The 113912-nt window shown below is 59.7% G+C and carries 105 protein-coding genes, 1 tRNA gene, 3 pseudogenes and 1 riboswitch (1 of these 110 only partly in view); of the genes and pseudogenes, 51 read left to right on the forward strand and 58 right to left on the reverse strand.

Going from position 1 to position 113912, the window contains the following annotated elements:
- Positions 1–403 precede the first annotated feature (403 nt).
- From lpxK to ACSQ36_RS15960, 5 genes are all read left to right on the forward strand, one after another.
- Entirely contained in the window at positions 404–1420 is a 1017-nt protein-coding gene (gene lpxK, locus ACSQ36_RS15940) for a tetraacyldisaccharide 4'-kinase (RefSeq protein ID WP_436182630.1), read from the forward strand.
- Positions 1401–1607, forward strand: a complete 207-nt coding sequence (locus ACSQ36_RS15945) for a Trm112 family protein (RefSeq protein ID WP_436182631.1) — start codon at positions 1401–1403, stop codon at positions 1605–1607. Before lpxK ends, ACSQ36_RS15945 begins: the two co-directional genes overlap by 20 nt.
- Positions 1608–1614: 7 nt before the next feature.
- The gene (kdsB, locus tag ACSQ36_RS15950; protein WP_436182632.1) at positions 1615–2424 is read left to right on the forward strand and encodes a 3-deoxy-manno-octulosonate cytidylyltransferase; all 810 of its coding nucleotides are present in this window, start codon (positions 1615–1617) and stop codon (positions 2422–2424) included.
- A 567-nt stretch (positions 2425–2991) separates the two neighbouring features.
- Positions 2992–3654, forward strand: coding sequence for an adenylate kinase (gene adk / locus ACSQ36_RS15955; protein ID WP_436182633.1), 663 nt, complete (start codon positions 2992–2994; stop codon positions 3652–3654).
- 152 nt (positions 3655–3806) lie between these two features.
- Complete coding sequence (locus ACSQ36_RS15960) at positions 3807–4565, forward strand: 3-hydroxyacyl-CoA dehydrogenase (protein ID WP_436182634.1); 759 nt, start codon at positions 3807–3809, stop codon at positions 4563–4565.
- A 127-nt stretch (positions 4566–4692) separates the two neighbouring features.
- Here ACSQ36_RS15960 and ACSQ36_RS15965 read toward each other — a convergent pair whose 3' ends face one another.
- Positions 4693–5538 carry a SirB1 family protein gene (locus tag ACSQ36_RS15965; RefSeq protein ID WP_436182635.1) on the reverse strand — a complete coding sequence of 282 codons (846 nt, stop codon included), beginning with the start codon at positions 5536–5538 and terminating at the stop codon, positions 4693–4695.
- Positions 5535–7088, reverse strand: a complete 1554-nt coding sequence (gene murJ, locus ACSQ36_RS15970; RefSeq protein ID WP_213767254.1) for a murein biosynthesis integral membrane protein MurJ — start codon at positions 7086–7088, stop codon at positions 5535–5537. Before murJ ends, ACSQ36_RS15965 begins: the two co-directional genes overlap by 4 nt.
- Positions 7089–7559: 471 nt before the next feature.
- On the opposite strand from murJ, the gene rpsT reads away from it, so the two are divergent.
- Entirely contained in the window at positions 7560–7835 is a 276-nt protein-coding gene (gene rpsT / locus ACSQ36_RS15975) for a 30S ribosomal protein S20 (protein ID WP_089166413.1), read from the forward strand.
- Between the two features lie 199 nt (positions 7836–8034).
- On the opposite strand, the gene ACSQ36_RS15980 is transcribed toward rpsT, so the two are convergent.
- A complete protein-coding gene (locus tag ACSQ36_RS15980) occupies positions 8035–8367 on the reverse strand; it encodes a DUF3579 domain-containing protein (protein WP_213767252.1) in 333 nt (110 codons plus the stop codon).
- A 687-nt stretch (positions 8368–9054) separates the two neighbouring features.
- On the opposite strand from ACSQ36_RS15980, the gene argF reads away from it, so the two are divergent.
- Positions 9055–9984, forward strand: coding sequence for an ornithine carbamoyltransferase (gene argF, locus ACSQ36_RS15985; protein WP_436182636.1), 930 nt, complete (start codon positions 9055–9057; stop codon positions 9982–9984).
- 192 nt (positions 9985–10176) lie between these two features.
- Positions 10177–11406, forward strand: coding sequence for an argininosuccinate synthase (locus ACSQ36_RS15990; protein ID WP_213767250.1), 1230 nt, complete (start codon positions 10177–10179; stop codon positions 11404–11406).
- A gap of 119 nt (positions 11407–11525) precedes the next feature.
- Here the strand turns inward: ACSQ36_RS15990 and murB are convergent, their stop codons facing one another.
- Complete coding sequence (gene murB / locus ACSQ36_RS15995; RefSeq protein ID WP_436182637.1) at positions 11526–12545, reverse strand: UDP-N-acetylmuramate dehydrogenase; 1020 nt, start codon at positions 12543–12545, stop codon at positions 11526–11528.
- A gap of 136 nt (positions 12546–12681) precedes the next feature.
- Here murB and ACSQ36_RS16000 point away from each other — a divergent pair, with 136 nt between their 5' ends.
- Positions 12682–13167 carry a YajQ family cyclic di-GMP-binding protein gene (locus ACSQ36_RS16000; RefSeq protein WP_213767248.1) on the forward strand — a complete coding sequence of 162 codons (486 nt, stop codon included), beginning with the start codon at positions 12682–12684 and terminating at the stop codon, positions 13165–13167.
- Between the two features lie 209 nt (positions 13168–13376).
- Here ACSQ36_RS16000 and plsY read toward each other — a convergent pair whose 3' ends face one another.
- On the reverse strand, positions 13377–14000 hold the full coding sequence (plsY, locus tag ACSQ36_RS16005; protein WP_436182638.1) for a glycerol-3-phosphate 1-O-acyltransferase PlsY: 624 nt from the start codon (positions 13998–14000) through the stop codon (positions 13377–13379).
- Positions 14001–14081: 81 nt separating this feature from the next.
- Entirely contained in the window at positions 14082–14573 is a 492-nt protein-coding gene (ybaK, locus tag ACSQ36_RS16010) for a Cys-tRNA(Pro) deacylase (protein WP_436182639.1), read from the reverse strand.
- Between the two features lie 257 nt (positions 14574–14830).
- Between ybaK and ACSQ36_RS16015 the strand changes: the two genes are divergently transcribed.
- Both ACSQ36_RS16015 and ACSQ36_RS16020 read left to right on the forward strand, forming a co-directional pair.
- The gene (locus tag ACSQ36_RS16015) at positions 14831–15982 is read left to right on the forward strand and encodes an acyl-CoA dehydrogenase family protein (RefSeq protein ID WP_436182640.1); all 1152 of its coding nucleotides are present in this window, start codon (positions 14831–14833) and stop codon (positions 15980–15982) included.
- A 1-nt stretch (position 15983) separates the two neighbouring features.
- On the forward strand, positions 15984–17519 hold the full coding sequence (locus ACSQ36_RS16020; RefSeq protein WP_436182641.1) for a class I adenylate-forming enzyme family protein: 1536 nt from the start codon (positions 15984–15986) through the stop codon (positions 17517–17519).
- A gap of 20 nt (positions 17520–17539) precedes the next feature.
- On the opposite strand, the gene xerD is transcribed toward ACSQ36_RS16020, so the two are convergent.
- Both xerD and queG read right to left on the reverse strand, forming a co-directional pair.
- Complete coding sequence (xerD, locus tag ACSQ36_RS16025) at positions 17540–18463, reverse strand: site-specific tyrosine recombinase XerD (protein WP_436182642.1); 924 nt, start codon at positions 18461–18463, stop codon at positions 17540–17542.
- A gap of 35 nt (positions 18464–18498) precedes the next feature.
- Complete coding sequence (gene queG / locus ACSQ36_RS16030) at positions 18499–19743, reverse strand: tRNA epoxyqueuosine(34) reductase QueG (RefSeq protein WP_436182643.1); 1245 nt, start codon at positions 19741–19743, stop codon at positions 18499–18501.
- A gap of 17 nt (positions 19744–19760) precedes the next feature.
- Between queG and tsaE the strand changes: the two genes are divergently transcribed.
- The gene (gene tsaE, locus ACSQ36_RS16035) at positions 19761–20315 is read left to right on the forward strand and encodes a tRNA (adenosine(37)-N6)-threonylcarbamoyltransferase complex ATPase subunit type 1 TsaE (protein WP_436182644.1); all 555 of its coding nucleotides are present in this window, start codon (positions 19761–19763) and stop codon (positions 20313–20315) included.
- A complete protein-coding gene (locus ACSQ36_RS16040; RefSeq protein WP_436182645.1) occupies positions 20297–21853 on the forward strand; it encodes an N-acetylmuramoyl-L-alanine amidase in 1557 nt (518 codons plus the stop codon). Before tsaE ends, ACSQ36_RS16040 begins: the two co-directional genes overlap by 19 nt.
- Positions 21854–21932: 79 nt before the next feature.
- On the opposite strand, the gene ACSQ36_RS16045 is transcribed toward ACSQ36_RS16040, so the two are convergent.
- Together ACSQ36_RS16045 and ACSQ36_RS16050 are read right to left on the reverse strand one after the other, a co-directional pair.
- Positions 21933–22817, reverse strand: coding sequence for an EamA family transporter (locus ACSQ36_RS16045; protein ID WP_436182646.1), 885 nt, complete (start codon positions 22815–22817; stop codon positions 21933–21935).
- Between the two features lie 254 nt (positions 22818–23071).
- On the reverse strand, positions 23072–23362 hold the full coding sequence (locus ACSQ36_RS16050) for a hypothetical protein (RefSeq protein ID WP_436182647.1): 291 nt from the start codon (positions 23360–23362) through the stop codon (positions 23072–23074).
- A 241-nt stretch (positions 23363–23603) separates the two neighbouring features.
- Here ACSQ36_RS16050 and ACSQ36_RS16055 point away from each other — a divergent pair, with 241 nt between their 5' ends.
- Together ACSQ36_RS16055 and trxA are read left to right on the forward strand one after the other, a co-directional pair.
- The gene (locus ACSQ36_RS16055) at positions 23604–24503 is read left to right on the forward strand and encodes a pirin family protein (RefSeq protein ID WP_436182648.1); all 900 of its coding nucleotides are present in this window, start codon (positions 23604–23606) and stop codon (positions 24501–24503) included.
- Between the two features lie 113 nt (positions 24504–24616).
- Complete coding sequence (trxA, locus tag ACSQ36_RS16060) at positions 24617–25465, forward strand: thioredoxin (protein ID WP_436182649.1); 849 nt, start codon at positions 24617–24619, stop codon at positions 25463–25465.
- A 123-nt stretch (positions 25466–25588) separates the two neighbouring features.
- Here trxA and ACSQ36_RS16065 read toward each other — a convergent pair whose 3' ends face one another.
- Entirely contained in the window at positions 25589–26449 is an 861-nt protein-coding gene (locus ACSQ36_RS16065; protein WP_436182650.1) for a tRNA threonylcarbamoyladenosine dehydratase, read from the reverse strand.
- A 341-nt stretch (positions 26450–26790) separates the two neighbouring features.
- Between ACSQ36_RS16065 and pdxH the strand changes: the two genes are divergently transcribed.
- The 3 genes from pdxH (at position 26791) to ACSQ36_RS16080 (ending at position 30012) form a co-directional block, all read left to right on the forward strand.
- A complete protein-coding gene (pdxH, locus tag ACSQ36_RS16070) occupies positions 26791–27447 on the forward strand; it encodes a pyridoxamine 5'-phosphate oxidase (RefSeq protein WP_213767234.1) in 657 nt (218 codons plus the stop codon).
- 205 nt (positions 27448–27652) lie between these two features.
- Positions 27653–28867: a class I SAM-dependent methyltransferase gene (locus ACSQ36_RS16075; protein WP_436182651.1), complete on the forward strand. Its 1215-nt coding sequence runs from the start codon at positions 27653–27655 to the stop codon at positions 28865–28867.
- Positions 28795–30012 (forward strand): DUF72 domain-containing protein, encoded by a 1218-nt coding sequence (locus ACSQ36_RS16080; RefSeq protein ID WP_436182652.1) that lies wholly within the window; start codon positions 28795–28797, stop codon positions 30010–30012. Before ACSQ36_RS16075 ends, ACSQ36_RS16080 begins: the two co-directional genes overlap by 73 nt.
- A 53-nt stretch (positions 30013–30065) precedes the next feature.
- On the opposite strand, the gene msrA is transcribed toward ACSQ36_RS16080, so the two are convergent.
- Positions 30066–30626, reverse strand: a complete 561-nt coding sequence (msrA, locus tag ACSQ36_RS16085; RefSeq protein ID WP_436182653.1) for a peptide-methionine (S)-S-oxide reductase MsrA — start codon at positions 30624–30626, stop codon at positions 30066–30068.
- 255 nt (positions 30627–30881) lie between these two features.
- Here msrA and ACSQ36_RS16090 point away from each other — a divergent pair, with 255 nt between their 5' ends.
- A complete protein-coding gene (locus tag ACSQ36_RS16090; RefSeq protein WP_436182654.1) occupies positions 30882–31391 on the forward strand; it encodes a flavin reductase family protein in 510 nt (169 codons plus the stop codon).
- A 31-nt stretch (positions 31392–31422) separates the two neighbouring features.
- Here ACSQ36_RS16090 and ACSQ36_RS16095 read toward each other — a convergent pair whose 3' ends face one another.
- Both ACSQ36_RS16095 and ACSQ36_RS16100 read right to left on the reverse strand, forming a co-directional pair.
- Positions 31423–31920: an Lrp/AsnC family transcriptional regulator gene (locus tag ACSQ36_RS16095; RefSeq protein WP_213767230.1), complete on the reverse strand. Its 498-nt coding sequence runs from the start codon at positions 31918–31920 to the stop codon at positions 31423–31425.
- Positions 31921–32061: 141 nt separating this feature from the next.
- Entirely contained in the window at positions 32062–32877 is an 816-nt protein-coding gene (locus ACSQ36_RS16100) for an IclR family transcriptional regulator (protein WP_436182655.1), read from the reverse strand.
- A gap of 99 nt (positions 32878–32976) precedes the next feature.
- On the opposite strand from ACSQ36_RS16100, the gene ACSQ36_RS16105 reads away from it, so the two are divergent.
- Positions 32977–34167: an acyl-CoA dehydrogenase gene (locus tag ACSQ36_RS16105; protein ID WP_213767228.1), complete on the forward strand. Its 1191-nt coding sequence runs from the start codon at positions 32977–32979 to the stop codon at positions 34165–34167.
- A 95-nt stretch (positions 34168–34262) separates the two neighbouring features.
- Here the strand turns inward: ACSQ36_RS16105 and ACSQ36_RS16110 are convergent, their stop codons facing one another.
- Positions 34263–34901, reverse strand: a complete 639-nt coding sequence (locus ACSQ36_RS16110) for a peroxiredoxin (RefSeq protein WP_213767227.1) — start codon at positions 34899–34901, stop codon at positions 34263–34265.
- Positions 34902–35358: 457 nt separating this feature from the next.
- On the opposite strand from ACSQ36_RS16110, the gene ACSQ36_RS16115 reads away from it, so the two are divergent.
- From ACSQ36_RS16115 to ACSQ36_RS16125, 3 genes are all read left to right on the forward strand, one after another.
- The gene (locus tag ACSQ36_RS16115; RefSeq protein ID WP_047845181.1) at positions 35359–35661 is read left to right on the forward strand and encodes a DUF883 family protein; all 303 of its coding nucleotides are present in this window, start codon (positions 35359–35361) and stop codon (positions 35659–35661) included.
- A 231-nt stretch (positions 35662–35892) separates the two neighbouring features.
- Positions 35893–36273 (forward strand): phage holin family protein, encoded by a 381-nt coding sequence (locus ACSQ36_RS16120; protein ID WP_436182656.1) that lies wholly within the window; start codon positions 35893–35895, stop codon positions 36271–36273.
- Between the two features lie 87 nt (positions 36274–36360).
- The gene (locus ACSQ36_RS16125) at positions 36361–36864 is read left to right on the forward strand and encodes a DUF3318 domain-containing protein (protein WP_436183201.1); all 504 of its coding nucleotides are present in this window, start codon (positions 36361–36363) and stop codon (positions 36862–36864) included.
- 40 nt (positions 36865–36904) lie between these two features.
- Here the strand turns inward: ACSQ36_RS16125 and ACSQ36_RS16130 are convergent, their stop codons facing one another.
- From ACSQ36_RS16130 to glyA, 8 genes are all read right to left on the reverse strand, one after another.
- Entirely contained in the window at positions 36905–37333 is a 429-nt protein-coding gene (locus ACSQ36_RS16130; protein ID WP_436182657.1) for a type IV pilin protein, read from the reverse strand.
- Entirely contained in the window at positions 37330–37869 is a 540-nt protein-coding gene (locus tag ACSQ36_RS16135) for a pilus assembly PilX family protein (RefSeq protein ID WP_436182658.1), read from the reverse strand. Before ACSQ36_RS16135 ends, ACSQ36_RS16130 begins: the two co-directional genes overlap by 4 nt.
- Positions 37866–38675 (reverse strand): PilW family protein, encoded by an 810-nt coding sequence (locus ACSQ36_RS16140; protein WP_436182659.1) that lies wholly within the window; start codon positions 38673–38675, stop codon positions 37866–37868. Before ACSQ36_RS16140 ends, ACSQ36_RS16135 begins: the two co-directional genes overlap by 4 nt.
- Positions 38672–39076, reverse strand: a complete 405-nt coding sequence (locus tag ACSQ36_RS16145) for a type IV pilus modification PilV family protein (RefSeq protein ID WP_436182660.1) — start codon at positions 39074–39076, stop codon at positions 38672–38674. Before ACSQ36_RS16145 ends, ACSQ36_RS16140 begins: the two co-directional genes overlap by 4 nt.
- Positions 39073–39303, reverse strand: coding sequence for a hypothetical protein (locus ACSQ36_RS16150; RefSeq protein ID WP_436182661.1), 231 nt, complete (start codon positions 39301–39303; stop codon positions 39073–39075). Before ACSQ36_RS16150 ends, ACSQ36_RS16145 begins: the two co-directional genes overlap by 4 nt.
- Positions 39294–39617, reverse strand: a complete 324-nt coding sequence (locus tag ACSQ36_RS16155) for a pilus assembly FimT family protein (protein WP_436182662.1) — start codon at positions 39615–39617, stop codon at positions 39294–39296. The genes ACSQ36_RS16150 and ACSQ36_RS16155 overlap by 10 nt, the downstream gene beginning before the upstream one ends.
- Before the next feature lie 162 nt (positions 39618–39779).
- Positions 39780–40262, reverse strand: coding sequence for a transcriptional regulator NrdR (gene nrdR / locus ACSQ36_RS16160; RefSeq protein WP_047845188.1), 483 nt, complete (start codon positions 40260–40262; stop codon positions 39780–39782).
- Positions 40263–40265: 3 nt separating this feature from the next.
- Entirely contained in the window at positions 40266–41513 is a 1248-nt protein-coding gene (gene glyA / locus ACSQ36_RS16165; RefSeq protein WP_436182663.1) for a serine hydroxymethyltransferase, read from the reverse strand.
- 161 nt (positions 41514–41674) lie between these two features.
- Positions 41675–41774, reverse strand: a riboswitch (ZMP/ZTP riboswitch).
- Positions 41775–42095: 321 nt separating this feature from the next.
- On the opposite strand from glyA, the gene ydfG reads away from it, so the two are divergent.
- The 9 genes from ydfG to ACSQ36_RS16210 all read left to right on the forward strand — a co-directional run bounded on the left by ydfG (position 42096) and on the right by ACSQ36_RS16210 (position 48862).
- Positions 42096–42842 (forward strand): bifunctional NADP-dependent 3-hydroxy acid dehydrogenase/3-hydroxypropionate dehydrogenase YdfG, encoded by a 747-nt coding sequence (gene ydfG / locus ACSQ36_RS16170; protein ID WP_213767219.1) that lies wholly within the window; start codon positions 42096–42098, stop codon positions 42840–42842.
- A 110-nt stretch (positions 42843–42952) separates the two neighbouring features.
- On the forward strand, positions 42953–43468 hold the full coding sequence (ybgC, locus tag ACSQ36_RS16175) for a tol-pal system-associated acyl-CoA thioesterase (RefSeq protein ID WP_436182664.1): 516 nt from the start codon (positions 42953–42955) through the stop codon (positions 43466–43468).
- Between the two features lie 192 nt (positions 43469–43660).
- The gene (gene tolQ, locus ACSQ36_RS16180) at positions 43661–44338 is read left to right on the forward strand and encodes a protein TolQ (RefSeq protein ID WP_213767217.1); all 678 of its coding nucleotides are present in this window, start codon (positions 43661–43663) and stop codon (positions 44336–44338) included.
- Between the two features lie 10 nt (positions 44339–44348).
- Positions 44349–44795: a protein TolR gene (gene tolR, locus ACSQ36_RS16185; protein ID WP_213767216.1), complete on the forward strand. Its 447-nt coding sequence runs from the start codon at positions 44349–44351 to the stop codon at positions 44793–44795.
- Positions 44795–45889 carry a cell envelope integrity protein TolA gene (gene tolA, locus ACSQ36_RS16190; RefSeq protein ID WP_436183202.1) on the forward strand — a complete coding sequence of 365 codons (1095 nt, stop codon included), beginning with the start codon at positions 44795–44797 and terminating at the stop codon, positions 45887–45889. The genes tolR and tolA overlap by 1 nt, the downstream gene beginning before the upstream one ends.
- Before the next feature lie 116 nt (positions 45890–46005).
- The gene (gene tolB / locus ACSQ36_RS16195) at positions 46006–47298 is read left to right on the forward strand and encodes a Tol-Pal system beta propeller repeat protein TolB (RefSeq protein WP_158936052.1); all 1293 of its coding nucleotides are present in this window, start codon (positions 46006–46008) and stop codon (positions 47296–47298) included.
- Positions 47299–47342: 44 nt separating this feature from the next.
- A complete protein-coding gene (gene pal, locus ACSQ36_RS16200; protein WP_436182665.1) occupies positions 47343–47849 on the forward strand; it encodes a peptidoglycan-associated lipoprotein Pal in 507 nt (168 codons plus the stop codon).
- A 27-nt stretch (positions 47850–47876) separates the two neighbouring features.
- A complete protein-coding gene (ybgF, locus tag ACSQ36_RS16205) occupies positions 47877–48626 on the forward strand; it encodes a tol-pal system protein YbgF (protein WP_213767215.1) in 750 nt (249 codons plus the stop codon).
- 160 nt (positions 48627–48786) lie between these two features.
- A tRNA-Lys gene (locus tag ACSQ36_RS16210) sits at positions 48787–48862 on the forward strand.
- A gap of 123 nt (positions 48863–48985) precedes the next feature.
- Here the strand turns inward: ACSQ36_RS16210 and ACSQ36_RS16215 are convergent.
- The 10 genes from ACSQ36_RS16215 to ACSQ36_RS16260 form a co-directional block, all read right to left on the reverse strand.
- On the reverse strand, positions 48986–50119 hold the full coding sequence (locus ACSQ36_RS16215) for a porin (protein WP_436182666.1): 1134 nt from the start codon (positions 50117–50119) through the stop codon (positions 48986–48988).
- A gap of 30 nt (positions 50120–50149) precedes the next feature.
- On the reverse strand, positions 50150–50449 hold the full coding sequence (locus ACSQ36_RS16220; RefSeq protein ID WP_436182667.1) for a hypothetical protein: 300 nt from the start codon (positions 50447–50449) through the stop codon (positions 50150–50152).
- Between the two features lie 13 nt (positions 50450–50462).
- Complete coding sequence (locus ACSQ36_RS16225) at positions 50463–51545, reverse strand: IS630 family transposase (RefSeq protein ID WP_436182668.1); 1083 nt, start codon at positions 51543–51545, stop codon at positions 50463–50465.
- A 212-nt stretch (positions 51546–51757) separates the two neighbouring features.
- Entirely contained in the window at positions 51758–52777 is a 1020-nt protein-coding gene (locus ACSQ36_RS16230; protein ID WP_436182669.1) for an Ldh family oxidoreductase, read from the reverse strand.
- A complete protein-coding gene (locus ACSQ36_RS16235) occupies positions 52770–55124 on the reverse strand; it encodes a DUF3726 domain-containing protein (RefSeq protein WP_436182670.1) in 2355 nt (784 codons plus the stop codon). The genes ACSQ36_RS16230 and ACSQ36_RS16235 overlap by 8 nt, the downstream gene beginning before the upstream one ends.
- Positions 55125–56108: a membrane dipeptidase gene (locus ACSQ36_RS16240; RefSeq protein ID WP_436182671.1), complete on the reverse strand. Its 984-nt coding sequence runs from the start codon at positions 56106–56108 to the stop codon at positions 55125–55127.
- Complete coding sequence (locus ACSQ36_RS16245; RefSeq protein WP_436182672.1) at positions 56105–57553, reverse strand: aldehyde dehydrogenase family protein; 1449 nt, start codon at positions 57551–57553, stop codon at positions 56105–56107. Before ACSQ36_RS16245 ends, ACSQ36_RS16240 begins: the two co-directional genes overlap by 4 nt.
- 43 nt (positions 57554–57596) lie before the next feature.
- The gene (locus tag ACSQ36_RS16250; RefSeq protein WP_436182673.1) at positions 57597–58676 is read right to left on the reverse strand and encodes a quaternary amine ABC transporter ATP-binding protein; all 1080 of its coding nucleotides are present in this window, start codon (positions 58674–58676) and stop codon (positions 57597–57599) included.
- On the reverse strand, positions 58673–59551 hold the full coding sequence (locus ACSQ36_RS16255) for an ABC transporter permease (protein WP_436182674.1): 879 nt from the start codon (positions 59549–59551) through the stop codon (positions 58673–58675). The genes ACSQ36_RS16250 and ACSQ36_RS16255 overlap by 4 nt, the downstream gene beginning before the upstream one ends.
- Before the next feature lie 66 nt (positions 59552–59617).
- Positions 59618–60631: a glycine betaine ABC transporter substrate-binding protein gene (locus ACSQ36_RS16260; RefSeq protein ID WP_436182675.1), complete on the reverse strand. Its 1014-nt coding sequence runs from the start codon at positions 60629–60631 to the stop codon at positions 59618–59620.
- 143 nt (positions 60632–60774) lie between these two features.
- On the opposite strand from ACSQ36_RS16260, the gene ACSQ36_RS16265 reads away from it, so the two are divergent.
- Positions 60775–61671 carry a LysR family transcriptional regulator gene (locus tag ACSQ36_RS16265; RefSeq protein WP_436182676.1) on the forward strand — a complete coding sequence of 299 codons (897 nt, stop codon included), beginning with the start codon at positions 60775–60777 and terminating at the stop codon, positions 61669–61671.
- A gap of 64 nt (positions 61672–61735) precedes the next feature.
- Here the strand turns inward: ACSQ36_RS16265 and ACSQ36_RS16270 are convergent.
- Positions 61736–62642, reverse strand: a pseudogene (locus ACSQ36_RS16270) (LysR family transcriptional regulator).
- A 105-nt stretch (positions 62643–62747) separates the two neighbouring features.
- Between ACSQ36_RS16270 and ACSQ36_RS16275 the strand changes: the two are divergent.
- A pseudogene (locus tag ACSQ36_RS16275) lies at positions 62748–65310 on the forward strand (indolepyruvate ferredoxin oxidoreductase family protein); the annotation flags it as partial.
- 297 nt (positions 65311–65607) lie between these two features.
- Here the strand turns inward: ACSQ36_RS16275 and ACSQ36_RS16280 are convergent.
- From ACSQ36_RS16280 to ACSQ36_RS16300, 5 genes and pseudogenes are all read right to left on the reverse strand, one after another.
- Complete coding sequence (locus ACSQ36_RS16280) at positions 65608–65805, reverse strand: hypothetical protein (protein ID WP_436182677.1); 198 nt, start codon at positions 65803–65805, stop codon at positions 65608–65610.
- A gap of 431 nt (positions 65806–66236) precedes the next feature.
- Positions 66237–66710 (reverse strand): TA system VapC family ribonuclease toxin, encoded by a 474-nt coding sequence (locus ACSQ36_RS16285; RefSeq protein WP_436182678.1) that lies wholly within the window; start codon positions 66708–66710, stop codon positions 66237–66239.
- Positions 66710–66940, reverse strand: coding sequence for a CopG family transcriptional regulator (locus tag ACSQ36_RS16290; RefSeq protein ID WP_436182679.1), 231 nt, complete (start codon positions 66938–66940; stop codon positions 66710–66712). The genes ACSQ36_RS16285 and ACSQ36_RS16290 overlap by 1 nt, the downstream gene beginning before the upstream one ends.
- A gap of 391 nt (positions 66941–67331) precedes the next feature.
- Positions 67332–68744: pseudogene (aceB, locus tag ACSQ36_RS16295) on the reverse strand (malate synthase A); the annotation flags it as partial.
- A gap of 252 nt (positions 68745–68996) precedes the next feature.
- Positions 68997–70142: a glycosyltransferase gene (locus tag ACSQ36_RS16300; RefSeq protein ID WP_436182680.1), complete on the reverse strand. Its 1146-nt coding sequence runs from the start codon at positions 70140–70142 to the stop codon at positions 68997–68999.
- Positions 70143–70364: 222 nt separating this feature from the next.
- Here ACSQ36_RS16300 and ACSQ36_RS16305 point away from each other — a divergent pair, with 222 nt between their 5' ends.
- On the forward strand, positions 70365–70793 hold the full coding sequence (locus ACSQ36_RS16305; protein ID WP_436182681.1) for a DUF3293 domain-containing protein: 429 nt from the start codon (positions 70365–70367) through the stop codon (positions 70791–70793).
- Between the two features lie 98 nt (positions 70794–70891).
- Here the strand turns inward: ACSQ36_RS16305 and ACSQ36_RS16310 are convergent, their stop codons facing one another.
- Positions 70892–71224: a DUF4148 domain-containing protein gene (locus ACSQ36_RS16310; protein ID WP_213767201.1), complete on the reverse strand. Its 333-nt coding sequence runs from the start codon at positions 71222–71224 to the stop codon at positions 70892–70894.
- 256 nt (positions 71225–71480) lie between these two features.
- Between ACSQ36_RS16310 and ACSQ36_RS16315 the strand changes: the two genes are divergently transcribed.
- On the forward strand, positions 71481–71885 hold the full coding sequence (locus ACSQ36_RS16315; RefSeq protein WP_436182682.1) for a FadR/GntR family transcriptional regulator: 405 nt from the start codon (positions 71481–71483) through the stop codon (positions 71883–71885).
- Positions 71886–72115: 230 nt separating this feature from the next.
- Here the strand turns inward: ACSQ36_RS16315 and ACSQ36_RS16320 are convergent, their stop codons facing one another.
- From ACSQ36_RS16320 to ACSQ36_RS16335, 4 genes are all read right to left on the reverse strand, one after another.
- Positions 72116–72331: a hypothetical protein gene (locus tag ACSQ36_RS16320; protein ID WP_436182683.1), complete on the reverse strand. Its 216-nt coding sequence runs from the start codon at positions 72329–72331 to the stop codon at positions 72116–72118.
- 39 nt (positions 72332–72370) lie between these two features.
- On the reverse strand, positions 72371–72925 hold the full coding sequence (gene bamE, locus ACSQ36_RS16325; protein ID WP_436182684.1) for an outer membrane protein assembly factor BamE domain-containing protein: 555 nt from the start codon (positions 72923–72925) through the stop codon (positions 72371–72373).
- A gap of 43 nt (positions 72926–72968) precedes the next feature.
- Positions 72969–73886 (reverse strand): peptidoglycan DD-metalloendopeptidase family protein, encoded by a 918-nt coding sequence (locus ACSQ36_RS16330; protein WP_436182685.1) that lies wholly within the window; start codon positions 73884–73886, stop codon positions 72969–72971.
- A gap of 479 nt (positions 73887–74365) precedes the next feature.
- Positions 74366–75025, reverse strand: a complete 660-nt coding sequence (locus tag ACSQ36_RS16335; protein ID WP_436182686.1) for a VTT domain-containing protein — start codon at positions 75023–75025, stop codon at positions 74366–74368.
- Between the two features lie 279 nt (positions 75026–75304).
- Between ACSQ36_RS16335 and mutL the strand changes: the two genes are divergently transcribed.
- The 3 genes from mutL (at position 75305) to ACSQ36_RS16350 (ending at position 79528) form a co-directional block, all read left to right on the forward strand.
- Positions 75305–77320 carry a DNA mismatch repair endonuclease MutL gene (mutL, locus tag ACSQ36_RS16340; protein WP_436182687.1) on the forward strand — a complete coding sequence of 672 codons (2016 nt, stop codon included), beginning with the start codon at positions 75305–75307 and terminating at the stop codon, positions 77318–77320.
- Complete coding sequence (gene miaA / locus ACSQ36_RS16345) at positions 77317–78267, forward strand: tRNA (adenosine(37)-N6)-dimethylallyltransferase MiaA (protein ID WP_436182688.1); 951 nt, start codon at positions 77317–77319, stop codon at positions 78265–78267. The genes mutL and miaA overlap by 4 nt, the downstream gene beginning before the upstream one ends.
- Before the next feature lie 385 nt (positions 78268–78652).
- A complete protein-coding gene (locus ACSQ36_RS16350) occupies positions 78653–79528 on the forward strand; it encodes a sulfite exporter TauE/SafE family protein (protein WP_436182689.1) in 876 nt (291 codons plus the stop codon).
- Between the two features lie 720 nt (positions 79529–80248).
- Here ACSQ36_RS16350 and gspG read toward each other — a convergent pair.
- Entirely contained in the window at positions 80249–80689 is a 441-nt protein-coding gene (gene gspG / locus ACSQ36_RS16355) for a type II secretion system major pseudopilin GspG (RefSeq protein WP_436182690.1), read from the reverse strand.
- A gap of 406 nt (positions 80690–81095) precedes the next feature.
- Here gspG and ACSQ36_RS16360 point away from each other — a divergent pair, with 406 nt between their 5' ends.
- Positions 81096–81755: a helix-turn-helix domain-containing protein gene (locus ACSQ36_RS16360; protein WP_436182691.1), complete on the forward strand. Its 660-nt coding sequence runs from the start codon at positions 81096–81098 to the stop codon at positions 81753–81755.
- Between the two features lie 775 nt (positions 81756–82530).
- On the opposite strand, the gene ACSQ36_RS16365 is transcribed toward ACSQ36_RS16360, so the two are convergent.
- On the reverse strand, positions 82531–86304 hold the full coding sequence (locus ACSQ36_RS16365) for a chemotaxis protein CheB (protein WP_436182692.1): 3774 nt from the start codon (positions 86302–86304) through the stop codon (positions 82531–82533).
- 1174 nt (positions 86305–87478) lie between these two features.
- On the opposite strand from ACSQ36_RS16365, the gene ACSQ36_RS16370 reads away from it, so the two are divergent.
- Positions 87479–87625: a hypothetical protein gene (locus tag ACSQ36_RS16370; RefSeq protein WP_436182693.1), complete on the forward strand. Its 147-nt coding sequence runs from the start codon at positions 87479–87481 to the stop codon at positions 87623–87625.
- A 936-nt stretch (positions 87626–88561) separates the two neighbouring features.
- On the opposite strand, the gene ACSQ36_RS16375 is transcribed toward ACSQ36_RS16370, so the two are convergent.
- Positions 88562–88915: a DUF2934 domain-containing protein gene (locus tag ACSQ36_RS16375; protein WP_436182694.1), complete on the reverse strand. Its 354-nt coding sequence runs from the start codon at positions 88913–88915 to the stop codon at positions 88562–88564.
- A 368-nt stretch (positions 88916–89283) separates the two neighbouring features.
- On the opposite strand from ACSQ36_RS16375, the gene imuA reads away from it, so the two are divergent.
- The 4 genes from imuA to ACSQ36_RS16395 all read left to right on the forward strand — a co-directional run bounded on the left by imuA (position 89284) and on the right by ACSQ36_RS16395 (position 92726).
- The gene (imuA, locus tag ACSQ36_RS16380; RefSeq protein WP_436182695.1) at positions 89284–89991 is read left to right on the forward strand and encodes a translesion DNA synthesis-associated protein ImuA; all 708 of its coding nucleotides are present in this window, start codon (positions 89284–89286) and stop codon (positions 89989–89991) included.
- A gap of 149 nt (positions 89992–90140) precedes the next feature.
- Positions 90141–90359 (forward strand): hypothetical protein, encoded by a 219-nt coding sequence (locus ACSQ36_RS16385; protein WP_436182696.1) that lies wholly within the window; start codon positions 90141–90143, stop codon positions 90357–90359.
- Positions 90360–90386: 27 nt separating this feature from the next.
- Positions 90387–91295 (forward strand): DUF72 domain-containing protein, encoded by a 909-nt coding sequence (locus ACSQ36_RS16390; RefSeq protein ID WP_436182697.1) that lies wholly within the window; start codon positions 90387–90389, stop codon positions 91293–91295.
- Positions 91296–91607: 312 nt separating this feature from the next.
- On the forward strand, positions 91608–92726 hold the full coding sequence (locus ACSQ36_RS16395) for an L-dopachrome tautomerase-related protein (protein WP_436182698.1): 1119 nt from the start codon (positions 91608–91610) through the stop codon (positions 92724–92726).
- 1112 nt (positions 92727–93838) lie between these two features.
- Here the strand turns inward: ACSQ36_RS16395 and ACSQ36_RS16400 are convergent.
- A complete protein-coding gene (locus tag ACSQ36_RS16400) occupies positions 93839–94390 on the reverse strand; it encodes a hypothetical protein (protein ID WP_436182699.1) in 552 nt (183 codons plus the stop codon).
- Between the two features lie 12 nt (positions 94391–94402).
- On the reverse strand, positions 94403–96607 hold the full coding sequence (locus tag ACSQ36_RS16405; protein ID WP_436182700.1) for a multicopper oxidase family protein: 2205 nt from the start codon (positions 96605–96607) through the stop codon (positions 94403–94405).
- Positions 96608–97003: 396 nt separating this feature from the next.
- On the opposite strand from ACSQ36_RS16405, the gene ACSQ36_RS16410 reads away from it, so the two are divergent.
- Positions 97004–98236, forward strand: a complete 1233-nt coding sequence (locus ACSQ36_RS16410) for a hypothetical protein (RefSeq protein WP_436182701.1) — start codon at positions 97004–97006, stop codon at positions 98234–98236.
- A gap of 65 nt (positions 98237–98301) precedes the next feature.
- Here ACSQ36_RS16410 and ACSQ36_RS16415 read toward each other — a convergent pair whose 3' ends face one another.
- Entirely contained in the window at positions 98302–98832 is a 531-nt protein-coding gene (locus ACSQ36_RS16415; protein ID WP_436182702.1) for a helix-turn-helix domain-containing protein, read from the reverse strand.
- Positions 98833–98863: 31 nt separating this feature from the next.
- Here ACSQ36_RS16415 and ACSQ36_RS16420 point away from each other — a divergent pair, with 31 nt between their 5' ends.
- The 3 genes from ACSQ36_RS16420 (at position 98864) to ACSQ36_RS16430 (ending at position 101635) form a co-directional block, all read left to right on the forward strand.
- Positions 98864–99280, forward strand: a complete 417-nt coding sequence (locus tag ACSQ36_RS16420) for a GNAT family N-acetyltransferase (RefSeq protein WP_436182703.1) — start codon at positions 98864–98866, stop codon at positions 99278–99280.
- A 122-nt stretch (positions 99281–99402) separates the two neighbouring features.
- Complete coding sequence (locus tag ACSQ36_RS16425) at positions 99403–99921, forward strand: phosphotransferase-like protein (RefSeq protein ID WP_436182704.1); 519 nt, start codon at positions 99403–99405, stop codon at positions 99919–99921.
- A 538-nt stretch (positions 99922–100459) separates the two neighbouring features.
- Positions 100460–101635, forward strand: a complete 1176-nt coding sequence (locus ACSQ36_RS16430) for a diguanylate cyclase domain-containing protein (protein ID WP_436182705.1) — start codon at positions 100460–100462, stop codon at positions 101633–101635.
- A 368-nt stretch (positions 101636–102003) separates the two neighbouring features.
- Here the strand turns inward: ACSQ36_RS16430 and ACSQ36_RS16435 are convergent, their stop codons facing one another.
- On the reverse strand, positions 102004–102486 hold the full coding sequence (locus tag ACSQ36_RS16435) for a tyrosine-type recombinase/integrase (protein WP_436182706.1): 483 nt from the start codon (positions 102484–102486) through the stop codon (positions 102004–102006).
- A gap of 72 nt (positions 102487–102558) precedes the next feature.
- On the reverse strand, positions 102559–102813 hold the full coding sequence (locus tag ACSQ36_RS16440; protein ID WP_436182707.1) for a hypothetical protein: 255 nt from the start codon (positions 102811–102813) through the stop codon (positions 102559–102561).
- Between the two features lie 123 nt (positions 102814–102936).
- On the opposite strand from ACSQ36_RS16440, the gene ACSQ36_RS16445 reads away from it, so the two are divergent.
- The gene (locus ACSQ36_RS16445; protein WP_436182708.1) at positions 102937–105963 is read left to right on the forward strand and encodes an ankyrin repeat domain-containing protein; all 3027 of its coding nucleotides are present in this window, start codon (positions 102937–102939) and stop codon (positions 105961–105963) included.
- 448 nt (positions 105964–106411) lie between these two features.
- Here the strand turns inward: ACSQ36_RS16445 and ACSQ36_RS16450 are convergent, their stop codons facing one another.
- From ACSQ36_RS16450 to ACSQ36_RS16465, 4 genes are all read right to left on the reverse strand, one after another.
- Positions 106412–107338 (reverse strand): hypothetical protein, encoded by a 927-nt coding sequence (locus tag ACSQ36_RS16450; protein ID WP_436182709.1) that lies wholly within the window; start codon positions 107336–107338, stop codon positions 106412–106414.
- Positions 107339–107794: 456 nt separating this feature from the next.
- Positions 107795–109261 (reverse strand): ATP-binding domain-containing protein, encoded by a 1467-nt coding sequence (locus ACSQ36_RS16455; protein WP_436182710.1) that lies wholly within the window; start codon positions 109259–109261, stop codon positions 107795–107797.
- 566 nt (positions 109262–109827) lie between these two features.
- Positions 109828–110583: an SDR family NAD(P)-dependent oxidoreductase gene (locus ACSQ36_RS16460; RefSeq protein ID WP_436182711.1), complete on the reverse strand. Its 756-nt coding sequence runs from the start codon at positions 110581–110583 to the stop codon at positions 109828–109830.
- 43 nt (positions 110584–110626) lie between these two features.
- Positions 110627–111400 (reverse strand): SDR family oxidoreductase, encoded by a 774-nt coding sequence (locus ACSQ36_RS16465; protein WP_436182712.1) that lies wholly within the window; start codon positions 111398–111400, stop codon positions 110627–110629.
- Positions 111401–111525: 125 nt separating this feature from the next.
- Here ACSQ36_RS16465 and ACSQ36_RS16470 point away from each other — a divergent pair, with 125 nt between their 5' ends.
- On the forward strand, positions 111526–112116 hold the full coding sequence (locus tag ACSQ36_RS16470) for a TetR/AcrR family transcriptional regulator (protein ID WP_436182713.1): 591 nt from the start codon (positions 111526–111528) through the stop codon (positions 112114–112116).
- Positions 112117–112401: 285 nt separating this feature from the next.
- Here the strand turns inward: ACSQ36_RS16470 and pyrF are convergent, their stop codons facing one another.
- Entirely contained in the window at positions 112402–113217 is an 816-nt protein-coding gene (gene pyrF, locus ACSQ36_RS16475) for an orotidine-5'-phosphate decarboxylase (protein ID WP_436182714.1), read from the reverse strand.
- Positions 113218–113369: 152 nt separating this feature from the next.
- On the reverse strand, positions 113370–113912 hold the end of the coding sequence (locus tag ACSQ36_RS16480; protein WP_436182715.1) for an aldose 1-epimerase. The gene runs 567 nt beyond the window's last position; only the last 543 of its 1110 coding nucleotides appear in the window; its start codon lies off the right edge, out of view; its stop codon occupies positions 113370–113372.

Raw genomic sequence — 113912 nt, forward strand, 5'->3', positions numbered from 1 at the left:
ACAGAGTTATCCACAGGCGAATTGTGAGAAGTTCGTGAGCAAAATGGAGTATGAAATCTACCTCGTTTTCAAGCTGCGCCTGAGGATGTTTCCACGCCGCGCGGCGAGGCCTGCTTTTGCCCTTCGACTGGCGCCCCCGGCAACGCCGCGCTAGAGTGCCGGGTTCAAGGGCCGGCGCGACAATTGCCCTGCGTCGTCCAGCGACCGCTTACCATCTGCTTACCATCCGCCCAAATTCGTCTAATTCATCTAATACGCTCATTCTGGAGATCCGCCCCGATGCAAAGGTGCCGGCCGTTATCACGAACATTGCCCTTCCCCTCGCCGTTACACCGTCCACCGTTGCTATCGTTCCAGGCGCGTGCATCGTTCGCTCGTGGAACGCCTGAATCCAGGGCGCGCCATGTCTGACTTCAAGCCGCCGATCGAAAACTTCTTCGCCCGCGAGTGGCGCAAGCGCGGCTGGGTGGCGTGGTCGCTGACGCCGTTCGCGTGCGTGTTCGGCCTGATCGCGGCCAGTCGCCGCGCCTTCTTCGCGCTCGGCTGGATCAAGCAAGTGGACGTGGGCGTGCCGGTTGTCGTGGTCGGCAACGTGACCGTGGGCGGCACCGGCAAGACGCCGACGGTCATCGCGATCGTCGAAGCATTGCGCGCCGCCGGTTTTCATCCGGGCGTCGTCTCGCGCGGTTATGGCGCGAAAATCCACGAAGCCACGCGGGTGACGCCCGACAGCCAACCCTCCGACGTCGGCGATGAACCCCTGCTGATCGCCCGCCGCACGCACGCGGCGGTGATGGTGTCGCCGGATCGCGTCGCGGCGGCACAGGCGTTGCTGAAGGCGAATCCATCGGTGGATGTGATCGTCAGCGATGACGGCCTGCAACATTACCGCCTCGCGCGGACGTTCGAACTCGTGGTCTTCGACGACCGTCTGGGCGGCAACGGTTTCCTGCTGCCGGCGGGACCGCTGCGTGAATCGATGTCGCGGCACCGCGACGCCACGCTCATCAACAGCCCGTACGACCGCACATTGCCGTCGTGGCCGAACACGTTTTCGCTGGATCTGGCCACCGGCGACGCCTGGCGCCTCGACGAGCCCGCCGTACGCCGCCCGCTCAGCGCGTTCAAGGGCGAGCGGATCGCGGCGGCGGCGGGCATCGGCTCACCGGAACGCTTCTTTGCGTCGCTGCGCGCGGCCGGACTCGCACCGGCCACGCGCGCGTTCCCGGACCACTACGATTATCGCGACAATCCGTTCGCCGGCATCGACGCCGATTCGATCCTGATCACCGAGAAGGATGCAGTAAAATTCGGGGCCTGGCGTGACGCGCGCATCTGGGTCGTTCCAGTGGAAGCCGTGCTCAGCCCCCGCCTCATCGCATTAGTTGTGGAGAAACTCCGTGGACGCACGACTGCTTGAAATCCTTGTCTGCCCTATTTGCAAGACCCAGCTCACGTATGACCGCGCGGCGCAGGAACTCATCTGCAACGTCGATAAACTCGCCTACCCCATCCGCGACGGCATCCCCATCATGCTGCCCGACGAAGCCCGCCAGACCGTGGAAGGCACGCCTATGGAGCCGTTGAACCCTGCCGGCGGCAATTGAGGGTTTTATGAACGCACACGTTCCGGTCGCGCCGCCCTTCATCGCAGTCGTCCCCGCGCGGCTCGCGTCCACGCGGCTGCCGGACAAGCCGCTGGCGGATATCGGCGGCAAGCCGATGGTCGTGCGCGTCGCCGAGCGCGCGCGTTTATCGGGCGCGCTGCAAGTGCTGATCGCCACCGATTCCCCGCGCGTGGTCGACGTCGCGAAGGAACATGGTTTCGAAGCGCTGCTCACTCGCGCCGATCATCCGAACGGTACGGACCGGCTCGCCGAAGTCGCGACGCATTTCGGCTGGAGCGACGACACCATCGTGGTCAATGTGCAAGGCGACGAGCCCTTGATCGACCCGGCGCTCGTGCGCAACGTGGCGGCGCATCTTGCGGCGCACCCGTCGTGCGCGATTGCGACCGCTGCGCATCCTATCCACGATCCGGCCGATGTCTTCAATCCGAACGTGGTGAAAGTCGTGCTGGATTCGAAGAGCGTCGCGCTGTATTTTTCGCGCGCGCCGATTCCGTGGTCGCGTGACGCGTGGCAGAAGGACTGGCCGAATGTCGCCGCGCTCGGCGCGCGTCCGTCCGTTCCCGCCAATGTGTTGCGCCATATCGGCTTGTATGCGTATCGCGTAAAGTTCTTGCGGGTTTATCCCACGCTGTCCGTGGCGCCGATCGAAGAAGCGGAGGCGCTCGAGCAACTGCGCGCGCTCTGGCACGGCGAGCGCATCGCAGTGCTGACGACGAACGACGCGCCGCCGCCGGGTGTCGATACCCCTGCTGATCTGGCCCGCGTTCGCGCGCTGTTTGGCGCGTCGGCATAACGGGGCGGGAATCGAGACGGGCTGCGAGACAGGAAGCGGCCGTTGACCGCGTTCCGGCCGCAGCCCACTTCCGGGGGGGCCTGCGGCGGATCGCTGCGCATAAGGCCACCAAGCCACACATAAGCCACGCATAAGCCGTGTTTATGCTGTAGCAACGCTTCCGGCAGTTCTATTGTCATTTCGCCGGACGTCTGCTGATCACGGGCATTTTCGCCGCGCCCCGAAGCGACAGCATCCCGCGAAATCGGCTCGTTTGCACCTCCTCCTAGCGCAGCGCCTTCTCTCCGATCAACTCGTGTTAACCCCCGCTGCGCGCGACTTTCCGGGCTTTCCGGCCTCGGATTCGGGCCGCCATTGTGACGATGCATGGCATAATCGGCCGGTAGCGCGAGCCTTCCGGTCAGCGCCAACGCTCCTGAGCGCCCGTGTCGACTGGTGCCGCGCCGTCTCCCGAATTCGGCTCGTCGCGCCTCGTTTGCGGCTTCAACCGGGCGATGTGCCACAGCGACCGGATGCAAGAATAAGCCTCGCAGCGCAGCGGTTTCTATTCGATTCGGAGATATCACCATGCGTTTGATCCTGTTGGGCGCCCCCGGCGCCGGCAAGGGCACCCAGGCCACCTTCATCAAGGAAAAGTTCGGCATCCCGCAGATCTCGACAGGCGACATGCTGCGCGCCGCCGTGAAAGCGGGTTCGCCGCTCGGCGTGGAAGCCAAGCGCTTCATGGACGCCGGCGAACTCGTGCCGGACACGCTCATCATCAACCTCGTGAAAGAACGCCTGCAGGAACCGGACTGCGCGAACGGTTATCTCTTCGACGGTTTCCCGCGCACGCTTCCCCAAGCCGACGCCATGAAGCAAGCGGGTGTTGCTATCGACTACGTGCTTGAGATCGACGTGCCGTTCGAGGACATCATCGAGCGCATGAGCGGGCGTCGCGTGCATGCGGCGTCGGGCCGTACTTATCACATCAAGTTCAATCCGCCGAAGCAGGAAGGAAAGGACGACGTCACCGGCGAGCCGCTGATCCAGCGCGATGACGACAAGGAAGAGACCGTGAAGAAGCGGCTCGACGTGTATGTCGCGCAGACCAAGCCGTTGATCGAGTACTACAACACGTGGTCAAAACATGGCGACAACAATGGCCTGAAGGCGCCGGAGTATCGGCGGATCTCGGGTCTTGGCGCCGTCGATGAAATCCGCACGCGCGTGTTCGATGCATTGACCTGATCTCCACCGAGCGCTCATACCCGGGCGCTCGGGGCACGCCTTCCGAAACCCGCTCGCGCTCCATCGGCCGAGCGGGTTTTTCGTTCTGAGCGATCCTCGGGACGAACGCGGAGTCACGTTTTACGTATAACCCTCATCAAGGAGCACACAGCATGGACATCCAGGACAACGTTTTTCTCGTCACCGGCGGCGCATCGGGCCTCGGCGCGGCGACAGCCCAGCTTATCCGCGACCACGGCGGCAAGGTCGTGCTCGCCGACATGAACGAAGCCGCCGGCGAGAAACTGGCGAAGGAACTTGGCGGTGTGTTCGTGAAATGCGACGTGAGCCGCGAGGAAGATGGCCTTCGCGCCGTGCAAGCCGCGACGCAACTCGGCAGTTTGCGCGGGCTGGTCAATTGTGCGGGCATCGCGCCGGCCGCGAAGACGGTGGGCAAGGATGGCCCGCATGCGCTCGATCTGTTCGCCAAGACTATCGGCGTGAATCTGATCGGCACGTTCAACATGATCCGGCTGGCGGCGGCGGCCATGTCGAAGAACGAACCGAATGCAGCGGGCGAACGAGGCGTGATCGTGAGCACGGCATCGGTGGCGGCTTACGATGGCCAGATCGGACAAGCCGCTTATGCGGCATCGAAAGGCGGCGTGGTGGGCATGACGCTGCCGATTGCACGTGATTTGTCGCGCAACGGCATTCGCGTGATGACGATTGCGCCGGGCATCTTCGAAACGCCGATGCTGCTCGGCATGCCGCAGGAAGTGCAGGATGCGCTCGGCGCGATGGTGCCGTTCCCCTCGCGTCTCGGCAAACCGAACGAGTACGCCATGCTGGTCAAGCAGATATTCGACAACCCCATGCTCAACGGTGAAGTGATTCGCCTCGATGGCGCGATCCGGATGCAGCCGAAGTAAGTTTTGCGGCTCGGCGAGACGCGACGGGTAGCGGCTAGCTCGCGGGCTCATGCGCCACGACAAAACGGCGGCCATCGAAATGATGTGCCGCCGTTTTTTAATGGGGTTTTAGCAATACGGAAACAACTTACTCGCCGTCGTGCTGCGTACGCTGACGCAACTCATGCAACTCCGTCTCCACGACGGTCGCGTCTTCGGCGTCGGGCCGATCGTCGAGGTATCGACGCAGGTCTTCCATCGCCGGGCGCAAGTAATCCAGGCGCGCGTATGCGAAGCCCCGATCGCGCACTTCTTCAATACTTCCCGGCATCAGGATCACCAGCCGCTGCTGCACGGCGAGCAGCCGTTGCCAGCGCTCTGTCTGAAGATAGATGCTCTTCAGGTTACGCAGCATTCGTCCGATGATTTCCCGGCGCGTGGCCGGCTGCAACAAGACCCGTAGCGCGCTGCCAATGGACTCGCCCACTCGCTGCACATACGGCTCGAGCATCTCGACCATTGCCGATTCGGACAGTGAATGGCCGGTGGTCGGATCGAGCATCACGTCGCCGTCGGGCGTGGTCACGCGCAGCAGGAAGTGCGCCGGAAACGACACACCACGCACCGGAATACCGAGCTGCTCGCTCATCTCCAGGTACACGACGGCCAGCGAAATCGGAATTCCACGACGCCGCTTCAGCACCATGTTCAGGTGGCTGTTATCGGGGTCGTAGTAATCGTTGAGATTGCTGGTAAAACCCAGCTCGCGGAAGAAAAAACGATTCAGCACGCCGACTTTTTGCTTGATGTCGGCGTCATCGGGCATACGGCGGCGCACGCGCAAAACCAGCTCGTCGATCTCGGCCAGCACGCCCTGCAAATCGAGATCCGGATACGCATCCTGGGCGAGCGCCAACGCCGCCTCGGTGAGCGGCAAACTGTCGTCCTCCGCCACTAGCGAGGTGAAATAGTCGAGGATGCGCGTCGTCGTCATTGCAGCGTTCGCCTTCTGAAATACGCGTATTTAAAACCCATCGCGGAGAGCATACCGAAATATAGCGCACCGAATACGACCAGGCTTGCACCGAGCAGCATGATTCGCTCCAGAGGCGCGGCGCGCATGCCGATCCAGTCGAAATTGCCCGCCACCCAATGCATGACGCCCGCGAGCACGAGGCAGGCGCCGACAAGTTGCGCGAAAAAGCGCGTCCATCCCGGCGAGGGTTGGTAAATTCCGCGTTTCCTCAAGCCGATGAACAATAACGTTGCGTTCACGCAGGCGCCCAGGCCGATCGACAGCGTCAAGCCAGCGTGCGCGAAAATTGGCACGAAAATCAGGTTGCTGAGCTGAATGGCAATCAACACGATGATGCCGATGATCACCGGCGTCTTGATGTCCTGTTTCGCGTAAAAACCGGGCGTGAGGATCTTGATCAGGATCAGTCCGACCAGCCCGACGCCGTACGCCGACAACGCCCGGCCGACCATGACGACAGAATGCGCATCGAATTTGCCGTAGTGGAACAGCGTGGCTGTCAGCGGAACAGCGAAGAAAAACAGCGCGACTCCACTGGGCGCCGCCATCAGAAACGTGATGCGCAGCCCCCAGTCGAGGAGCGCCGAATATTCGACCGGATCGGCGTCCACGTGCGCCTTTGAGAGGCTTGGCAACAGGATGGTGCCCAACGCCGCACCGAGCAGCGCGGTGGGGAATTCCATCAGACGATCGGAGTAATTGATCCACGACACAGCGCCCGGGCCGAGCCGCGATGCAATGTTCGTATTGATGATCAGGCTCAGTTGGGCGACCGACACGCCGAACGTCATGGGGACCATCTTGATCAGCACGCGCTTGACGCCTGGATGCCGCAACGCACGGAAGAAATTCAGGCCGATGCGCGGGATCATGTCGATCTTCTTGAGTCCGGGCAACTGCACGAGAAACTGCAAAATCCCGCCAACGATCACCGCGTAGGCGAGCGCGTAAACCGGCACTTTCAGATGCGGCGCGAGGAAGATGGCGGCCGCGATGAACGACACGTTGAGCAGCACGGGCGCGAATGCGGGCAGCGAGAACTGCCGGTAGGTGTTGAGTACCCCGGACGCCAGCGATGTCAGCGAGATGAAGATGATGTACGGGAACATGATCTGGGTCATGGTCACCGCGAGGCCGAACGCGCGGCCGTCGTGCTCCAGCCCGGACGCCACGGCGAATACGACCCAGGATGCGCCCGCTACGCCCGCGAGCGATACAACTGCCAGCGCCCAGGCGAGCACGGTCGACATGGCGTCGACGAGGGCCTTGGTGGCGTCGTGGCCTTCCGTGTTCTTGAACTCGGCGAGGATAGGCACGAACGCCTGCGAGAACGCTCCTTCAGCGGACAAGCGCCGCAACAGGTTCGGTATGCGGAACGCGACGTAGAACGCGTCGGTGAATTGACTGGCGCCGAAGGCTCGCGCGATCAGCGTTTCGCGGACCAGGCCGGTCACGCGGGAAAGCAGCGTGAAGCCGCTGACCGTCAGTAGGGCTCGGAATAGATTCATGGGGGGCTTATTATACGGGCCGCATTATGAACGCGACGCGTTGCAGCATTTGCGGAATCGTTAGAATTTGCAACTTGGGCCGCGCGCAGGTAGTTCGTGTGCTGCTCGCGTGTACGCGCTAGGCTGCGTCCGGGTTCGCTGCGGTTGCCTCCCCGCGACACCGGGCAAAAACCAGCTGCGCTTGCCAGTCCCATGATTTCGTTGCTATAATCGCCGGTTTCGAAGCTCCTGAATCTGCCTTCGGCACTTTTAGGTACGTTGCTGACGAAGTACAAGGCACGGCGGCTTCGCGTCTTCTTTCGACGTTTTTGCGCTTTCGGGCAATCGATCCCGAGGGTTTGATCATAAACAGCGCATCGGATTGACCTCGTTTTATCTTGTGTGGAGTCGGACCAGCATTGAGTTGGATCCGATCCAGAAGCAAAACGGGAAGCGCTGAAACACATAGCTGGAACAGGATAAGGAACCGTCATGGCAAATACAGCACAAGCCCGCAAGCGCGCCCGTCAAGGCGCCAAGGCAAACTCGCACAACTCGGCGCTGCGCTCGAAATTCCGCACCGCCATCAAGGCCGTTCGCAAGGCAATCGACGCCGGCGACCAAGCCAAGGCTGCGGAAATCTACAAGACGTCGGTCAAGACCATCGACATCATTGCGGACAAGCGCATCGTTCACAAGAACAAGGCTGCTCGCCATAAGAGCCGTCTGTCGGCTGCTATCAAGGGCCTGCAAGCAACTGCTGCTTAAGGATTCTGGTAGTCGCCCATTGCGTGCCTTCAGATTGATGGGCGCGTGACAGGCTGCTGCTTTTGGTTCCGAATCGTCCTGACGCCTCGGAAACAGAACGCAGCAATAAAAAAACCCGCTAATAGCGGGTTTTTTGTCGTGTGCATCGAAAAGGGGCCTTCTCTTCTCAAAGGCCCCTTCCGCTTAGTTGGGCGCGCGGTCAGCCATGTTGTTGCTGCGTGGCATGATGCGGCGGCAACTCGCACGCCTCCGTCACCAGCAGATCGTTGTCTTTGGCGAAGTTCATCACGAAATCAAAAGCCATAGGCTCAATGTCACGCAAACGGGAATCGAGAATCACCGTCTTCACGTTACCGAGCAGGGTCGGGCGCACATAGACGGAATACTGCAACCGGGCATTGGGACCGCGCTTGCCCGGGCCGAACCCTGACATCACGCCGCAAAGCCGTTCCGACCAGTCACTCGGCCGAAAAGTCTTGCCGTTCGACGTAATGCCCTGGATGAAGTATTCGGTTGGAATTGTTTCGGCCATGTAGGAATACCTGTTTGACGATCGGCGGAGAACGCCGGCGAACGCGCATGCATGGTTGGCAAGGTGAACCGGAAAGTCATCGGCTGCAACCTCCGGCGCTGAACTCCGCCTCGTCCGGCAACGTCGCGGCCGGTAAGACCCAGCCTCTTTCTTCGACCTGCATCTACCCGCTCATTGACCACTCATCGGCAAGATCACGGCGTCACCCGAGTCGCTTTGAGCGCGCTGTCAACTCATGCTGCCAACTCGCGCAGTCAACACATCATGCGCCGTTCACGGCGGTCCGCCAGACGGACTGCCGGGCGCGTAGGCAGGTGCCGGCGAGACGAACTCGCGTAACCGCGAACTGCTCTGACTCCCGCTCAATGCAACGTTGAAAAGCAACGTTAAATCTGCGTGTTTAGCCCCGCGGGTTGGCTCTGCTTAAGCCCGCGAATGGATCTGCTTCGTAAGCAGTCGAAAGGTATCAGGACTGCCGGAGAAACCTGGCGGATTATACAGCAGAGGCCCTTTTTCCGCACTGCACACAAAGCCTCTAAACCGCGCCAGACGGTGTATGGCGGCGCGCATCGGCTAATTGGCGACCTCGTCAAACGCCGGAAATTCCTTTATGCTGAAATTCGATACCACCACGACGGCGGCGCCGTCCGGCGTAATTGCCGGCTGAAGCCGCCGTACGCATTTTTCATGACCGAAAAAAAAATTCGCCATTATCTGCAGTTCAAGGACTTCTCTCTCGACGACTATGACTACGTGCTCGAACGCGCGCGTATTCTCAAGCGCAAGTTCAAGAGCTACGAGACCTACCATCCGCTGCACGACCGCACGCTGGCGATGATCTTCGAGAAGAATTCAACGCGTACGCGGCTCTCGTTCGAAGCGGGTATCTTCCAGCTTGGCGGCCATGCCGTGTTCCTCAGCACACGCGACACGCAACTGGGTCGAGGTGAACCGATCGAGGACGCGGCGCAAGTGGTGTCGCGCATGGTAGACATCATTATGATCCGCACGTTCGGCCAGCACATCATCCAGCGCTTCGCCGAAAACTCGCGCGTGCCGGTGATCAACGGTCTGACGAACGAATATCACCCGTGTCAGGTCCTCGCCGACGTCTTCACCTACTACGAACTGCGCGGCCCCATCGCGGGGAAAACCGTGGCCTGGGTCGGCGACGCGAACAACATGCTGTACACGTGGATCGAAGCCGCGCAGATTCTCGGCTTCAAATTGCGCCTGTCCACGCCGCCGGGTTATACGCTCGACCATTCGCTGGTTTCGCCCGATAGCGCGCCGTTCTATGAAGAATTCGCCGATCCGAACGACGCCTGCACCGGCGCTGACCTGGTTACCACCGACGTCTGGACCAGCATGGGTTTCGAAGCCGAGAACGAAGTGCGCAAGAAAGCATTCGCCGACTGGTGTGTCGACTCGGACATGATGGCGCGCGCGAATCCGGACGCCCTCTTCATGCACTGCCTGCCGGCGCATCGCGGCGAGGAAGTGAGCGCAGAGGTGATCGACGGCCCGCAGAGCGTCGTGTGGGACGAAGCGGAAAACAGGCTGCACGTCCAGAAAGCGCTGATGGAATATCTGCTGCTCGGCAAACTCAATCATTGAGCGGCTTGGATGAAGTTACCTGATGCGCTACCTGATTGCGCCGATTGCAGCGTTTAGCTAACCGTGCGGCGCTTCCATCGAAACGCCGTGTCGTCCCGAAAATGCGGAACGGCCGCCATTTGATGTCAAAATAGCGGTTTTCCGCGCGCTGAAAGCCCGGCGCACACCGTTTTCCAGCCATACGAGTTCACCATGAGCGATATCAAAAAAGTCGTGCTCGCCTACTCAGGCGGCCTCGATACCTCCGTCATCCTGAAGTGGTTGCAAGACAACTACGACGCCGAAGTCGTGACGTTCACCGCTGACATCGGTCAGGGCGAAGAACTCGAACCGGCGCGCAAGAAAGCGCTGCAGCTCGGCATCAAGCAGGACAACATTTTTATCGAAGATCTGCGTGAGGAGTTTGTCCGCGACTTCGTGTTCCCGATGTTCCGCGCCAACACCGTTTACGAAGGCGAGTACTTGCTCGGCACGTCGATCGCGCGTCCGCTGATCGCGAAACGCCAGATCGAAATCGCCCGGGCGGTCGGTGCGCAATCCGTGTCGCACGGCGCGACCGGCAAAGGCAACGACCAGGTGCGTTTCGAGTTGGGTTATTACTCGCTCGAGCCGGGTATCAAGGTGATCGCGCCGTGGCGTGAATGGGATCTGCTGTCGCGTGAAAAGCTGCTGGCTTACGCGGAAAAGGCGGGCATTCCTATCGAAATGAAGCACAAGCAAGGCGGCGCGCCCTACTCCATGGACGCGAACCTGCTGCATATTTCGTTCGAAGGCCGTCATCTGGAAGATCCGAAGGCCGAGGCCGAACCCGATATGTGGCGCTGGACGGTCGCGCCCGAAGACGCGCCGGATCAGCCGGAATATCTGGATATCGAATATGAGAAGGGTGATCCGGTTGCGCTGAACGGCAAGCGTTTGTCGCCGGCGGACATGCTGACGGAATTGAATGCAATTGGTGGCAAGCATGGCATCGGCCGGCTGGATCTGGTCGAGAACCGCTACGTCGGCATGAAGTCGCGCGGTTGTTATGAAACGCCGGGCGGCACGATCATGCTCAAGGCGCATCGGGGGATTGAGTCGATCACGCTGGATCGCGAAGTGGCGCACCTGAAGGACGATCTGATGCCGCGTTACGCCGCGCTGATTTACAACGGCTACTGGTGGAGCCCGGAGCGCCGCGCGCTGCAAGTGCTGATCGACCATACGCAGGACAAGGTCAACGGCTGGACGCGCGTGAAGCTGTACAAGGGCAGCGTGACGGTGGTTGCGCGTGATTCGAAGGAAACGCTGTTCGACAAGAACATCGCAACGTTCGATGACGACGGCGGCGCGTACGATCAGGCCGATGCCGGCGGGTTCATCAAGTTGAACGCGTTGCGGATGCGGATTGCGGAGAACGCACGTCGCAAGCGTGGCGGTTGAGTTCGTCTGGATTTGTTGGTGCTGCAATGAAAAACCCGCCTTCCTGGCGGGTTTTTTGTTGTTGGGCCTTGATGTCTCACTCGACGAGCGCAATAGATCTTTCGCAGCAGCTTTTTAAATCAAAGACACACCGGCTCCGCTTCAAGCTCAACCGCGAAACGCGCGTGTACATCGCGTTTAATGGCTGCGGCGAGCTCCAGGATTTGTGCGCCCGACGCGCCGCCGCGGTTCACCAGAACCAGCGCCTGCCGATCGTGCACAGCGGCCGCACCGATCGCGCGGCCTTTCCAGCCGCATTGGTCGATCAGCCAGCCTGCGGCCAGTTTGAACTGGCCATCCTGCTGCTTGTAAGACACGAGATCGGGTTCAAGCGCCTTCAGTGCGTCGAAAGCCGTAGCGCTTATCACTGGGTTCTTGAAAAAGCTCCCCGCGTTTCCGAGCACCCGCCAGTCGGGCAACTTTGCCTGACGTACGGCGACGACCGCATCGAAGATAGCTTGGGGATTGTTCGCGCCACTTTTCTCAAGCGCACGCGCGATATCCGCGTAATCCGCGCGTGGCGCCCACGCTTTCGGCAGACGAAAGGTCACCGATACAATCACAAAACGCCCGCGCCCTTCCTGCTTGAAAAAACTATCGCGGTAACCGAACGCGCACGCATCGCGATCAAATTCCCGCGTTTCTCCCGTCGACAATTCAATCGCCCGCAAACGCTCGAAGCGCTCGCCCATTTCGAGCCCGTAGGCGCCTATGTTTTGAATCGGCGCCGCGCCCACCGTACCGGGAATCAGCGCGAGATTTTCGAGCCCGGGCAAGCCTTGCGACAACGTCCACGCGACGAATTCGTGCCAGTTTTCCCCCGCACCGGCTTCTACAAAAACGGCTTCGCTATCTTCATTGATTACGCGGCGGCCGCGCAGTTCGACGAGCAACGCGACGCCGTCGAAATTGCGAGTCAGCACGACGTTACTGCCGCCGCCGAGCACCAGTTGCGGCAAGCCGCTTAGTCGGGCGTCGCGAGCCAGCGCCGGGATCTGCGCCTCTTCCGTCAGCCGAACGGCATGCTTGGCGCGGACGTCAAAACCGAACGTGTTATGCGCGAGCAGCGGGTAATCGGAGAGAAGTTGGAACTCGGACATTGAGAAAGCGCTTGGGTCAGATCAGGGGCGGCCTTGGGCAAACCGGGACGGCATCGGTAGAATGACGGTGGTCCGTGATTATAGCGAGTGCGTGCGAGCCTTACGTCACGCCTCGCCTCAACGAAGGGGAATGCAGATGCCATCGTTTGACGTCGTCAGCGAAGCAAACATGATCGAGGTGAAAAACGCCATCGAACAATCGAACAAGGAAATTGCCACGCGCTTCGACTTCAAGGGTTCGGACGCGCGCGTCGAGCAAAAGGATCGTGATCTGACGCTTTTTGCCGACGACGATTTCAAGCTCGGCCAGGTCAAGGACGTGGTGTTGTCGAAACTTGCAAAACGCAATGTGGACGTGCGTTTTCTCGATTACGGCAAGATCGAGAAGATTGGCGGGGACAAGCTCAAGCAGGTCGTCGAGATCAAGAAAGGTGTGACCGGCGATCTGGCGAAGAAAATCGTCAAGATGATCAAGGACAGCAAGATCAAGGTCCAGGCGAGCATTCAGGGTGACGCAGTGCGCATCAACGGCACGAAGCGCGACGACCTGCAAAGCGCTATTGCCTTGCTGAAGAAGGACGTGACGGATACGCCGCTGGACTTCAATAATTTCCGCGATTGAGTCGTGGTGTTCGCCACGTGCTTGAGTTTGGCCAAGCGGCACTCGGGCGTTGAGTTGTTGCTATTTTGCAGTAGGTTCCGTTTTGGAACACATTGATGACGACGGAAAGATCCACGCCGTCTGCCAATCGGATCACTGCAGGACTCTGAGTGAGAAAAAGCCGCCTTCGGGGCGGCTTTTTCACTTTCGCGGCGCAGTTCTACAGCGCTTTATTCAACCGCTTTTGCCGCCCGCTTTTTCTCCCCGATCCGGCTTTCCTTTCCATCGAGCAGCTTCTTGATATTGCCGCGATGCCGCCAGATCAGCACCGCGCTCATCGCGGCAACGGCTAGCGATATGCGGCTCGGGCCGAAGAGAAAGACATCGAAGAACGGCGCGAATACCGCCGACACCAACGCCGCCAGCGATGAATACCGGAAGAAGACCGCGATGATCACCCACGTCAGCAGGGTGGCCAGCCCCAGCACCGGGTTGATGGCGAGCAGCACGCCCGCCGCGGTCGCGACGCCTTTGCCGCCCTGAAACTTGAAGAATATCGGGAACACATGCCCGAGAAACACGGCGATGGCCGCCAGCGCGATAGCCGTGGAATCCAGCCCGAACCGGGCGCCGAAATGCACGACGAACCATACGGGCAGCCAGCCTTTGAACGCATCGCCGAGGAGCGTCAGGACGGCTGCCAGCTTATTGCCCGTGCGCAGTACGTTCGTCGCGCCCGGGTTGCCGGAGCCGTACGAGCGCGGGTCGGCAAGACCCATGGCCGAACTGACAACCACCGCAAACGAGATCGAGCCGATCAGGTAAGCCACCACAGCGACAATCACATTGTTCATTGATTTCTTCTTATCTTCGGGAACGCCAAGCGTAGACGGGATGTGACCGCGAGACATGAGCAAGACTTCAGGACGCGCATTTTAATCGACGCTCGCGCAACTCACGGGCGTGGCCTTCAGCAGGTCGGTCAGAACTGGCGGCGCGATGCTCACCAGATACCCGCGCCGTCCGCCATTCAGATAGATGGTGTCCAGGTCCAGGATGGTCGATTCCACGTACACCGGCATCGCCTTCCTCGTGCCAAATGGGGACGTGCCGCCGATCAAGAATCCTGAATGCCGATTGGCCGCTTCCGGCTTGCACGGCTCGACGCGCTTCGCGCCAATCTGCCGGGCAAGATTCTTGGTCGACACCGTTTTATCGCCGTGCATGAGCACGATCAGCGGCTTCGCATGTTCATCCTCCATCACGAGCGTCTTGACCACGCAATGTTCATCCACACCAAGCTGGCGCGCCGATTCTTCCGTGCCACCATGCTCGACATACTCATAAGGATGCTCGCCGAACGCGACCTTGTGCCGACGCAAAAACTGCGTCGCCGGGGTCTCGGAAATGTGTTTTACCTTGGACATGACCGCATTGTAGCGGCGCGAAAGCATGGCCACCATCGGCCGAACGGCCGATTGTGCAAGCTGATTTCATGTGGCACGATCGTTCGGAATTGCTCATCCGGCGTTATACGATCCAGCCACCATATTGCATGGGACCAGAGTAACGCATGGGGCCGGAGTAAGCGCTAAAGCGCTAACTCCAGCCGACCGCGGACAAACTGCATGGGACCGGAGTAAGGCGCTAAAGCGCCAACTCCGGTCGACACAGGAGATTCAACGTGATTCGCGATTCAGAAACCCAGACGTTGCTTGAAGACGCCATTCGCCGCTTTGTACGCGAAACGCTCGTGCCGCGCGAAGCGGAAGTCGACGAAACCGACCAGATTCCCGCCGATGTACTCGCCGCCATGCGCGAGATCGGCCTGTTCGGGCTGACCATTCCCGAGGCTTACGGCGGACTCGGCCTGACGATGGAAGAGGAAGTGCGCGTGGCGTTTGAACTCGGCCAGACATCACCCGCATTCAGGTCCGTGATCGGCACGAACAACGGCATTGGCTCCATCGGCATCCTGCTCGACGGCAGTGAGGAGCAGAAGCTGCACTATCTGCCGAAGCTCGCCGCGGGCGATCTGATCGGCTCGTTCTGCCTGACCGAGCCGGACGCGGGTTCGGACGCGGCGTCGCTGAAAACCACGGCGCGCAGGGACGGCGACCACTACGTGCTGAACGGCACGAAGCGCTTCATCACGAACGCGCCGGAAGCCGGCATCTTTACCGTGATGGCGCGCACGAGCGACGCCAAAGGCGCGAGCGGCATTTCCGCGTTTATTGTCGAGCGGGAATCGCCGGGGTTGTCGCTCGGCAAACCCGACAGGAAAATGGGCCAGCGCGGCGCGCACACGTGCGACGTCATCTTCGAGAATTGCCGCATTCCGGCCGCGCAACTCATCGGCGGCGTGGAGGGCGTGGGTTTCAAGACGGCCATGAAAGTGCTCGATAAAGGCCGTTTACACATTGCAGCAGTGGCTATTGGAGCGGCCAAACGGATGCTGCGCGATGCCCTCGCCTACGCCATGGAACGCAAGCAATTCGGCCAGCCGATTGCCGAATTCCAACTGGTTCAGGCCATGCTGGCGGACAGCAAGACCGAGATCTACGCGGCCGAATGCATGGTGCTCGATGCCGCCCGCCGCCGCGACGAGGGCCGTGACGTGTCCATAGAAGCGTCGTGCGCCAAATATTTCGCCACCGAAATGTGCGGCCGCGTGGCCGATCGCGCAGTGCAGGTGCACGGTGGCGCGGGGTATATCTCGGAGTACGGCATCGAACGTTTTTATCGCGACGTGCGGCTCTTCAGGCTGTACGAAGGCACGTCGCAGATTCAACAAGTGATCATCGCGCGCGGACTCATGCGCGGCACGGAGATTTGAAATGGACGTTGATGTCCCCGCCTTGCTGGCCGCATTGCCCACGCGTATTTCCGATATTCCAGCGCGCCTCGCCGCCCGCGATTCGCAGCACGTTGTATTGATCGAAGACGAGCGGCGGTTGAACGCAGCGGAGCTCGTGCGAGCCGTCGACGACACCGCCCGCCAGCTCACGCAAGCCGGCGTGCAAGGCGGCGATCGCGTGATGATCGTGAGTGAGAATTGCGTGGCGCAAGTCGTGCTGATGTTCGCTGCGGCGAAACTCGACGCGTGGTGTTTGCTCACGAACGCCCGGCTTTCGGCAAGCGAAGTCGACGCGATCCGCGCTCACGCAAAGCCGCGAGTGGTGGCATTCACCGTCGATGCATCGAAGGATGCCGCGAATCATGCGGACCGGCTGAACGCTGCTGAAGCGGCAGCGGCAGCAAACGTGGGCGCGTGGCGTTTTATCGTCGATGAAACCGTGTCGCCGGAGCCTGTTGAAACCGATCCGGCCCGTCAATGCGCCGCGCTGATCTACACCACGGGCACGACGGGCGCACCAAAGGGCGTGATGCTGTCGCATCGCAACGTGTTGTTTATCGCGGCCATGTCCAGCACATTGCGGCGCGTGACGCCTCAGGACATGGTGTACGCCGTGCTGCCGATTACGCACATCTATGGGCTGGCGTCGGTCTGTCTTGGCAGCCTGTACGCGGGGGCCACGCTCCGGCTCGCGCCGCGCTTCGCGCCCGATGCCGTGCGACGGGCGTTGGCCGAAGAGAACGTTTCGATCTTCCAGGGCGTGCCGGCCATGCACGCAAAGCTCGTCGAACAGGTGCAGACGAGCGGTACGCCGTGGCGCGCACCCGCGTTGCGTTTCGCGTATTCCGGCGGATCTGCGCTCGATGCCGCGCTGAAGGCGCGTGTCGAAGGCTTGTACAAGGTGCCGCTGCACAACGGCTATGGCATGACGGAAAGCAGCCCGACCATATCGCAAACCATGCTCGACACGCCACGCGATGACTGCTCGGCAGGAGACCCCATACCCGGTATCGAACTGCGATTCGTCGCGCTGGATGGCGTGGATGTGGCGCCGGGTGAAGTCGGTGAACTATGGGTGCGCGGGCCGAACGTGATGCTCGGCTATTACCGCAATGAAGCGCAGACGCGGACGACGGTCACGGAAGATGGCTGGCTCAAAACCGGCGACCTCGCGCGTCAGGCCCGGGATGGCGCGCTGTATATCGTCGGGCGCAGCAAGGAGCTGATCATTCGTTCAGGCTTCAACGTGTATCCGGCTGAAGTCGAGAACGTGCTGAACTCACATCCCGATGTGCTGCAATCGGCGGTGATCGGGCGGGCGGTCGAGGGCAATGAGGAAGTGATTGCGTTCGTCGAACTGCTGCCGTCGGTGCACGCGCTACCCGACGATATCATCCAGTGGTGTGCGGACCGTCTTGCGCCTTACAAGCGCCCCGCCGAGATCCGCGTGCTGGCCGCGCTGCCGGCGGCATCGACGGGGAAGGTGTTGAAACACAAGCTCCGGGACCAGCTTTAAGCTTGGACCCGCTCGGACCCTCAGCCGCGCGGATGGTGGTCGTGATGCAGCGTCTTCAGCCGCTCACGCGCGACGTGGGTGTAGATCTGCGTGGTGGAGATATCGGTATGACCGAGCAGCATTTGAACCACGCGTAAATCGGCGCCGTGATTCAGCAAGTGCGTGGCGAACGCGTGCCGCAAGGTGTGCGGTGAGAGCGGCGCACGCACGTCGGCGGTGAGTGCGTGGCGCTTGATGATGTTCCAGAATTGCTGGCGCGTCATGCCTTCGCCGCGCGTGGTGACGAACAGCGCATCGGCCGCGCGGGCACCGAGCAATGCCGGCCGCGATTCGCGCAGATATCGCTCGATCCAGTCGTGCGCGACCGCCCCGAACGGGATAAGGCGCTCCTTCGACCCCTTGCCCATCACGCGCACCACGCCTTCGTTCAAACCCACCTCCACCGTTTTCAACGTCACGAGTTCGGTCACGCGCAGGCCGCTCGCGTACATCAGCTCAAGCATGGTCCGGTCGCGCAGCCCAAGCGCGGTTTCCACATCGGGCGCATTCAGCAACGCCTCGACCTGAGCTTCGTTCAAGGTCTTGGGAAACCGCGGGGCCTGTTTGGCCGAACGCAGCTTCAGGGTGGGATCGGCGGGCGCGCGATGCTCTCGCAACGCCCACGCGTAGTAGCGTCGAAAAACCGACAACCGGCGGTTGGCGGACGTTGCCTTGTCCGCGCGGCGGGCGGCGAGATAGCCGTTCATGTCGGCTTCGGTGGCGGTGTCCACAGTGCCGCCGCGCGTCTTCGATAACCACTCGGAGAACAAGCGCAAATCCCGCCGGTACGCTTCGAGCGAGTTCTTGGCGAGGCCATGTTCGAGCCAGAGCGCGTCGCAAAAAAGATCGATCGATGCGCTGCTCGACGCGAGTTCCGGCGCGCGTTCTACCTCGGTCACTTCCATTGGTTTTTCCTGTAAGCGTGAGGTCATGCTTGAGGTCATGCTTCCTGGCGCAGCGCCCATTCGACGTGTTCGCGGACCAGCTCCGAATCATCCGTGGCGCGGGCATTCAGTGCATTTCGTATTGCCGAGCGCTCATCGGCGCCCAATGCCGGCGAGCGTAACGCGTTGCCCATCGCTACCGCAATATTACGCAACCATCGCTCGTGTCCGATGCGGCGAATCGCGCTGCCCTGCATGCGTTCATCGAAATCATGGGCGCTCCAGCCGAACAGCATCACGAGCGACGCGCGATCGAGCCCATGGCGTACATCGAAATCCGCAACCGGCGCGGCCTGCGCGAACTTGTTCCACGGACAGACGAGCTGGCAATCGTCGCAACCATAAACCCGATTGCCGATCAGCGGCCGCATCTCTTCGGGAATGCTGCCCTTCAACTCAATGGTCAGATACGAAATGCAACGGCGCGCATCCACGCGATACGGCGCAACGATCGCCCCGGTCGGGCAGGCATCGATGCATCGTGTACAGCTTCCGCAGTGTGCGCCGTCGTGTTCGGGCGCTTGATCGGGATTGACGTCTGCGTCGGCGGGAAGCGGAATATCCACCAGAATCTCGCCGATAAAAAACAGCGACCCGGCATCACTTTCCAACAACAGCGTATGTTTTCCGCGCCAGCCGTTGCCCGCCTTCTGCGCCAGCTCGACTTCCAGAACGGGCGCGGAATCCGTAAATACCCGATACCCGTACGGGCCAATCTCGGCTTCTATGCGATCGGCCAACTGCTGCAAGCGGCTGCGCATTACCTTGTGATAATCGCGGCCACGAGCATAGACCGACACGACCGCAGCCGCGGGATCGTCTATTCGCGCCCATTCGGCCGCGCGCCAGTCGATTGCCTGACCGTCCGCTGTCGCTGCACTTTCGCGCGCCTTGCCGTCGAGCGTCGATGCAGGCAGATAGGCCATTCGAACTGTAATAACACGTCGCGTGCCGGCCACAAGCTCGGCTGGCCTTGCGCGTTTCATCGCATGTTTGGCCATATAATCCATCTCGCCGTGATAGCCTGCTTCGAGCCATGAGGCCAGGCCTTCTTCGGCTTCCGTCAAGTCGGCGTCGCTGACGCCGACCGCACCGAACCCCAGCTCGCGCCCCCACGCCTTGATGCGTAGCGCGAGTTCAGCCAGCGCGGCTTCGTCGTCAAGTCTGAAGTGGCGCGTGTCCGCGACGGCGTCGTCTGACGCGCTCTCGCGTTCCACAGGGTGTTCCGGCAAACGGTTCATCACGACATTTTACGAGAATGCCCGACAGCCTCACTCGATCGTTTGCAAACCCTCCCGCCGCGCTGCTCGAACGCCGCTTCGACCTGCCCGACGAAGACGCGACGCTCGCCTTCGGTGGCCGCTTCGCGAAGGCGATTCTCGTCATTCGTCTGGCGCGGTTGAACACTTCGAACGAACGTTTTCCGGGTTTGCAGGTCCAGTTGATCGGCGACCTGGGCGCGGGCAAGACCACGCTGGTGCGCGCGACGCTGCGCGCCCTCGGTCACGCGGGCCGCGTGCGCAGTCCCACTTACACGCTCGTCGAACCCTACTCGCTCGCTACGGAAACGGGTCCGCTCGAGCTTTACCACTTCGATCTTTATCGTTTTGCCGATCCAGCCGAATGGGCCGACGCCGGCTTTCGCGAATACTTCGATGCAGGCGCGATCTGCCTCGTTGAATGGCCGCAACGCGCGGGCGGTTTGCTGGGTGTCCCGGACCTCGAATTCACGCTGGAACAGGAAGGCGAAGGCCGCGTGCTGATAGCGCGCGCGTTTAGCGAAACAGGAAAGTCATGTCTCGAAAGCTGTTGATCAAGCCGTTTCATTCGATCGAATCGACCGCCACGGCCTCGCACAACTGGCGGCGGCGCCAGGTGCTGCGCGCAGGTGCTTCGACTATCGCGCTCGCGCTGCTCGGACCGAAGCTCGCGTACGCGAGCTCGGTGCTCGGCGTGCGCGTGTGGCCCGCCCGCGATTACACCCGGGTTACGATCGAGTCCGATCAGCCGCTGCAAAACACCCAGCAACTGCTGCAGGGTCCAGACCGGCTCGTGGTCGACCTGAATGGACTCGACCTCGATCAGGAACTGAAGGATCTCGTCTCGAAGATCACGCCGAACGACCCGCAGATCCAGTCGGTGCGTATCGGGCAATATCAGCCTCATGTGGTGCGGATGGTGTTCGACCTGAAAGGGTCCGTGAAGCCGCAAGTGTTCACGCTGACGCCGATCGGCAGCTACAAGTATCGGCTGGTTTTTGATCTGTATCCGGCCGTTGCCCCCGATCCGTTGATGGACTTGCTTGCCCAGTCCGAGCACAAGCAACAAACCTTCGATCAGACCAACCCGAATCCGGCCCCGCCACCCGCCACGCTGAGCGGCCCCGCCACGCCGCCGAAAGCGAACGCGCCGGACAACACGGACGAGTTTTTTCAGAAGTATGCACAGTCCGATCTCCCGCGCGCACCTGTGCCGTCTTCTCCATCGATACCGGTTCCGCCTATTGCAGCGATTCCGAAGCCCCGGCCCACGGTCAAGTCCGCGCCGCCTACAGCCTTGGCGAACCAGGACGACTCGTCCGACACCGATACCAGCGACGATTACGGCTTCGCCAACCCGAAGAGCAACAAGCCCGGGACAACGCGCCTGCTCACGGTTGCCATCGACCCGGGCCATGGCGGCGAAGATCCGGGGGCGATCGGCAGCGGCGGAACGTACGAGAAGCACATTGCCCTCGATGTCGCGAAAAAGCTGCGCGCCAAGATCGATGCGCAGCCGAACATGCGCGCCATGATGACGCGCGACGCCGACTTCTTCGTGCCGCTCAACGTGCGTGTGCAGAAGGCGCGTCGAGTAGGCGCGGACCTGTTCGTTTCCATTCACGCCGATGCGTTCACCACGCCCTCGGCGCGCGGTTCGTCGGTATTCGCACTCTCCGATCATGGCGCTTCGAGCGCGGCTGCGCGCTGGATGGCGAACAAGGAAAACTCGTCGGACTCCATTGGCGGCATCAACGTGACGACCCAGGACGCAAGCGTCAACCGGGCGTTATTCGACATGTCGACGACCGCGCAGATTCGCGACTCAATGCGCTATGGAAATTTCGTGCTGAACGAGATTGGCGATATCAACAAGCTGCACAAGGGCTCTGTGGAACAAGCCGGTTTTGCGGTGTTGAAAGCACCGGATATTCCGTCGATCCTGGTGGAAACCGCATTTATCAGTAACCCCGAAGAGGAGCAGCGTCTGAACGACGACGCTTATCGCGACAAGATGGCTAACGCGATCATGAAGGGCATCAAGCGGTATTTTGCGGCGAACCCACCACTCGCAAAGAGCCGGATGACGTAAAGGGGCCCGGTTGAGCCCGATTCGTTCGCGCTGGGCCACAGGCGGATCAAGCCCGGCGCGAGCGAACCGCGCCGGCCTTCTAACGCGCCGCCGATAAAAACCGCTCTCTCAACCATCCGCCGAACACGTTCACCATCAATCCGGCCATCACCAGCACGGCTCCCGCGAATTGCATCGGGCTTAGCCCTTCATCCAGCAGCAATGCCGCCGAAGCCAGCCCGACAATGGGCACGAGCAACGAAAACGGCGCGACCTGACTCGCCGGATAACGCGCCAGCAGCTTTCCCCACAACGTATAACTCAGCATCGTCGCAATAAACGCGAGATAAACGATCGCCAGGACCGACGTGAGGGATATGCCCGACAGACTGGCCGAGATGCGCGCCGGCCCCTCCACCATCAGCGAGAGCGCGAGAAACGGCAGCGGAGGCACAAGGCTCGCCCACACCACGAGCGACAACAGGTCGACCTTGCCCATGCGCTTCGTGATGACATTGCCCATGCCCCACATGGACGCTGCTGCGAGCGTGAGCATGAAACCGGCAACGGTCATGGCATGCCCGGCCTGAACGCCGATCACAGCCAGCCCGCATGCCGCGATCAGCAAACCCGCGACGTTCGGCCCACGAAAGCCTTCACCCAGAATCATGGCCGCGAAGATCAGCGTGAAAAACGCCTGCGCCTGCAGCACCAGCGACGCAAGGCCGGCGGGCATGCCAACGGACATTGCGTAGAAAAGCAGTACGAATTGCCCAAACGAGATGGTCGCGCCATAAGCGAACAACCAGCGAAACGGAATGGCCGGGCGCTTGACGAAAAACACGGCCGGGAACGCAACCAGCGTGAAGCGCAACGCGCCAAGCAGCATCGGCGGAACACCGTGCAAGCCCACCTTGATCACGACGAAGTTCACGCCCCAGGCGAGAATGACAACCAGCGCGGACAACAAATCCTTGGGCGACATCGCCGTCTCCGTGAGTTTTATTCGAAGCTGCTCTCAGGATCAGACCGGAGCCCAGAAGCCCCGAATTCAGATCGAATGCAATTCGACACTGTAGCGGACGATTTTGCAAATACGTTGTACAAACTCACGCCATAACCCATTCGGACAAGGCAATCTCGCATCACACATCCCAAAGAAAAAGCGCTTGCGCCGGTTAGGACGCAAGCGCTTTTTCCTTGAAACGTTACCTCCTGAAACGCCTGCAGCGCCCCAACCTACTTGCCTTGACCATTCTCCGTCGCGGCACTGGCGCCCGTCTCTACGGCAGGCGTCCTGCTCGGGTTAGCCGACTGGCCGGTCGACGACTGCTTGTTCGCGGGCTTGCGCATCTTGTGATGCTTTTTCATCGGCGCCGATGCACCGTCGGATGTGTCGGCGCCTTGCATCGGCGATGCGGTGGGCATGGACGCCGCGTTCGACGAATTGCCGTTCGACGTCTGGGCATAGGCGCCTGCAGTGGCGAACAGTCCGGCAGCAACGGTGATCAAAAGCGTGTTCTTGGTCATTGTTAAACTCCTGTCTAGGCCAGGCGGAAAGGTCCATCGAAACGGGCTATCAAAAGGGCTATCAAACCGGTCCATCGAAAGTTGCACAGTTCGCCGGTTCACGCGGTCGCCAAGTTCGTCAGCGACCCCGTGCTCCGGTTTGAACGATCGGCCGAATGGCTTATCGCCCGGATACCGCTTGCGTGCTCCCACACGACGCCCAGTAGAATTGCATTTCCGAGTACGCAATCCGGACGTCCTTATGTCTTCCACAATCCAAGCGTTTCTCAAGCCGCATCAGCACGACGTCGGTGGTCTCATGGTGCGTCGGGTACTACCTGCACTGGCTGCCCGCACCATCGGGCCGTTCATTTTCTTCGACCATATCGGTCCTGCAACGCTCGTGCCTGGGGTAGGGCTGGACGTGCGCCCCCATCCGCACATAGGTCTCGCGACGGTCACGTATCTCTTCGAGGGAGCGATCATGCATCGCGACAGCGTCGGCTCAGTCCAGAAGATCTCGCCCGGCGACGTGAACTGGATGACGGCCGGCGGCGGCATCGTGCATTCGGAACGCACGCCGGACGAGGAACGCGTCGCCGGTCAGGACATGCACGGCATCCAGACATGGGTCGCGCTGCCCGTGGCGGACGAGGAGTGCGCGCCGTCGTTCGAGCATCATCCGGCCGCGACGCTGCCACAAGTCGAACGCAACGGCGTGAAGTTGCGGGTGATTGCAGGCAGCGCCTTTGGTGAAACAGCGCCGACCACGACGTTCTCACCCACCCTGTATGTCGCGGCGCAATTTTCGGCGAACAGCGCCGTCACGCTCGATACTGAACATGACGAACGCGGTGTCTATCTGGTGGAAGGCGATCTTTCCATTGATGGAGACGTGCTGCCCGCTGGCCAGATGGCGGTTCTGAAGACGGGGTATTCTGCCGATCTGCGCAGCACGAACGGCGCAATCGCCATGCTGCTCGGCGGCGCGCCGCTGGACGGCCCGCGCTTCATCGAATGGAATTTCGTCTCGAGTTCGAGGGAAAAAATCGAGGCCGCAAAACTCGCGTGGAGCGAACAGCGGATGGGGCAGGTCCCCGGCGAAACGGAGTTTATCCCGTTGCCGCCACCGCGCCAGCGCGCCAATCCGCCCGAGGCTTGAGGTCCAGGGCCGCCGCTGAATCAGGCATGCACCCGGTTGAACTCGGCCGGCTTGCCCCAAGATAATTGTTCATCGAATTGTTCAACGCGTTTAAGCGTTTCTGGAGGAACACAATGGATACAACACTCGCCACGTTCGAACAGGACGTAATCGCCGCGTCCACGCTTGCGCCGGTGCTCGTCGATTTCTGGGCGCCGTGGTGCGGTCCATGCAAGACGCTCGGCCCGATGCTTGAGCGGCTGGAAGCGGAAGGCGCGGGCAAGTGGAAGCTGGTAAAGGTGAACGTCGATGAAAATCCGGAGCTGGCGCAGCATTTCCAGGTGCGCAGCATTCCGCACGTGGTCGCGTTCGCGGACGGCCATGCCGTCGACCAGTTCATCGGCGTGTTGCCGGAAGGCCAGTTGCGCGAATTCATCGACAAACTGGTTCCGGACGGTGCTGAAGCCGAGCGGCGTGCCGCGCATGCGGCCTACGAAGCCGGTGACACCGACCTCGCCATTGACCATATCAAGGCGACACTGGCACTCGATCCCGGTTACGACGACGCGCGGCTGGACCTGATCGAGTGGCTGCTAGGCGCCGGCCGCACCGACGAAGCACGCGATGAAGAGAAGCTGTTGTCGCCGAAAACGACGCAGGGAATCGACGCCCGCTACAACGCGCTAAAGACCGAACTGGACGCCGCCGATGCCGCCGAGAGCCTTCCGCCCGCCGACGCCCTGATCGACGCCGTGAACGCCAATCCAGACGATCTGGAAGCCCGTTTCGCATTGGCCAACCGGCTGATTGCAGGCCGCGACTACAACGGTGCGCTCGAACATTTGTTCGCGATCGTGACGCGCGACCGCAAGTTCATGGACGACGTGGGCCGCAAAACCATGCTGTCGGTGTTCGGCCTGGCCGCACATCAGCCGGAGGTGGTTTCGCAATGGCGCCGCAAATTGAGCGCGGCAATTAACTGACGCAAACTGACGCATTAAATGCCCGGAGGCAAAACCTTTCAAACAGTTTAAATCGATATTTGCGAGAAGGGCATTTTGAAAAATGGCCGCCTGAAGGCGGCCATTTTCTGGCTCACGCGGCGTTTAAGCGCGCTTCGCGATGTCCCGCAAGACATAGGCGGCGGCGGCGAATCCGAAACTGGCTGTCACGCAGACACTCGATCCAAACCCCGCGCAATTCAGTCCGACGGGTCCCGCCGCAGCGGCTGCCGTTTCTTCTGATTCGGCCGCGTTGCTGGCGTCGCGAGCAGGTGCTTCGGGATAGATCAGCGGCTCGTCGGAATAGACTGCGCTCACCTTGAACTTCGCTTTTGGTCCACGCGGAAAGCCGTGCAATTTGCGCAGTTGCCCGCGCACTTTCGAGAGCAGCGGGTCCTGGATCGTGAGCGCCAGATCGTCGATACGAATCCGCGTCGGATCGAGCTGACCACCCGCCCCGCCGACGGTGATCAACGGCTGTCCATGCTCGACGCACCACGCAATTAGCGCCGTTTTCGTACGCACGCTGTCAATGGCATCGACCACGAAATCGAAACCGCCGCCCAGCACCGAATCGAAGTTGGCAGGCTCGATGAAATCTTCGACCTGCTCCACGCGGCACGACGGATCGATCAGGTGAATGCGCTCGGCCATCGCGCTGACCTTGGCCTTGCCGTAGTTGCCATCCAGCGCGTGCACCTGGCGGTTCGTATTGCTTTCGGCCACGTTGTCGAGATCGATCAGCGTCAGGCGCCCGATCGCATTGCGCGCCAGCGCTTCGACCGTCCACGAGCCCACGCCGCCAATCCCGATCACCGCCACATGCGCGCGTTCGAATGCCGCGAGCCCAGCCGGACCGTACAAACGCGCCACGCCGCCGAAGCGCCGGGCGCGGTCCGCCGCTTCAAACTCCGGCGCGGCGGAGGTAAAATTTAAAGCATCGGCAGAGGCAGCAAAAGCGGTCATGGTGAGGTCGGCGGCAGGTTATGCAGAACAAGCAAAAACAAGGCAAGGAGGCATCAAGACAGCGCCTGGCAGCACCGGTTCGCGGTGACGCGCTATCGCAACGATAGAACCAGAGATCAGCAAGAATTCGCTGAATTGCGTATTCTGCCTTATCGAAGATTGGCCGTAAGAAATCATCGGCCAGTTTTTGAAAGCAAAATGAAAATAATTGCCGAATTGAGTCAAATTTTGTCGCCCGGGATCATGATCTAAATCACAGAAGATCAAAGGGACATTGGCAGTAAAGCGCAGAATTTGAATACCTTGGCTATACTAATGCGATTGAAGCGTTTGCATAAAAAATGACGACCCTCGCTGATCTTAGAAAGAATTATTCCATCGGATCGCTGGAAACATCCGACGTGGATCCCAACCCGATTCGACAATTCGAAACGTGGTTTGCGCAGGCGCTCGACGCACAATTACCCGAACCCAATACCATGACGCTCGCGACTGTCGACGAGCGCGGCCGCCCTTCGGCACGCATCGTGCTGATCAAGGGCGTCGATGACCGTGGCTTCGTGTTCTTCACGAACTACCTCAGCCGCAAGGGTCATGAACTCGCGAGTAACCCCGCCGCGAGCCTGCTGTTTTACTGGATCGAACTCGAGCGCCAGGTGCGTATCGAGGGCTCCGTCGTCAAGACAAGTCCGGAAGATAGCGATGCGTATTTCGCATCGCGCCCGCTTGGATCGCGAATAGGCGCGTGGGCGTCGGAGCAGAGTGAAGTGATCGAAAGCCGCGCGGTGCTTGAGGCCCGCGAGCGCGAATTGATTGCGAAATACGGTGACAACCCGCCGCGGCCGCCACATTGGGGCGGCTACCGGCTCGTGCCCGACACCATCGAATTCTGGCAGGGCCGTCCGTCACGGTTGCATGACCGTGTCGTCTATAAACGTGCTGCACACACGCCTGGTGGTAACGGCCAGCAATGGCAAATCGTCCGCCTGTCGCCTTAGCCTTAGCAAGACTTCGAACTTCGCCGGGTTCCTCGTGGACCCGCATTGACTGGACCCACGTTAAAAACGCGTCTCGTTGCGGCGTGTCCGGGCGGTGAAGGGCAAGGGAGAAAAGCAAGCGATAAGGCATCGCGAACAATGTGGAAAACGTGCAGTGCAATCGACCCGGTTTGGCTTCATTTTCATCTGAGCGCGGAGAACGAGCATGTTTTGGGAGAAAAAGCTGACGCAGTGGGTGCAGGACATTCGGGACCGGGCGAACCTGCCCGCCCGGCTGGTACTGTGGGATGGACAGCAACATGACTTCGGAAGTTTCGCGGCGCCGCAAGTCACGTTGCATGTGAAGAGCGCGACCGCCCTTCCGTATCTGCTCGAACCGAGTCTGGACAACCTCGGCGAAGCGTATGTGAAGGGCAAGATCGACATCGAAGGCAAGCTGTCGGACATCATCAATATTGGCTACGGGCTGGCCAAGAACACGGTCACGAGCGCGAGCAAGCTGGCACGCGTGCGGCGCTACTTCAATCATACGAAGGCGTCGGACAAGAAAGCCATTCAGTACCACTACGATGTGTCGAACGAGTTCTACGCACTGTGGCTCGACAAGAACATGGTCTACTCGTGCGCGTATTTCGAGAACGGCGATGAAGACCTCGCGGCCGCGCAGATCAAGAAGATCGACCACATTCTCACGAAGATCCAGTTGCAACCGGGCCAGCGTCTGCTCGACATCGGCTGCGGCTGGGGTGCGCTCGTCTTGCGCGCCGCCCAGAAATTCGGGGCGAAATGCGTGGGCGTCACGCTCTCGCAGAACCAGTTCGATCTCGCCACGAAGCGCGTGAAAGACGCCGGGCTGGAAGGCCAGATCGAAATCCGCCTGCAGGATTATCGCGACGTGCAAGGCCAGTTCGACCGGATCACGAGCGTCGGCATGTTCGAGCACGTCGGCCGCAAGAACCTGCCCGCTTACTTCGCCAAGGTGCGCGAACTGTTGGTCGACGACGGCATTGCCATGAACCACGGCATTACGTCGACCGACTTCGACAGCGGCGAGACGGCGCTTGGCGGCGGCGAGTTCATCGACCGGTATGTGTTCCCGGACGGCGAGTTGCCGCACATCGGCTTTGCACTCGAAGCGCTGCAGGAAGGCGGCCTGGAAGCGGTCGACGTGGAAAGCCTGCGCCGTCACTACGCGCGCACGCTCGACATCTGGGCGGAAAATTTCGAGGCGAACGCGGAGAAGGCAAAGACGCTTGTCGACGATGAAAAATTCCGCATCTGGCGCGTGTATCTTGCGGGTTGTGCGTACGCATTCGAAAACGACGATGTGTCGATTTATCAGATCGTGTGCCGCAAGGCCGGGCGCAGCGCGAAAACGCTGCCGTGGTCGCGCCGGTATATCTACGACAAACCGCTCTGAGTTCAACGCCTGATCCTGCCGCTTCCCACGAACCCGCGCCCGGTGATGAACCGGATGCGGGCGGGGAGCCGCACGCGAAATCCGCGCCCCAAGTCGATCTGTTCGGGGCGCTGGAAGAACCGCAATTAGCGGATGGCAAACCTGCTCCGGCAACTCCGTCGGACACAAAAACAAAAACAAAATCACGCGGCGGCGTCTTGCCCGTGCTCGCCGCGCCCGAGCATCACGCGCTCGCTCAACGCCTTCCCGGCACCGTTCATATCGGCACCTCGACGTGGTCGTTTCCCGGCTGGCGTGACATCGTCTATGGCGACGAATATTCGTCCGCGAAGCTTTCCCGCGATGGCCTCAACGCGCTCGGCGCGCATCCGTTGCTGCGCTGCGTATCGATAGACCGTTCGTTCTACGGGCCGTTATCGGTGGCGGACTACGCGCGCTACGCGAACCAGGTGCCGGCCCATTTTCGCTTCATTGTGAAAGCGCCGGCTTCCGTCACCGATGCCACCGTCCGCGGCGACAAAGGCGCACCCGCCGGCGATAACCCCGCCTTCCTGAACGCGCGCATCGCCATCGATGAATTCGTGCAACCGTGCATCGCCGGCCTGGGTGAAAAAGCCGGCGCGCTCGTGTTCCAGATTCCGCCGTTGCCGGACGCGCTGATCGTCGATCCAACCGCGTTCCTTGAGCGCTTGTCGGCGTTTCTCAACGCGTTGCCGCCATTGCCCGGCGAAAGTTGCTACGCGGTGGAATTGCGTGACGCCATCATGCTGACGCCGCGGTTTATCCGCGTGCTGCGTGACGCGAAGGTGCGTTATTGCGTCGGCATTCATGCACGCATGCCCGATCCCCGGCGCCAGGCGAAGGCGCTCGCGCTATTGGACGAAGGCGGACTTGGGCCGTTGATCGTGCGCTGGAGTCTGCACGGCGGCTTTAAGTACGAGCAGGCGAAAGCGAAGTACGAACCGTTCGATAAACTCATCGATGAAGATCCGGACACGCACGAAGCGCTCGCCGAACTCGCGCTGCGCTACGCGCTCGCAGGGCAGCCGGTGGTGATCGCGGTGAACAACAAGGCGGAGGGTTCGGCGCCGCTGACGTGTTTCAAGATCGCGCTGAACATGGCGGCAGCGTTGCCGCCGGAATAAAAAACGGGCTTCGATCTCGCGAAGCCCGTCCCGATCAATTACCCTTCAAACACTCAGCGTTTCAGCCGATGCGCGAACTTCTGCCTGAACTTCGCCACCTTCGGCGCGACCACGAACGCGCAATATCCTTGATTCGGATGCTGCTCGAAGTAGTTCTGGTGATAGTCTTCGGCCGGAAAATAATTGCCGTTCAGCGGCGTGACTTCAGTGACGATCTTGCCGTCGAAGATTCCTTCTTTCTGCAATTCGTCGATCACTTCCAGGGCGATCTTCCGCTGTTCGTCGGAGTGCGTGAAGATCGACGACCGATACTGCGTCCCAACGTCATTGCCTTGCCGGTTAAGCTGCGTCGGATCGTGAGTCGCAAAGAAAATCTCCAGCACGTTGCGATACCCGATCACCGCCGGATCGAATTCCACCTTGATGACTTCGGCGTGACCGGTCGTGCCGTCGCAGACCTGCTCGTACGTTGGGTCCTTCACCTTGCCGCCGGCATAACCCGATTCCACCGACAGCACGCCTTCAACGCCTAGAAAAACTGCTTCGGTACACCAAAAGCACCCGCCGCCAATGGTGGCGGTTTCGCACTTTGCCTGCTCGTCATGTTGCGTCATGCTGGCTCCTGGTTCGTGTTCCGCGAGCGCTACCCAATGCGTGCGGAAGCTTGTGAATCAACCCTGCCAGCTTACTGGTTTTCGGGTGTCCGCGTTGCCTGTACGGCCTTTAGCATCGTGGCGAACAGGCTGATTCCGATAGAATCGTAACAATCGCCAATCCTCCGATGACTTCGAAAACTTCATCCGGCTTATTGTTTAGGTATTGTTCGCCGCCTGGATTTCGCCGATACCGTCGAACCTGAACCCATCCCGATGAAACGCGCCAATCCACCGAATTTCGACGCTACCGCTTTCCGCGATGCGCTCAGCCAGTTTGCCACTGGCGTCACCGTCATCACCACGCGCGCCGAGTCCGGCCAGTTGATCGGCATTACGGCCAGTTCGTTCAACTCTGTTTCGCTCGATCCGCCGCTTGTGTTGTGGAGCCTCGCGACCAAATCCGCATCGATGCCGGTGTTCCAGGCCAATAGTCACTACGTAGTCAATGTGCTCGCCGCGACGCAAGTCGATCTTTGCAAACGCTTTGCGACGGTCAAGGGCGACCGTTTTGCCGGCGTGTCACACGCCGCCGGCGACACCGGAATGCCGGTCCTCGACGGTGCGCTTGCGTGGTTCGAATGCCACAACCGCAGCCGTTATCAGGAAGGCGATCACGTGATCTTCGTGGGTCAGGTGGAGCGATGCGGCGTACACGAGAATGCAGCGGAGATAGCCCCACTGGTATTTCAGGCGGGGCAGTTTCATACGCTTGGAGGGCTGTGACCGGGCTTGTCCACCTTGTCACGAGCCTGGGTTACGTCACGGTGCCGGTTCTATCGATCAAGGCGACCGGCACGCCCGCTTCGTCCTTCATGGTCTGAAGCACGATGTTCGAGCGGATATCGATCACACCCGGTGCCTTGTAAAGCTTGCTCAGGATGAAGTCCGAGTAGTGCTTGAGATTGTGTGCAAGCACGCGCAGCACATAATGGGTGTCGCCGGTCACGACAAACGCGCCCACCACTTCCGGCCATTCCCGCACGGCAGCCGCGAATTTCTCGTGCCAGTTTTCCTGGTCGTTGCGCATGGAAACATGGACGAACGCCTCCAACTCCACGCCGAGCCGTTCCCGGTCCAGACACGCGCGATAGCTCGCTATTACCCCTTCTTCCTCAAGCAGCCGCATGCGGCGCAGACACGCTGACGGCGAAAGCGAAATCCGCTCAGCCAGATCAAGGTTGCTGATGCGACCATCTTCTTGCAGCACCGACAAAATACGGCAATCCGTTGCGTCCAGTGAGAACCCGGTCATTTTTTAGTCTCCCTGCGGCTGTTTCATCGAATTATGTTCTAAGAGCCGTATTTTTGGGATGTTATTTCTAAATCACGTTTTGACCTATTTCGACCTTATTTGGCTATCGACGGGCGCTATTCGGGCTTGATCAGCATGACTTCACGCCAGTCGCGCGGCCAGCGTCCGTAGCTTGGGCGCAACAATAGTGCGGAAATACGCCTCGTCCATCGACGATGCCGGCCCGCTGCTGCTCAGCACCAGCCATCGCCCGTTGCGGATATCGCGTAAAGGTGCAGCAATCGCGTTGACGTCGGCGTGCCAGTCACGAAACGAATAACAACAGCCATCGCGCGCGTAATCGTCGATAGCCTCCCGCGCCGCCTTCACCAGCCGCTCGCCGTCTTCGCCGTTGTTCACCGCCGCCGCGCCGAGTTCTTCGAGCAAAGTCTCCCGCTGATCCGACTCCTGCACCGCCAGATAGGCACGACCCATCGAACTGGTCAGCATGGACAGCCGTGAGCCGGGAGCCAGGCCAAGCGTCAGCGCGGTCTCGCTGCGAATGGTTTCCAGATAGATCATGTCGAGCCCGTCACGGCATCCCAACGACACCGCCGCGCCAATTTCCCGCGCGAGCACCCGCATGTGCGGGCGCGCGAGTTCGAGCGCGTCGGCCCCTGCCAGCAACGCAAATCCCAGCGACAGCACGCCCGTGTCGAGCGCGTATTTGCCGGCAGGTTCGTCGAAACGCAGATACCCAAGCGTGGTCAACGTGTACGCGAGCCGATTGACGGTGGCTTTGGGCAGGCCGGTTCTATCGACGAAATCACGATTGCCCAGCAAGGTCTCGCCCGGACGAAACGCCCGCAGCATGTCCAGGCCGCGGGCGAGCGCGACGACAAACTTGCGTTCATCGATTCCTTCTGACGAATCAGACGGCTTCGACGACTCGGAATTCCGGATGGAAGTTATTGGCATCGGATGCTAGACTCGATTCTAATTTGCAAAACATTGTTCCGCTTAGCGGAACATCAGTCAAGTCCGAAAATCAGGAATAGAGGAAACAGGAGAAACGACATGGCCGATGACGCCCGTTTTAGTTGGGAAGATCCGTTGCTGCTCGATCAGCAACTCAGCGACGAAGAGCGCATGATCCGCGACGCTGCGTACGCTTACGCGCAGGACAAGCTGCAGCCGCGCGTGCTCGACGCGTTCCGTAACGAACACACGGACGTGGCGATCTTCCGTGAGATGGGCGAACTCGGCCTGCTCGGGCCGACCATTCCGGAGCAGTACGGCGGTCCCGGTCTCAACTATGTCAGCTACGGCCTGATCGCTCGCGAAGTGGAACGCGTGGATTCGGGCTATCGGTCGATGATGTCGGTGCAATCGTCGCTCGTCATGGTACCGATCAACGCATTCGGCACCGAAGCGCAGAAGCAAAAGTATCTGCCGAAGCTGGCGACTGGCGAGTGGATTGGCTGTTTCGGGCTCACCGAGCCAAACGCCGGCTCCGATCCCGCCAGCATGACGACGCGCGCCAAAAAGGTGGACGGCGGCTTTTCGATCTCCGGCCAGAAGATGTGGATTTCGAATTCGCCTATCGCCGACGTATTCGTTGTTTGGGCGAAGCTGGAAGAAGATGGCCGCGATCTGATTCGCGGTTTCATCCTGGAAAAGGGCTGGAAAGGGCTGACTGCACCCGCGATTCACGGCAAGGTCGGTTTGCGGGCATCGATTACCGGCGAGATCGTGATGGACGAAGTCTTCGTGCCGGAAGAAAACCTGATGCCGAACGTGAGCGGGCTCAAAGGCCCGTTCACCTGCTTGAATTCGGCGCGCTACGGGATCGCGTGGGGTGCGCTCGGCGCGGCCGAAGCGTGCTGGCACATGGCACGGCAATACACGCTGGATCGCAAGCAATTCGGCCGTCCGCTTGCCGCTAACCAGTTGATTCAAAAGAAACTCGCCGATATGCAGACGGAAATCACCCTCGGGCTGCAAGGTGTCCTGCGGCTGGGCCGCATGAAGGACGAAGGCACGGCGGCCGTGGAAATCACGTCGATCATGAAACGCAATTCGTGCGGCAAGGCGCTGGATATCGCGCGACTGGCGCGTGACATGCTCGGCGGCAACGGTATTTCAGACGAATTCGGCGTGGCGCGTCATTTGGTGAATCTGGAAGTGGTGAACACGTACGAAGGCACGCACGACATCCACGCGCTGATCCTCGGGCGCGCTCAGACGGGGATTCAGGCGTTTTTCTGAGTCAGGTTCTTGCCGGGTTGTCCGGAAAACAAAAAGCCAACGTGTTGATGCGTTGGCTTTTTGTTTTTTACTTCACCGGTCATTCCGGCAAGCGCTTATTTGTCCGGCTGCGGCGTCAGGCGCAGATACGGGCGCACAGCCTTATAGCCCTTCGGGAACTTGCGCTTGATCTCCTCCGGGTCTTGCAGCGACGGAACGATGATCACGTCGTCGCCCTGCTTCCAGTTACCTGGCGTTGCGACCGAATGGCTATCGGTCAGTTGCAGGGAATCGATCACGCGCAGGACTTCATCGAAGTTTCGGCCCGTGCTCGCCGGGTACGTGATGGTCAGGCGAACCTTCTTTTTCGGATCGATGACAAAAAGCGAGCGCACCGTCAACGTGGCATTCGCGTTCGGATGAATCATGTCGTACAACTCGGACACCTTCCGGTCGCCATCGGCCAGGATCGGAAAACCGACATTCGCCGCCTGCGTCTCGTTGATGTCCTTGATCCACTCCTTATGCGACTCCACGGTATCGACCGACAACGCAATGGCCTTCACATTGCGTTTCTCGAACTCGCCCGCCAGCTTCGCGGTCAGGCCGAGTTCAGTCGTGCAGACCGGCGTGAAATCCGCCGGATGTGAAAACAGCACGCCCCAGCTGTCGCCTAGCCATTCGTGAAACTTGATACGGCCAACGCTGGAATCCTGTTCGAAATCGGGTGCCGTGTCGCCTAGACGCAAGCTCATGATGTGTCTCCTCGAAGTGATGCACCGCGTGATTCGTCACACAGTGCAGGTCTGGTGCGGGTTGGTAGCAGGTACTGGGTCTTGTCCCGGTTTCAGCCCGGGCTCCGGCTCAACTTCGTCCGGCCCAATAAAAATTAAAGCATAAGGGACTCGGCCTGCACAACGAACGAACATTCCGTCACATCGTCATGCATTTTTGTAATTTTTCGGCCTTGGCTGGAAGTTTCGCAGGCTGAAGCGCCATCCGGTCGATGCACGATTGCGATTGTGCACCCTGCGCATCGCATGGTCGGCCTCTATGCACCAGCGCGATACCCTTTTCTGAGGGCCCCCCGTGACGAGCGTTGTGACAGCAGGAACAAAAACTGCAAGCGTTGATCTGGGGGCCGGATGGACGCCAATTAGCGACCGCTTCTTTGGTACGATTGGCGGTAGCCTCATCTGTGTGGAGCCATCAATGTCAGAAATCAATAAGGAGCGATTCATGTCGGATATCAAAACCGTTCTCGCAGACGCCGAAGACCTGTTGAAACAGGCCGCAAGCGCCACGGGCGAGCGTGCATCCGAGTTGCGCGAGACCGCTCTGACCCGCTTGAAGCAAGCGAAGGAGAAGGCTGCCGACGCACAAGTCGTGGTGATCGAAAAAGGCAAAAAAGCCGCTCGTGCAACCGACGACTTCGTTCACGAACGCCCGTGGGCATCAATCGGGATTGCTGCGGGTTTAGGCGTCGTCGTCGGTTTGTTGATCAATCGTCGCTAATCCTCACCCATCCCGGGGGCCGGGTTAGACCGTGGTCTTGCCGTAGTTTGTTATGCGGCGTGCCATTTGCTACGTATCCCGAGCTAACCTGGCCGGTGAAAACCGCGACCGCCGGGACCGCCGGAGTTTTTCTGACCGGCGTCGTTCTGATTAATAGACCGGCCGGCGCGGCTCCGCGACCCGGCCGGACACCCTTCGCGCCAAAAATAACGCGCTCCTCGCGCTCAAGCCATGACGACAGAAAGGCAATCTCAGCACGATACGCAAGGGCCGTTGCGCCGTATTGTCAGTTCCGTGTTCGCCATTTTCGAAACGCGCCTGGAACTGATTGGCATCGAGTTCGCTGAGGAAAAGGAGCGGCTGATCGGCGTACTCTTCCTCGGTCTTGCCGCCATGATGCTCACCATGATGGCGCTCATTACGCTCACGGTGCTGATCGCGATCGCGTTCTGGGATACTTACCGGTGGCAATCGCTCGCGGCTATCACGGTTGCGTATGCGCTGTTTGCGGTATTTTGCGCGGTTCGCGCGCGCGCCGAGCTGATCAATGCCCCTAACGTCTTCGACAGCACGCTCGCCGAGTTCAAGAAGGACCGCGACACGTTCAACTGATGTTCGCCAAGGGCTCACCTCATGGCGACGCCCGGGCAGTACGACAAAACAGTATTCATCGACGACTTTCCAAGAGCCCGCCACGCCATGAGTCACTTCGACGACACCTTCAAAGCTCAGAAGCGAGCAACCGCGCACAAGCTGAGCACGCCCCACATGCGCGCGTTGCGCAAGGAATTGCTGATCGCGCGGGCGGACGTCGAGCGCATGGAACTCGCACAGGCCAGCGCCGATCTGCGTTACAAGGTCTCGCATTTCAGCGTCCTTAGTTTGCTGATGCCGGGGCGCCGCAAGCGCGGCCGGGCGTCGGGTGGCAGCGGGTTCATGAGCCGGCTTGGCGGGCTGAGCGGCCTGTTCGGTGGCGGCGGTGGCCTGGGCCTGCTGCTCAAGCAATATCCCGTTGTGAGTTCTCTTGCTTCGCTGGTGCTCACGAAACCCGTACGCTCCCGCCTGATCGCGAGCGCGAAACCGATACTCAAGTGGGGCGGTCTGGGCTTGCTGGGTTGGGAGGCGTATAGGGTGTGGCAACAGATCAAGTCGAGTCCGGATGAACCGTTGACGCCCGACGTTGCCGTCGATCCGGACGCGTGAGCGGATAGCTCCTGGCGTTTGTTTCGTTCCTTCAATTCGCTCATTTTCCGCTCCAGCACGCCGCCACTTTGGGCGGCGTGAGTTTTTCCGCCGACCGATTTGACCTGACGCCCGTCGCGTCCAGCGAATAGATGCCGCACGCGTCGTTGGCGTCGACTGGCTGCGCTTCAATCGAATACCCGCCGTTCTGCTCCGACTCGCCGAGCATACGCAATACGTACACCGCCGTGCCCAACGCGTGCGCTTGATCGAAGCCAGGCGGCAGCTTGGCAGCCGCGTCATTGCTCGAAACCGTTCGTGCGCTCTCCACGTATTGAGCCGCGCGATAAAGCGCCGTCACCGCGTCCAGCCGATGCCCTCTTGCCACCTGTTCCCGATAAACCGGCATGGCGAATGTCGCGATGATCGCCGCTACGCCGAGCGTGATCATCAGTTCGAGCAGCGTGAAGCCCTTGTCTATCGTGGTCATGGCGACCCCTGTTGAAACGGCTTTGCGACAATGCGTCGCCAGTGCCGTACGACGCCGCTTTCACCCACCTCGATCTCCTGCTGTAACCACGACTCGTTATCCGCCATCCGGCCGAAACCGCGTGCGGTGATCAAAACAGCGCCGGCTTGATCGTTAGCCCGCGCCGGCCATGCTTCGATCAGGCATTGGGGCGGTCGTATCGTGTATGGCCACGAAGCAAACGGCATCACAGCACTCGCCGATGCACCTTCGAACGAAGCCTTCAGCCGCCATTTATTCGGTTCAGCGGCAAGCGGACCGGTAAGGCTTTTCAGCTCGGGCAGAGCGTCAAGCGCGATGCGGGTGCAGCGGATCAACGCGCTGTCGGCACTGTGAAACGCCTGCACGCGTTCACCCAGATTGGTTGTTGTTCGCGCGCTGACGAGCGCAGCCTCAAGCCATGCGGCGGCGGTGACCAGTAGCATTGACGACATCAGCAGGACGACCGGCAACGCAATACCCCGTGAGCGTCTACCTAAGCGGATACGTTTTTTCATGACGATGCCGCTCCTGGATTGTCCGATGTGTTTGTTACATTGCGCAGCGCGATGCGGCGCCGGAAAACTTGTCGGATGCGACCGTCCGCGGACACGACAGAGGCACCGTCGCAATCGATGTAACGCGGGCGAGCCGTCGCGCTCGGAGTGTCTCCTCGCACGAGCACACGCACGTCCACGGCGACGACCAGCGGCCAGCGGTCCCGCGAGATCGCCGCGGCGTCAACGGCGAACCATGTATCTTTCAGCCAATAGCCGAACTTGATCCGTTCGATCCCCTCGACCAGCGGCTGCCCGGTACCGGGCTTGCCGCTTCCTTCGCAATACAGCTCGGGCTCGACCGTGGACGAACTCGCCTTCGCGTAATAACGATTGACGATCCATTCACCCGCCGATATCTGCCCGAGACAGTCTGTCGGCAAGCCGGACGACGACGGCCACGTCGAGATGGTATCGGCGGCGTAGCGGACAACTATGCCGTCGGAACGGCTCGCGAGTGTCTCGCATACGGGCGCAGCGTCGCTACCGGTCGGGCGGCCTGGAGAGCATCCGAACAGCGGCGGGCTCTTATCTGCCTCGCCGGCGCCAGCCGGGACGAAACCCGCCATCTGCACTTGCTGGCCAATCAGGTCGAGGGCGGTGCTTGCTGCGTCGCGCAGGCGCGTTGTTTCCGTTGCATGGTTGTAGGCAAACCGTTGCCCCCGATACAGCGAAATAGTCGCGAGAACGATCAGCAAGCCGAGCGCCACCGAGATTGATAGTTCGAGCAGCGTATGGCCGTACTGCGTATGTCTGGAAGCGCTCATCGTGCGAACGCCACGGTCACGCAGGCGAGTGTTGCGCCCACGCCCGGCTCCGCACACATCGCTTCGCCGCCACTCAATGCCTGCGCTCGCCATTTCACGACCGCGATGTGCAAGCCGTCGCCACGGTCCAGCACGTCGACATCACCATCGGGCAAAAGCGCCGCAGCTCGCGTGCGCCATTGCGTCACGACCGGATCGCGATCGGAGTCGCCGCGGATTCCCTCTGCGACGGAATCCGCAATCGATGTGGCCAGCTCGCGCGCCGTCAACGAACGTTCGTTGCGAGCCAGCCACATTTGCGCGCCGATAATCCCGAGCGCCGTAATAGCCGTCAGTGACATCGCGATCAGGACTTCGATCAGTGAATCGCCCCGGCCAAGCCTATGCAATGAGCGTTTCACGTCGCCGCTCCGCACGCGCCTTGCGTCAACCGGGGCCAGCCGCCGGCCGCGAGCCGGATACAGCGGCGACCGCGCGCTCCAAGTGAAGCCAACGCGTTGTCGCGCGCACTGAAGTCGAAGCTGCGAAAGCCGCCGATCACCTGACCCGAGGGCGGCGTGAACGACAACTCGCTCCCCGTGCCGCCAATAGCAATGCCGCTCGCCGCCGGCTGCATTCTCAACAGCATGCGCACGCCGCCTCGATCGGCGAAGAGCGCCCATCCGATGACCAGTCCGTCAAGCCGCCGTCGCAGGCCTTGCTCGCCGCAAGACACGCATGTGCGGCATCGATCCGGCACAAGGTCACGCGCGCGCCGCGCCGGATTGCTTCCGAGCGCGCCAGCGTGAGGGTGAACATCATCATGCGCGCCCGTGCATCGATCTGATCGCGCTTATGCCAAACGACAACGGACGGCGTAGCGAACGTGGCAACGACAGCGATCACTGCAAGCACGACCGCGAGCTCGACCAGCGTGAAGCCTGACAAACATCGGAAATTCATCTGCATCCCTTATCGGTTGAGCTGGGCCAACGCTCAATCTAAAGAGAATTTTCGATGTCCGCCATTAGCCGATCGGTCGAGTATCGGACGTGCGAAAGCTTCGACATACTATCGAAACGATCACCGGGTTCAAGCGAGAAGGGGAAGGAAATGCAGAAACGCTCAGCGTTTGCGGGGACTGGATTTGCGCGGCGCGGCGCGCCGGAATTCCTCGAGCACGTCTTCGAATTCGGACACGTCCTCAAAGCGTTTGTAGACCGATGCAAAACGCACGTAGGCAATGGTGTCCAACTGGCGCAGCTCGTTCATCACGAGTTCGCCGAGACGGTCGCTGCGAACTTCGCGTTCGCCGCTGCCAAGCAACTGGTATTCGATCCGTGCAACGGCGGCGTCAATGGCGTCTGCCGCAACCGGACGCTTGCGCAGCGCCAGTTGCATGCTCGCCACAATCTTCGCGCGATCAAACTCGGTGCGGCTGCCATCCTTCTTGACGACAGATGGCAACGCGAGTTCCACGCGCTCATAGGTGGTGAAACGCTTGTCGCAGGCGGGGCAACGCCGCCGCCGGCGAATCGCCGCCCCATCTTCCGACACGCGCGAATCCGCCACTTGCGTGTCCTCGTGCCGGCAGAAGGGGCAGCGCATGGCTTAGCCGTAGACCGGGAATTGCTTGGTCAACACGGCGACCTTCGCGCGCACGCGCTCGAGGTTGGCTTCGTCTTCCGGCGCATCCAGCACGTCGGCAATCAGGTTGCCCACCTGCTCGGCTTCAGCCACGCCGAAACCGCGCGTGGTCATGGCCGGCGAGCCGAGACGCACGCCGCTGGTGACGAACGGCTTTTCCGGATCGTTCGGAATCGCGTTCTTGTTCACCGTGATATGAGCCTTGCCGAGTGCGGCTTCCGCTGCCTTGCCGGTGATGTGCTTGGCGCGCAGGTCAACCAGCATCACGTGGCTCTCAGTACGGCCCGAGACAATCCGCAAGCCGCGCTTTACCAGCGTTTCAGCCAGCACGCGTGCGTTGTCCGCGACCTGTTGCTGATAAACCTTGAATTCCGGCGACAACGCTTCCTTGAACGCAACAGCCTTACCGGCGATCACGTGCATGAGCGGACCACCTTGAATGCCCGGGAAAATGGCCGAGTTGATTTGCTTTTCGAACTCGGCTTTCATCAGGATCACGCCGCCGCGCGGGCCGCGCAGGCTCTTGTGGGTCGTGGTCGTGACGAAGTCCGCGAACGGCACCGGGTTCGGATAAACACCGGCCGCGATCAGGCCGGCGTAATGCGCCATGTCGACCATGAAATACGCGCCGACGCTCTTGGCGATCTTCGACAACCGCTCGAAATCGATCTTCAGTGCGAACGCCGACGCACCCGCCACGATCAGCTTCGGCTTGTGCGCTTTAGCAAGCTCTTCGGTCTTGTCGTAGTCAATATCTTCGGCTTCGTTCAGGCCGTAGCTGACCACGTTGAACCACTTGCCCGACATGTTCACCGGCGAGCCGTGCGTGAGGTGGCCGCCTTCGGCCAGGCTCATGCCCATGATGGTGTCGCCGGGTTTAAGCATGGCGAAGAACACGCCCTGATTGGCTTGCGAGCCGGAATTCGGCTGCACGTTGGCGGCTTCAGCGCCAAACAGCTGCTTCACGCGGTCGATCGCCAGTTGCTCGACAATATCGACGTACTCGCAGCCGCCGTAATAGCGCTTGCCCGGGTAGCCTTCCGCGTATTTATTCGTGAGTTGCGAGCCTTGAGCGGCCATGACAGCCGGGCTCGTGTAGTTTTCCGACGCGATCAGCTCGATGTGATCTTCCTGCCGGCAGTTTTCCTGCTCGATCGCCGCAAACAATTCCGGATCGACTTGGGCGATGGTACTTTGGGCTTTATCAAACATACGTTTTCCGTTGAATGGGTGCCAGTTGACCGGATCGCGCGTGCACATGTGCACTGCGCCACAAGAGCGCGAAGCACGATAGGTCCCAAGCGAGGCGGAAGAGAGAAGCTCCGTTTACGCGAGACGGACAGCCACCGGCAACGCAACGAGCGCGTGCGGATCTCAGCTGCCCAGGCGAACGGCAAAACGACACCCTGCGCTTCCCGGTGGGTTAATCCACCTTGGATCCGAAGATCCTTGTCGCCAGTTACGCAGGGCTGGAGCGCCCTAGTTTAATGGGCCGCCTGAGAATAGGCAACTGCCGGAAAACGGCTTAAACAGGTGCTTTCAAGGCCATAAAGTACCGCCGGCCTGTGCGTGCAAGCATCGACCGGGAGCTAAAATTGCCGGGCGGGAGCAGAATTTGCGCTACTTGGCAGATCTTGTCTGGTCGAATTGAATTATTCACTGACATAAAACTGACAACTTGCCGCGTCGCAGCAATGGAAGTACGCTGTCCGGCTTTGCCGCAAGCGCCCGGGCGCCGCCCCGCGAAACCCCTTTCTGCAACCTGACAAGCAACATTACAACCGGAACCCGCACATGATCGTATTTGTCACTGGCGCTTCCGCCGGCTTCGGCGCAGCCATTGCCCGCACGTTTGTAAAAGGCGGCCATCGCGTGATTGCAACCGCACGCCGTAAAGACCGCCTGCTGGCGCTGTCGCAAGAACTCGGCGACGCGCTGCTGCCCGTCGAACTCGACGTTCGCGACGAATCAGCGATCAAAGCGGCTATCGCGGCGCTCCCGGACGCTTTTTCGCAGATCGACGTGCTCGTCAACAATGCCGGCCTGGCGCTCGGCCTGGAACCGGCACAGCGTGCGAGTCTCGACGACTGGAACAACATGATCGATACCAACTGCAAGGGTCTCGTCACCGTCACGCACGCGTTATTGCCTGGCATGGTCGAACGCAATCGCGGGCACGTATTCAATCTGAGTTCGGTCGCAGCCACGTATCCCTACGCGGGCGGCAACGTTTATGGCGCGACCAAGGCGTTCGTACGCCAGTTCAGCCTGAACCTGCGCGCGGATCTGATCGGCACGGCGTTGCGCGTAACCGACATAGAACCGGGCCTGTGCGGCGGTACTGAATTCTCGAACGTTCGCTTCAAAGGTGACGACTCGAAGGCCTCGAATGTTTATAAGGACATGCAGCCGCTGACCCCCGAGGACATTGCCGACTCCATCTACTGGATCGCCACGCGTCCGGCGCACGTGAATATCAACACCATCGAGTTGATGCCGGTCGCGCAGTCGTTCTCGCCGTTGACCGTGTATCGCGGCTGATCCAGGCCAGTGATTACGCCAGGCGTCCCGCCGATAGTTGCCGGAAAGCAGCGGCCGGCAGCACGATTCGACGGACGGTTTGCGGCTTCCGGTAAAATGCGCGGATGAACATGTCTACCAGCGAGCCTCAGCAGGCGAACGGCCTCTTGACCTTCGATTGGCCGCTCCGGGTCTATTACGAAGACACCGACGCTGGCGGCATCGTCTTCTACGCGAACTACCTGAAGTTTTTCGAGCGGGCGCGCACTGAATGGCTGCGCGCGTGCGGCATCGACCAGCGTGTACTGGCCGAGTCGGACGGCGTATTGTTCGTCGTCAAGCGCACGGCGCTGGAATACTCGGCGCCCGCGCGGCTTGATGACCTCATTCATGTAGTGAGCCGGATCGAGCGTATTGGCCGGGCGTCGGTGGATTTCCACCAGGAAGCGTGGCGGGACGGCGTCTTGCTGGCTTCCGGCGACATCAAGGTAGCGTCGGTCAGTCTCGGCGCCATCCGTCCGGTCGGGATCCCCGCAGCGGTTCTCAACGGATTACGCCGCGGACCGCAAAAAACTGTGTCAAGCAACGCGTCAACCATGGTGATGCCAGCACCGTTTAAATCATCTTGTTCAGAAAAACCCATGTAGACAAAGATCCTTTGACTCCATCAGGATCTGAACCGAACTGAATCGAGCCGGCGTGCCATCGGGCATGCAGGCACAGAAGTACCGAGCATGTGCTGGCAGGGCCTTTCCACGCTTTCAGTTGCTTGTCGAAAGCCTGACAATTCCCGGTTAGTGCACTTCGGACGCCCCTTTGGGACGTAACAGCGGACTTTTATGAACACTACACAAGACCTGTCGATCATTTCTCTCGTCATCCATGCCAGCCTGTTGGCGCAGGCCGTCATGGCGCTGTTGCTGATACTGTCGTTGTTGTCGTGGACTTACATCATTCGCAAGTGGTTTGCCATTCGGCGCGCACGGATTCAGACCGAACGCTTCGAACGCGATTTCTGGTCGGGCGGCGACCTGCAGGCGCTTTATCAAAGCGCGGCCAACAACCGCCATACCATCGGTGCGCTGGAACGGATCTTCGAATCGGGCATGCGTGAGTTCCTGAAGGGTAAGGAACGCCGCATGAACGATCCGGCGGCCACTCTCGACGGCTCCCGCCGCGCGATGCGCGCCGCGTTCCAGCGTGAAATGGATGTGCTCGAAGTGAACCTCGCGTTTCTCGCGTCGGTGGGTTCGGTCAGTCCGTATATTGGTTTGTTCGGCACGGTCTGGGGGATCATGAATTCGTTCCGCGGCTTGGCTAACGTACAGCAGGCAACACTTGCGAACGTGGCGCCGGGTATTGCCGAGGCGCTTGTGGCGACGGCAATCGGCCTGTTCGCGGCGATTCCGGCAGTGGTGGCGTACAACCGCTACGCACACGATATCGACCGCCTCGCCATCCGCTTCGAAACGTTTATCGAAGAGTTCTCGAACATCTTGCAGCGTCAGGCTCACTAAGGAGTTCAGAATGGCCGGAGGTCCAATGCGTTCCAGCATGCGCGGCAGTTCACGGCGCGCCATGTCCGACATCAACGTCGTGCCGTACATCGACGTGATGCTCGTGCTGCTCGTCATTTTCATGGTGACTGCCCCGCTCGTCTCGCCTTCCATCATCAACCTGCCAACGGTCGGCAATGCGGCGCCGCAGGAGCAAACGCCCCCGGTCGTGGTCAATATCAAGGCCGACGGCAGCATGACTGTGCGCTACAAGGACGACGGCGGCGCCTCGCAACAGCAGAGCATGACGGAGAGTGACCTCAAGACCTTCGTGCTGAATCGGCAGGAATCGCATCCCGACCAGCCCGTCGTGATTGCCGCCGACAAGACCGTGAAATATGAAGTCGTCATGAACGTGATGTCCGATATGAAGGCGCGGGGCGTCAAACGAGTAGGATTGTTAGTCAAATCGCAATGATGAATCAGCAGCCCAGCGGGCACCCTGGCGCGCGGACCAGCGCGCGCCCCATCCGTCCGCCGCGTGAACGCGGGACATGGAAGGCGTTCGCGCTGGCCGCGCTGATGCATGTGTTGCTTGGCATCCTCCTGTATCACGGCGTCAACTGGCAGAACAACACCCCGGCGGGCGCCGAGGCGGAGTTGTGGACCGATATCCCGGATCTGTCGGCGCCCACGCCCCGCGCTGTTCCGCCGCCCGCGCCGCCAATCAAGGTGCAGCCCGCGCCGCCGCCGGCCAAGGATGAGGAAGCGGACATCGCATTGCAGGAAAAGAAACGTAAGCAACAGGAAGCGGTGGCGCGCGCCGCGCAACTCGCTGAACAGCAGCGTGCGCAACAACTGGCCGATCAGGAGGCCGAGGCCAAGCGCCAGCAGCAGCTCGCGGCACAACAAGCCGCGCAACAAGCTGCTTTAGCGGCGCAAAAAGCGGCTCAGGACAAGCAGAAACAGGCCGATAAGCAAAAGCAGCTCGCTCAGCAAAAGCTCGAGCAGCAGAAAATGCAGCAGGCTAAAGAGAAGGAAGCTGACGCAGCGAAAGCCGCGGAACAGCAGAAGGAAGCCGAAACGAAGGCGCAGGAACAGGCAGACGCCAAGGCCAAGGCTCAGGCGGATGCCAAGGCGAAAGCCAAGGCCCAGGCCGACGCACAGGCGAAGGCCAAGCTTGATAAGGAACGTAGCGCCCGGCTCGCAGCTTTGCAGGGTCAGGCTGGTGGCGGCACGAGCTCCAGCGGCGAAGGACTGGCCAAGAGCGGCACCGGCAGCGGCGCGGGTGGAACGGCGACTTCGTCGGGATACGCGGAGAAGGTCCAACGGCGCGTGCGTCCGAACATTGTGTGGGCGGGGGAAACGGCGGGACTTGAGACCGTGGTCTCGGTACGCGTTTCGCCGGCGACGGGCACGCTGTTGTCGTCGTCGATCCAACGTTCGAGCGGCAACGAACAGTGGGATCAGGCTGCGCTCCGTGCTGTTCAGCGCTCGGATCCGATGCCTTTGGACACGAACGGCCAGGCGCCCAGCACGTTTACGATCACATTGCGTCCGGCGGGCGGTTGAACGGACATGGTAAAACGACGGTGCACAATAAGCCCTGATGGGAACGAATTGTGCATTCGGTGGTCTGTTGTGCAGCCGCCGGTAGTTTAAAAATCGCTTTTTCTGGAATCAGATACATGAGTTTGATGACGAAGCTTGGCCTGAAAACGCTTGTTGCATCCTGCCTGATCGCCGCGGGTACCGCCGCACACGCGCAGTTGAATGTGCTCGTGACAGGCGTGGGTTCTACCCAATTTCCCATTGCCACCGCCACGTTTGCCAACGAAGCGAATTCGCCGCAGCAGATTAGCGCGATCGTCCGTCAGGATCTCGCGCGCAGCGGCAAGTTTACGAATATCGATGCGGGCGCCACGCCAGTGTCGGAAACGGATTCCGTCGATCTTGGCAGCTGGAAAGCGAAAGGCGCGGACGCGTTTGTCTCCGGCAGCGTGAATCGCCTGCCGAACGGCCAGTACGAAGTGCGCTTCCGCCTCTACGACACAGTCAAGCAGCAAAGCCTGGGCGGCCTGTCGCTCGTCAGCCCGGAAAGCGGTCTGCGGATGAGCGCACACAAGGTCGCGGACTATATCTACGCAAAATTGCTGGGCGATCGTGGCGTTTTCGCGACGCGCCTCTCGTACGTGATCAAGACCGGCGGCCGCTACCAGTTGCAGATTTCGGACTCCGATGGTCAGGACGCGCGCATTGCGCTGTCGAGCCCCGAGCCGATCATCTCGCCGGCGTGGTCGCCTGACGGCACCAAGGTCGCGTACGTCTCGTTCGAAAAGAAAAAACCTGTTGTTTATATCCACGACCTGCCGACAGGCAAGCGTGTGATCGTATCGAATCAGAAAGGCAATAACAGTGCACCGGCGTGGTCGCCGGACGGCCGCAAGCTTGCGGTCGCCCTGTCGACTACCGGCAACACGCAGATTTTCCAGGTGAACGCGGACGGTAGCGGTTTGCGTCGCCTGACACTCGGCAGCTCGATTGACACCGAGCCGGCTTACTCTCCCGATGGCAACACGATTTATTTCACGAGCGACCGCGGCGGCCAGCCTCAGATCTACAAGATGTCGGCGAATGGCGAAAGCGCCGGCCAGGCACAGCGCGTCACATTCACGGGTAACTACAATACAAGCCCGCGAGTGAGCCCGGACGGCAAGCAGATTGCGTACATTTCGCGTGTTGGCGGCGGCTTCAAGTTGTATTTGCTGGACCTCGCGTCCGGCACGGCGACTGGCCTGACCGACACCACGAATGACGAATCGCCCAGTTTTGCGGCGAATGGTCAGTACATCCTCTACGCCACCCAGGTGAGCGGGCGTGGCGTGTTGGCGGCTGTGTCGACCGATGGTCGTACGCGGCAAGTCTTGTCGCTTCAGGGGGGCAGCGTACGCGAGCCGTCCTGGGGTCCGTTCATGCAATAAACCTCACGCAATAACTTAAGCAGCAACACACAAGGAGAGTAACCATGATGTCTAAAATTCGTATCGGCTTTGCAGTGGCGATGGTCGGTGCATTGGCCGCATGTCATTCAGGCGTGAAGCTTGATGAAGGTGCAAACAAAGGCGCGATCGGCACGCAACCCGACGCGAACGCAGTTCAACAGGTCAATGTCGATCCGCTGAACGATCCGAACAGCCCGCTCGCCAAGCGCAGCATTTACTTCGACTTTGACAGCTACGCTGTTCGTGACGACTATCAGCCGCTGCTGCAACAACACGCGCAGTATCTGAAGAGCCATCCGGAACGTCACGTGCTCATCCAGGGCAACACCGACGAACGCGGCACGAGCGAGTACAACCTGGCGCTGGGCCAGAAGCGTGCTGAAGCTGTGCGTCGCGCCATGTCGCTGCTGGGCGTGGCCGACTCGCAGATGGAAGCCGTGAGCCTGGGCAAGGAAAAGCCGCAGGCAACCGGGCATGACGAGTCGTCGTGGGCGCAGAATCGCCGCGCTGACCTCGCTTATCAACAGTAACGTAACCAGTCACGGGTGAGTCGCCGTATGTTGTATCGCTTCCCTTCGCTACGCGCGGTCGCAGTTGCTTGTTTGTTAGGTTCGGCCGTGGTCGGCGGGTCAGCGCACGCGGCGTTGTTCGACGACAATGAAGCGCGTAAAGCCGTGCTCGATTTGCGCACGAAAACGGACAGTCTGGCTAGCCAGCTGTCCGCCGCTCAGCGCACGATCCTCGATCAATCGAATCGTCTCGACCAGTTGAATCAGCAGGTCGCTACGCTTCGAGGCCAGAACGAGGACCTGGCCAACCAATTGACGACGCTGCAAAAGCAGCAAAAGGACTACTACGCCGACCTCGATGGCCGGTTGAAGAAGTTCGAACCGCAGCAGCAGACGGTGGATGGCGTGCAAGGCACGGTGCAGCCCGGCGAGACTGAGTCGTTCAACGCGGCGTCGACGCAGTTCCGTAACGGCGACTTCAAGAACGCTGCTGCGTCATTCAAGACGTTTGTCGCCAAGTATCCGGACAGTCCGTACCAGCCCACCGCGCAATATTGGCTGGGCAATGCGCTGTATGCTCTGCGTGATTACAAGGGATCAACCGCGACCTGGCAAAATCTGGTGACGAAATATCCAACGCATCCGCGAGCGCCCGACGCGCTGCTCGCAATCGCGAACAACCAGATCGAACAAGGTCAGAAAGCCGCTGCGAAAAAGACGCTGGATCAGGTCATCTCGCAGTACGGTGGAACGGAAGCCGCTCAGTCGGCTGAAACCAAGATGTCGCAGGTGAAGTAAGCGAAACTGGTCTTCGCGCCTCTCGTTGAAAGAGCCCGTAGCGTAGTTGCTGCGGGCTTTTTCTTTGGTTTTTCTTCGTTCCGCCTTCGTTCCATGATACGGAGCATTTTTACGCTCCGTTGACAACTTGCAGTCCATGTGACTATAATTTCGGCTCTTTGGGTCGTTAGCTCAGCTGGTAGAGCAGCGGACTTTTAATCCGTTGGTCACAGGTTCGAATCCCGTACGGCCTACCAAAGATATTAATGGCTTACATGCGCATGCATGTAAGCCATTTTCTTTTTCGGGCTCTGATTCCGCGTCGCGCGCCTTTTATAAACACAAGACACAACGCAAAAAGAAGCGCCTCGGTCCGTGGCCTAAAACTTATGCATCATCGCCACGCGATACACCATCTGGTTGCCGCCCGAAGCGGCCGCTGCCGATGCCGGCGTTTGCGCAAAGTCGATCCTGGTTCCCGTATCCGAATTCACGTGCTGGTAGGCGCCCTGGATATAAAGTGACGTCCGCTTGCTGAGATCGTAATCGAGCATGAGTGCGATCTGATTCCAGGTCGGCGACGATCGGCCGAGAGTCGATACCAGACTCGTGCGGGTGAAAACGTACGACGCGCCCAGCCATAAGTCGGGCCGAAAATAATACTGACCGTTCAAATCGAAGTTGTCGAACTTCCACGACTTCCACACGCCACCGGCCGGCTGAAAGTTCGCTCCAGCCGACAGATAGGCGCTGGCGGTCGGATCGTATACGTCCGTATGCGAGTACGCGAACGCCACCGATGCCCGATCGAATTTATAGGCGACACCCGCGTCGATGTGCTGCTCGGAGGCGTCGTTGAACAACGCGTCGCCAGCGATCGCGCCGCCCGTGTTGGACGCGCTGCCGGCGTTATCGGCCTTGACGTAGCCCACGGCGACGGTCAGGCCGCCCGTTTGATACTGACCAGCCGCGCTATACATCCGGTTATTTGCGAACCCGCCCGCCGCGTTGCTGAACGCGTACATGGCCTCGCCGGTCAAGCCGCGATAGGTTGGCGATACGTATTTAACGGCGTTGTTGAAACGCGTATCCCAATCCGCGTTGTCGTTGTCGAACGGATGCGACGCGACATCGCCCGCCCATCCGCCTACGCCCGTGAGTCCGCTCCACAGATCCTGAGTCGGGTCGTACTGGCATCCCAGCGTAATCGTGCCGAATCGGTCCGAGGAGAGGCCGACGTAAGCCTGACGCCCGAATTCGCGGCCACCATTGCTCAGGCCACCGGAGTTCACATTGAAGCCATTTTCCAATCTGAATACCGCTTTGATGCCGCCACCCAGATCCTCGGTGCCACGCAGCCCCCAACGGCTGCCGACCGTATCGCCGCTGACCATCTGATAACCCGAATGGCCGCCAGCGTTACTGGTGTAGTTAAACCCCTCATCGATAAGGCCGTAAAGCGTGACACTGCTTTGAGCGTGCGCGGCACTGGCGAGCAAGAGCAAAGGCGCCACCGCACCTAGTACAACATCCCGTAAATATGTTTAATAATTATCTGGCTGCAAATAGGGCGCCAGGAGCGTGACGACCAATTGAGCCATCTCGTCGAGCGGCCCTGAGCCCGGCAAAGGTTCCCATCTCCCGCTATGGCTGCGAAAGGCTGCACCATAAAGGTTGCGGCCGAGTTCGGTCAGGCGAGCCACAACAATCGGATCCTGATCGTCCAGACGTTTGATTAGCAGGTGACGCCCGTAGGCTTGCGTAACGATCCGATCATGGCCCAACAGGGCGCGCAATTGACGCTGTAGTTCTGAAACGTAGTGTTTGGTGGGTAAGGCGGCCATGACGGTCCCTCGATTACGATGTGCCGGTTTGCAACGGATAGCCCCGGAAACTCCATTTGAAGGGGTGCGCTGTCTGATTGCGCTCGCGGATAAACTGCTCGGTGCGCTCGCGCAGATGCGCAGTGCTGGTGTGGCTGGCATGGCGAAGCACACGGCGGGTGTAGAGGGCAAACCATAGTTCGATCTGATTGACCCAGCTCGCGTGCAAAGGGGTGAAGTGGAAGTGAAACCGCTTACCGTGCCTCGCGTTGAATGCCTGCCACACGGCTTGGGCGCGATGCGTATTCAGATTATCCCAGATGACATGCATCTGTTTGCCAGGGTACGCGTGCGCCACGCTCTCCATGAAGGCCACCAGATCGTCCTGCGTGCGCCGTTCGCGGCAGCTGCCCAGCACCTGTCCAGTATGAACATCGAGCGCGGCAATCAACGCCTGGGTGCCATGACGGATATATTCAAACTCACGACGACGCAGCCGTCGCGGCCCGGGCGCGCGTCCCGGATGCTTGCGCTCGATGGCCTGAATGCCGGTTTTCTCGTCGATACTCAGCACGACCGCGTTCCTGGGGGCGCGGCGATACAGTTTGCAAATCACGTTGACCTTCTCGCGAAAGGCCGGATCCGGACTGTGAAGCCATTGTTGGACCCGGTGCGGGCGAATGTCGCCGGCCTGCAAAATACGCTGTACATGGCTGCGGCTGATTTGCCCGACAATGCCACGCTCCACGGCACGCACCACAATCTCGTCAAGCGTCGGTGTGACCCGTCCCTCAGCTTCCTGCGCTTCACACGCCAGCGCGATCAACTGCAGTCGCGTTTGCTGCGTGATGCGCGCAGGACGACCACTGCGCTCACCTTCTCGAATTCCTTGCACACCTTGCCGCGCAATGCGCTTGCGCCACAGGCAGACCGTTTGCACGGACACGCCCAGTTCCTGCGCAATCGCTGTATTCGAGTGGCCCTCATGAGCCAATAACGCGAGGCGCGCACGCATCACATCTCGCTGAGGGGCAGTCTTGCGCCTGATCAGCGATAACAGTTCCTGTCTTTCTTTCTTCGCCAGCTTCACTGGCGTTGCATGACGGCCTTGGCTCATCCTGCCATGATAAACGAGGCCGTTAAATATTAAACTTATTTACGGGATGTTGTACTAATTTGGTTTTATTCATGATTGTTCACGCTAGTAGATTGAGGAATACGTCGACCCGATTGAAACGGCACTACGATTGAAAGCGTCATTACGATCAGTGATCCGAACTACCTGGCTCACTACTTGTTCACTGGCGGCGACTCATTTAGCGCGTCACGTCAGATCCGGTTTTCGACCAGGTCTTTGATTTTCTGCACCACGTCCGCTCGAACTTCCACGCCTTCATTCAATGACGCCCGTCGCGCGAGTAACGCCCGGTCTCCCGGCTTACGCGCACCGGACTGGCCGTCTATTGCGCCGGTGAGGCGCTGGAGGCGTGACGCGATCTGCGCGCCGCCGGTGGCGCAAGGATCGATAGCAATAAAGAACTGCCCGGTTTTGGGCGGTCCACCGTTCGGCCCACTGAAAGGCGACGCGTCGATTCCCAACGTGGCGCCCGTCAGAAGCGCGGCAAAAACTTCGACGATCAGGCCGGCACCAAAACCTTTGTAACCTCCCGACGGCAGCATGGTGCCTTTCAAGCCCGCCTCGGGATCGTCGGTCGGTTGGCCCGCGGCATCCAGCGCCCAGCCGACGGGAATGGATCGGCCCGCGCGTGCGTGCTTGATGAGTTCGGATTTGGCAACCACACTCGAGCTTTGATCGATGAGCAACGCGCAGCCGCCCTGCCCATCGGGAACACCCAATGCCATTGGATTGGTGCCGACGACAGCTTTATTGCCACCGAACGGCGCGATCGAAGCGGGCGCGTTGGTGAAGCACAAAGCCAGCAGACCCGCCGATGCGATTCGCTCCGCGTGGTAGCCCAGCACACCGGCATTGTAGGAATTCTTGACGGCGAGACAGGCGATACCACCGGCACGCGCAGCGTCGACGAGCAGGTTGAAGCCTGCGGAAATCGCCGGATGGGCGAATCCCGTCGCCGCATCGACGGTGATGACGCCGCCCGCGGCCAACACTGTTGGCTTCGCCCGCCCATCCACCTTCCCGCAAGCGACGTGCTCGAGATAAGTCGGCAAATAGGCGAGTCCGTGGCTCGCTATGCCGTCTCTTTCCGCGGCCATGATGGCGTGGGCCAGCGGTGCCGCATTCTCAGCACTGGTTCCGCCCGACACCAGAGCGTCATGGGCAAACGTTTCCAGCTCTTCGAGGGTAAAGCGCGTCATGTGGTCAGTCATTGTCGGTGGCTCCCGCACCTGCGTTGTGTCTGGAACTTTCCGTGGCCGGCACGACGGTACGCATGCTGAATGCGCCCAATCCGTTCCATACTTCGTCCGAAAGCGAACGCCCGGTCTCGATCCCGACCGCGCTGTCCGCCGCATCCAGACCTATTCCCGTGACGTCGAGTGCGGTCGCATGCGCATCCACATCCGCATACGCGTGCTCATGCTTCGCGCTTCCCCTACCGACGACGACACGCCCGGCCTCATCGATGTCAACCTCGGCCTCGTTCCATGTAACTCGCAACGGAGTCCGCGCCATCAATGCCGCCCGCATGGCAAAGCCCACGACGATCAGAGGATGCGTGATCGAACGGGCAAAACTCCCAGCATCCCCGCCCGCAGCGAAAAGCGCCGCCCGATCGAGAAGATCGATGCCCGCTGAAATCGGGCACAGGGGTTCATCGCGCCCAGCGCGATCCTGAGTCGCTTCCCGTGCTGTCAAATACGCGAACAAAGCCTCGGGCCCCGCGAGACCGCCTTCCACGAGCTGTCGGATAGCGACACCGACGTCGTCCGCCACGCCCCACGAAAAGCCCGCTCCGCGGGTCGCCTTTGCCGCCAGCGACTCGATCTCGGATCGCGAGTAACGCGTCAATGACGACAGAGCGCCGGCGTTTTCAGTGTCACGACCATTGCCCGTTGCCAGCTCATCGGGAAACGGCAGCCCTTGAAACAGATTGATCCGCACCCACAGATCGGACCGCGGATCGAAGCGACTCGCGCCAAAGAAGGCCAGCTTGCATCGGAGCAAATCGATCGGCAGCATGCCGGCGTCGACAAGATTGTCCTGAACTTCCGAATAGGGATACCGAGCCGCGATCTGCGCCCGTCGAACCATCAACCGATGCTCGGGACAGGCAGCAAGAAACGCAGCGACCGTGTCGTCGCCTCGCCAACCATCCAGGTCTCGTTGCATCGCATGGCAGGCCGGCGCCGACGCCAACGGCAGCTCGCGACTCGCCCCCTCCTCCGTTTCGCGATAACCCAATCGCGGCTCCAGTTTTTCCGCGGACACGTACCAGAACTTCGCCTCGGCGTCGCGCGACGTCATGTCCATGTCGAGTGCCCAGCGGAAGTTCTCCATGAAATCCCGCTTGAAATCGCTCAAGCGCTGCTGCCCCGCGATTGAAAATGTCGCCGACTCCTCCGCGCTCATGTGTGATGCCAGATCGTCGACCAGATCGCCGTGCACCTCGAGCATGAGCGCGACGAGCGCCTCCTGCCCTTCGAGCGAAAGGGACTGCTCGCCCCACTGCCAAAGCGCGTTCCAGGGATACGCGATGTCGATCGACCACGACAGTTCGACGAATCGGTCGAGGGCGGCCAGATCGGCGCGCAGATCGGCAAGCCGATGCTTCTGCACAGCGTGATCGCTTAACCAGAAACCGGCATTCAAACGCGCTTCCTGCAGCGTCTCAATGAAGCGACTGCGCGACCGCTCATCGGTGGTTGGCTGAGCGCGGACTCTGGCGAGCGCGTCCTCTCGCGCGGCAATCCAGTTGTTGAGCAACACGGGATGGCGGACGATGAAAGGCGCCATGCCCAGTCCCGTCGAATTGCCGACGCCAAGCCGACGTCTGACGGCGCGATCGAGCGGTACTGCTGTCGCGCCACCGCGCATCGTCGCCATGTGCTCGGCAATGTCGACCGTAAAAGCACGAATCAGCCACACCGTCAGCATCTCGGCCTGGAACGGTGCGCTCAATTCAGGACGCTCGCTAATCCCGGCCCGATCCGCCGCGCCGAATTTCCCTGAGCCATAGACCGCTGTCGTGCGCATCAGGTAACCCACCGCATCGATTTCGGCGAGTTCAGGCTGTTGCCCTGTGGCGAGGCGCGACACGACATGCTCGAATAGCCGCACCGAACGATTGGCCCGACTCAACGTGAGTTCGCGGCTGCTGATGCGCCCCGCTTCCTGGAGCGGCACATTCGCCGCGAGGCGGTCCAGATCCGCCGCGCCGGGCACGCCATCGAACAGGGTAAAGGTGGCGTCCCACGCCGTTGCGATGACCCGATCGGAACGCTGCTCGGGCGGCAGGTCGTGGGAGAAAGCAACGAGCGAATAACTCCGCTCGGGCCCGCTCACACGATAGACAGCACGACCAACACCCGTTGCATCCACGTCCCATGAGGCGCGCGTGAAGCACCAGCGCTCGGCCTCGACACGGCGTAGCAACGTGCGCAGAAACGACAGCCTCGTGGGATGCGAGCAGCCGAGGCGTGCCAGACGCATCACCGTCTCTGCCGGCCGGCGGAAACGCGCGAGGTCGCAGGGCGCAGCCGATTGTGATGACCTCATTCACGCCCCCTCGGGCCCGAAGTTACGCTCGAAAAAGCGCAACCAGTTGCCGCCCATGATGCCCGCGACCTCTTCGCCCGACATCCCGAACTCGCGCAGACCTTGGGCGATGTTCTGAAAATCGCGGTTGTCGTTGAACCAGACCGGCATCGCGGGAAAACCCGGCGCAGCGGCATTGCCTTCGCCGTAATCGATTTTCTTGGTCCAGCGACCGCAGCGCATCCATTCGACGACGCTATCCGGCTGGTCCTGACACAGATCGGTCCCGATCGCCACCTGGCTTGCACCCATCAGGTCGACGGCGCGCGCGATCATCGAGCAATAACTTTCCAGCGTGCACGACGATCCACCGGCGAGGTGATGCGGATAGGTCGACACGCCCAGCAACCCGTCGTGTGCGGCTAGCGCCTTCAACACGGTATCGGACTTGTTGCGCTTCGCTCGATGCCAGCAAGCGGGATTCGCGTGACTGATCACGATGGGACGCGTGGAGTAGTCGATCGTCTCGAGGGTGGACCTCTCCGCCGAGTGACTCATGTCCACCACCATGCCCACCCGGTTCATCTCGGCAACGACTTCGCGCCCCATTCGAGTCAAACCGGCGTCTTCCGACTCGTAGCAACCGGTCGCCAGCAACGACTGGTTGTTATACGTCAGTTGCATGAATCTCAGACCGAGAGTGTGCAATACCTCGATCAGGCCGATGTCGTCTTCCATGCAACTCGCGTTTTGCGAGCCGAAGAAGACGGCGGTCCGTCCCGTGCTTTTTGCCAGCAACACATCGGCTGCCGTGCGGCCGTGCAGGATCAGGTCGGGATAGCGTTCGAACAGCAGATTCCACGCACGGATATTCGCCACCGTCTCGCGGAAATTCTCGTGATAAGTAATGGTCACGTGAACGGCGTCGACCCCCCCCGCGCGCATTTCACGAAAGATTTTTTCCGACCAGTTCCCATACTGCATGCCGTCGATCGTCACGTTCATTCCGGGCTCCCGTCTGCGACATAACAGGTCTTCACGGAGGTGTAGAACTCCGCCGCGTACGTACCCTGTTCCCGTGAGCCATACGAAGACGCTCCTCTTCCACCGAACGGCACGTGATAATCCGTGCCGGCCGTCGCGAGATTGACCATCACGCATCCCGCGCGCGCACTCGCCCGGAAGTGATTGGCACGCGCCAGGCTTCGCGTGACGATGCCTGCCGTCAGTCCAAACGGCGTGTCGTTGGCGATCGCCAATGCCTCGTCATAACCGCTCGCCTTGATGACACAGGTAACCGGTCCGAACATTTCTTCCTGATTGATCCGCATCGCGTTGCGGGTTCCCGACAACACCGCCGGCGCCATGAAATAGCCTTGGGTCCGGCGCTCCAGCAACTCGCCGCCGCAGACCAGCTCCGCGCCCTCCGACCGGCCGAGCTCGATGTAGTCGAGGTTCTGCTGGAGTTGACGGGCGCTGACAACGGGACCTATCTGTGTGGTGTCGTCGAGAGCGTGTCCCACTTTCAGCGCACACGTGGCAATCGAGAGCTTGTCGACGAACGCATCGTGTATCGCCTCGTGCACGACGAGACGCGACGCGGCGGTGCATTTTTGTCCCGTCCCGCCGAACGCCGCCTGAACCGCCAGGCTGACGGCAAGAGCGAGATCCGCGTCATCCATGACGACCAGGGGATTCTTCGACCCCATCTCCATTTGCATCTTCGTCATGTTCTGGATGGCCAGGCTCGCGATGTCGCGCCCTACCGGAGCCGAACCGGTGAAACTCACCGCGTCGATTTCTGGACTACTGACCAGATCGCGCCCGATTGAAGAACCCGCGCCCATCACCAGGCTAAAAAGTCCGCTCGGGATATCCTGCCGCACGATGATTTCCGTCAACGCCACGGCGCTCGCCGGTGTGAGATCCGCCGGCTTCCAGATGACTGCGTTACCGAACGCCAGAGCCGGCGCGATCTTCCACGCAGGCGTCGCGACCGGAAAATTCCACGGAGAGATCACCGCGACGACACCGACCGGTTCGCGGCGCACATCGACGCTGATGCCGGACCTCACGCTTTCGACCGAGTCGCCGGTCAGTCGCAGAGCCTCTGCCGCAAACCAGGTAAAGAACTGTCCGGCCCGATAGACTTCGCCCTTCCCTTCCGCAAGGGTCTTACCTTCTTCGCGAGCGACGAGCGTCCCGATTTCCGCGGACCGCGACATCAGTTCGTTGCCGATCGCCATCAACACGTCATGGCGCTTCTGAATCCCCGCGGACCACCACGCCCGCTGCGCGCTTCTCGCTGCCGCGATGGCCTCTTCCAGCATCGCCGGGACGGCATGCGAAAACACACCGATCAGGTCCGACGTGTCCGAAGGATTACGGTTCTCGTTTTTCTCGAGGCCACGGTCCCAACGACCGGCCACATACACTCGTGTTTCCAGCACAGCATCCTCCTTAAAATGGCGAAGCAGACCCACGCCATTGACATCAATTCCGTTTCAGTCCCGCCAGCACGCCGCTTCGACACAAGAGCCCGATCGCGCGTCCCGCTTCGACAACCACGAGCGGCGGCGCATCCTCAGAAAGCGGCGCGAAGGCACGCTCGATGTTGGCGGTCGCATCGATAGTTCTCGCGACGCTGGACGCTTCGCCTCTGCGAGCGATGCGATAACCATCGCCCACGGTTTCGAGATTCCAGTCGGCGAAGTCGTCGACGGGCAACGCGAGGTCTCCACAGGTCATCGCCTTCGATAGATTCACGCCGCCTACGAATCTGGCGACGTAGTCGTCCGCGGGTCGGGTCAATATCTGCTTGCCCGTACCGACCTGAATCAGATTGCCGTCTTTCAGAATCGCGATCCGATCGCCGAGAAACAACGCCTCATCGAGATCGTGGGTGATGAAGACAATGGTTTTGTGCAGCCGCGCCTGAATGTCCTTGAGCTGGATCTGCATATCCTTCTTGATCAGCGGATCGAGCGCGCTGAACGCTTCGTCCATCAGCAGGACTTCGGCGTCGGTGGCAAGCGCCCTCGCAAGGCCGACGCGCTGCTGCATGCCGCCGGAGAGCTGGCCGGGATAATGATTGGCGAACCCCGACAGACCCACCAGATCGAGTTGTTCTTTGGCTCGCAGCTTCGTCGCCGAACTGCCGACGCCGGCAATGCGCAAGCCGTACCCGACGTTTTCCAACACCGTCTGGTGCGGCAACAGCGCAAAGCGCTGAAAGACCATGGCGACTTTCTTGCGCCGGAACTGCGTCAATTGCCGGGTGTTGTAGGCCAGAATATCTTCGCCGTCGAACAGAATGCGCCCGGCAGTCGGATCGATGAGCCGATTGAAATGTCGGATCAAAGTGGATTTTCCGGAGCCCGACAAACCCATGACGATGAACGTTTCGCCCTTGTCGATCGACAGATTGATCCGGTTCAATCCCAGCACGTCTCCATGCTGCTTCAGAAGATCGCTTTTGTTCATTCCGTTCTGGACGAGTCGGAGCGACTTTTTGGCGTTGGGTCCAAAAATCTTGGTCACATCCTCAATCCGGATTTTTGCGTCTCGAGTCATAGCGACGAACCCAGCTTCAAGTTTTTTTCCGCGCGCTTGCCATAGGCTTGCGCGATCCGATCGAACACGATGGCCAGCAACACGATGCCGACGCCGGACAACAGGCCGCGGCTCACTTCCAGTCGCTGAATGCCCTGGAGAACCTGGTAGCCGAGTCCACCCGCGCCGATCATCGACGCGATCACGACCATCGAGAGGGCCATCATCGTCGTCTGGTTGATGCCCGCCATGATCGAGGGCAACGCCAGCGGCATCTGCACCGTGAACAGCACCTGCAACTTCGTGGCGCCAAACGCGCGAACGGCCTCGACGAGTTTGTCGTCCACGTGCCGGATCCCGAGATCGGTGAGACGGATCACCGGCGAGACCGCGAAAAATATCGTGGCGAGCAAGGCCGGAATCTTCCCCGGTCCGAAAAGCATCACGAACGGAATGAGGTAGACGAAGATCGGCAGCGTTTGCAATACGTCGAGCACCGGCAACAAGGTGGTTCGCACGGCCCGCCATTGCGACATCATCAGACCGATGGGTATGCCGATCAGCACCGACAGCAGCGTCGCCGTCAGCATGAGCGCGATGGTTGCCATTGCCGGCTCCCACACGCCGACGAGGCCGACTCCGAACATGAGGACGACGACCATCGCCACTACGCGCACGCTGCGGGACACGAAGCCGGCCAGCAAAGCCAGCACGCCGATCACGGCCCACCAGGGCGTGGCCAGTAATACGTGTTCGAACCACATGAGCAGTCTCAGCACCGGCATGAAGGCCGCTTCGAGTCCCTGTCCGTGGTCGGTGACAAACTGGTTGAAGACCCTGTCGATCGTGCTGCTCGCGCTTGTCAGGTCCACAAAATTCGGAAAATCTGGAGTCATGTCCGCACCAAAATTCGTTCAACGGCACCATCGGCGTCGCAATACCTGCATCACGGGCACGCTGCTTTATCGAAGCGATGTCTGGATTTTCTGCGCGACGTCGGCCGGCACCCACGCCTTCCAGACGCTCGCGTAGTCCTTCAGGAAATGCTGCGCCAACTGATCGGGTGAAGCGCCGTTGGTGTCGCCCCAGGCCAGCACTTCGTTCAGCTTGTCGTTAGGCACCTGTAGCTTGCCGAGAAAGGTGGCGACCGCAGGCGCGGTGGTTTTGATATCCGACGAAACGGCGACCACCACTTCTCCGTTTTTCCAGCCGGTCAGTTGAGGATTGGCACAGTCGTCTTTCGTCAGGCACACGAACTTGTCGGCGTCGTACGCCGGCATGGCAAGTCGCACGAGGTGGTATTTCCCGATCACCTCGGTGGGCGACCAGTAGTAACCGACGAAGGCCTGGTGTCGCGCCACCGCGCGAGCGATCGAGGCTTTCAAGGCTTCGCCGGACCCGGGCGAAAACAGCTCGAAGCTGCTCTGAAGTCCGAGCGCCTTGTACAGATTGCTCGTGATGATTTCCGACGCCCAGCCCGGTGGGCTGCTATAGAGACGGCCTTTGTCGGGATTTTCCGGCGACGCAAAAACCTTCCAGTTCGCCTTCAGATCCTGGACGGATTTGATCTGCGGGTTTTCTTTGAGAACGTAGTCCGGCACCCACCACCCCTCCTCGCCTCCCGAAGCGAAGATGTCGTTGGCTTTGTAAACATTGCCCTTCTTCTGGATCTGGTTCCAGATGTCCTGCGTGGTCGACACCCAGAATTCCGGCGCAATGTTCGGCTGTCCGCGGGTCAGCATCGAGGTGGCGGTCGGAACCGTGTCGCCGGGCGTGAGTTCGGCGACGCAGCCGTATCCGGCGGTCAATATCTGCCGGGTCACGTGGGCGAGCGTGGAGGCCGACAACCACGTCATGTCCGCGATCGTGATCTTCTTCGCGGTTCCGCAATCCGCGGCGACGGCCGAGCCCGCGAACGCGCCGCCCAGCAACCCGACAAGCAGCATCACCGCTGCGCTTGCTCTAAACGTTCTCATCCCGCACCCCATGTGTGTTGGCCGACTGGCCGTTGCTATGCCGATTCGATGACCTCATCATCCAGGGTCGAAAATATTCAATCAATCTTATTATTTTTAAGTTATCTTCAAATTAATTGAACTGCCGGCAAAGAGGGGTAGCGATGATCAAGCTCGAAGCGCTGAGGGCGTTCGTGGCGGTGGCGGAGGCGGGAAGTATCAAAGGCGCGTCCGCGCGCCTGAACCGCACGGTCTCCGCAATCTCGATGACGCTGACGCAGCTCGAAAATGAACTGTCTAGTGAACTGTTCGAGAGAGATCGCAAAAGTCAGCTGACCGAGCTGGGCGTCTTCGTCGAACAAACCGCCACGGTGCTGATTCGCGACTACGATCGCGCGGTCGACATCATCAAGGCATACGCGAACGGTCGAACCGGCAAGTTGCGGATCGCGTCGGTTCCTTCAGTCGCGACGCATCTGCTGCCGGACCTGCTCAAGGACTTCGTCACCCGACACCGGAATGTCGACGTCGAGCTCACCGATACGGATAGCTTGCAGGTGATTCATCTCGTGGAGACGGCGCAGGCAGACTTCGGAATCTGCAGTCCCATCCCAGGCGAGACGGCAGTCGATTTCAAGCCGCTGTTCCGGGACAAGTTTCGACTCGTCTGCGCCGAAGACGATGCGCTGGCGAAGCTCGGGCGCCCATTGCGCTGGGAAGACCTGGCGGGCAGCAATCTGATTCTCAACGAGTCGTCGCGCAGCCTGACGAACGCTTCTTACGCGCAGCTTGCCGCGACGTCCCGATTGACGATCCGCAATATTTCGTCGCTCAATGCCATGGTCGGTTCAGGGTTGGGCGTGACCTTGCTACCGGCCTTGTCGTGTTCCGTCCTGCCGGCAGGCGTGGTTTCGCTGGAGTTTTCCGACGACGTGGTGTGCTGGCGAAGCGTCGGTATCGTGCAGCGCCCGAGTTCGATCGAGAGTCCGCTGGCGCGACATTTTTGCGAGCACCTGGAAAACCAGGCGCCTCAGTGGGTAAGCAGTCTCGAACGGATGTAGCGGGTGTTAGCTTCGTCCGCCCCCCGAAAGAGCGTCCGCGTAGTCCCGTCGTTGCACCAGACTCTCAACTCCCACACGCATGAATCAAAAACTCCTGAAACGCATGCGCCGGCGCTTCTAACGTTGCACCCTTACGCCACAACATCCCCACGTCCATCTGCGGAATCGCGTTCAGAACAGGCCGCGCTTCAATCCGCTTGCCTTCCAGCGACCACGGCCGGAACACCATATCCGACAGAATGGTCACGCCGAAGCCATGCGCGACCAGGCCGCGCAACGCCTCCCATCGAACTGGTACGGAACGCGACATCCGGTGCGGTGTCGTTCTGCCTCCGGTAACGTTGCGTCGATTGCTCGCCTTCATCCACGTTGATCTGAATGTACGGATAACCCGCAATGTCCGCGAGCGACGGCGTGGTGAGTTGCGTCAGCGGATGCGACGGCGAAGTCCACAACTGCCGGCGCGAGCGCATCAGCACGTGGTGCCGGAAACGCCGGACGTTCTCCACATTCGAGAGCAATACGATACCTAATTCGATGTCGCCATCGAGCACCGCCTGTTCGATCGACGGGCGATCCAGATCGAACAGGTCGATCACCACATCGCGATAGGTCGCTCGAAAACGCGCCATCAATTCCGGCAAAAAATAGCCGAGCACCGTATACGACGCGGCGACCCGCACCGTGCCTTTCAGATCGTGCGACCGGAACGGCGCCTTATAAACCGCGTCCCGAACCGAATCGAGTATGTGTCTGGCGTGATTCAGAAAGTCGTGGCCATCGGGCGTCAACGTCACGCCTTGAGGCAGACGCTCGAAGAGCCGTGTCCCCAGGGTTTCCTCCAGGGCGAGAACCGCATTGGTAATCGCCGACTGCGAAACATGCTCGACGGTCGCCGCCATCGAGAACTGGCCGCTCTGCGCGGCTGCCACGAAGTAACGCATCTGCCGCAGGGTGATGTCTTTTGACATATGTTTTTCGAATAGCAGGATTCAGTATTCGTGATTTTACGATGGAAATTCCGCTTCCTATTCTCGCCGGGAACCGCGATCAATAAGCACCCGGAGACTTCCCCCATGAACGCCCCGCTTTCGCCGTCGCTACGCGACGCACTCGCCAACGTCTCGCTAGACGACAAATACACACTCGAAAAAGGCCGCGTCTATATGAGCGGGACTCAGGCGCTGGTCCGCTTGCCCATGTTGCAGAAGGCGCGCGACCGCCTCGCCGGTTTGAATACCGCGGGTTATGTCTCGGGCTATCGCGGCTCACCGCTCGGCGCGCTTGACCAGGGCTTGTGGAAAGCGAAGCAGCATCTGAAGGAAAACGACGTGGTGTTTCAACCCGGCGTCAACGAGGACCTGGCGGCCACCGCCGTGTGGGGCACGCAGCAGCTTAACCTCTGGCCGGGTGCGAAAGTCGACGGTGTATTCGGCATGTGGTACGGCAAAGGGCCGGGCGTCGACCGTACGGGCGACGTCTTCAAGCACGCGAACTCCGCCAGCACCGATCCGAACGGTGGCGTGCTGGTGCTGGCGGGCGACGATCATGCGGCGAAGTCGTCGTCGGTCGCGCATCAGTCCGAGCATATGTTCGTGGCGAGCGGCATCCCCGTGCTGTATCCGGCCAGCGTGCAGGAGTATCTCGACTACGGGCTGCACGGCTGGGCGATGGGTCGCTATGCGGGACTCTGGGTTGCCATGAAATGCGTGACGGACGTCGTCGAATCGAGCGCATCGATCGAACTCGATCCCGACCGCTTGCAGATCGTTCTGCCCGAAGACTTCGAGATGCCCGAGGGCTGTCTCAACATCCGCTGGCCCGACTCGCCGCTCGCGCAGGAAGCGCGTCTTTTGAACTACAAGTGGTATGCCGCGCTCGCCTACATTCGGGCGAACAAACTGAACCGCGTGGTGATCGACAGTCCCAACCCGCGCCTCGGCATCATGACTGCGGGCAAGGCTTATCTCGATGTGAGACAGGCGCTGACCGACCTGTCGCTCGATGAAGAAACCTGCGCGCGCATCGGTATCCGCGTATTGAAAGTCGGCTGCGTGTGGCCGCTCGACGCGCAGAATGCGCGCGACTTCGCGACCGGCCTCGACGAGATTCTGGTGGTCGAGGAAAAGCGTCAGATTCTCGAATATGCGCTGAAAGAAGAGCTGTATAACTGGCGCGACGACGTGCGGCCGAAAGTATTCGGCAAGTACGATCAGCGCGACGACGAAGGCGGCGAATGGTCGGTGCCGCGTGGACAGACGCTGCTGCCCGCGCACTACGAACTGTCGCCGGCGCTGATTGCGAAAGCCATTGCGCGACGCCTCGCCAAAGCCGATCTTCCCGCCGACCTGCGCGCGCGCATCGAAGCCCGCGTCGCGGTCATCGAGGCCAAGGAACGCGAGGCCGCGATGCCGCGCTCGGTGACCGAGCGTCAGCCGTGGTTCTGCTCGGGCTGCCCGCACAATACGTCGACCCGCGTGCCGGAAGGTTCGCGCGCGCTAGCAGGCATCGGCTGCCATTACATGTCGATGTGGATGGACCGCAATACCGAGACCTTCAGCCAGATGGGCGGCGAAGGCGTCGCGTGGACCGGTCAGATGCATTTCACGAACGAGCGTCGCGTGTTCGTCAATCTGGGCGACGGCACCTATTTCCATTCCGGTCTGCTGGCGATACGCGCGTCGATTGCGGCCGGCGCGAACGTCACCTACAAAGTGCTCTACAACGACGCGGTCGCGATGACCGGCGGCCAGCCTGTCGACGGCGTACTCAGCGTGCCTCAGATCGCGTTTCAGGTCGTGGCCGAAGGGGCGAAACAGGTGCTGATCGTCACCGACGAGCCCGAGAAATACGACGCGAAAGTACGGCTACCGGAAGGCGTCGCGGTCTATCACCGCGACGAGCTCGACCGGCTGCAGCGTGAACTGCGCGAAGCAGCCGGCACGTCGATCCTCATTTACGACCAGACCTGCGCCACCGAAAAACGTCGGCGCCGCAAACGCGGCACGTATCCCGATCCGGCGAAGCGCGCGTTTATCAACGACACGGTGTGCGAGGGTTGCGGCGACTGCTCGGTACAGTCGAACTGTCTGTCGGTCGAGCCGTTGCCGACGCCGCTCGGCACCAAGCGCAAGATCAACCAGTCGTCGTGCAACAAGGACTTCTCCTGCGTGAATGGCTTCTGCCCGAGCTTCATCACCGCTGAAGGCGCGCAGGTGAAAAAGCCCGCGAAGCCAGCGGCTTCGGCGGCTTTACCCGACTTTGCCGCGTTGCCGCTGCCGAGCGTTGCAACGCTCGAGAAACCGTGCGGCGTGCCGGTGACCGGCGTCGGCGGCACGGGTGTGGTGACGATCGGCGGCTTGCTCGGGATGGCGGCGCACCTCGAAGGCAAAGGCCTCACCGTGCTGGACATGGCAGGTCTCGCAGAAAGGCGCCGCCGTACTGAGTCACGTGCAGATCGCCGCGACACCGGCCGAATTGCACGCGACACGGATCGCGACGGGTGAAGCGCGGGTGGTGATCGGCTGCGACGCGATCGTCTCCGCTTCAGCCGAAGTGCTGGCGCGGACTCAACGCGGCGTCACGAAGGCCGCGATCAACAGCGGCGCGACGCCGACCGCGCAATTCGTACGCGACCCGCGATGCCGCCGCTGCGCAACTGCCGCACCTCCTCAACCGGCCAAAGCACTCGGCGGTTCGGCAGTTTGGTTGGACGAACTCCGTGGTAGCTTCCCTCACTGGAGTACCGTTTCCGAATGGATCGAGGATCAACGGCCATCACCGCAGCGAACTCGTCCGTAGAGAGAAAGTCGCGATTCTCGGGAATCGGCATCGGTACTCGCACCATCGATTTCCGGAGGCTGGCCGGAGCGTCAGGCATGGGCCCGAGCAATGCGCTCGGCGTTGCCTCGCCTAGCACCGCCCGCATCGAATCGACTATCGCCATTGACTGTGCGGCATATTCAACATCTGCAACGGAATAAAGTCGATCTCTCCCGGCGCAGGCTTGCCGACAATTATGTCGATGAACAACGGCAGCCAGTCGGAGTCGATTTCTTCGTGCTCGAACCAGTCGATGAACTGGTGGGGCGTCATCTTCGTTGGCGTGACTTCGCCGTTTTCCTCGTCATCCATCTGTGACTGCCCGCGGTCCCAGCCCGCGGGCATTCTGCGCCAATGTCGAACAATGAGCGATCTCATGTGCAGCCTCCGTCACCATGAGACCCGGAATATCGACAAGGCAGGCGCCCCCTATCCATCACAACCATCGGACAGACCTGCTGCGGGCGGCGCACCGGTGAGAAAACCGGAATCCAGAAAGCACAAAGCCTGCTTGCGCAGGCTCTGGTGTGTTGCGTTACGGCGCGTCAGACGCACATCTATACCACGGGCCGCTAACGCGTACTCGGTCGTGCTTCGCACGTTAACCGGATCAGATTGTGTTTCCCTTTATAGACCAGTTTCGCCCAACGAACCAGGAGCTGATCTCAACATGCCAGGAATGCCGGCCAGGCGGGAATAACGGGCGTCGAACCAGAGGAGCCGCCTATCCCGCCGGACATCCCTCATGCGCGACCAGAGCGAGTCGTTTCAGACCCGACTCCCGCCGGGTTGATCACTTCGAGGTGGCGCGTGCCGTCCGGCACTGCGTCAACCACAAGCCAGCGATCGAAGGTTGCCAACCTGCCGCCGTGCGTGCGCGCGAGCGCAAGCAGATAGGTATCAGTTACCTGGCCGGTCGTGAGCAGTCGACTCACGTCGACATGATCCGGATTGAGCAGGCTCACGTCGTCAGACCAGAATTCGTGGCCGGGATGCGCTCGTAGCTGCGCCACGAGCGGCGCGACCGCCGCAGGCGTTTCCATCGTGTTCGGATAGCGCGGGTTCCCGATAATGCGCAACACACCGTTTTCGGTCAGCGGACAGGTCGCCCAGTCGGTCCGCCCAACCTGACCGAACCACGCGTGCGCCGCCTCGTGCTGCACATGACCAGCATCGAGTAGCGCGATCAGAACATTGACATCGAGCAGATACGCCATCAGGGCGCCTCGTCACGCAACTTGTTGACGAGTTCCGACGTGACCGGGCGCGCAGTGCGCGCGTTCGGCAGCACGGGCAGCCCGTTGCGCATGGCCGGCGAAGTACCCGTTGGCTGCAACGCCGCTCGGGCTAGTGCGGACAGGACGCGGCCAATCGATATGTGCTCGCGCTCGGCACGGGCGCGAGCGAGCGCGAGCACGTCGTCGTCGATATCGAGGGTGGTTCGCATGACGTCCTCCTGTGGCAACACCATCAGGATAACGCCAACAACATCAAACATCAAACATCGTCCCGAGACTCTGTGTTTCGTAGTAACTCTCCACAAGGTCGGCGCGGAATTCCCGTCATTAGCCGTCCAGTTATGAGTTCCGGGAGCGAAGAGTGACTTGCCACATGTAGTTCCGTACACTGTCGGGCCGGGGCAATGCCGGGTCGCACAACAACGTCATAGAACGTGACATCAGCGTGACATCAGGCCATCTGTACCGCAATGAAGGCACGGCTCTTTGCAGACACTGTCGCCGGGGCGAAGGCAAGCGCGATGGTATACAGCCTCCTGCCGACATGTCGCGAACCAGTTCGCGCGTCACCTGACACCCATCCAGCAGACGCGTGCCGTGGCGCAGCCATTGCCAGACCTGCGACCGGGCAATCTCGACGGTCGCCGCGCCTTCCATGAGACCGAACAGCCTGACCGATCCATGACCGCGCAACCACGCCTCCAGGTATCGGATAGACACCGCGATGTTGGATCGCAAGCCATGCTCGGTGACAGAGCCATCCAGGCGATCGGCCGCCATCAGGTCCGCGGCCGTTGCCTCGACCTCGACCTCGCCGTGCGAGCGGCCGATCTGATGCGGGTGCCCGCACAGTACGTGCTCGAAAGCGGCGTGACAGACCGGAACCAGATCCGGGTGAACGACCCAGGTGCCGTCGAAACCCTCGATCGCCTCGCGTTCCTTGTCGCGGCGCACGACTTCGACCGCGCGGCGTTGCGCCTCGGGATCGTGTCGATCCGGAATCTGCGTGGCGACACCACCCAACGCATGCGTACCACGTCGATGACACGTGCGGACCAGGAGCTCGGTGTAAGCGCGCATGAACGGCAGCCCCATCGTCAATTCCGCGCGGTCGGGCAAGACAAAATCCCGTCGATTCCTAAATTCCTTCGCAATACTGAACAGATAATCCCACCGGCCAGCGGTTAGCCCAGCGGCATGAGGACCAAGAGCATGCAGGATCTCGTCCATTTCGTACGCTGCGCCAATGTGCTCGATAAGCACGGTCGCGCGAATGCTGCCACGGGGAACACCAATCCAGTCCTGCGCAAATTCGAATACATCGTTCCACAGCTTTGCTTCGAGGTGGTTTTCAAGCTTCGGCAAGTAGAAGTAAGGCCCGCTTCCGCGCTCGAGTTGCCTGCGCGCGCAATGAAAGAAGTACAGGCCGAAATCGACCAGGCTGGCCGATGCAGCGTGTCCATCAACCGTCACATGCTGCTCGGGCAAATGCCAGCCGCGCGGCCTGACCACGATCGCCGTCGTGCCGCCTTCGAGCCTGTATTGCTTGCCTCGAGGGTCACGGTAGGTGATATCGCCCATGACCGCTTCTTTCAGGTTTCGCTGACTCGCCATGGCGTTGTGCCAGGTGGGCGACATCGCATCTTCCAGATCGGCCACCCATACTTGCGCATGAGCATTGAGCGCATTGATGACAATCTTCCGGTTCTCTGCCGGACCGGCAATCTCCACGGGTCTGTCGATCAAATCTTGGGGAGGTGCGGGAACGCGCCAATCGGGATCATTGCGGATGCCGGCTGTGCTGGATAAGAATTCGAAGTTACCGCCGTTCAGGCGATGGCCCGAGCATTCTTTACGGTAGTGGAGAACGTGCTGGCGCGGCTGCGCAAATTCGCGATCCAGCGCCACGATAAACTCCGTGGCGTCAACGGACCACACATCCGGAAATAGATCCGCCGCATCGCTTTCGATGGCGCAGCTCGCGCGAGTTGTCTTGGCCAACCTGAACTCCACAAAGTGTTTGTGTGTTCCCGGCCGGCTGGCTCAGCATGCGGCGGTTTGGTTTCACTATCGACGCTATAGCGGAATTGTTCAACCGCGAAAAGGAAACGTCACGTTGTCGATTTCCGCACAATGCGTGGGCTCGCGTTTCATTGACGGGCTTGGCTTATTTGTCCAATAAAAAAACAGGCCGCGTGTCGTGAGACAAGCAACCTGTTTCCGTATGTGCCGCTGAACCTGTGAAGCGCCCACGCGCCTGCTCCGCTAAGCGCGCACAAGTGGCTCGACTCGTTCGTCCGACACCGCGTTCTGCAACATTTGATGAGTCAGCATGACGTGTTGCCGGGCGAAACCGCGCGTCGTCAAATCCTTCGACACCAACTCCTGCTGCGCGCGACGAATTCGCTTCGTCGTGCCTTCAGGGTCGGCGCCTAGCGCGGCGACAGTCTCGCGCAGGCTTTGTGCATCGTGGACCGGTACGTATGAGACGGCGTCATCGGAGAAATAGTCGGACAGACCGCCTATGCCCGTTGCAACGACCGCCTTGCCGGCCGTCACCGCTTCGAGCAAAACCGTAATGCCCGATGCATGGTGATTGGGATGAAGCGGCACGACGATTACATCGGCCCATTCATAGAGCGCACGTTGCTCCGCCAACCCCGACACCGGCGCGACAACAACGTTATCCGCCCGATCAGAATGCGTGACTTTGCGCTGGGTCGCCAGCCTCGCGTTGAAGCGTGGATCGTTTTCAAACGCGGCCATGAAGGTCTGCCAATCACGGTCGCGATCATTACCAATGGCCGCCACGCGCAACGGTTCGTGAGGACGCCACTCGGACACTGGCTGCAAAGGGAAATCGTCGGTACTGACACCGTAGAGCACCACCGTTGCTTCGCGATTCCAGAATTTTTTCGTGAGCGCTGCGTTGTCGTGAGTCAGGGTCGTCAGCAAGCTCGCCTGGCTTAGCAGCCTCTTGAAGATCACGCGCTTGAACACGCTAAGCGATTCCCATATGTCGAGCAGCCACACGCTTTGTGCAAGCAGAAGCGGTTTATTCGGACCACGTTTGAGCATCAGCAATAACGCCGCCGATAGATACTCGCGCTCCGTATGCGTCCAGATCACGTCCGCCTCAAGCAGCGCTGCGCGATTGCGAAATGTATGAACGAGATCGCAACCGAGAAGCGCTTTCAAGCCGCGTCGAATAGTGCGGAGAACACGTCCTTCGGGATGATCGTGGGAATACGAAAGGGTCATCGATTCCGACTCGACGTGGTGATAACCGTACAGGCACCCAACGTTCTCGTCTTTCCGATACCGGCTTGGATCAACGCCATAGTAAAGATGAATATGAACGCTGATCGGCCTGCCCTCCATGTCCTCGTTCGCCAGGATAGGTGAATCCATATGCCCCTCGATAATGGCGCCTGCGCGGGCGCTTTATATGCTAAAAAAAGCATCGTACAGGTGCTGGGCGGCGCGGTGAACACCGTGGCTCAAGACATTCACGCTGAGCGAGAGGTAGCTAACACAACGGCCTGTATCACATTGATACCGTGTGTTCGACAACGCGCACAATAGAGGGTGAAACTCTGATATATCGGGCGTTTTTATCGCAAGGAGATTGCTTTGCAGTTCAATTCGACCATCGATCCGGACACGCTCCGGGCTTACAATGAAACTCATTATCGCGTCCTGGGCAATGCTCCCACGACGCTGCGCATAGGCCGCGCCAATCCTGATCTCGCCAAACTTCACCGGGCCTTTGGCGTTGACTGCAGCGCGTTTATCACCGCGGCGAATCCATTCAGCGAGATGACCAATGCCACGGCCAACACTCTGCGGCAAGCCGCGCTTGCGGAAGAACTTAGCCGCATGAACTTACGCTTTATCGAAGGGACAGGCGAGCATCCGTCAGGCACATGGCCGGGTGAACCGAGCTTCCTGGTTCTCGGCCTTATCCTTAGTGATGCAAAACAACTCGGTGTGAAACATGACCAAAATGCAATTGTATGGTGCGGCGCGGACACTGTGCCTCAATTGATCCTGCTCCGATAATTCGTTCAAGCAGCTAACGCTAATCGCTTAAGCCCGTGCAATCACGACAGGACGACTCGCGACTCGATCTAACCATGAACGAGTCGTCCGTGCTGTCATCAAGAACCCGCATAGATGTTGCAGAAGCTATACGGTCCGACACAAGCCTCATGACTCGGGCTGCCGATATTCGCAACACGCGAGGAACTGGCGCTCGAACCGGCTGCCACGCCGCCATAGGCCGACGTGCCCTGCCTGGCTTGCGCAACCTGATTCGTATAGATGCGAGCCACATCGGGATACGACGTGTTACTGACGAATTGTGACCCGTCTTGCTGCGCTTCAACGAGTTGTTGGCGGACTTCGGCGCGGGTCAGGCCTTGAGCCTGGGCAAATGCGCTTGACGATGCGAGGACAGCGGCGGACATCACGAACAGGGCAATCTTTTTCATTTTCGACTCCAGAGTGTTTAACGGGTTGGTACTAGGGCGAACCCATTTTTTTCCCCTCTATTCCCGATAAGTCGAAAATAATTTGCGCGCGTGCGTGGTAAGGATTTTGGAAGCACCTATTTGATGAGCCAATCGGCAAGCACATGAACGGCGTTGTCATGGCGGATCGAGCGCGTCGGCCAGTGTTGCCCGCGTGTCGATGGTGCTGTTTGCGCACGTGACGTCACCGCGCGGCCAGCGAATGCTGGAGGAGGTTTTGGAAGTACAGCGTTGCGCAGAAGAAGGACTCGCCGCGCTGGCGGCCACGCGCCGGACGACGGAACAACTCGGGCGGCTGATGGAGCTGGTGACGCAGATGGGCAGCGTCCTGGATCAACACGGCGCCTATACAGAACTCGATGTGGAGTTTCACGATGTGATCGGTGAAGCGGCTAATAATCGATTGCTGCGGACAATGCTGGATCCCGTGCGTGAGGTGATCCGCGACGGATACGTCCCGACCGAAGAGTTGCCGAGGGCGCCGGAACGCTCCTGGAAAGGCCATCAAAAGATTCTGCGGGCAATCGAGAAACAGGATGCGAAAGCGGCGCGTACCGCCATGCATGAACATCTCGAGATGTTTCGGCAGCACTTGGGGATTTCGCTGGATGCCGGGCGTTAGGCGCAACTTTTTATACAAGAGAAAAAGCGTTTCCGCCTGGCCTTACTTTCGGGACGCTATCGCCATGTCGTACACGCCTCGGCGCATGCACTCCGCACACCAGCATCGCGTGGCAACCTCCGCTTGCGCCTCCCAGCTATGCCCGAACGAGCATTCCCATCGCAAAGGCGTGGTGGCATCGACGTAACTCGCCGACAACAGTCTCCCGCCCCGCTCCTCGGCAAGGGCCTTCAGCCGCTCGGTGTGCTGTTCGCGGCGCTGCGTCGCAGTTTCATGCAACGCACGTTCTGCGCGGCGCTCAGGCCGTCGTCCCACGCGTGCCCGCGGCCGCATTGCCAGCCTGCATCAGCCGCTTCAAACGTTAACGCCCGGTCCTCGCGATGACGCGCCGCCAGCGCCATCAATGTCTCGCGCCCAAGCGCGTGTTTTGATTTTTGGTGATCCATGAGTATGGGTACCGATATTGAAACGCCCCGCCGCGCAACTCAATGCTGGCCGCCGCCTGATGCTTCCGATCGCGATGTAGTCGTCACTATGCCATCGGGGCCGAAATGCGCGTTGAACATGGCGTCGCGCGTCACGCCGCCCTCCTCCCAATGCCAGCTCCACACGCGCTCTTTTTTGAGCGGATATTCGGCGCTGGTAGTCGGCTTGCCCAGCAAGCGGCGCACTTCGTCCTGCGTCATGCCCGGCCGTACCTTGGCGATGTTCTCCGCGGTCAGCACTTGCGTGACCGAGACAAATTTGCCGTTTGCATCGATATCGACGAAATAGGTATTCGTACCCGCCGGACCACGCGGATATTCGAAACGCTTCGAGCCGTCGGTGTAGGTTCGCGCCGTTTCCGGCTCGCCCATCTGGTCGCGAATCTGCGCCTCGGTCGTCACGCCCGGCGTCAGGTCCTTCAATAGCAACGTGTCGGGTTTGACGGCGTTGAAAAACGCCTTGAGCTTGTTCATGGCATCCGCATTTTGCTGGTCGTTGCAGCCGGCGAGCAGCACAGCGGACACGCACGTGGCAGCGAGCAAAAGCCTTTTCATACGAGCCAGGCTCCCGTCGCATGCGCGCTGCGCACCGTGTTCATCATCCGGCCTTCTTCAGGGATGGCACCGGATCCACGGCCTGTCCCGACTTGCGAAGCTCGAAGTGAAGCAACGGCTTGTTGCTCGGCCCGGTTCCCATTTCCGCGATGGTCGCGCCCTGGCGGACGGTGTCGCCTTCCTTCACTAGCAGCTTGCCGTTGTGCGCGTACGCGGTCAGGAAGTCGTTGCCGTGCTTGACGATGATCATCTGCCCGTAAGCACGCAGACCGCTGCCCGCATACACGACCCTGCCCGCAGCCGCCGCTTTCACCGGTTCGCCGAGCTTGCCGCCAATATCGATACCTTTGCTGCCGCCTTCGCCGAACTTCGTGATCACGTCGCCTTGTGCCGGCCACGTGAGCCACGCGCCCTTCGAATTGGTCTGAGGCGTGCTGGTGTCGGCCGGGGAGTTGTTATTGCTCGCCGTCGCGGCCGGTGCGCCGATGATCGGTGGCCCCGCCTTCGAGGCCGACGATGCAGCCTGTTTGCTCCAGTCGTCACCGTTGGCGGCCGTGCCCGTGCTGCCCGGCGGCGCCACCCGCAACAACTGGTCGATGTTGACCTGTTTGCTTTCAGGCAGGTTGTTCCACTTGATGAGATCGGACGGACGCTGCTTTTGCGCGCGCGCGATGCCATAGAGCGTATCGCCCGGTTTCACCCGATAAAACCCCGCACCGGCATCCACCTGCACCGGCGGCGCAATGGCGGCCGGCCCGGCGGACCCGGTGCCCGGCGGCGTCGTGGGGATCAGTGCTGGCGAGCTCGTGCCGCCCGTCGACTGCTCGACGATAGGCGCGGGCGTCAGCGCCGTCGAGCAACCGGCGATCGAGACAGCTACGCCAATAGAAACGAGCGCACCGAGCACTCCCCCGCGGCCGTTGACGGCCCATCCTGAATTACCTGAACGCGATACCGCCATGCTTGCCGTTTTCCCTGACTTCCTGTTATCGATATTTTCGGGCTGCGTCCAGGCGCTCAGAACCGCATGCCGGCGCCACATCCGCCGAAAGCCCCGCCGTTCGTTGCACTGCCGCTGCAACCAAAAATCCCGCAGCCGGCGAGTAGCGCCGTTACACCCAGCACCGCCACCGCCAGCCTGAGACGGCGCCAGTTACACGCCGCTCCCGCTTCACTTCTTGTTCGTTCCAACATCAGCGATAAGACCTGGCCAACGTTCGCCAGCATAAAACATTTAACGTTTGTTCACGAAACGCCGGAATCGTTCGTCTCGATATTCGAACCACCGAGCCGACAATTCGGCATTCTAACCTTTTACGTTTTGGCGGCGAAGACGCCAGCGGGCCAAGTAGCCTGCCCGTGATATGCGCGCTTCAAAGTGCCGGCCCGGCGACTTCGAAAGCGCTTGACGAACCAATCAATCGAACCAATCCATCCGACTCAATTACCCGCTTTACGCCGCATGACTTTCCACACTGCGCCCAGCGCGATCGGCACGATCGCCGCGCACACCCCGACCAGCGCGATCACGTTCAGATACTGGCGAATAAACGGGATATTGCCGAAGAAATAACCGAGCAACACGAGCAGCAATACCCAGATCAGCGCGCCCAGTATGTTGAACAACTGAAACCGCGACGCTTTCATCGCCGATGCGCCTGCCACGAAGGGCGCAAACGTCCGCACGATCGGTACGAAGCGCGCGAGCACGATGGTTTTGCCGCCGTGCCTTTCGTAGAAACCTTGCGTCTTGCGAAGCGCTTCGCGATCGAGGAAACGTTCGAGCACGGGAATGTGAGTATCGAATACCTTGGGGCCGATCGCGCGGCCAATCCAGTAATTCACCGTATTCCCGAGGATGGCCGCGATCAGCAGCAGGACGATCAGCGTGCCTAGATCCATTGACCCGCTCGCCGCGAATGCGCCGCCGATGAACAGCAGCGAGTCGCCCGGCAGGAACGGAAACACCACGAGCCCCGTTTCGCAGAAAACGATCAGGAACAGCACCGCGTACACCCAGCCGCCGTAATGCTGGATGAAAAAACCGAGCGATTTGTCGATGTGGAGAATAAGACTCAGGAATGACAGCAGCGTATCCAAAAGGGGGCCTCGACCAGGATGAAATGAGCGGGAAACCAGCAATAGCAGCTAGCATGCGCGGGCATGTTGTTACGATAAAAACAGTCGCGCCATGATACCGAACTCGACGCTGGAAAATTCGCGAAGCGCGTGTTCATCGGCAGGTTTTCGCGCTAATCCGCCCGTTTTCGACGCTCTGGAGCGCGTAGAACAGTACGCCAGTCGGTGACAGACAAACGCGTAGTGGCAGACTGAATGGCGGCGAAATCGTTCACGGGCGCGAAGCTTTATAATTTAGGCATGCCCGATCTCATCGATTCATCCGACACGATTTCCAACTCTTCCGCCCCCGCCGGGCGCTTGCCGCGCGCCATTCAGCAGTTGCCCGACCAGTTGATCAGCCAGATCGCGGCGGGCGAAGTGGTCGAACGGCCGGCGTCCGTGGTGAAGGAGTTGCTCGAAAACGCGCTGGACGCCGGCGCGTCGAGCTTGCGGATCACGCTCGACGAAGGCGGCGTGAAGCGGATCATGATCGTCGACGATGGCTGTGGCATTCCCCCCGCCGAACTCTCTTTGGCATTGTTGCGCCACGCCACCAGCAAGATCCGCTCGCTTGCCGAGCTGGAAGCCGTAGCGTCGCTGGGGTTTCGCGGTGAAGCGCTGGCGTCGATTGCGTCGGTGGCGGAGCTTTTCATCACCAGCCGGACGGCGGCGTGCGCGCATGCCACGCGGATCGACGCCCAGACCGGCGCGATCTCGCCGGCGGCCGGGACTATCGGCACGACGATGGAAGTGCGCGAGCTGTACTTCAACACGCCCGCACGCCGCAAATTCCTGAAAAGCGAGCAGACCGAGCTCGGGCATTGCCTGGAAGTGATCCGGCGCGTCGCGCTGGCAAGGCCGGATATCGCGATATCGGTGATTCACAACGGCAAAGCGGTCGAGCATTGGAACGCTTCGGACCCTTCCACGCGCGTGGCGAAAATTCTCGGCGAGGTCTTCGCCACCGCGCATCTGCCGCTCGACGAACGCGCCGGACCGCTGGCCGTGTATGGCTGCGCTGGACTGCCGACCGCGAGCCGCGGCCGCGCCGACCAGCAATACTTTTTCGTCAACGGCCGCTTCGTGCGCGACAAGCTGCTGACGCACGCCGTGCGCGCCGCGTACGAGGATGTGCTGCACGGCAACCGCTATCCATCGTATGTGCTGTTCCTTGATCTGCCGCCGGAATCGGTGGATGTGAACGTGCATCCGTCGAAGATCGAAGTGCGTTTCCGCGATTCACGCTCGATCCATCAGTACGTGTTCCATGCCGTGCAGCGTGCGTTGGCGCGTCACGCGGGGGCGTCGCCGGAAACAACGGCCGGTGGGCACGCCGCGCAATTGGAGCCGACGGGAATCGCTTCGTTCAGCGCCCGGCCTTACGCGGGCGCCGGTGTGGTGGGTATGGGTACAAGCTCACTGAACGATTCCACGCTGGGTTCGGAGCGGAAAAACGACAACGCCACGAACTGGCTGCGGCAATCGCGGATGACGCAGGGCAATCTGCCGGTCGCTCAGCCGCTGGCGCTGTACGACGCGTTGTTCGGTCGCCGCGATGTAAACGCCGGCACGCCGCAGGGCTCGACGCTTGCCGAGGGCGTCAGCTCGTCCGAGGCTTATTCGCCGAACCAGCCCAGCGCGCCGCCGCTCTACGCCGCGATGCCGGGTGCGCCGGATATCGGTGCCGATGAGCAGCCGCTTGGCTTCGCGCTGGGTCAGATTCATGGCATCTACGTGCTGGCGCAAAACGCGCAAGGTTTGATCATCGTCGACATGCATGCGGCCCACGAGCGCATCCTTTACGAGCAGTTCAAGAACTCGCTGGCTGACCGGGCAATCGCGGTGCAGCCGTTGCTGATTCCGGTGACGATGACCGTCGATGCCGTGGAAATGGGCGTGGTCGAGGAAGAGCGTGAAGTGCTGGACGCGTTGGGATTCGATCTGGCGATTCTGTCGCCGGGCTCGATTGCGATTCGCGCGGTCCCTGCCCTGCTGAAAGATGCCGATTTGCAGTCGTTGGCGCGCGCGGTGATTTCGGATTTGCAGGCTTATGGCGGCTCGCGGGTGTTGACCGAGCGTCAGCACGAATTGCTGGGCACGCTCGCGTGCCACCACGCGGTGCGGGCGAATCGCCGGCTGACGCTGGACGAAATGAATGGCCTGTTGCGCCAGATGGAAGCCACCGAGCGCGGCGACCAGTGCAATCACGGCCGGCCGACCTGGTTCCAGTTGACGCTCGGCGATCTCGACCGACTTTTCATGCGCGGCCAATGAGCGCGCGGCAGATTGCGTGTCGGGTTGCGTGCTTATTGGGGCCGACGGCATCGGGAAAGACTGCGGCGGCGCTCGCGTTCGCTCAACGCTGGCCGGTGGAAATCATCAGCGTGGATTCGGCGCTGGTTTATCGCGGCATGGATATAGGCACGGCGAAACCTAGTCACGAAGAACGCGCGCTGGCACCGCATCATTTAATCGATATCATCGATCCGACCGAATCGTATTCGGCTGCTCAATTTCGGGATGACGCTTTGAAGCTGGTGGCCGACATTGAAGGTCGCGGCCGAATCCCGTTATTGGTCGGTGGAACGATGTTGTATTACATGGCTTTGACACGTGGATTGAATGAGTTGCCGGAGGCGAATCCGGAAATGCGCGCGGCGCTTGATGAAGAAGCTGCACGAGATGGCTGGCCTGCTTTGCACGCGCGATTGGCTATGGTTGATCCTGAAACCGCGGCGCGGTTGGCACCTAATGACTCGCAGCGAATTCAGCGAGCACTGGAAGTGTTTATGCTGAGCGGCAGACCTTTATCCGCCATATTGAAAGACCCGAAAAAGAGTCAGGAAAGCGAACCTGAATTCGTTCCGATTGCGTTGGAGCCATCGGATAGAAGCGTGTTGCATAAGCGGATCGAGAAGCGGTTTGATTTGATGCTTGAAGCTGGATTGCTGGAGGAAGTGGAGCGGCTACGGGCGCGCAGGGATTTATCGCCGGCGATGCCATCGATACGATGCGTGGGGTATCGGCAAGCTTGGGAATATCTGGATCGGGAAATCGACTATAAGACCATGCGCGATAAAGGCATTTTCGCGACGCGTCAGTTGTGTAAAAGGCAGTTGACGTGGTTGAGGGCGATCAAGGAGCGGCGAGTGGTAGATTGCACCCGCGACGATGCGATGGAAATGACGGTGGGGGAAATTGAGCGGGTGGTTCGTATTTAGTGCGTGGTAAGCGAAGCCGAGGTGGCGCGATACTAGTCGACGAACTTCGTGTGACGCGTATCGGCCAAAGGAGTTGACGTTCACCGGTGCTGTGATCCAGGCGCGCTGACGTCCGCTCCAAATCAGCAAACGGCCAGCCGAAATGCGGCAGCCTGGTTGGCGAGGGCCGGTGGCGAAGTTGGTCTGTGCAGACACCTAGCAGAAGTGTGCGGTACCGCTCATTCTGGAAGGGAGCTGAAAGTCGTGTGATCTATCACGTTGAGGCGGGCGTTTCTCCCTTTTTTGGTGTGCCACGCGTGCTGAATCCGCGAGCCGGACGTCGCAGCAGCAACAGATACGGAAAGACAGGTTCTTCTGAAACTTCGCCAAACTGGGAGCCAGCGTGATGGATGTTGATCCTCAGCCTGAAACGGAAAGCGCCGCAGGATCCACTCCTTCATCCAGCACGGCACCCAACTGGCGTGCCTGGCAAATCAAGGTTCAGTGGTCGGTACTCATAGCTGCCACTATGCTCTGCCTCGCATTGTCCGCACAGGGCGCCGTGAAGCCAGTTGTCGTCGGCGCCATTTTTCTGGCGTCCGCCGTTTCCAGCATCGCCGGATTCGCCTTCTCTGCCCTCTGCGGCACCGTGCTGTTCCATATTTCCATCGATCCCGTGCAAGTCGTCCAGATCATGATCGTCTGCAGTATCGCCAACCAGACAGCGATGGTCTGGTCACTGAGAGGAGCAATCCACTGGCGAGAACTTTCTATTTTTCTGATTGGCGGCGCATTCGGTCTGCCGGTTGGTATTGCCGTATTGTTGAAGCTGGATCGTCATCTCTATACTCATGTACTTGGCGTGTTTCTTGTCGCTTACGGTTGCTACATGCTTGTCCGAAAACCTTTAGTTACCCGTCATCAAAAGATGGCCTTCGATGTCTTCGCCGGACTTCTCGGGGGAATCACAGGTGGTGCCGTCGGGTTTCCTGGCGCATTCGTCACCATCTGGTGCGGTTTCAAAGGGTGGGGCAAGGACCGCCAGCGCGCCCTGTTCCAGCCGTTCATTTTGATCATGCAGGTAGGTGCGCTCACAACGATCAGTCTATTGCGACATGCCGCCGGCAAGGTTGGGTTCGAGCCGGCGAATCTGCTATCTATACCCGCTGCGCTTCTCGGAACCGCTGTGGGCATGACGCTCTACAAGCGGCTGTCGGACAAGCATTTCGCCCGCGCCGTGAACGTGCTGATGATCGTCTCGGGGATCAGCTACTTCGGGTAGTCGAGCCGAAAGCGTGCGTTCCTCACCGGCAACGGGCGCCCGAGGCGGCGATTCTCCGAGTTAGTGTACGTTGGCGTTGCGCCGTCGATCCATACACCCTTTCAACACGTCACACTGCGACGTAGCCCGGCTCCGCCAGTCAAGCTGATATCGCATAAATTGCCGTGCCATGCTTGAACCTGTGAATGAAGCCCGATTTTCAGCAGGTAGTCGTCGAGCTCCGTTATCAGATGCATTGCTTCATGGACCCTGAACGAGTCGCGCGAGGAGTTCGGAAACGATAGTCAAGCGCGGCGCGCATACCCGTGCCGATCAGCACGCTCCGATGGGCGGAGGAATCAATGCGGCCAAGGTGATATCTTCTAGCGGCGGAAGGCGGGTGGTGTCTGGATTACCACCGTCATCGGTCGTTAAAGCACAGCAAGGACAACTGCCCGCTTAGGGTCGACTTCTGCCCGACGCGGACCGATCAATGACGGCTCACTTCGTCAGTTCAATGTCGGAGCGGGTTCGAACTGCGCCGACTGCAACAGGCAGACGCCACCCATTTGCCGGCGCCGGCCCCTATGCCTTCGGACGGACGCTCAAGGTCCGGCTACGCCGGGACGACAGGCTTTTCGACGACGTTCATGTCGCTCGCCCGTCGTTTTCACGGACACCCAATCGGACATACCGACGATGCCGAGATGAAAATCCGGAACGTAGTGAGCGGGTAACACGTTAATCCCACGAGCCTATGTCGGCATCGTTGCCATCCCCGCCTTGCTTTGCGTCGGCCCCGTAGCTGAATACATCGACCTCACCATGGACGCCAGGGTTGAGATATTGATAGGGATTGCCCCATGGATCATTTGGTAAACGCGAGAGATAGCCGCCGTCCTTCCAGAGCTTGGGCACCGGATTAATAGCAGGTTTCTCGGTCAGCGCCCGCAGGCCTTGCTCCTGGGTCGGATAGCGGCCGTTGTCGCGGTGGTATAGCGTCAGTGCCTGCATGATTATGCTGATGTCCTGGGTCGCCGCGACACGCTTTGCGTCGTCCGGGCCGCTCACGATCTTTGAAACAATTAGCGTGACCAGCAGGCCCAGTATCGCAACTACGACTATGATTTTTTTTATCGTGAAAGCCGGGATATCCGTGCGGCGGCCGGTCCCCATTTGCATGATTTGCTACCTATTTTCGGGAAGTAACGTGCGGGCTTCCTGCTGGACAGAGAGCGGTGAAACTTGCCTGACTACTTATTGTAAGGTTTTGCCTTGATAAACGGTAGGGTGAATGTAGCCCGTGGAGCGCTAGACGATTGAATGGGCTGGGGGGACGATCTTCCGCTCCGACCAACGACGTGTCGAAGCTCGATGTCACAAAGATGGAGGTTGGACTTCGAGAAGACGCCGCTCGCCTGCCTGTTGGGATCGGCGATCGATCGAGGTCCGTATCGAGCCGCGGCCGGCCACTTTTGGCCATTCGTGGTTGATGTCTAGATCGCTGTCAATCGATCCGGACGCGGGCTCGTCGGATTAGCCACTGACCCCGATACCCAAGCCGTGCGGGCGCTTTTGTGCGAGCATTGTGAATCCGAAACTCCACTTTGACGCGATGGGCACGCCAAAGGACATGCTACCAAGCGTGGCGTTGCGGCTAGAAGCCGCTCAACTGCTTTCGGAAGGGAAATCCCCTGTCCAGGTCGCCGCTGCGCTTGGTATTTCCATCCCGACCGCGCGGCGCTATCGGGCGCTTCTGGCCGAAGGTGGCTTGGGTGCGCTGGAGCGCATGTCAGTAGGAGGAAGGAAGCCTTCCCTTAGCCTAGAGGCGCGGGAATGGATAGCGACAGCGCTACGTGGATCAGCCTCGGCGCACGGATACAAGTCAGACCAGTGGACTGACGGGCGCCTTCGTTCCTTGATCGCAAGGGATCTCGGGATCAGCTTTTCCCGTGTGTACGTCAGGCAGCTCATCATCGACCTCGGGTTCGCCGACTGCCTCAAACCCAAAAGCGGCTCGCACGTCGGGTCGAGCCCACAAGTGTCGACGGCAACATTAATGTCTTGGGTAGCCGCCGCGTTACGCCATTCCCCGAAAGCACAAGGAATCGAAGCTGATAGCTGGACCAACGATCGGCTTCGCGCGGCGATCGAACGCCGCTTTGGCATTCGATATTCTCGCGGCCATGTCTGGAAGATCGCGACGGATCTCGAACTATCGCATTTGATACGCAAAGCGCGTCGTTAAAGGAGAGAGCCTTTAAGCATTGCCGGCTGACGCTGCAAACACATGCGTGCGCGGCGGCGACCGGCCAAGGGCAAGCGCCGGCCAGGCACATGTCGGGGGATGCGACTGATAAATTCAGTTCTCAGTCGTCATTGTTGCGCACGTCGTCGTGGATCGTGAGCGCGAGTGCAGATAACATGCGTCTACCCTATCGCGACACCTTCGCCGGAGTCTGAATCAACAAACATGTCACGCCAACAACAGTCGATTAGCCCAGCGGCGCGAACCCATCTACTTTGCTATTTGGTAACGAGTGCGCTCGCCTCGCATGCTTTGACGAAAACATGGCGCGTTGACCATGTCGTCGAATCGGCACGCATCTGGTTGGTTAGGAATCGGATGTCGGCGAGTTGGCTTGACCGTCTGATGCTTGTACAAATGGCGCTAAAGTTGTCCCGCGAGCACTTGACTGGCGTGCATGCAGTACGTCAATCGGATGTGCTTACGCTGTTCACGAATGAGCTGACGCTGAACTATCAAAATCCACTGGTCGGGCACATCTGGAAAAGGTGCAGCGATGCGCTGGAGGCCAACGCTTCCCGGACCGGCGCATAGCAGCCATCAGTGGACGGCCGAGCCATCGTTGCTATGGTCTGAAGCTCTCTTGATAGCGGCCGTTCGCTGTCGCCGCTCGCCTGACTCATCCAAAGTAGAGCGTACGCCAGTCGGTATTCCGTAGGTTTTCTGAACGGACGCACGAGGCCGATATCCAGTCGAGAACATCGCTGGGTTGCTATCAAACGTGTGGTACTGCCAGGAGGCGCTGGATGACATTCGACAGGTCCTTAAACCTCACTGGTTTAATGAACTGCCCACAACGGTGAAGCGCGATATCCCGCGAGGTTTCGGTGGAGATGTCGCCAGTTAAGATGATGACTGGCAGTTCACAATCGAGCTTCTCCCGCACATTCACCGCAGCCTGGACTCCATTCATGCCGTTGGGAAGGTTGTAGTCGGCCAGCATCAAGTCTGGCACGACGCCTCCTTGAGCCAGCCATTCGAGCGCGGCGGCACCATCAGCTACTCCCATCGTTTGGTGTCCCTCTTCGCTGAAAACCAGTCTAAGCGCCTCGCGCACCTCGGGATCGTCTTCGATGATGAGAATCATGCCCGAACGATGCGCACTTTCGAAGGCTTCTTGATGTGGCACAGGTATCGAAGGGAGCTGAGACTGCGTTGGCGCTCCAGACGTCGGAAGATCGACCTCGATAGCGAATGCTGATCCCTTGCCCGGTTGGGAGCGAACCCGCATTCGGCAACCCAGCAAATCAGCGATCCGTTGAACGATCGACAGACCCAGGCCGAGACCCCGGCTGCGCTCGCGTGCGGGGTTATCGATCTGATGATATTCTTGGAAGATAGCCTGAAGTTCGCCGCTTACGATCCCCACGCCCGTGTCCCATACCTCGATGCTTAGTGTCCCATGGCGCCGCCGACAGCCCAGCAGCACCTTGCCATGCGGGGTATATTTCAAGGCATTCGACAGCAGATTCCGGATCACCTGTTCGAGAAGGCGGGGATCGCTGTATAGCGTGAGACTGCAGGTCGCGACGCAGAGGACGATTCCCTTTGCTTGCGCCTGGAAGCTAAACTCATTCTTCAGCCTGTGAAGCAGGTCGTTGACCGGGAAACTCACCATTTCAGCGTGGACCGTGCCCGCTTCGATTTGGTTGATGTCCAGCAGCGTATTCAGCATCTCAGACATCGAGCTTATCGTTTCATCGAGCCGCGTCACGAGGTCCTGCCCTTTATCACCTTCGACCGTTTTCGCAAGCAACGCTTGGAGCAAGGCGAGCGTCTGCAGCGGTTGGCGCAGGTCATGGCTCGCAGCCGCAAGAAAGCGGGACTTCGCGATATTTGCCAGTTCAGCTTGCTTCCTGGCGAGTTCCAGCGCCTTCGCCGTATGCTTGCGTTCGGTGATGTCTGTAAAGGTGATCACCACTCCGCCCACTCCGCCGTCCTCGGTGCGATAGGGCAATATCCGGCGCGTGAACCAAGTGTCGTCCTGGGTTTCGATTTCCCGCTCAACCGGCACAAGGCTGTGCAGCACTGCCTGCGCATCGGTCGGGAGCGCACCATCGGTCGCAAGCGAATTCAGGTCCGCGAGCGGCCGACCTATATCGCTTGGAATGACGCTGAACAGCGCTCTGGTAGCAGGCGTGAAGAAGCGGATCTTGAGCTCGGTGTCGAGGAAGAGCGTCGCAACATCCGTGCTGTACAGAACATTTTGGAGATCGTTGCTTGTTGTCCGTTGCCGTTCCAAAGTTTCCTGAAGTTGCCCGTTGAGAGCTGTAAGCTCCTCGTTAAGCGACTGCAACTCCTCCTTGGAGGTGAGCAATTCCTCATTTGTGGACTGATATTCTTCATTGGCCGACAAGGCTTCTTCGTTGATCGCCTTCTGTTCTTCGCTCGATATCTCAAGGTTGCGAATGGCGCCCTGCAGTTCCGCCCGTGTGGCTTCGAGTTCCTGCTCCAGTTCGATAACCCGTGTCTCGTTCTGCGGCTCGATGGGGGCACCGGTTTCCGGTTTTTGTTTCAGTTCGACTTGTTGCTCGTCGATGAAGCAGACCAACAACAACGCCTCGCCCTCCGTCATCACGGGCTGGACATCAATTCTGAAAACCAAGGGACGGCCATCGTAGGTTACTCGTGCGCCAGTAATAACGGCGCGCACGTTTTCCTGACTGGCCTGCTGGATAGCCGACCGAAGTTTGGTGCGCACACCCGGCCGCGCCATGGCAAAGAGGTCGTGAGTGGGCTGCCCCGGTGCGACGCTCAGATAACGATCCGTCGCGCCCAGTGAGTAGAGACACTCGTGCTGGCGATTGACCAGCACCGCCGCTGGCGCATAACGCTCGATCACCAACCGTCGACAAAGCTCGGCGAGAGCGGACTGGCGCGCGGGTGCCCGGCCCAGTCCTGGAACTGTGGGTACTCGAACGCCACCACCGGTAGGCATCGAAAAATTCAGTTCCCCGGGCCTGCTGCGACCGATATGTCGATACAGCCTTTCCTGCTTGGAGATCAGTTCGAAGCGGCCTTCAACGTTGCCGGCCGTCTCCGCGTTACCCAGCAGTAGAACGCCCCTCTCGCGCAGCGCGAAATGAAACAATGAAACTACCTTCTCCTGAGCCTCAGGGCGCAAATAGATGAGGAGGTTGCGACACGAAACTAGGTCCAGACGCGAGAAGGGTGGGTCCGCAAGCACATCCTGCACAGTGAAAACAATAGCTGCACGCAGCTCAGGCAAGACGCGGTAATGATGATCCTCCAGCAAAAAGAAGCGCCTAAGGCGTGCAGGTGACACGTCAGCCTGGATCGTTTCAGGATATACACCCTCCCGGGCGGTCGTTACAGCATCCGGATCCACATCGGAAGCAAGTAGTTGGATTTTGATATTGCGTTTCGAGACTGCGATCTCCTCGATAAAGAGCATCGCGATCGAATAGGCTTCTTCTCCCGTACTACATCCGGCCACCCAGATGCGCAGGGGGCGCTCGTCCGTGTGACTGTTGACCAGGTCAGGAATGATTTTCTGTGCAAGGAAATCGTAGACCTTCGGGTCACGAAAGAAGCTCGTGACGTTGATCAGAAGGTCCTTCGCGAGGTGATCGAGTTCACCTGCGTCGGTTCCTAGCATTTTGAGATACTGGTCCATGTCATCATTCACCACTCCAGCCATCGCCATGCGCCGCTCGATGCGACGCTTCAGCGTTCCCGGCTTGTAAAGCGTGAAATCGTGTACGGTTTTTGTGCGGAGAAGTTCAATGACCCGGTCCAATGCGTGTGGACCAGTATCTAGTTCCCCCCGCGTATCAACCGCTATCGAATCGCTTTGCGTTGGCGTGAGCATCACGCCCCGATCGTGGTTGATAAGCGCATCGGCAATCGCAGCCACCGGTAGCACGAGATCTACTACTCCGGTTGCGATTGCGCTTCGCGGCATGCCGTCATACTCGGCTTCGTCAGGATCCTGAGCGATCACGTAGCCGCCTTTCTCTTTCAATACTTTCAGCCCAATGCTGCCATCGGCACCAGTTCCCGAAAGGACCACGCCAACAGCACTCGCGCCACATTCCTCGGCCAGCGAATGCAGCAAAAAATCGAACGGCAGGCGTGCGCCATGGCGCTCTTGAGGGTGAGAGAGATGTAGCGCGTTATTGCCCACAGCGAGATAAACGCCGGGAGGAATGATGTAGAGGTGTTCACGTTCAATCGACATGCCGTCCACCGCCTGCACCACGGTCATTGAGGTGTGGCTGGCGATCAACTCCACCAGCATGCTTTGGTGGGTTGGATCGAGATGCTGGACCAGGATGAAGGCCATGCTGGTAGGTGCGGGCAGGGCATCCACGAGCTTTCTACAGGCATCAAGGCCGCCGGCCGATGCCCCTATGCCGACAACCAGAAACGCCCCTGACGAATTACGGAGATCCCGGACCGGCAATGATAGGCTGTCACTGGTTGCTGGTTGTCCTGCCGCCGGACTATGCCGGGAGATCTCTGACATCACATTTCGTTCCAAGGGCGCCTCGGACGGGAGGCTGAAGTGATGCAGCCGATGCTTGCAAGCAAGCATCCGTTATCGCTCGTAGTGCTCGTTGATTGCTGCGCAAGTTTGCAATTGCGTGCCAGCTGGAAGGCGCTTCTTCATCTAATTTTAGGCTGCCTGGCGCATCGCGTAAGTCTTGGAAAGGCCCCATGGATGGCCGCTTCAGGCAATATACCTGCCCAAACAACCGAGCCGATCCTTGAATGTGTGAGTACGGTTGCTTCCCGGGAATGTTCCTGCGAGCTCCAGACTCATTAGCGCTGTCGCCTGTAAAGCGATCCACGACCGATATGAGGGCACATCTTACATGCCATTTGATCAGACGCGCCCCGACCCCTCCCCGCATTTGTCGCTTGAGAAAACCCAATCTGCTCTCGTCATCCAGACGCGCGGCTTTGGATGAAGTTATTGTAGTCAGTCCATGCAGGTTTTGATTTACGTCAACCATCAAGTAGGCAAGAACCGCCGATTCTACTGGCTCTCTGCTCCGGTCCAATCGGACGGTCCGGGTTGACTTTCTTCGGAACATTTTGGTTTTCGTGATGAGCCACGACTGACCCCTCTTGCTCGGCAGCGGACGGTCCAGTCGCCACTTTGAGCGGCTGTTGAGGGTCGTCAAGAGCCTCTCACTTCCTTTGAGCGATCTTTCATCGGCCGCGTCGGCGGACATCTACTTCGCCAGGCATTCGCTTGCGTCTGCGCTTTTCCCGGCTGTTCAATCGCTTCAGCTTACTTGCAGCTCGCTCGCCTTCGGCGATTTGCCGAACGTGGCCGGGTACCGCGAAGACAGACACGGCGCCAGCGCCGCCGGCGATCACTTTTAAGATGTCTTTAGTGGATGCGAAGCCGGCTGTTAGTTAGCCTTACTTTGGTGAGCGATCTCGTCGTCGGGAGGACCCCCGCTTCGTCGGCGAAACAAGTCTTCTTCCGTCTTGCATGAGCGAATCCATCGTTCCAGCCGATTGGTCGCCTCGACGATGGCAAATAGGCGGGTTTCGCGCAACTGTCGGTCGTGCTCATTCACAACTTGCGTCAAGTCTTCAACGAGGGGCTCCCCGATCGTCCAATCGGCTGTTTCTTTGCCTCGCTGCAACGTCCGCGCGAGACCGTCCTCCGCTCGACGGAGAATGTCGTGATCCATCGCGCCGTATCCGGCCTCTCCGAGGAAATCGGCGAGTATCGTGACTTGCACCAGGCAACGCACAGCGCTCACGTCGCCGGAGCCGTGCCGCAACGCCTCGAGCGCCATACGAAACCGCAGCGCTATCTGGTCGATTGAGGCTCGATCCATGGGAAGAAACAGCGCCTTTTTGTGGCGTGCGTTTCTTGCGGTCTGGCCCGGTCTTTTTTCCAATTTCGCCATTGAATTGAGTGTGCTATTAATCGATTGCCTAACGCCGACAGCTTAGCTGAGGCATTGCCCAGCTAGGAAGCGCAACGGGCGATGTACACCATCCCGGAGACGGCCTCGAGTGACGCTCGTCCGGCGTCCACTTGGCCGATAAGCGAGGACTGGTCGGACGGAGCAGTCACACGTTCGATAGGCCGTCTCAGGTGAACAAATGCGTGTATAACAAAGTCTGCACGGTTAGTGCCCGACGCGGTGCTCAGTGCTGCGGCCCAATCGCAAAAAATACTCAGCACATCCGCTTGCGTCCAGCCATACGCGTGCACAGGCTTAGATCGAAACTAGCCTGTGCACGTCGTCGCAACCTCTGAAGAATGAGGCGACCGTTAAGAAGATAAACACCGAAACGGATCTTTGGAGGGCTTATGCATCTGCACTACAAAGGTTTTCGCATTGTTCCTGGGGCACGCACCGTTTTTAACGGATTTATCGCATCCGCCGTGGTGCGCGCTCGACACGGGAACTCCCGTTTCGACATTCATTCCACAGAGCACTCCTCTGGCGAACTCGCGCTATTCGGCACGGCAGACGAGGCTTTCGGCTGCGCTGTCGGCTGGGGGTTTTCGTGGGTCGACCACAAACATTGAAGTTCGCCGCGCACGTTGAGCGACAGTCGCGGCAACTACGTTTGCACCCGAGCACCTGCCTACACGCCAACTCATCACGGAAACTGAAAAAGGCAGAGTTTCGCACTCGTTTGGGGGACCCAATGCCGTGACCGCCTGCCGCGAAGAAGGCGTTTGATGCATTCCTGGGCGCTTCAGGCGTCGATCGGTCATATCGTCAACGAACAACTGTAGCCACCGCTTACTGCGCCTGGAACTTAATGACTCGCTCCCAATACTCGTCGGCCCGCCCTGCAGGACTTCCATCTCGTTGCCAAAGCGCGTAAGCGCGTTCACGAACGGCTTGCTCGAGACCCACTTTTGTTTCCGAATCGCCTTGCACATTGTCGCCGTAAGACGACATCTGGCCGCTTCGACTAACGTGGATTTTGGCGGTCAAGCTTTGTAGCTCATTGTTGGGTACTAGGCGGCCGTGCGCCGCTGCTTCCAACGCCTTTGCTTCATAGGCGGCATCATCCGCGGTGTCGCCGAACTCCCCCAGTGTAATCGGATAGGTATGCAGCACAACTCCACTGCGGTCCAAAACGTCGACCAAGCGCTCCGCCATCTTTGTGCCCCCTTTCAATGTCTAGTCGTTGCCGTAGAGAACTGGCCCCTTGTTCAGCAATTGTCGGGCCTATTTTCACGTGCGTCGATGGCAGGGAACAGTCCACTTGGGTCCGCGCCGGCTTACAACAGCAAATCGACGCCGGGGTCGCACGGTCCGAGGCGGTAGCGGTTGGTCATCTTCGCTCGTTCGCCTTTGTGACGGTATGGACTTCGTCCGAAAACGCAATCAGCAAAAGCAAGGCAACGGGCAGTTGGAAGTGCCGTGGCGCCGCCAGTTTACGCCCATTAGCTCCCCTACCCGCAGTGCTAGATGCATACCATACTGTACAAATATACAGGTATTTGGGATGCACAATGGGACTCGCTAAACTGGAAGATATCCACCCGTCCTTGTGGCTAGGGTCTCAACTCGCGCGTGCTGCCGGCCAGGTGATCGACATCGGGCACGAGACGCTGTCCGCTGAATTGCCGGGAGGTGGTTGGCCAGTCAGTACGCTCATTGAACTGCTGGTGCAGCGAACCGGCATTGGCGAAATGCGCGTTTTGCGGCCTGCGCTCGCGTCGCTGAAGCGGCCGATCGCGCTAGTGAAACCGCCGCAAATTCCCCAGTCAGCAGGTTTTGCTTACCAAGGTGTGGGCGTTGAAAAACTGATATGGCTCAAACCACAATCGACGGCGGACGCGCTATGGTCTGTGGAGCAGATATTGAGGGCTGGCAGCTTCGGTGCCGTGATTTTCTGGCAGCAACACATCCGGTCCGAGTCGTTGCGGCGGCTGATGTTGGCCGCTCAGTCGGCGGAAACGCTGTTTTTCCTGCATCGCCCTGTCGCGGACGCGTTGAACTCCTCGCCGGCGACGCTCCGCCTTGCCGTTCGCCCGGCTGAAAACGGCGTGTCGGTCGAGATCGTGAAGCGAAAGGGGCCCGCGGCGGCCGGACCAATCGTCATTCGAACAGATCCGATGCCAGCCTTGCTCAGTCCGCACACACGCGCTCGCCGGAGCCAACTGCGGGAAGTCCTTGGATATGGCAACGACTTAGTCGATGCGAACGTCCTGCCTTGAACCCGGCAGGCAGTAGCGCGCGTGGCGCGGCGATGCACAATAGCGAGCATGTGAGGCAGAATTGCTCGCCGCTCTATGAGCGTCGACGCGGCGCCGGGACGACTCGATCGCGGCACGGAAGCCGAGCAGTTTGAAACGCGGAGAGCAATGTGAAATTCAGCTACAAGAGTGTCCAAATCGATGTGACGCCGCAAGTGACCGCCACCGGGTTTCGAGCGCGGGCGAAGCTTCAGCGCGCAAAAGTCGAGGGACAAGACATAGCAGGAGAGCAACATGCGAGCGACTTGGGAAGTTGTTTGACGGCGCAAGAAGCTGTCGATCGCGCGCGGTCGTGGGCCATCGCCTTTTGTGATGAAAACTGGGCTTGACTGCTTGCACGGATCGGAGGTGTCAACGTGAACATAAAGGTCGGAACCGCCTCGTGGACGGACCCTACGTTGATCGCGTGTAAGCGGTTTTATCCGCCGGGCTGCACCAGTGCCGAAGCAAGGCTGCGGTTTTACGCTTCCCAATTTTCACTCGTTGAAGTCGACTCGAGCTATTACGCGATGCCAAGCGCGTCGAATTCCGCGCTGTGGGCAGCCCGTACTCCGGAAGACTTTATTTTCAATATCAAAGCGTTTCGGCTGTTCACTGGTCACCAGATAGACCCTAAAAAGCTTCCTAAAGACATCCAGGCCGCCTTGCCAGCAAGCGATAAGAAAAACCTGTACTACAAAGATACGCCGGGTGACGTTCTGAAGGAGCTTTGGCGGCGGTATCTGGACGCCCTTCAGCCGTTGAAAGACGCCGGCAAGCTAGGCGCTGTGCACTTCCAGTTCGCACCTTGGATCGTGAATAACAAGGAGGGTCGAGCACATGTCGAACATTGCGCCGACGTGATGGAAGGTCACACGGTGGCAGCAGAGTCTCGACATAAGAGTTGGTTCGCGGCCGAGAGCGCCGCATCGACTTTGGCGATTGAACGGGATAGAGGCCTGGTGAACGTCGTCGTGGATGAACCACAGGGGCCATCCAACAGCATCCCTTCCGTCTGGGAGGTCACGAACGGAAGGCTTGCTCTCATTCGCTTGCACGGCCGAAATCATGAGACCTGGAATATCAAGGATGCGTCTGCGGCGTCATCGCGGTTTAACTACGACTACAACGACGGAGAGCTTTCAGAGCTGGCGACACTGATCCTCGATATCTCGCGGGCGGTAGATCAAACGCACGTTGTCCTGAACAATAATTTCGAGGATCAAGGACAGCGTAACGCGAAGACTCTAATGAGCATTCTCGGCGTGAACGCGATCCCGCGATGATCGTTTCGACGATGGCCGGCAAAGGCAGTGCGCGGCCACGAGGCGTCGTTCGTCTCCACCGTAAATCCGACATTTGGCCGGCCGCTTCGACCGGTAAAAACAACCGGTGCGCCTAAGGACGATCGGCATTTCACCATCGACAATTGCACGAAGACATCCAACGATCGCAGGTTGCACAGGCGAACAATCCGCGACGCACTTATCCATCGTCGTTTTTGATCGCCAATCTGGATCGAGAAAAGTCCTGATAGCGTTTCTGCCGCTTTCCGTTTTAGTGTGAACGAACAAGCTACTTAACATGTGGAGAATGAGGTGAAAATTGTGAAGCTTGCGAGTACCGTGCTGCTCTGTGCCGCAGTTGCCGCCGCTATCTCACCCGTTGTATCGGCCCGGCAAGGCGACTACGGGCCACCTCTCGAAACCGTCAAGACCTTCGACACGTTCAAGCTTGTTGGCATTGGTGTGTCCCACGAAGGCCGCATCTTCGCGAGCGCCCCCGCAGCCGAGTCCGGCGACAGGCTCGTTGAAGTCAATGCGCAAACCGGCGCGGTGACCCCATATCCCGATCACGCCTGGAATACCTCCAGCACGGACACGGAGCATGAGTGGGTGGTCCCGCAGGCGATGTGGGTGGACAAAGCCGACCATCTGTGGGTGCTCGATTCCGGGAGAGCGGTGCTGACTGCCGCGAGTTCGGGCGCGAAGCCCAAGTTGGTCGAGTTCGACCTCAGCAGCAACAAGGCGATCCGCAGCTATGGCTTCGATGGCACCGTAGCGCCTACCGACTCGCTCAACGATGTGCGCATCGACCTCGTCCATGGGTACGCGTACCTGACCAACGTCGGCAATCGCGGTAGCCTGGTCGCGCTGAACCTTAAAACCGGCAGATCGCGACAGGTTCTGGTCGGCGACCGCTCAACCTTTGCCGATCCCCGGCAGCATCTGATGATCGGCGATCAAGCTGCGGAAACCAACGATGGCAAACCGGTCGCGATCCACGCCGACGGCATCGCGCTCTCTCCGGATGCCAAATGGATCTACTATCGGCCGCTGACCGATCACAACTACTGGCGAGTGCCAACAAGTGCCCTGATCGATGTCCGGCTGACCCCCGTCCAACTGTCGCGCAAGGTGCAATATCTCGGCTCGGCCGAACTGACCGGCGGTTTGATCATGGATCAGCATGGGACGCTTTATGGCGGCGATCTCGAACACAGCACCATCGTTGCTCTCGACATTGATCCCGCTACGCACAAAGTCAAATCGCGCCTCTTCGCACGCGCTCCCGGGCGGTTGTCCTGGGCGGACGGCTTCGCTATCAGCCAAGGTTATCTCTACATCGCTGACTCCCACCTCTGGGAGGTGACATTCAAGAATCATCTGCCACGTTCCGGGCCGCTCACCATTTTCAGGGCGAAGTTGCCCGGATGAACCCCCGCTAGGGGTGGGCGGAGGTCAGGAAGCGTTGCGCGCCTGCATCCAGACTTGTGCGGGGCTCACGTCGCCCCGTACGGTCGATCGCGCACCTGTTGGCGCCGCGACGGCCAGTGACGCATTGATCCACTCCAGCCGGCCCGGTTGAGTCCAGCGCCGAAGCTGGGGAGGTTCGCCGTGCTCCCCCGCAGGGTTGAATGACCGCTGCGCGCTTGGAAACGGTCGTCGCACCGGATCTATGTCGTTCGCCCGGTTCGGGTCGGGTACCGCCGATCGTCCATAGGGCAGAGGTCGTCAAGCGACCTTCAACTCCCGCCGTCGAATGACCGAAGTTCGCAGCACATCCGACATCGGTTTTGACGCGGTTTGTGCATCTTGCGCCAGCCTCTCAACGCCCACGATCTCGATCATCGCGTCTCAATCCTCTCATACGCGACAAAGGACATCGTCATATAGACTAAAACGCCAATTCCTATACCTCAAAAACGCCAGTGAGTTCTCAATCCCTGGCCTATATATGCCCGAAAGCACAGCCTCCGTTTGTAACTGGCGACCTGTATCTGGGCATAGGCGACCAGCATCCGTCAGGACCGGACACGAACCTGCAGACTGCAACTGTGGTTGCGGGGAGCGCAGTGACGTTGAACGCGGTGGTACAACCCATTATGTCCCAGACGACTTACCTTAACACCAGGGTCGGCGGGGCCGGTGCGCCGCTGCTGTCTGTCGCGTCTCCAAAACTGGCGAACCCAGTCATTTTCTTTGAAGGAACGCGCCCGCTTGGCTATGCGACCCTGAGCGCCAATGGCACACTCGCAAGTCTCGTTGTCAACAGGATCCAACCGGGCATTCACAGCTACTCAGCAAGGTACCCATCGGATCTGATCTATCAAGATCTGGATTTCGGATCCGTTGAAGTTCGTGCTACGCTCGCCCGTTGAAGAGGGTAAGCCTCTGAGGCAATGAAGGCATCGTCGCGCTGCGATCTGCGCAGGACATCGCTACTAGGCGCCGGTATTCGTCTTTAGAATTAAGGACTCGGATCCGCCGCTTCAGGAGGCTGCTCGTGGGCAGCGGCTTGCCGGCGGTAACTGCTGCGGCCTTTCGCTTCAGGAAAGCTTCTCATGCAACCGTACAAGCCACCAACGCCACATTGGTACCTGAATGGGAGGTCGGTGAGTCGTATCCGTCACACAGGTTGTGATCTCCACGTATTTTCCGGACACCATCCCGAACCTTGTCTTCGGAACTTCATCACTGTTCCATTGGCATAACCAGCTGTTTGTGTCATGAACTGCGCAGAACGAAAGCTCATGTCGCGTACCCGGATCGCCCATTGTCCAGTACGACACGGAATGTTGATCAACCGAAACCTCGTACGTGAAAGGCAGGTAGGTTTTTTCCATGCCGTGGCAGACATCGTTGACCGGTTCTCCGTCACAAGACAGCATGTAGACCGTAACTTCATTTTCGAGCGGAGTAGAAACGGATGTGGCAACGGGAAAAAAGCAAAATGCCGCCGCGACCATGAAGTAACCCGTTAGCCGTTTCATGTTCGCGGCACCACCATCAGGATGTCGGGCAATGATGCTTGCGGCCTCCAAAGGACCATGAACCCGGGAAGAATGCGGCTTCAGACGTGCCGATAGAACGAAGTGCATATCAGTCCACCTTCAGTTCGTCACGCGATACGGTCGCATCATCTCATTGTCTTCATGGGTGAGGACATGACAGTGCCAGACGTAGTATCCCTGCGTCGGATCGAATGCGTACAGGTTCTGTCCCGCGCCGGATTGGTTGTCGGTCACAGGAGCGCTCGAAGGCGTCCATCGCACAAGAATTCTGAGGACCTGTCCTGCATGCGCATCCGCCGTGTCCTTCCATCCCGATTCTCCAGACGTTGGCGCGATGGTGGCGCCTTCCAGGTAGCCACTGAAAGGAAGATTGCCGCCAAGCGCACCGTCTTTATTGGGCGTTGCGTAGTCCAGGGGAGGACCATAGTCGGCGCAATACATACCGGCCTTGCATCCCGCTGGCAGAGGCGCTGGGCTGCTGCCTGCCGCACCGAATGCTTTATTCCAGTCCGCCAGATATTGAGTTGTATTGATGGCCTGACGGTTGAGAACCTGGAATTGCGTCAGATGGAGGTGAACCGGATGGCTGGCTCCGGTCATTGTCGACAGATAAACGATTTCCCACATTTCTGTCGACCCGACGCGTGGCAGTTCGCTGATGCCATCGCTCGGAAAATCATGGGCGATGCCAGGGGACTCCAGGCCGTTCCACGTGGTGTTATTGACATACTCCTTGATATCCGTTGGAACGGGGCCGCCGGACGTCTCGACGTGATCGTAAAGGACCATCTGCCTGACCCGATCGACTTTTACCCCAGGGAGCACTTTGCCGTTTCCATCGGTCAGGTGAACCAATGGGTTTTCCCTGGCACAGAGCCCGGAAGCCGCCTCGGGGTTTGCAGGATCGCAACTGGTATCAGGCGTTGACGCCGACGCCGCCACCCGGAATTGCATGATATCGGGCAGTTGAACATCCTGGCCCGGCTGCGAATTTGTCAGTTCGATAGTCTGACCAGCAAAATTGGAGAAGTCGACGATGATGTCGGCCCGCTCACCCGGCGATACAGGTAGACCCGCGAAAGTCCCGCCCGAAGAAACTGCAAGGGGCACGGGTTTGTCGAAGTAGTTGTCGTCTGCCCCGATCAGGTAAACGGGCGCGTTGCCGAAGACGAATGTATATCCGCGATTCAGGCTGCCGTTCAGGATATGCAGGCGGTAGCGTCGCGGCTCGACATTCAGGTAAGGGAAGGCCGCCCCATTCACGACTGCAACATCGCCCTCGAAAATTGGGCTCCAGAATGGGTGATTAAGGGAAGCCTGCTGAATGGGCAAGTAGAGCTGCCCACGCGTGTCGAACATGCGATCCTGTACCGCCATTTCGATTTCGTCGGGACCGCTGGGATATCCTTGCGGCTCTGTGTTGGGGTCTTTGAGAAAATAAAAGCCTGCGAGCCCCGCGTAGACGTTCAGACGCGTGACTCCCAGAGCATGATCATGGAACCATAGCGTGCCTGGTTCCTGTGAGTTTGGATATTCGTAGATCGCCGTGCCGGGAGCGGGGCTACCGATCGAGTGGAAATCTGCGCCTTTCAGTCCGTTTGGCGTGAACCACGATTCTGGATCACCGTCGTAGGCGGCGGGAATTTCAGCACCATGCAAGTGGACGGTAGCGGGAACGGGACCGATGTAATTCTGCTTACATGGCAGCGTAGTGCTCGCGCCTTGCATCTGCATTCCACAGCCGCCCTTCAACGGATCGGCCCAGTGCACGGTCTGGTCAAATGGCAGTTCTCCTTGCACCAGTCCGGGGCCGCTGGGATGCGCCGGATCGAAGCTCGGCAGTTTGTTGACGTATGTGGCCTGGGTGGAGATGCCGCGCTGGGCCACGATGGTGACCGCCGGCCAGTGGGCCGGACCAAGCACTGCGCCGGTGTTGGAATCTGTGGTCTGGTATGTCCATACGCGTGTCTGACCGAACGTGACACCCGAGCCGCATTGAGCGTAGGAACCTGGTGGCAGCACTTGCTGATTGGTCTCCGTCATGGTGACGGTGAGGCTGGGGTGAGCCGCCGCATCCACGCGCGGTATTGAGCCTGCCGGTCCGAACACCGGCAGGCTGATCGCGAACTTCGCAAAGCAGTTCCCGTCCAGTTTCGTCTGCGCAACGACAGTGGGGCCGTTATCAGCACCGCTATTGCAGCCATGCGCGAAAAGGATCGGCGACAAGGCAGCAACAGTCAAGGCGATCATACCCAGGCGAGAGCTTGTTGCCGGTTTGCGATGTTTCGCCGCATCCTTGGACATGGTGTCTCTCCTTCAAGCGTCGTTTGATTTGTTTAGGATGACTAATCGCAGAAGTTCGCTCTTGGGTTTGATTCGCCGAACCGTTCGCCGTCGCGCACTTCGAAAACCATGCCCGGGCAACGAAGCCCGGTTGCTCAGCGACAGATAGCAAGTGCATATCCGCTCGTAGGATCAGGTTCGGTTCATCGCCGTCGCGCACTCACCCGCTACGCTCGTCCAAACCTGGACGATGCCAGACCTCAGACGTTGCGCTCGCGCCTGTTGCTTCCATGCGGTAATTCGATGCACTGCCTCAACTGGGTGGGAGCCGAATGAAGTGTGTAATATTGAGCGTACTTTGCCATCACCAGAAGTGGTGATGGTCACGCTGAATGGCCTCCGCACACGGAGACTCCCTTGCAACGCAACCAACTCCTGGAAGCTGTCGATCTGATCTATGCTGCCGCACTCGGCGAAGGGGCGAGCTGGCAGGATCTTGGTGACAGGCTGATGACGCTTATGGAGGCACAACGTGCGACGCTATGGTTGGCGGATGAAGCTGGCGCGCCAGGCAACCTCCTGATGCGTCGCGATTCCTATGACGAAGAATACGCGTCCAGGTACGTTCTTCTTGATCCCTATCGCGCATCTGCGCGCGAGGTGAGCGTCGAGGAAACAGTGCGTCGGCGGGGGGACGTCCGGCTCGGTCACGAGATTATTCCGGACGCCAGCTATGTGAAAAGCGAGTTTTACGACGAGTTTGGACGCAAGAGCTCGCGACGCTACATGATCGGCGGCCTGATCAGTGTGTCGAAGGTTATTCCGCTTGGATTGCACCGGGATGCGGCATCGCGACCATTTGGCGAGGAGGACAAGCGAACTCTCTCCCAGTTGCTTCCGCATCTGCAGCGCGGGCTTCAGATGCGCGCCCGGCTAGTGCCCACAACATCCAGCCTTGGCGCCGGCGCGCTCGATGCACTTCCGATTGGCGTCATCGTCGTCGACAGGGAAATGCGAATCCTTTACAACAACGCGGAAGCGGCAGCGTTGCTAGGCGATTCGCAGTCTGGGCTGTCCTCGGCACGGCCTCGGCCCGGACCAGTTACAGGCGCATGCAGACTTTTCGCGCGTCATCCAGACGACGACTCGCAGCTTTGCCGCCTGGTGGGCGCCGCCTCTCGAGGCGGCGCCGGTGGCGCCATGCAAATCCACGCACGTCCAGGCGCGTTGCCAGGCGATTCCGCCATGCTGTCGGCTTTGGTGTGTCCCGCTCTGCGACACCTGTCTTCGTCAACGCAGCCGAATATGGGCACGAGCGTCATCCACGGCGCGGCGACCGTGCTCACGCGCCATCTGCTCAGGCCATCATCGCCACCCGTCGGGCTGCTCATCGATCTGTTCGGGCTCACGCGCTCTGAAGCGGAAGTCGCGGTTGCTCTGGCGGGCGGCGTAACAGCTGAAGATGTTGCGCGTACACGACGCGTATCGCTCGACACGGTACGCAGCCAGATTCGCACCATTCTGAGAAAAACCGGGGCGGCTGGACTACGCGATTTCGAACGGATCATTGCATTGAGCTCGACCATGCATACGACGGGTTCGCTTTACGCTCGATGCTCCGGTAATGACATCTTTCGAGCGCGGAGTTGACCTGCATGCAACAGGAGCCACGCGAACTGCTTATGATGAGCGCGGCTGTCGGTACAGTGCTCGCGCTAATGATGCACCTCCGCCAATCGGTTACGTTCATGCTCGGACTCAACCCCGCCCCGATCCGGTAAGGTGATCGCAGGCATGGCCAGAGACTGCCGTCCAGCAGCATCTGTGATCCGATCCGAAAGATAGCGTGCTGGAGGCTTGCCTACAGCCTTGCGAAACATTGTTACAAAACCGCTAGCGCTCTCGTAGCCGGGTTCCAGGGCGACAGCGTGCACGCCGTCGCCCTTCGTCATTCGCTGGAGCGCCAGAATGACATGCATCTGCCGGCGCCAGCGGCCAAAGCTCATACCGAGCTCCAGGAGCAAGAGTCGGCTCATGGTCCGCTCGCTCATGCCGATGTAGCTCGCCCATTCGCCCATCGTGGACTTGTCGGCGGGATTAGCCAAGAGCATATGCGCAAGCCGTCGCAGCCGTCGATCGTGTGGCATAGCATGGCGATCTGCCGTGCGCTGTCGGCTACTGCCGATCGGTCGGGAACAGAGTGCGGCCAGAAGCAGCCGGTTAACCTCATCGGACAGATCGCTCATTAATGTAAACCCCATCAATCTTCGACGACTCATGCGCATCGAACTCACCGATATTCCTGACGACCGCGACGAAGCGTTTGTAATTGCTCAGACCCGGGCTTATAACGCAGCATTCACCGTTGAGGATGTCCGCTCCTTATGCGTGTTCATCAGAGACGGTGAACAGCGCATCATTGGCGGATTGACAGCGAAGACATACTGGGAATACCTCGAAATACAGTTCTTGTGGGTCCACGAAGACCACCGTCAAGCAGGTCTTGGATCCGAATTGATGGTAGCTGCTGAAGCGGAAGCGACGAGAAGAGGCTGCAAGCATGCGTTTCTAGACACACTCAGCTTCCAAGCTTTCGCATTTTATAAGAAGCTCGGCTACTCGGAGTTCGGTCGCCTTTCAGGATTTAGTGGTCGGCACGAACGCCACTTCTTGCGTAGATCCCTGACACCCTGAGACAGCAGCCGGCCACAAAGAGACCGTCGACGGTTACGTCAAGATTGTCGACAATGAGAAGGCGCTCGGGATTGCTGTCACCGCTAGCACAGATAAACCTGATTCGGAGTTGCTAAAAAGCTATGGCACCTACCGCTATCGTATTGCACGGTCCAACCAGTGCGGGAAAGAGCAGCATCGCGACTGCGCTTCAGGACAGTTCGGACGTGCCTGTTTTTCATATCACGCTTGACGCATTTGTCGAGATGTCTCGCAGGCGCGATATGCGATCCGCTGAAGAACTCGATCAGGCGTTGGCGATTCATCACCTCAACTTACAGTCCACCTTGAGACGCGCCGCTGAGAGCCACTTCGAGATCGTTCTTGACCTTGTGCTGAGAGATACAGTTGCATTGGAAAAATGTATTGCCGCGCTCTCGCCTCGCCGGACGTTTGTTGTTGGTGTCTGGAGTCCATTGGAAGTTCTTGAACAACGGGAACGTGCGAGAGGCGATCGCGGTGAGGGAATGGCCAGATCGCAGTTCGGAAACCCGGCCTATTCAAGACCGTATTCGATGTGTCTCGACACGTCCACTTGCAGTCCAGAAGAAGGCGCCCGTCAGATCCGCACGCTTATCGCGACGCAGATTGGGGCGACCTGACAACATGGCACCCGGTTACCGCGACGAGCGGCCGGTTTGGAGTTAGTTCAAGGGCAGAGCAGGGTCGGTTTGGTGCGGTCGCTGTCGGCCCGGGTTCGGCCAAAAACGGGCCTTCGACAACTACGCGTGAATCGATGACAATTTGTTCCTCGCGCGATGATCTAAATGCGGGCGCGACATTCGCAGCTGGACCTCAATTAGCCGAATTGCCGACGCTATCGCAACAAGCCTTCAGTATTCTCGCGATTTGCCGATAACTACAGAGGATGCCGAAAATCCAGAGGCTGATTTCAAAGCCTCCGATTCGACGCACTTCGTCCGATCGTTGGCAGTTCGTCAGAAAGCAGGCGTTCTTCGGCGAGTAGCCGAACCGTACGCGAACGATGGTCCAGTTTCGTCCGCCGATCCGCTCAGTGGCAATTGAAACGCTTCCTGGCGTTAAGTTTATGCATCCAGGACTTACCAACCATCAACCATTACCAAATTTTCTCGTAGAATTGCCGCCGCAATACACCGGCGCAGGATTCTCTCCACAGCGATGCACTTCGATCTTCTCACCCTTTATTTCCTCATCATCGGAACGCTTTTTGTGAGTTCCGGGATGACGCTCTGGGAAAATCGAACGCATCCCAGGCGCAGCAAGGAATTGAAAATACTCGCCGCCGGGTACGCCACGCTTGCCATTGGATGTGCGGCGGTGACGGTCCGTAACAAGCTGCCCGGTGCGACTGGCTCCGCGTTGAGCAACCTCGTGATCGTCACCGGCTATCTATTGGTCCTGCAAGGCGTTGCAACCTTGAGCGGCCGGCAATACCGTAATAGCTCCATCGCTTTGCTCATCTTGCTGGCGCTCACATGGGCCGTGGCCGGCGCGCGCTGGGCGGATTCAGTGTGGTACTACGCAAGCGCGATACCGATCGCGTTGGCCAGCGGCGTGACGTCTTTCGAGCTGCTGCGATGCGAGGGCATGAAATTGATGCCGTCGCGGCACATCGCGGTGTTGGTGACGGGCATCCATACGCTCCTTTATGCTGCCAGAGCGTTCATCTTGCCTTTGCTGGCGGCACGGTACGGGCGAGACGTGGTGTCGGTCGCCAGCAACGTTACGATGTACGAGGGCGTCCTGTATTCGGTTGTTCTGCCGATGACCCTGCTGAAGCTGATCCGCGAGGAGACTCTTGGCGAGCTTCTGCGAGACTCTCAAACGGACTACCTGACCCGTCTTGGCAATCGTCGATGGTTTTTCGAAGAGGGCGCGCGTGTGATCCGCGATGCAGAACCACGTCGGCCGATCTCTCTCCTCGCATTCGATCTCGATCTTTTCAAGACCATTAATGATCGATACGGTCATAAGACGGGCGACGAGGTACTGAAAGTATTTGGCGACGTTGCCCGGAGCGTGGTGGGTCCGGATGCGATTCTTGCGCGCATCGGCGGAGAAGAGTTCGTTGCTCTGCTTCCTCGCCATAACAGCCTTCGCGCCAAAGAAGTGGGCGAGACCGTCGCTAGACGTTTCACTGAGACGATCCTTCACAGGATCGACGGCGTCGCGATACAAGCAACGGTCAGCATTGGGCTCGCACAGTTCGGAACCGAATCGTCCACGCTTGCTGACCTGCTGGCAGCTGCCGACGCGGCGTTATATAACGCGAAGTCGCTCGGCGGCAATCAGCTCGTATTGGCGCAGGCCGCCTCACGCCCGGAGCTTGCCTGACGATCGTGTGGACCGCTACGATTGGTATCCTCGCGACGCGGGTCGGCTTTCAGAAGACTCCCCTGACCGCTCCGGGTCGCCTACGGAAGTCCGTTGTCGGACCGGGTTCGGTAGAGTCGAGATGTGACGCGGTGGCGGTAGGTTCGGTTTGTCTGTTGCCGCCTCTTTCGTCTGGCGGTGCCCGAATAACCTCACCATGGCTCCGTCTTCACACCCCGCTCATCGAACCCGTCGTGCAGATCTCCCGCACTAAATGTGGTCGATCACATTTAGTGCCATATGTGGTGTTGGCTCAAATGTGGGCTTGTGGCGCCCGAGCCGCGATCCTGACGGGATCAGGCCGGCTGAACGCCACATAAAAGAACCCGCTACAAGGACCGGAGAAACGCCATCAGTGCAGGATCTTTGCCCCACCGCCGGCTCGCCTTTCGATCGCTCGGTATAGCGAGCTTCGCCAGAGCATTGGCCTTCGTCTCCAGGTCAATTTCGGCGTAAATGTTGGTCGTATCGATGGAGACATGGCCAAGCCACGCCCGTACGGTGTTGATATCGACACCGGATCGAAGCAGGTGGGTCGCAGTTGAATGTCTAATGCTGTGCGGGCTGACGCGCTTGGACGCGAGCGAAGGCATATTGGCTCGTGCCTTGACAGCGCAACGTTCCACGACCGCGTGAATCCCGAAACGTGTCAGGGGTTGCCCGCGGCGATTGAGGAATACCCGTTCCTGCGGCGGGCGTTGGCCGGCGAGGTTGCGTAACTCTTGCACGGTGTCGGACCATAGCGGACACTGCCGTCGTTTGCGACCTTTCCCGTGTTGCGTGCGCTTTCCTTGTGTGCATGCTGTCGCCACTACCCCGGCGCAGCGGCTGGGCGTCCTGCCTGCTCATTCACCCAGTCGTATCAGCCTTCCCCGATATGGCAGTCAGGTCGGCCCGCGCATCGACGTTTTCGAGGCTTGCTCGGCGTTCACTCGCGTTACGGCCTGCACACTCGCGCTGTCACCGTATTTCGTGACACGCTTCACCGAAGGCTTCAACCGCTTCGTTACCTCCACGATTGCTCCGGTTGCTTCCGGCTGGAGCGGTTGCCGGGTGGGGCTTTCATCCACTGGAAAAGCGCCGCCTTTGCACGGCGCACGCCAAAACCCGTCATTCAGTATGAGGAAATCGTCGGTCATAGGGCGTCCGGTTCATGCCGGATAACTGCCGTTCAAGACCGGAAAGCTTGCTATAGAAGTTGGCAGGCCACACGATCATGAGAGAATTCTTGCTCTTGCACATGTTCGCATCCTCGTCGCCTCATGAAGATCCTCGAATACACCGGCCTCGACACCTCACGCGTCAAGGCTAGCTACGACAAGGTGTCCGCGGCCATCGCTCGCCACGACTTCCGTGCTGCCCAAGTCAAGAAGCTCGCCAATCTGAGCCACGGCAAGTTCTACCGGGCGAAGCTGGATGACGCCGACCGGCTGTTGTTCTCGCTGGTGCGCCACGGGGATGAAGTCTGCGCACTGATGCTGGAAGTGATCGCCAATCACGCCTACGACAAGTCACGTTTCTTGCGCGGCGCGGCGATTGACGAGAGCAAAATTCCAGACATCAGCGCCGATGACGCCATTAGGGAGGCGCAAGCTCTACGCTACCTTCATCCCGAGCGTACCGGCATTCACCTGCTCGACAAACCGATCTCGTTTGATGACACGCAAGAGACTATTTACCGACAGCCACCTCCCTTAATTGTCGTCGGCAGCGCTGGCAGCGGCAAGACCGCACTGACGCTTGAAAAGCTCAAGCATGCCGAAGGTGAGGTCCTCTACGTCACTCACTCCACGTTCCTGGCGCAGAGCGCCCGCGACCTTTACTACGCCAACGGTTTCGAGCATGGCGGCCAGGATGCCGCATTTCTGTCCTACCGCGAGTTTGTCGAGTCGATCCGCGTTCCGGCAGGACGCGAAGCTACCTGGCGTGACTTTTCGGGCTGGTACTCCCGCATACGCCAGAACTTCAAGGATGTAGAAGCCCATCAGGCTTTCGAGGAGATTCGCGGCGTGATTGCTGCCGGGGCGAGCGGCGTCCTGTCGCGCGGCGAGTATCAAGCACTGGGGGTGCGTCAATCGATCTTTTCCGTAGAACGGCGCGACCAACTCTACAATCTGTTTGAGAAGTACCGTGCCTGGCTCGCCGAGGCAAAGCTCTACGACCTGAATCTTGTCGCCCAGGACTGGCAAGCGCTGGCCGCGCCGCGCTACGACTTCGTGGTTATTGACGAGGTGCAAGACGTCACCACCGCGCAACTCGCGCTCGTGCTGAAAACCCTGAAGAAGCCAGGCCATTTCATGCTCTGCGGGGATTCCAACCAGATAGTCCATCCCAATTTCTTTTCTTGGAGCCAAGTCAAGAGCCTGTTCTGGAAGGACCCGAAAGTGGCCGAGCGGCAGGAATTGCGCATGCTAACGGCCAACTTTCGCAACGGCCTGGAGGCCACACGCGTCGCCAATCAGTTGCTCAAGGTCAAGCAGCGGCGTTTCGGCTCCATCGACCGCGAGAGCAACTTCTTGGTCCAGGCCGTCGGCGGCGAGACCGGCCAGGTTACGCTGATGCCCGACAAGGACGCCACCAAGCGCGAACTGGACCAGAAGATTCGCCAATCCACCCAGTTCGCCGTTCTGGTGATGCGCGATGAGGACAAGGCCGACGCCCGCAAGCACTTTGCCACGCCGCTATTGTTCTCGATCCACGAAGCCAAGGGTCTCGAATACGAGAACATTGTGCTCTACCGTTTCATCTCGGATCACCGCGGCGAGTTCAACGACATCGCCGAGGGCATCGTCAAGACCGATCTGGCGGTCGAGACACTGGATTACAAACGCGCCAAAGACAAGAGTGACAAGTCGCTCGAAGTCTATAAGTTCTTCGTCAATGCGCTGTATGTAGCGCTGACGCGCGCCATCAAGAACATCTACATGATCGAGTCGGACACAGGGCATGATCTGTTCGGGCTGCTGGATCTGATCGAGGGCCAGACCAAGATCGAGGCCAAACAATCCACGCTCGAAGACTGGCAGAAGGAAGCACGCAAACTCGAACTGCAGGGCAAGCAGGAGCAGGCGGAGGCCATCCGTCGCACCATATTGAAGCAGGTCCCGGTGCCATGGCCGGTGTTCGATGAGGCCAAGGTCAGGGAGCTGTTGATCAAGGTCTTCCGCGAGCAGTCTCCGGGTAACAAGAGCAAGCAGCAACTCTTTGACTATGCCACCTGCTTCGATGAACCGCAGCTCGCCGAGTGGCTGGCCGTTGAGGCGAAGTTCGAGCAGGCACGAACCTTTGATCAGCAGCGTGCGGTGTTCGCCCGCAAGAGCTACGTCCCTTTCTTCGCCAATCACTTCAAGGATATCCTCAGGCAGTGCGACCAGCATGGCGTCGATCATCGCCTGCCAATGAACCAGACGCCACTGATGGCCGCAGCTGCTGCAGGAAATGTGGCGCTGGTGGAAGCCCTGCTGGAGCGCGGTGCCGACCGCGATGCCGTCGATCACTATGGTCACAATGCACTGCACTGGGCTTTGCGTCAGGCATTTGGCGATGCAAAGTTCGCTGCTGGCCCGCTGGCGGCAATCTATGAATGCTTGGCTCCGCCCTGCATTGATGTCAGAGTGGGTGATCGCCTGGTCCGCATCGACCGGCATCTGTCTGAATACTTTCTGTTCCAGACCCTGTGGGTATTGTTCAAAGCCCGATTCAGCAAGATACGACGCAATGCAGACAGCGCGTTCCAGACCCAAATCATCCTCGATGCCTGGCAACACTTACCCGCTAACCTAGTGCGGCCAGAGCGCAACAAGCGCCAGCATCTTTCTGGCGTGCTGGCGAGGAACGAAATCGACAGAGACTATGCCTACAACCGATCCCTGTTTCTGCGCGTATCCACCGGGCGGTACCAGTTCAATCCCAAACTTGCTGTGCGTCGCCGCCAGGGCGAAGAAGAAAACTGGATCCCGATCTACACGGCACTTAACCTCCCGTTGATTAGCGAGTTTGCCTACAACGACGGCTGGATCAGCACCTGGGACAATATTGACAAGCTTGTGATCCTTGCCGGACTACCTGAACGAACTACACCCATTGCGGCTGAGCGCTCCGCCGAGCGGCAAGCGGCCAAAATGAGGGAGTTGGACGAACGCAGAGCCAACCAACTTGTGGCCAAAGCACGTATTCATGCCGCCGCCGAAGCCACCCAGAACAGAGCGCCACCATGGGGAACAAAGGAAGCCAAACGGCTTGAAATCGAACGTGTGAGGCAAGAAATCGAAAGACGGAAGAAGGATTGACGTGCCGATCCTCGTTGGCCGTATAAAGCGCTTTGCATAACGCCGATTAATCGCCGGTGGACTCGAAGAGTCGACGGCCGCTGTGCCTTGGAAGCGGTCACAGCGGCGGCGCTATTCGAGGCGGCGGCAGTCGGTCGACTACGGAAGTTCAACATCGGACGCGTCCGGCAATCAATAGACGCTGGCCCATGCCTTCACACTTACGCTCAAACGTCGGTTCCGTCCAGACAACAGACCTTCACGCGCGGCTCATGTCGGTCGCGTTATCGCTCGAAGATACAGACGTTCTTCGTACGCTTTATCGGTATGCCGTGAAAGGCCGCTTTTAGACAAACCAAATGAACCTTGCCGATCCAATTTAACTGTTTGGCAACCTTGGCCAATCAAAAAATCATGTAACGAGTCAGCAAACGTCACGCAGACCTCGGCCTTATCCTGGAACTAAGCGTCACAGCTCGTTTAGGCACTCAATCACACGGCATCTCGACCCGATCGCCTTGATCACGTCGCTCGCCATCCTTCGAAGGGTCTTGTCGCTGGATACGAGTACGTCACAGTAAGCGGCGACGATCACAAGGAACTGAATATCCACCCCATCCGAAGGTCGCAACGTGCTGTTTCCAGTAGCTCGCCACCGAAAGATTTGATCCTCGGCGTGCAACGCCGGGCAATGCCAGTAAACATCGCCGAGGTTTGCCAACAACGTGGTCACAATCGCGTCGCGCTGCCGCTTATCCACCCAGATTCCGGTCTCCGGGTTACGTTCAGGAAGCAGTCCGTGTAGCCAAGCACCGTCGAGCAACGGCGCGTCTCGTTCGATGTCACCGGCCTTGTGCGCGTCCCGAGCGACTTGTGCGGCCTCCGGGCCAGACGCGAGCGCGTAGTCCAACGGGGCAACAAGGGGCTTTTGCCGAAGCATTTCCACCACGTCGCGAAACGTCTCCCCGACGAACACCGAGGCGTCTCGCTCCGGTCCATTGAAAGTCGCCCACATTTGTCCTGGCGTGTCCAAGAACGGTCGTGGAGCGTCAACACGGTACGGCAACGGGTCGATTTTCCCGTCGAGGTACCCGATCAACTCATGTAATTCAACCCAGTGCGGGTTGGCGCACCAAAGCGGATGGACGGAGTCAAGGTATGCGATGATTCCTTCGCGGGTTGTGTCCCAATCGGCTTTCGCGGTTTCGTAGGCATGCCACGCGGACGCCGCAAAACGATGCTCGCCTTGTTCGGCAATCGTCCGCGCAAGTTCGCGCTCTGCAGCGGCTTGATCGCCATCCCTGTGCGGTGCAACGTTGGAGATGTAGTTTTGATCGAGGTAAATGACGCCCATGCGGCACTCCAGGGTTATTCTGCCGGCGTTTTTCGGGTCCATGGCTTCGCGATTGTGGCATCGTCTCGGCCCCTTGACTTATCCCCGCTGTCCACAGACAGGCAGTCGCCGCGTCGTCGCCCTGACATACATATTCGAAACGCAAACAAGGGCGATGTGCTCGTGGTCAGGGGTCGGCTATTCAGTGGGTTCTACAAAAAATAGGGGCGGACTACCATATCAGCGATCATTCAGCGCCGAGCAAACGGTGCCGAGATACGAATGGCCGGTGTTATCTGTGAAATCGCCATTAGCGTACGACCGGCCGAAGGGCGCTTGTGGGTCGATCTGCGACGGTCGTTCTGTCGCTACCGTACTTTGTTTTCCGCTTCCTGGGGCGGTCGAAGTAGAGGCCGTTTCGACCGCAGTATTACTACGGGTATGTGCAGTGGCGCTGACCAACAGCAGCAAAGAACGACGGCATTGATCGCCACGCTGGCGCGGAGCATGCCGGTGTTTTCACCGATGCGAGTTGAACAACCGCAAAAGCTCTTCGCGCAGTTCGGAGATGTCCAGCACGTGCTGTGCGCGCGTCACGGCCACGTACAGCAGGCGCATCTCGTCCTCGTCTAACGTCAGGCGTCCGTCGACAGTTTTGAAACGGAAATCGTTGGCTACTTTCACCCGTTTCCATTGCAGCCCTTTGGCACGGTGCACGGTCGAGATCACGTAGTCGGCGTCTGCCTCGGGCGTAACGCGTCGCGCCAGCTCCCGCAGATAGCCGGTGCCACACTCGTCGACGATTCGCACGATGGGTAATAAGTCGCGCCCGACCGCGCTCTGGGCGAACGACTGAGCGTCCTTCCAGGTTTCAAACAGGGAAAACGCCGCTGGCCGGAAGGCTCGCTTGCCGGCCAGCAACAGGTCAGCGCCGTCAGCGAACGCTACGATCTCGGTCGGGCTCATGCGGATAGCCGGCTTGTGCCCCGCTTCGATGCCCACGGCTAATTGCCAAATCGCCGTCACATTCTTGCGGCACAAAATGGCGTCGACCGGCGGTGAGATACTCGGATCCTCCACCATGATCGACCCGATGGCATCCTGGCCGCGAATGGGCGTGCGCTCGCCCAGCAGAGACAGAATACGGCTCGCGAGTGCCGCGAATGTAGGTCCGAAGCGAAAGGATTCGGTCAGCGCACGCTCGGGCGCATCGATCTGAGCCATTGCATTGACGGCGCCGCGCCATTCGTAGATTTGCTGATAGGGATCACCGACGTAGATGATCTGTGCATGGCGCTGAAGGCCAAGCACCGAGAGCATGACACCATCGCTGTCCTGGGACTCGTCGAATAGGATGAAATCTGCATCGATACGCGGTTCGGTCTGCGCCCAGACTTTTAAATAGACGTCCGGCGCAATAGCGTGGCGTCCACGTAGGTCTGTGCTTTCATGCCACAGGCGCACTACGCAGGGAAGCAACGATTCGCGCAGCCAGTCGGCCGCCTCTTCATGAACCTTTTCGTCGACAGGGACGTGGAAAGCCTCCGGCCGCAACTCCGCCGAACGGCAAAACCTGCCCAGGCCGTCGGCAACCATGCGACCGATTTCGAACGGCGTGATTTCGACGGTTTTGCCGGTGATGGTGGGCACCTGTATCGGTCCGATCCCATAGCGAGCAGCCAATTCGTGCGGGGGCTCGGTCGGGAGGTTCACGCGCGCGGTCAGGGCCGGAGCTACGGATGCATACGCGAGCGAATGCACTGTGCGCGCGCTGACATTCGGCGGAAAGCCGCGGCGAGCGTGCTGGGCGATTTCCTTGTTGAAGGCAAGATAGCTGCCGCGCTTACCCGCGAGCTGATCGGCGATCAGCCGTAGCGTCGAAGTCTTTCCCGCGCCGGCATACGCCTTGATTTTCAGGTCGCCGCCACCGAGAACTGCATCTACGACTGCATGCTGTTCGACGGTAGGCTTAAACGAATGGGGCATGGTATGTACGGCTGAGCGAGGATGCCCGTAGTGTGCCGGAAAATCGCCGATGAAGAAGTCACCGTTTGCCAGGCGAGTTGTGAGCCCGTGGTGCGACGGCGAATCCAAGTCCTGATCGTTACTTGGATAGGCTTACGCGTCATCACCTGAGACACAATCCGGCCATGAAGAGGCATTCACTCGTGTCGGCATTAAGCCATTCGAACGGCGGTTGATCAGCGCTCAGCGGCCATTGACGATAAGTTAGCGCTCTAATGAATGCAGCCTCATTCAAACTGGTCACCACTATCGAGAACTTTCTTCCTGCCACTCGCGTACCGGTCGTTCAATCAGATCGGTAGCCGATAGTACTTTTGCGAGCGGAGCGCCTTGACCTTCCCACCGCGCTGTGAATTTAAGACTACCCTGTGCGCTGGCAAGGGTATGAAGCGCTTTGGCCGCAGCACCAGGTCCTGGTTCACCATCACATTGACCGGAAACCGCAGCCGTACGTCAATGTCGGCTGGACGCGCAGATTTGCAGCGTGCGATCTCCTGGCCGGCCCAGTCTCGATGATCGTGTGCCGGTCAGGCAGTGAAGCCGCCGTTCACATCGATGACGGAGCCTGTGATAAAACCGGCATCCGGCCCGGCCAGAAAGACGACGGCTGCAGCGACCTCGCTCAACTCGGCGAAGCGGTGGATGGCATGGCTTTCCATGATGATCGGAGGCAGCTTGCCTTTCGATCCGGCAGCCATGTCGGTGTCCATCATCCCGGCCTGGACGACGTTGACGGTAATGTTCCGACCGCCGAGATCACGCGCGGCTCCCTTGGAGTAACCGACCACCGCAGCCTTCGTGGCGGCATAGTCGGCGGTGCCGGGAAATGCGATGCGTGTGCCGAGGCCCGAACCGATGGAGATGATGCGACCACCTTCGGGCAGCACCTTGGCGGCTGCACGAATGTTGGCGATCACACCGAGGGTGTTGATGGCCCATTGCCGATCCATCGCCGCGTTGTCGATGGCGGGGTCGTCGATGGTTTTGCCTTGCAGTGCAACGGCAGCGTTGTTGACCAGGATGTCGAGCTTTCCGAGCTTCGACACCACTTCACGCACCATCGGTTCAGAAGCGGCCGGATCGCCCTGATCAGCCTTGATCGCAATGGCACGCACACCCTTCGCTTTGATGCTTTCAATGACGGCCAATGCCTTTTCCTCGGAAGCGACATAGCTGATGGCGATGTCCGCGCCCTGATCTGCCAGCGCGGCAGCGGTCGCCGCACCGAGGCCGCGCGATCCACCCGTGACGAGGGCAACTTTTCCAGCGAGTTTCCTGCTCATTTCAGATTCCTTTTTTGTTGATTGGAGGGTGGGAGGTTCTTGTTCACCACGGCAGCCGTTCATCGAGGAAGAAGAAGCCGCCGGTGGGGCCGTCTTCACCGAGGCTGGCGTACTTCACGACGGTGTGCGCACCGTCCTCCGCGCTCATGTTTGCCCGTTCGCCACCCATGCTGGTTCGCAGCCAGCCGGGATGAACCGCATTGATCTTGATCGGCGTGTCTCGCAGTTCCGCGGCGATCAAAATAGTGAAGGCGTTGAGCGCGGCCTTGGATGTGTCATAGCCGAGAGCCCGGATCGGGTAGACCGGCGAGCACGGATCGGATAGATGTGCGAGCGACCCTCTGATGCTCGACACGTTCACGACCCGGCCAGCACTCGACCGCCGAATCAGCGGCAGCAGGGTTTGTGTTAGAAAAACGGGAGCAAAGAAGTTCGCCTCAAAGGTGTCGCGCACCACGTTAGGCAGTGCCTCGCTCGGCTGTCGCGTAGCCCGTGTGCCGCCATCGGGGCTGTCCAGCAGGATTCCGGCGTTGTTGATCAGAATGTCGAGCCTGCCGTGCGCTCTGTCGATTGCGGCGTAGGCCGCCTGCCGATCCTCATCGCTCGTGACGTCGAGCTTGAGCGCGGACACTGCATGGCCCTGGTCGCGCAACTCGGTGGCGACCGCCTCGGCCTTCGCCGTGTCTCGTGCGCCGACGATGACGTGCGCGCCCAGCGTTGCCAGCTGCTGGGCAATCTCGAGGCCGAGACCGCGTGCGCCGCCGGTCACAAGCGCGAACTTCCCACGTAGCGAGAAGGTTGTGTTCCCATTGAGCACTACACTTGCTCCTTGATCTTACAGATTAAATACCGTTCGTTATAGTAACGAACGGTATTGTATTGGTCCAAGGGTGTCAAGTGTTTTATACTGATCGTTACTAAAACATCCGTGTGAGCTTAAAGATGGGGCGTCACAGACAGTTCGACGAAGGCGAGGCGCTGGAAGCTGCGCTATCGGTCTTCTGGCAGAAGGGCTACGAGGGCGCTTCGTTTGAAGATTTGACCCAGGCCACGGGCGTGGCACGCCCTGGCCTCTATTCGGCGTTCGGCAACAAGGAAGCACTCTTCATCAAAGCGCTCGATCTCTACGACGCCAAGTACATGGGCTTCATGAGCGAAGCACTGAGCGAGCCTACGTCCTTGAATGTTGTGGAGCGTATTCTGCGAGGCTCCGCCGACATCCATACCATGGACTCAGCGCATCCGGGTTGCCTGGGTATAAACGGTGCGCTCGCCTGCTCGGACGATGCCGAACCCATTCGCCGTGAACTCATCCGACGCCGTGCCGCAACGCAATTGGCGCTCCGTAAACGCCTGGAACGTGCTCAACGAGAAGGCGAACTACCCGCTTCAGTCGATGGGGCAACTCTGGCCTCATTTGTAATGGCTATCTCACAAGGCATGGCCGTGCAAGCCAAAGGAGGCGCATCAAAGAAGGCACTTGAAGGATTGATTGAGTACGTTATCAAGACATGGCCGTCGGCGTCCAGGTAGCATCCACCGGGACTTCGGCGTTCCCTATGGACAGAGGCCTTTTAACGGGAAGCTTCAACCAACCGATCGCCCCCTCTGTTGACTGATGTCCCATAACACTCTGTGGTTACATACCGTAGCGGCGAGCTGCTGCCCAGCTGTTTTTAATCACCGGCTTTCGCGGGACCAGCGAGTGTTGTACCTTGAAAGCGGCCGTTGCAGACGCACGGTGATGTGCGGCAGTTTAGGGTCGGTAGCTGCCGGTCGCGATGATTCGAAACCGGCACTGTTCAGCGTGCGGCAACATCAACCCACCGCATTAATCGCATCCCGCGTGCGCTTGGCGGCCTCTCTGGCAGCATCGGCAAAATCCTCGCCTTTACTGGCGTAGATAATCGCGCGCGAAGAATTAATCAGCATTCCACCTTTGCCCGAAGAATCGCGTCCAGCACGAACCGTCGCTTCAACATCACCACCTTGAGCGCCAATGCCCGGAATCAAAAGCGGCATATCGCCAACGATAGAACGCACGACTTCAATTTCCTTAGGAAACGTAGCCCCAACCACCAACCCCAACTGCCCGCTCGCATTCCACTTCTCAGCCGCAAGCCGCGCCACGATCTGATAAAGCGGCGTTCGATCGACGTTAAGAAACTGCAGATCCGAGCCGCCGGCATTGGACGTGCGGCACAAGACGATCACGCCCTTCCCCTCATGCTCGAGATACGGCTGAACGGAATCAAATCCCATATACGGATTAACCGTGACCGCATCGGCTTTGTATCGATCAAACGCTTCGATTGCATATTGCTCGGCGGTGCTGCCAATATCGCCGCGTTTGGCGTCCAGGATCACGGGCAATCCCGGATGCTCAGCATGAATATGCGCGATCAACCGCTCAAGCTGATCCTCCGCCCGATGCGCCGAAAAATACGCAATCTGCGGTTTGAATGAGCAGGCAAATGGCGCCGTAGCGTCAACAATGTCGCGGCAAAAATCGAAGATCGAATCGGCACGCCCGTTGAATGCGCCCGGAAACCGTGAAGGCTCCGGATCAAGCCCGACACAGAGTAACGATTGGGTCCGCGACCACGCGGCATTGAGCGATTCGATGAAAGACATGGGCATCCGGGGCGAGAGGGCAAATAAGTGATCCCGCATTTTAACGCGCCGCAGGGGCGTTTCTTGGCACGTGGCTAAGCGCTAACTCGTGAACAGCAAACGGGGAACCGCTAACGCCACACGCTAACGTCGAGCGGCCAACGCTTAACGCCTCACCGCGCCGCCACCGCCGTCTTACGCGCCTTCTGCCCCGCGGGCTGCTTCGGCCGCCCACGCCGCTCGGCTTCCCCGGACCGTTCAACAGTAAAGCTGAACTCGCGCGTCAGGCTTTCGCCCGGCGCCAGCACCGTCATGCCGTGCGCGGCACCGCCACCGGGCAGATTCACCGCATTGATCGGGTGATCGACGGGTTCGAAGCAGAAGAAATTCTGGCCAGCCGGCGCGTAGAGCACGTAGTAATCGGTATCGGCGCAAATGGTCAGCGACAACCGCCGCTTCGGCCACATTACGCTCGTACGCCCGCTCCATCCTGTGAAGGCGTTGTTCACCATCGCGGCGGGCATGGGATAAGCCACGCCGAATTGCCATGCGGGCGGGGCCGGAACGTGCCGGATCGGCAGGAAATCGTCGCCGCAAAGCCACAAGCCGTCGGCCGCAGCAGACAACTCGGTATCGGCTTCACGCGTGAGGAACGGATGCAATCCAAGCCCGAACGGCAACGCATCGCGCCCTGTATTTTCGATAAAAAGCGTCAC

It is taken from the genome of Caballeronia sp. LjRoot34, from assembly GCF_964253815.1.
In the GTDB taxonomy this organism is placed as follows: Bacteria; Pseudomonadota; Gammaproteobacteria; order Burkholderiales; family Burkholderiaceae; genus Caballeronia.

What these genes read in the sequence shown, in the direction of transcription:
- mutL (WP_436182687.1), top strand. Translation starts at nt 75,305, where the DNA reads ATGCCCGATCTCATCGATTCATCCGACACGATTTCCAACTCTTCCGCC.
- ACSQ36_RS16130 (WP_436182657.1), bottom strand. Translation starts at nt 37,333, where the DNA reads ATGACCACGATAGACAAGGGCTTCACGCTGCTCGAACTGATGATCACG.
- tolQ (WP_213767217.1), top strand. Translation starts at nt 43,661, where the DNA reads ATGAACACTACACAAGACCTGTCGATCATTTCTCTCGTCATCCATGCC.
- ACSQ36_RS16280 (WP_436182677.1), bottom strand. Translation starts at nt 65,805, where the DNA reads ATGGATGACGAGGAAAACGGCGAAGTCACGCCAACGAAGATGACGCCC.
- ACSQ36_RS15960 (WP_436182634.1), top strand. Translation starts at nt 3,807, where the DNA reads ATGGACATCCAGGACAACGTTTTTCTCGTCACCGGCGGCGCATCGGGC.
- ACSQ36_RS16150 (WP_436182661.1), bottom strand. Translation starts at nt 39,303, where the DNA reads ATGCTGTTGAGAATGCAGCCGGCGGCGAGCGGCATTGCTATTGGCGGC.
- ACSQ36_RS16045 (WP_436182646.1), bottom strand. Translation starts at nt 22,817, where the DNA reads ATGTCGCCCAAGGATTTGTTGTCCGCGCTGGTTGTCATTCTCGCCTGG.
- ACSQ36_RS16255 (WP_436182674.1), bottom strand. Translation starts at nt 59,551, where the DNA reads ATGACTCCAGATTTTCCGAATTTTGTGGACCTGACAAGCGCGAGCAGC.
- ACSQ36_RS16285 (WP_436182678.1), bottom strand. Translation starts at nt 66,710, where the DNA reads ATGGCGTATCTGCTCGATGTCAATGTTCTGATCGCGCTACTCGATGCT.
- ACSQ36_RS16250 (WP_436182673.1), bottom strand. Translation starts at nt 58,676, where the DNA reads ATGACTCGAGACGCAAAAATCCGGATTGAGGATGTGACCAAGATTTTT.
- ACSQ36_RS16155 (WP_436182662.1), bottom strand. Translation starts at nt 39,617, where the DNA reads ATGAATTTCCGATGTTTGTCAGGCTTCACGCTGGTCGAGCTCGCGGTC.
- ACSQ36_RS16065 (WP_436182650.1), bottom strand. Translation starts at nt 26,449, where the DNA reads ATGACCGCTTTTGCTGCCTCTGCCGATGCTTTAAATTTTACCTCCGCC.
- ACSQ36_RS16470 (WP_436182713.1), top strand. Translation starts at nt 111,526, where the DNA reads ATGGGGCGTCACAGACAGTTCGACGAAGGCGAGGCGCTGGAAGCTGCG.
- ACSQ36_RS15990 (WP_213767250.1), top strand. Translation starts at nt 10,177, where the DNA reads ATGAGCGATATCAAAAAAGTCGTGCTCGCCTACTCAGGCGGCCTCGAT.
- pdxH (WP_213767234.1), top strand. Translation starts at nt 26,791, where the DNA reads ATGACGACCCTCGCTGATCTTAGAAAGAATTATTCCATCGGATCGCTG.
- ACSQ36_RS16265 (WP_436182676.1), top strand. Translation starts at nt 60,775, where the DNA reads ATGATCAAGCTCGAAGCGCTGAGGGCGTTCGTGGCGGTGGCGGAGGCG.
- ACSQ36_RS16400 (WP_436182699.1), bottom strand. Translation starts at nt 94,390, where the DNA reads ATGCACTTCGTTCTATCGGCACGTCTGAAGCCGCATTCTTCCCGGGTT.
- ACSQ36_RS16350 (WP_436182689.1), top strand. Translation starts at nt 78,653, where the DNA reads ATGGATGTTGATCCTCAGCCTGAAACGGAAAGCGCCGCAGGATCCACT.
- murJ (WP_213767254.1), bottom strand. Translation starts at nt 7,088, where the DNA reads ATGAATCTATTCCGAGCCCTACTGACGGTCAGCGGCTTCACGCTGCTT.
- ACSQ36_RS16055 (WP_436182648.1), top strand. Translation starts at nt 23,604, where the DNA reads ATGTCTTCCACAATCCAAGCGTTTCTCAAGCCGCATCAGCACGACGTC.
- gspG (WP_436182690.1), bottom strand. Translation starts at nt 80,689, where the DNA reads ATGCAAATGGGGACCGGCCGCCGCACGGATATCCCGGCTTTCACGATA.
- ACSQ36_RS16090 (WP_436182654.1), top strand. Translation starts at nt 30,882, where the DNA reads ATGAAACGCGCCAATCCACCGAATTTCGACGCTACCGCTTTCCGCGAT.
- tsaE (WP_436182644.1), top strand. Translation starts at nt 19,761, where the DNA reads ATGCCCGACAGCCTCACTCGATCGTTTGCAAACCCTCCCGCCGCGCTG.
- ACSQ36_RS16140 (WP_436182659.1), bottom strand. Translation starts at nt 38,675, where the DNA reads ATGAGCGCTTCCAGACATACGCAGTACGGCCATACGCTGCTCGAACTA.
- ACSQ36_RS16050 (WP_436182647.1), bottom strand. Translation starts at nt 23,362, where the DNA reads ATGACCAAGAACACGCTTTTGATCACCGTTGCTGCCGGACTGTTCGCC.
- ACSQ36_RS16075 (WP_436182651.1), top strand. Translation starts at nt 27,653, where the DNA reads ATGTTTTGGGAGAAAAAGCTGACGCAGTGGGTGCAGGACATTCGGGAC.
- ACSQ36_RS16330 (WP_436182685.1), bottom strand. Translation starts at nt 73,886, where the DNA reads ATGGCGGTATCGCGTTCAGGTAATTCAGGATGGGCCGTCAACGGCCGC.
- ACSQ36_RS16100 (WP_436182655.1), bottom strand. Translation starts at nt 32,877, where the DNA reads ATGCCAATAACTTCCATCCGGAATTCCGAGTCGTCGAAGCCGTCTGAT.
- plsY (WP_436182638.1), bottom strand. Translation starts at nt 14,000, where the DNA reads ATGAACAATGTGATTGTCGCTGTGGTGGCTTACCTGATCGGCTCGATC.
- ACSQ36_RS16290 (WP_436182679.1), bottom strand. Translation starts at nt 66,940, where the DNA reads ATGCGAACCACCCTCGATATCGACGACGACGTGCTCGCGCTCGCTCGC.
- ybgC (WP_436182664.1), top strand. Translation starts at nt 42,953, where the DNA reads ATGTCTACCAGCGAGCCTCAGCAGGCGAACGGCCTCTTGACCTTCGAT.
- ACSQ36_RS16110 (WP_213767227.1), bottom strand. Translation starts at nt 34,901, where the DNA reads ATGAGCTTGCGTCTAGGCGACACGGCACCCGATTTCGAACAGGATTCC.
- ACSQ36_RS16450 (WP_436182709.1), bottom strand. Translation starts at nt 107,338, where the DNA reads ATGGACCCGAAAAACGCCGGCAGAATAACCCTGGAGTGCCGCATGGGC.
- tolR (WP_213767216.1), top strand. Translation starts at nt 44,349, where the DNA reads ATGGCCGGAGGTCCAATGCGTTCCAGCATGCGCGGCAGTTCACGGCGC.
- ACSQ36_RS16000 (WP_213767248.1), top strand. Translation starts at nt 12,682, where the DNA reads ATGCCATCGTTTGACGTCGTCAGCGAAGCAAACATGATCGAGGTGAAA.
- ACSQ36_RS16440 (WP_436182707.1), bottom strand. Translation starts at nt 102,813, where the DNA reads ATGACCGACGATTTCCTCATACTGAATGACGGGTTTTGGCGTGCGCCG.
- ACSQ36_RS16235 (WP_436182670.1), bottom strand. Translation starts at nt 55,124, where the DNA reads ATGAGGTCATCACAATCGGCTGCGCCCTGCGACCTCGCGCGTTTCCGC.
- ACSQ36_RS16430 (WP_436182705.1), top strand. Translation starts at nt 100,460, where the DNA reads ATGCACTTCGATCTTCTCACCCTTTATTTCCTCATCATCGGAACGCTT.
- ACSQ36_RS16230 (WP_436182669.1), bottom strand. Translation starts at nt 52,777, where the DNA reads ATGACTGACCACATGACGCGCTTTACCCTCGAAGAGCTGGAAACGTTT.
- imuA (WP_436182695.1), top strand. Translation starts at nt 89,284, where the DNA reads ATGGGACTCGCTAAACTGGAAGATATCCACCCGTCCTTGTGGCTAGGG.
- ACSQ36_RS16455 (WP_436182710.1), bottom strand. Translation starts at nt 109,261, where the DNA reads ATGCCCCATTCGTTTAAGCCTACCGTCGAACAGCATGCAGTCGTAGAT.
- ACSQ36_RS16310 (WP_213767201.1), bottom strand. Translation starts at nt 71,224, where the DNA reads ATGAAAAAGATTGCCCTGTTCGTGATGTCCGCCGCTGTCCTCGCATCG.
- ydfG (WP_213767219.1), top strand. Translation starts at nt 42,096, where the DNA reads ATGATCGTATTTGTCACTGGCGCTTCCGCCGGCTTCGGCGCAGCCATT.
- xerD (WP_436182642.1), bottom strand. Translation starts at nt 18,463, where the DNA reads ATGGAAGTGACCGAGGTAGAACGCGCGCCGGAACTCGCGTCGAGCAGC.
- ACSQ36_RS16220 (WP_436182667.1), bottom strand. Translation starts at nt 50,449, where the DNA reads ATGGCCGCCTTACCCACCAAACACTACGTTTCAGAACTACAGCGTCAA.
- ACSQ36_RS15965 (WP_436182635.1), bottom strand. Translation starts at nt 5,538, where the DNA reads ATGACGACGACGCGCATCCTCGACTATTTCACCTCGCTAGTGGCGGAG.
- tolA (WP_436183202.1), top strand. Translation starts at nt 44,795, where the DNA reads ATGAATCAGCAGCCCAGCGGGCACCCTGGCGCGCGGACCAGCGCGCGC.
- ybaK (WP_436182639.1), bottom strand. Translation starts at nt 14,573, where the DNA reads ATGTCCAAGGTAAAACACATTTCCGAGACCCCGGCGACGCAGTTTTTG.
- ACSQ36_RS16115 (WP_047845181.1), top strand. Translation starts at nt 35,359, where the DNA reads ATGTCAGAAATCAATAAGGAGCGATTCATGTCGGATATCAAAACCGTT.
- ACSQ36_RS16425 (WP_436182704.1), top strand. Translation starts at nt 99,403, where the DNA reads ATGGCACCTACCGCTATCGTATTGCACGGTCCAACCAGTGCGGGAAAG.
- ACSQ36_RS16120 (WP_436182656.1), top strand. Translation starts at nt 35,893, where the DNA reads ATGACGACAGAAAGGCAATCTCAGCACGATACGCAAGGGCCGTTGCGC.
- bamE (WP_436182684.1), bottom strand. Translation starts at nt 72,925, where the DNA reads ATGAAAAGGCTTTTGCTCGCTGCCACGTGCGTGTCCGCTGTGCTGCTC.
- ACSQ36_RS16420 (WP_436182703.1), top strand. Translation starts at nt 98,864, where the DNA reads ATGCGCATCGAACTCACCGATATTCCTGACGACCGCGACGAAGCGTTT.
- ACSQ36_RS16135 (WP_436182658.1), bottom strand. Translation starts at nt 37,869, where the DNA reads ATGAAAAAACGTATCCGCTTAGGTAGACGCTCACGGGGTATTGCGTTG.
- ACSQ36_RS16040 (WP_436182645.1), top strand. Translation starts at nt 20,297, where the DNA reads ATGTCTCGAAAGCTGTTGATCAAGCCGTTTCATTCGATCGAATCGACC.
- ACSQ36_RS16225 (WP_436182668.1), bottom strand. Translation starts at nt 51,545, where the DNA reads ATGAGCCAAGGCCGTCATGCAACGCCAGTGAAGCTGGCGAAGAAAGAA.
- ACSQ36_RS16125 (WP_436183201.1), top strand. Translation starts at nt 36,361, where the DNA reads ATGAGTCACTTCGACGACACCTTCAAAGCTCAGAAGCGAGCAACCGCG.
- ACSQ36_RS16320 (WP_436182683.1), bottom strand. Translation starts at nt 72,331, where the DNA reads ATGGATCACCAAAAATCAAAACACGCGCTTGGGCGCGAGACATTGATG.
- murB (WP_436182637.1), bottom strand. Translation starts at nt 12,545, where the DNA reads ATGTCCGAGTTCCAACTTCTCTCCGATTACCCGCTGCTCGCGCATAAC.
- ACSQ36_RS16105 (WP_213767228.1), top strand. Translation starts at nt 32,977, where the DNA reads ATGGCCGATGACGCCCGTTTTAGTTGGGAAGATCCGTTGCTGCTCGAT.
- trxA (WP_436182649.1), top strand. Translation starts at nt 24,617, where the DNA reads ATGGATACAACACTCGCCACGTTCGAACAGGACGTAATCGCCGCGTCC.
- tolB (WP_158936052.1), top strand. Translation starts at nt 46,006, where the DNA reads ATGAGTTTGATGACGAAGCTTGGCCTGAAAACGCTTGTTGCATCCTGC.
- ACSQ36_RS16095 (WP_213767230.1), bottom strand. Translation starts at nt 31,920, where the DNA reads ATGACCGGGTTCTCACTGGACGCAACGGATTGCCGTATTTTGTCGGTG.
- queG (WP_436182643.1), bottom strand. Translation starts at nt 19,743, where the DNA reads ATGAACCGTTTGCCGGAACACCCTGTGGAACGCGAGAGCGCGTCAGAC.
- argF (WP_436182636.1), top strand. Translation starts at nt 9,055, where the DNA reads ATGACCGAAAAAAAAATTCGCCATTATCTGCAGTTCAAGGACTTCTCT.
- ACSQ36_RS16300 (WP_436182680.1), bottom strand. Translation starts at nt 70,142, where the DNA reads ATGGATTCACCTATCCTGGCGAACGAGGACATGGAGGGCAGGCCGATC.
- nrdR (WP_047845188.1), bottom strand. Translation starts at nt 40,262, where the DNA reads ATGCGCTGCCCCTTCTGCCGGCACGAGGACACGCAAGTGGCGGATTCG.
- lpxK (WP_436182630.1), top strand. Translation starts at nt 404, where the DNA reads ATGTCTGACTTCAAGCCGCCGATCGAAAACTTCTTCGCCCGCGAGTGG.
- ACSQ36_RS16365 (WP_436182692.1), bottom strand. Translation starts at nt 86,304, where the DNA reads ATGTCAGAGATCTCCCGGCATAGTCCGGCGGCAGGACAACCAGCAACC.
- glyA (WP_436182663.1), bottom strand. Translation starts at nt 41,513, where the DNA reads ATGTTTGATAAAGCCCAAAGTACCATCGCCCAAGTCGATCCGGAATTG.
- ACSQ36_RS16405 (WP_436182700.1), bottom strand. Translation starts at nt 96,607, where the DNA reads ATGTCCAAGGATGCGGCGAAACATCGCAAACCGGCAACAAGCTCTCGC.
- ACSQ36_RS16260 (WP_436182675.1), bottom strand. Translation starts at nt 60,631, where the DNA reads ATGAGAACGTTTAGAGCAAGCGCAGCGGTGATGCTGCTTGTCGGGTTG.
- pal (WP_436182665.1), top strand. Translation starts at nt 47,343, where the DNA reads ATGATGTCTAAAATTCGTATCGGCTTTGCAGTGGCGATGGTCGGTGCA.
- ACSQ36_RS15980 (WP_213767252.1), bottom strand. Translation starts at nt 8,367, where the DNA reads ATGGCCGAAACAATTCCAACCGAATACTTCATCCAGGGCATTACGTCG.
- miaA (WP_436182688.1), top strand. Translation starts at nt 77,317, where the DNA reads ATGAGCGCGCGGCAGATTGCGTGTCGGGTTGCGTGCTTATTGGGGCCG.
- ACSQ36_RS16240 (WP_436182671.1), bottom strand. Translation starts at nt 56,108, where the DNA reads ATGAACGTGACGATCGACGGCATGCAGTATGGGAACTGGTCGGAAAAA.
- rpsT (WP_089166413.1), top strand. Translation starts at nt 7,560, where the DNA reads ATGGCAAATACAGCACAAGCCCGCAAGCGCGCCCGTCAAGGCGCCAAG.
- pyrF (WP_436182714.1), bottom strand. Translation starts at nt 113,217, where the DNA reads ATGTCTTTCATCGAATCGCTCAATGCCGCGTGGTCGCGGACCCAATCG.
- ybgF (WP_213767215.1), top strand. Translation starts at nt 47,877, where the DNA reads ATGTTGTATCGCTTCCCTTCGCTACGCGCGGTCGCAGTTGCTTGTTTG.
- msrA (WP_436182653.1), bottom strand. Translation starts at nt 30,626, where the DNA reads ATGACGCAACATGACGAGCAGGCAAAGTGCGAAACCGCCACCATTGGC.
- adk (WP_436182633.1), top strand. Translation starts at nt 2,992, where the DNA reads ATGCGTTTGATCCTGTTGGGCGCCCCCGGCGCCGGCAAGGGCACCCAG.
- ACSQ36_RS16020 (WP_436182641.1), top strand. Translation starts at nt 15,984, where the DNA reads ATGGACGTTGATGTCCCCGCCTTGCTGGCCGCATTGCCCACGCGTATT.
- ACSQ36_RS16415 (WP_436182702.1), bottom strand. Translation starts at nt 98,832, where the DNA reads ATGAGCGATCTGTCCGATGAGGTTAACCGGCTGCTTCTGGCCGCACTC.
- ACSQ36_RS16445 (WP_436182708.1), top strand. Translation starts at nt 102,937, where the DNA reads ATGAAGATCCTCGAATACACCGGCCTCGACACCTCACGCGTCAAGGCT.
- kdsB (WP_436182632.1), top strand. Translation starts at nt 1,615, where the DNA reads ATGAACGCACACGTTCCGGTCGCGCCGCCCTTCATCGCAGTCGTCCCC.
- ACSQ36_RS16460 (WP_436182711.1), bottom strand. Translation starts at nt 110,583, where the DNA reads ATGAGCAGGAAACTCGCTGGAAAAGTTGCCCTCGTCACGGGTGGATCG.